Genomic DNA, 115343 nt, shown 5'->3' with positions numbered 1-115343 from the left:
ATCCAGCTGCGCCTGATATAAGTCTTTCTCGTTTGGCGTATTGGCCGCGACTTCAATTTTATCGGCGTCGTATAGCAACACGCCTAAGTAGCGAATACGGCCAACACAGGTTTCTGAGCAGACTGTCGGCTGGCCGGCTTCAATGCGCGGGAAGCAGAAGGTACATTTTTCAGATTTACCGGTTTTCCAGTTGTAATAGATTTTTTTGTACGGACAGGCCGACACACACATACGCCAGCCACGACATTTGTCCTGATCAATCAGTACTATGCCGTCCTCTTCGCGCTTATAAATGGCGCCGCTGGGGCAGGCTGCCACACAGGCCGGGTTTAAGCAGTGCTCACATAAACGTGGCAGATACATCATAAAGGTCTTTTCAAATTGACCGTAGATGTCCTTTTGCACCACTTCATTGAAATTCTGGTCGATTTTACGTTTGGCAAACTCGGTACCAAGAATTTCTTCCCAGTTTGGGCCCCATTCAATTTTTTCCATGCGCTGGCCGCTAATTAGCGAGCGTGGCCGTGCTACCGGCTGGTGCTTAGTGTCGCCAACATTGTGTAAATGCTGGTAGTCAAAATCGAACGGCTCGTAGTAGTCGTCAATTTCCGGTAAGTCCGGGTTGGCGAAAATATTCGCCAGAATGCGACGTTTACCGCCGATTTTCAGCTCCAGCTTGCCGCTTTTATTGCGAACCCAGCCGCCGTTCCATTTTTGCTGGTTTTCCCACTCTTTCGGAAAACCAATACCGGGCTTGGTTTCAACGTTGTTAAACCAGGCGTACTCGACACCTTCACGCGAGGTCCAGACATTTTTACACGTGATGGAGCAAGTGTGGCAGCCGATGCACTTGTCTAAATTCAGTACCATGCCTATTTGAGCTCTGACTTTCATGTTACTTACTCCAACCTTATTTAGTATCTAACCAGTCAACGTTCTGCATTTTGCGCACAACGACGAATTCATCGCGGTTACAGCCAACCGTACCGTAGTAGTTAAAGCCGTAAGACTGCTGGGCATAACCACCGATCATATGGGTCGGCTTCATTACGGCGCGGGTGACCGAGTTATGAATACCACCGCGGGTGCCGGTAAGTTCGCTGCCCGGTACGTTTACAATGCGCTCCTGAGCGTGGTACATCATGCTCATGCCTTCCGGTACCCGTTGTGATACCACCGCACGGGCGGCAATGGCGCCGTTAACGTTAAAGATTTCAATCCAGTCGTTATCTTCAATGCCGGCTGCAGCTGCGTCGGTTTCACTTAACCAAACGATAGGGCCGCCACGCGACAGCGTCAGCATTAACAGGTTGTCAGAATAGGTACTGTGGATACCCCATTTCTGGTGCGGCGTGATCCAGTTCAGTACCACTTCTTTATTGCCGTTTGGCTTTTTATTCAGCACCGGCTGCACAGTTTTTAAGTTAATCGGTGGCTTGTAGCTGCACAGCTGCTCGCCAAAATCGCGCATCCACTCGTGATCCTGATAAAACTGCTGGCGGCCGGTAATGGTGCGCCAGGGGATCAGCTCGTGTACGTTGGTGTAGCCAGCGTTGTACGACACATGCTCATCTTCCAGCCCAGACCAGGTGGGCGAGCTGATGATCTTACGCGGCTGTGCAACAATGTCATTGAAGCGGATTTTCTCATCAGCCTTTGGTAGCGCTAAATGGGTATGATCGCGACCGGTAATTTTGCCCAGTGCTTCCCAGGCTTTCACTGCCACATGGCCGTTGGTTTCTGGTGCTAAGGACAAAATCATCTCGCAGGCATCGATGGCGCTGTCAATCTTCGCCATGCCTTTGTTAATGCCTTCGTCGGTATGCACCCGGTTCAGTTTTTTCAGGAAGCTGACTTCCTCTTTGGTGTCCCAACCAATGCCTTTGCCGCCGTTGCCGATTTTTTCCAGCAGTGGGCCAATTGAGGTAAAGCGGGCATAGGTGTTAGGGTAATCGCGCTCCACTATATTAATGTGCGGCATGGTCATACCCGGTATCGCATCACATTCGCCTTTCCACCAGGCTTTAACACCATAAGGCTGGGCTAATTCTGCTGGGGTGTCGTGGTGCATAGGCGTGGTAACCACGTCGGTTTCAACGCCTAAGTGGCCAACGGAGGCTTTAGAAAACGCCTTGGCAATGCCTTTGAAGATTTCCCAGTCGCTGCGCGCTTCCCATACCGGGTCGATAGCGGCGGTTAACGGGTGAATAAACGGATGCATGTCCGAGGTATTCATATCGTCTTTTTCGTACCAGGTGGCGGTAGGCAGCACGATATCGGAATACAGACAGGTGGTGGACATCCTAAAATCCAGTGTCACCCATAAGTCGACCTTGCCTTCGGCACCCTTGTCCGTCCATTCGATATCCTGTGGCTTTTTACCGCCGAATTCGCCTAAGTCTTTACCGAGCAAGCCATGTTTGGTGCCCAAAAAGTGCTTCAGCATGTATTCGTGGCCTTTACCGCTGGAGCCCAGCAGGTTAGAGCGCCAGATAAACATATTACGCGGGAAGTTTTGCGGGCTGTCGGGCTGCTCGCAGGCAAACTTAATGTTGCGATCTTTTAGCTGCTGCAGCACATAGTCTTTTAATTCTACCCCGGCGGCTTTGGCTTTAGCAGCCAACCCCAGCGGGTTAACGCCCAGCTGTGGCGCTGACGGTAACCAGCCCATACGTTCGGCGCGGGCGTTGAAGTCGACGATACTACCACTCCACTTTTCTTTATTCGCCAGCGGAGATACCACTTCGGTCATATCCAGCTTTTCATAGCGCCACTGGCTGGAGTGGTTGTAGAAGAATGAGGTACCGTTCATATGGCGTGGCGGTCTCTGCCAGTCCAGCGCAAATGCCAGTGGTGTCCAGCCGGTTTGTGGCCGCAGTTTTTCCTGGCCGACATAATGCGCCCAGCCGCCGCCACTTTGGCCGATACAGCCACACATCATCAGCATGTTGATCAGGCCACGGTAGTTCATATCCATGTGATACCAGTGGTTTAGTGCTGCACCCACTATAACCATAGAGCGACCGCGGGTTTTGTCAGCATTGCGGGCAAACTCGCGGGCTACACGGATCACATCTTCCGGGTTTACGCCGGTAATGGGTTGTTGCCAACCCGGGGTATAAGGCACGTTATCCAGGAAGGACTTGGCGCGGCTGTCATCACCTAAGCCGTTATCTACGCCATAGTGCGCCAGCATTAAATCAAACACGGTGGCTACTAAAGCACTGCTACCATCGGCCAGTTGCACGCGTTTGGCCGGAATTTTACGAATTTGCACGTCGTCATGTGCGGTATGTTGGAAGTATTGATACTCGTGCGGTGCACCACCAAAATACGGAAAGGCCACCTCAACCAGCTCGTCGCGGTTGTCTTTTAGCGATAGCTGTAGGTCAATCTCGCCGTCTTTATCTTTTTGTTCCAGGTTCCATTTGCCGGCCTGGCCCCAGCGATAACCAATGGCACCATTGGGACTGGTTAAGCGGCCATCACTGTTCAGCGCAATGGTTTTCCAATCCGGGTTATTGTCTTCACCCAGGTTATCGACTAAATCGGCAGCGCGTAAAAACCGGCCTTGGGTTAGATGTTTGTCACCTTGCTCCAGCATTACCAGCATCGGCATATCGGTGGTGCGTTTTACATAGTCGGTAAAATACGCACTTGGGTTATCAACATGAAATTCTTTTAAAATGACATGGCCAAACGCCATTGCCAGTGCCGCATCGGTACCCTGGCGCGGTGCTAACCAGGTGTCACCAAATTTAGACGCTTCCGAGTAATCCGAGGTAATAACGCAGGTTTTAGTACCTTTGTAGCGTACTTCGGTTAAAAAGTGCGCATCGGGCGTGCGGGTTTGCGGCACATTGGAGCCCCAAACAATAATGTAATTCGAGTTATACCAGTCGGCTGATTCGGGCACGTCGGTTTGCTCACCCCATACCTGCGGTGAAGCCGGTGGTAAGTCGCAGTACCAGTCGTAGAAGCTTAAACAGTTACCGCCAATCAGTGATAAATAACGCGCGCCGGCAGCGTAAGACACCATCGACATCGCCGGAATAGGCGAGAAGCCGGTAACCCGATCCGGGCCATAAGTTTTAGTTGTGTACACATTTGAAGCGGCAATCAGCTCGTTAACTTCATCCCAGCTGGCGCGGATAAAACCGCCTAAACCGCGGCGCTCTTTATAGCTTTTGGCTTTTTCCGGGTTGCTGACAATAGATTCCCAGGCTTTAACCGGATCTTTATGTACGGCTTTGGCTTCGCGCCACAGCTTCATTAATTGCTGGCGTACCTTAGGATATTTTAAGCGGTTGGCGCTATAGATATACCAGGAGTAGCTGGCGCCACGCGGGCAGCCGCGCGGTTCGTGGTTGGGTAAATCCGGCCGGGTGCGCGGGTAGTCAGTTTGCTGGGTTTCCCAGGTCACCAGACCATCTTTAACATAAATCTTCCAGCTGCACGAGCCGGTACAGTTAACACCGTGAGTAGAGCGCACAATTTTATCGTGCTGCCACCGCTGGCGGTAACCCTGTTCCCAGGTTCTGTCTTCATTGGTGGTAACACCGTGGCCATCGGCGAACGGGGCTTTGCGGGTTTTAAAAAACCGCAGTTTGTCGAGTAGGTGACTCATGGTTTACTCCTGGTCTTGTCCTGCATGAACAGACATATTGCTTTTCTGGTATGCACACTATAGAAACAACAGCGTGATGATGCTTGATTTAGATCATGCTAACCAGAGCGCTAAATAGCTGATAAAAAACGAAAATACCCACAAGGTGGTAGTGTGGGTAGCGCTGTAATCGCCGACAATAAGCGGGTGTTTACCTCTTGTGGTATGAAGTGGCAAGTGCCAGCTACTCCGGCGGGAAAAAGGGGGTAGCTCAATTGTGCCGGCGGTTTTTGTAACAAAGCGGCGGGATATCAGATAAGCAGGTATGCTTAAGCAGTAAATAAGCGGAGTGGTTATGCGACAGTTTTCTATTGTTACAAGGATTAATATCGCCCTGGCGTGTATTGTTACGTTGGCCATTGGCACTATGCTGGCGTCTTACTGGTTATCAGATAAAACCGATAACGATGCCCATGCGGTGAATGTGGCAGGTTCGCTACGGATGCAAACTTATCGCATGGCGTGGTTAATGCAGCAGCAAGACGAGCAAAAGTTACAGCTGGCCAAAGCGCAGTTCAACCAGAGCTGGCAGCATCCGGTATTTACCCGTTTTATGCATAACGACACTATAGCGGCGCAGTTTGATGCCGCCAGACAGTATTGGCAGCAAATTGAGCCGAAACTAACACAGTCGCCGCAGCAGCCAGCTCAGATTGAGCTGGCGTTGGCAGGGCAAATCCAGTTGCTGGAGCAACTGGTATCGCATATTCAGCAGGATGCAGAACAAAAGGTACGCAGTTTTCGCACCTTGCAACTGGTGGCGCTGCTGGCGACCGTATTACTGTCGGCAATAGTGATTTATTGGTTAAAGGTGATGGTACAGCAACCGCTTGAAGCGCTAACTCAGGGCGCAAAACGCGTAGCTATGGGCGATTTTACCCATCGTCTCAGCGTCGAGAACAATGACGAGCTGGGCACATTGGCGCACAGCTTTAATAAAATGAATGATTCTATCGGTTATATGTATGGCAATTTAGAGCAACGGGTAGAACAGCAAACCGAGACGCTGAAACATACCAATACCACCTTACGCTTTTTATACAACACGGCGCAGCGCATCAGTGAGCATGTACCTGAATATTCTGATTTTAATCAGATTATTGCCGAACTTAAACCGGTGGTTAAACTGGACGATCTGGAGCTTTGCCTGTTCACTCAGGAAGGCGACAGACCCTATATGCAACTGGTGCCCGGCGATACTGGCGCTGAGCCTTGTGTCGAGCAAAACTGTGGTGATTGTTTGACGCAGAGCGATAATGCAGGTTGCAATACGCATCAGTTTAATTATCTGTTACAGCGTGACCGCAAAAAATATGGCGTACTGGTCGCCCGGGTTCCTGAAGGCCAGCAATTGACACGCTGGCAACAACAATTGCTGGCATCAGTGGCCGATCAGCTGGCACTGGCGCTAAGCTTAAAATCTGAAGAGCAGCAGGTGCGCCGGTTGGCGCTAATGCAAGAGCGCACGGTAATTGCCCGCGAATTGCATGATTCATTGGCACAGGCACTGTCGTATTTGAAAATTCAGGTTACCCGGTTAAATAAAGCCACGCAAAAAGAGGATAAAGCCACTATTGCTGATGTGTCGGCCGAGTTAAAGCAGGGCTTGGACGCGGCATATCGGCAGCTGCGTGAGCTGTTAACTACCTTCCGGTTAAAAGTAGATGGTGAGGGCTTGCTGAGCGCTCTGCAAACCACGGTTAAGCAGCTTACTGAACAGTCTGAGTTACAGATCCGACTGGATTATCAGCTCACCAACGTTCCACTGGCACCGCATGAGGAAATCCACCTGCTGCAGATCATCCGTGAAGCCAGCCAAAATGCAGTGCACCACAGCCAGGGCAGCGAGCTGAAAATTAGCCTGCAACACAGTACAAACGGCATCAGTCTGGCGGTGGAAGATAATGGTATTGGTATACCGCAAGCGGCAGAAAAGCTTAATCATTATGGCCTGGCCATTATGCAGGAGCGCAGCAAACATTTAGGCGGGCAAATACAGATTGAGGCACGCAAAGAAGGCGGCACCGGAGTGTATTTTAGTTTTACGCCGGAGTATTTGTTACAGCAGCAGATGGCGTGAGCAATATCTAAGCCGCAATGATGGGGCGCCTGCTCGTATTAAAACGGGCGCCCCTACGGTTGTTTGGGTTTTATAACGGGGTTAGGTGTCTGCATCGATATTGTAGGGGCGTATATTTACGCCCCTTATGTTTGCGGGAATGGGGGTTTCTATTACGGATTATAAAACTCACCGTTTTTACGCAGGTAAAAGAACCAATTCACCAGCAAACACAGGCCATAAAAGATAGCAAAACCGACCATCGCATATTCTGGCGTGGCGGCTTTTATTTGCTCACCCAGCACCTGTGGAATATAAAAAGCGCCATAGGCTGCCACCGCTGATGTCCACCCCAGTACCGGGCCTGCCTGCTCTTTGGGGAAGACCACGGCGATGGTGCGGAAGGTTGAGCCATTACCAATGCCGCTGGCGGCAAATAGGCCTAAGAATATCAGGAAAAATGGCACAAAGTATTGCTCTGGCGTGGCACTTTGATACGCCAGCTGCATATAGTAAGCCGCACCCAGCGCACAGAGGATCATCACCACAGAGCACAGTTGGGTAACAAAGGCGCCACCGAGTTTATCGGCAATCCAGCCGCCAACAGGACGGATAAGTGCGCCGACAAAAGGCGCTATCCAGGCGTAGGTTAGGGCGCTTGGGCCGTTAGGGTTGGGCGTGCTGTGGGTCATTACGCCGTCTACCATAATGTGGCTGTAGCCAAATATTACTTTAATAGACAACGGAAACGCCGCGGCAAAACCGATAAATGAGCCAAAGGTCATCACGTACAGCACGCTCATCACCCAGGTATGTTTGTTATTAAAAATCTTATATTGCCGGTCCAGGCTGGTACGAATAGCACCGGGCAGCAGCTTTAATAAAAACACCGTGGCAAACAAAATGGCAATCAGCACGATTTCTTTCGGAATACCAAAGCCTGAACCATTGGCCGACTCTGGCAATATCAGCCATAGACCGGCAATAGAGGTAATAAAACCAATCCCCAACATCGCCAGAATAATACTGAAGGCCTTAACGGCCGAGGGCAGCTTAGGCGTCACTTCTTCGGTGTGAATATTATTGGTGCCAAACCAGAGTAAAAAGGCCAGTGGTACTAAGGTAATTAACCAGGCAAAACCGGCGTTTTGGATCCAGGTTTCAGTGCCGGCCGGGATAGTGCCGGTTACCGTGCCGCTGGCTTTGGCCAGCAGCATTGGCTCACCGCCGCCCAGCAGGCTAAACACACCGTACGACATAAAAATCGGCACCAGTATTTGCACCGTAGTCACGCCAAAATTACCCAGGCCAGCATTTAAGCCAAGTGCCAACCCCTGCTGCTTTTTCGGGAAGAAGAAACTGATATTGGACATTGATGAGGCAAAGTTACCGCCACCAATACCTGACAGCAGCGCCATCAGCTGAAATACCCACAGCGGCGTGTCGATGCTCTGCAGTGCTAACCCAGTGCCCACCGCCGGTAGCAGCAGCAAGCTGGTGGTTAAAAACAGTGTATAACGGCCGCCGCAAAGTCGGACAAAGAAGCTAGACGGTATCCGCAGCGTGGCGCCGGTTAAGCCGGCAATAGCGGTAAGGGTAAATAGCTCAGCGGTGCTAAACGGGTAACCAACGTTAAGCATTTGCACGGTGACAATGCTCCACAACATCCAGACACCAAAACCGCACAGCAAGCTGGGGATAGAGATCCACAGGTTACGATTGGCAATGGCTTTGCCCGTGCTGTGCCAGAAGTTGTCGTCTTCCGGTTGCCATTGTTTAAGATCTGACATAGTTCACTCCTGTTAGGAACTGCAATTTAAACTGTGCAAACTATGCAGGGCGTATCGCAATGTCACAATGTATCTTCGGTGTTAGCCGTTGGCGGCCCAGGGGATAGTTGGAGGTACCTATAAATTGGTAGTTTGTCAGTGTCGAATTTTTAATGGTGTTTAAAATCAGTTGCTTATTCATTTTAATTTGGCGCTAACTAACAACGGCTGGCTGAAAGCCAAATTGACTGATCTGTCATTTAACTGATTTATATCAAAGTTAGCCCCGCCTTGTTATAAGCTAATAGTTATAAAGAAACAGTTCAAGTTTGGAGCCAGTCATGTCAGAGCAAAAATCCAGCATTATGTTGGTAGACGACCACCCGTTACTACGCAAAGGTTTAAAGCAGTTATTGGCGCTGGAAGATGAGCTGGAGGTGATTGCCGAAGCCAGCAGCGGTTTAGAAGCGATACCGCTGGCAGTAGAGCTGGACCCGGATTTGATTATTCTGGATTTAAATATGCAGGGTATGGATGGCATTGCCACGTTAAAACGTTTACGTGATGAAGGCGTTACCTCGCGCATTGTAATGCTAACGGTATCGGATGCCGATGAAGATGTCGTCAATGCCATTAGCAATGGCGCTGATGGCTATTTGCTAAAAGACAGCGACCCCGAGCTGCTGCTCGAGCATATTAAGCGCTCGCTAACCGGCAAAATGGTGCTAAGCGAAGCCATTACCCAGGTGCTGGCCAGTGCGCTGCGCCGCCCGGCGGTGAAGCCCCCGGCTGAGCTTAACAGCCTGACCAACCGTGAACATGAAATCTTAAGTTTTATCGCCAAGGGCCTAAGCAATAAACTGATTGCCCGTGAACTGAATATCTCTGACGGTACGGTAAAGGTGCATGTAAAACATCTGCTGAAAAAACTTGGCCTGCGTTCACGCGTTGAAGCGGCGGTGTGGATGGTTAATCAACAAGGTAACAAGCTTTAAAGGAGTAACGCCTGATGCAAGACGCCCGCGCCCCGAAACCTATGCTCAGCGCTGAGCAGGCAATATTACAGATGCTGAGTGAAGTGGCGCCGCTGACACAATGTGTTAGTATGCCGTTAACCGACGCGCTGGATAAGGTGCTGGCGCAGCCTGTGCTATCAAACATCAATGTGCCCGGCTATGACAACGCGGCGATGGATGGCTATGCGCTGCGTGCCAGCGATGTTAAACCCGGCCAGCCGCTGACGGTAGCTGGCCTGGCGCTGGCTGGCCATGCTTATACTGAGCCGGTACCGGCTGGCAGCTGTGTGCGTATTACCACCGGTGCTGTAATGCCACTAGGTTTAGATACCGTGGTGATGCAAGAGCAGGTTAAGCTCACACAAACCGATTTACAGCAGCAGATCTTATGTCAGCTGGTGCCCGTCAGTGGCGAGCATGTGCGCCGTGCCGGTGAAGACATCGCTAGCGGGGCTGAAGTGTTTGCTGCTGGGCACAAACTGCGCCCGGCCGATATCGGTTTGCTGGCATCGATTGGTATTGCTAACGTAAAAGTATTACGCCAGTTAGAAGTGGCGATTTTCTCCAGTGGTGACGAACTGGTACCGCCAGGTCAAAGTCTGCCTGAGGGACACATATACGACAGCAACCGTTATGTTATCGCCGCTATGCTTAAGCGTCTTGGCGTGCAGGTTATTGATCTTGGCTTATTGCCGGACGATCCGCAGGCGATAGAGCAGGCGTTTTTGCAAGGGATGGCAAAGGCGGATGTGCTTATTACCAGTGCAGGTGTCTCAGTCGGCGAGGCAGATTATACCCGGCAAATTTTATATAAACTGGGCCAGATTAACTTCTGGCAGGTGGCGATAAAGCCCGGCAAACCCTTTGCCTTTGGTAAGCTGAATAACTGCTGGTTTTTTGGTTTACCCGGCAACCCCGTAGCGGCAGTCGTAACGCTGGATCAATTAGTCCAGCCGGTGCTGCGTAAACTTAGCGGTGAAAATGTGGTTGGCGAAGTTAAGCTGTTAAGCGCCGAGTGCGAAGTGCCGCTGAAAAAACAACCCGGCCGGATGGATTATCAGCGCGGCTGGTACTGGCAGGGTGAAAGCGGCTTAAAAGTAAAAACCTTAGGCGCACAAAGCTCCGGCATGCTGAGCTCTATCGCTAACGCTAATTGTTATATCGTGTTACCGCGTGACAGCGGTAGTCTGCCGGCTGGCGAAATAGTATCGATACTGCCGTTTTCTAATTTGCTGCGTTAAAACAAGGGCGCAAATATGCGCCCCTACCACCTTTGCGCCAGCGTAAGCCGGCGCAGCCTTGATCTGCATCAACACCGCTAATCGCAATAATCACCACACTGCGCCTGACAAAACGCAGAATTGGAGTGGTTATGCTATTGGTCGATGCCTTGTTGCACGAACTGGACGTGTTTGGTGTTAAGCAGTTATTTGGTATTCCGGGTGATTTTGTGCTGCCGCTGTTTGAACAGTTGCAGCAGCGCAATAGCCTGCCTTTGTATTATTTAAGCCATGAGCCCTCAGCGGTGTTTGCCGCTGATGCCGCGGCGCGCATCAGCAATAACCCGGCGGTAGTGATCTTAACTTACGGTGCGGGTGCACTTAATGCCGTTAACGCGGTGGCGCAGGCCTATGTTGAGCATGTGCCCTTGGTGGTTATTGCCGGTTTCCCCAGCGAAAGTGAGATTGACCGCGGTTTACTTATCCATCATCAGGCCAAAACGGTCGATTCACAACGTGATATCTATCGCGAGATCACCGCAGCGCAATTACGCTTAGACAACCCCCAGCGCGCTGGCGCAGATATCCGCGCGGCACTTAGCATCGCTAAACAGCAAAGCCGGCCGGTACTGCTGGAAATACCACGCGATGCAGTGCAGTTTGTCACCCGGCTGGCAGGAGAATATCAGCCAGAGCCAGAGTTGCAGGACGAATTGGCGCTGGCCACAGCGCATTTAGCCGAGCGCTTAGCTTATGCCCAGCGTCCGGTTATTCTGGCCGGGGTCGATGTACGTCGCTTTGATGCAGTAGCGGAGTTGGAAGCCTTAGCTATTCAGTTGAATATCCCCTTTGTCAGTACCTTAATGGGCCGCGCCAGTTTTAATCAACAGCATCCGCTGTATGGCGGTATTTTCCTGGATAAAACCGATATCCGGCCGACGCAGTTACTGCGTGATGCTGATGTCATTCTGCAAATTGGCGTGATTAAAACCGACAGTAACTTTGCTGCCCATAGCGAGCTGTTTCCGGCGGCAAAAGTGGTGTGCATAGAGCAAAACCAGCTGACGCTCGGGCTGGCAACCTACCATCAACTGGCATTAAAGCCGCTGTTGGCGGCATTAGCGCAGCAGCGCATAGTGCCGTTTGAACATGTGGCTGTGCCAGATATTACACTTGCACAGCCTGAATCTGCACAACAGCTGAGTGCCAGCAGCCTGGTAAGGCAGTTGGATGCGGTATTGACCGAGCGCAATGACACCATGCCGCTGATTTCCGATATTGGTGATTGCCTGTTTGCCTCCTTGCATGCCAAACCCAGCTTAATGCTGGCGCCGGCGTTTTATGCCTCTATGGGCTACGCCGTGCCAGCCGCTTTTGGCGTGCAGGCGGTTACCGGCTTACGGCCGCTGGTATTGGTGGGTGATGGCGCCTTTTTAATGACCGGGCTTGAGCTTGGTCACTGCGCCCGTTATGGCTTTGCCCCGATTATTGTGGTGTTTAATAACCAGCGCTGGGACATGATAGACGCCTTTGCACCCGGCCTTAACTGCACCAATTTAACCAACTGGCACTATGCCGAACTGGCGCGCGCTATGGGCGGGCAGGGTATGCAGGTTAATAACCTGGATGACTTTGAGCAGGCATTGCAGCTGGCACTTTGCAATGACAAACGCTTTAGCCTGATCGAAGTGATGCTGCCATCTGGTAGCCGTACCGCACGGTTGAATAACTTTGCCAGCGGCTTTAAAGCGGCTCAGCCGGCGCAGGCCAACTGTTAACCAGCGGCAGTTTGCGGCAGATCAAAGCCGGTTTTCCTACCGGCGTTAGACTAGCCGCCTTTTTATAGTTGTCATGTTGTGCCAGAGGCCCTGTTATGTTTAAACCTGAATTACTCTCCCCAGCCGGCAGTTTAAAAGCACTGCGCCTGGCGTTTGCCTATGGTGCCGATGCCGTGTACGCCGGCCAACCGCGTTACAGCCTGCGCGTGCGCAATAACGAGTTTGATTTAGCCGCGCTGGAAATTGGCATTAACGAAGCCCATGCGCTGGGTAAAAAGCTGTATGTGGTGGTTAATATTGCGCCGCATAACAGCAAGCTTAAAAGCTTTATTGCCGATATGGCGCCGGTGGTGGCGCTTAAACCTGATGCGCTGATTGTATCCGACCCTGGCGTGGTGTATTTGCTAAAACAGCATTTCCCACAGATGCCACTGCACCTGTCGGTGCAGGCCAATACGGTAAACTGGGCGGCGGTAAAGTTCTGGCAGGCACAGGGGGTAGAGCGGGTTATTTTATCGCGCGAGCTGGCGGTAGATGAAATAGCCGAAATCCGCGCGCAGGTGCCGGATATGCAGCTGGAAGTCTTTGTGCACGGTGCGCTGTGTATGGCGTACTCCGGCCGCTGTTTGTTGTCGGGCTATATTAACAAGCGCGACCCAAACCAGGGCGCCTGTACCAACAGCTGTCGCTGGCCCTATCAGGTGCATGCGGCAACCGAAGATGAAGTCGGCCAGTTTAAACCGATAAGCACGCCGGCGCTGCTGGAAGAGCAGGGCCGCCCCGGTGAGCTGATGGCGATAGATGAAGACCTGCATGGCACTTATATCCTTAATTCAAAAGACTTACGCGCTATTGAGCATGTGCCGGCATTAACCGCGATGGGCGTGCATTCGCTAAAAATCGAAGGCCGTACTAAATCGCCGTATTATGTCGCACGCACCGCTCAGGTGTATCGCCAGGCTATCGACGATGCCGTGGCCGGCAAAGCCTTTAACCCCAATTTACTGAATGAGCTGGACGGTATGGCCAACCGCGGTTTTACCGAGGGCTTTTTACGCCGGCATAAACCGCAGGATACGCAAAACTACCACACCAGCCACAGTGTCGGTGAGCAGCTGTTAGTTGGCGAGTTTATTGGCGGACAGGACAGCGAAGGTTTTGCGTTACTGGAAGTAAAAAACCAGTTTAGCGTTGGTGATAGCCTGATATTAATGTCGCCAGACGGTAATCAGTGTTTTACGCTGCAGGCACTGCGCGATAAGCAGGATCATGCCATTTTGCTGGCGCCAGGCGCTTGTTATCAGCTGAAGGTAAAACTGCCGCAGCAGTGTGACCTTAGCCACGCTATGCTGTTAAAGCAGCTTCCGGCACAGCCGCCATTAGCAGCTGAATTAGCGATTGACGCGGCGGCAAATTAAGCATGCCCGCTGTAATAGAAATTTCGTGCATAAATTGTGATATGTGCGTACCGGAGTGCCCGAATGCGGCTATTAGCATGGGGCCGAAACACTACGAAGTCGACCCGGCTTTATGCACTGAATGCATTGGCTACTATGATAAACCTACTTGTATAGCAGTATGCCCGATAGATTGCATTCATTTAAACAGCTAAACCGCTGCCGCGATAATTACAGTGGCAGGTATAGTTGTTATCTGCCCGCAATCAGGGTGCCATCTTCAAATCCGCAGACACCAAGCTGATTTAAACGCTTCGGTGTAATACCCTCCACCTGCTGTGTATCGAATATAAACGCATGGCGGCGGTTATTACGCGCGTCTACTAAGCCGTTGATATGTTTTATGGCAGCTTGTGAGGCTTCAAGATTCCAGGCGCCGTTTGCACTCAGGACAAAAATGTCGTTGTCATGTCAGCCTTATATCTGTTCAGTAACCGCCATTAGGCTAGTGACGCGATTTTTCGCGCAGTGCGGCTTCGAGCTTTTTGGTGGCACTGATATCCACCAACGTGATAACTACGCCGTCTATCACATTATCCAGCCGCCGGTATGGCATAATCCGCACCGAAAACCAGCGCTCGTCGGTGGTTGGAATTTGTTTTTCGCTAAATTTTAGTGTGCGCAAGGTATCCAGCGCATCCTCGTGTAAGGCCGGATACTGCAGGCTGCTGGTTAAATCACTTAGTGGCCGGCCCAAATCGCTTTCCCGCAGGTTAATAATATTCGCCGCGCGGTCGGTATAACGGCGCACGTTGAGCTGCTGATCTAAAAACAAAATCGCAATTTCGACGCTGTTCAGCGTATTTTGCAGATCGCTTTGTGCCAGCGCCAGGTCATCCAGCTTAGCCTGCAATTCGGTATTAATGGTTTGCAGCTCTTCATTCATCGACTGCATTTCTTCTTTCGAGGTGGTCAACTCTTCATTAGTTGACTGCAGCTCTTCATTGGTCGATTGCAACTCTTCGTTGCTCGACTGCAGTTTTTCTTTTGAGTTGCGTGTTTCCTCACGCAAGGACTGAATTTCATCCAGATATTGCTGCTGCACTGCTGCCAGGGAAAAGTCGACATCCTCTGCTTCCTGACTAAGATTGGCTGCAGCAACATCTCGAAACACAATCATGGTCATACCTTGTAAGGCACCGGGCTCTTGCAGGGCCTGCACAGTAACATCCACCTGCATGCTTGTGTCGTCGTTTGTTAGTGGTAAGCGGTGCAATTGTAACGGTGCAGCTTTGGTCTGCGCTTGTTGCAGTGCCATCGCCAGGGGCAAACGCAGCGTTTCACGCACCATGGCATGAAAATTCCAGTTGGCTTTACCTGCGGCCGGTTCCAGATATTTACCGGTGCGGCCGCTGATGTAAACAATATCACCGGTGCTGTTCAGTACCACCGCCGCCGGTGCATACACTTGCAACAATACCTGATCGGCTGCCGTTTGCAGATTATCGCTCTGTGGCTGAGGTGTTTTATCAGTAGACACCAGGGGCTCCTTGGCTAAGGTTGATAAAGGCGGAAACGAATGCACCGGCAAACTACGAGTTGTCTTTGCTAGCGCTTCCTGGCGTTGAAAAAGCCGCAATTTTGCTTGCAGTGGCACAAATAAATCCTGACTGCGGCCTACCGTTTCTGAGCTGCCCAGTAATAACATGCCGCCGGGGCGCAGACTGTAATGCAGCAGTGGCAGTAACTTGCGTTGCAACAGGCTATCAAAATAGATCAGCAGGTTGCGACAGACAATCAGATCCTGGCGCGTAAATGGCGGGTCCAGTATCACATCATGCTGGGCAAACAACACCATATCGCGAATTGACTGGTTAATTTGATAATAACTGTCGTGGCGGGTAAAAAACTGCTGCAGCCGCTCAGGGCTAACCTGTTCGCTAATTGTCAGCGGATATTGGCCACGCCGGGCTTTGGCGATGGCGTCCGGGCTAAGATCAGAGGCGAAAATTTTTAAGCTGATATGGCGCAACTGCGGTTGGTGTTCAAGTAACTGCCGGAATACTATCGCCAGCGAGTAAGCTTCCTCACCGGTTGAGCAGCCAATGCACCAGGCGCGCAGCGCACTGTCGCCTTGTTGTAACAGCGCCGGCAGGGCGTGTTCAGCCAGATAATCCCACACGGCTGTGTCGCGGAAAAACTGTGTCACGCCAATCAATAGTTCTTTAAACAGTAAGTCATTTTCCTGCGGGTTGCTGGCAAGAAAAGCCACATATTGCGGCATGTCACTAAGGTTGTGAATAGCCATGCGTCGCTCAATCCGTCGCTGCAAGGTACTGGTTTTATACAGTGAAAAATCATGCCGGCTATGGCTTTGCAGCTGGGTAATGATTTGTTGCAACGGGCTGCCCGCTGCTTTTGGCTGTTGTTCCGCGTCCGCGTCCGCGTCCGCTTGCGTCTGCGGCATTTTTACCGGCGTCGCCGTCATTTGCACTATTGCCGACTGTATTCGTGCGGGCAGTTCAGCCGCCCCGGCAATAATATCAACACAGCCGCTGGCAATAGCAGCTTGTGGCATCGAATCAAATTGCGCTGACGCTGGTTGTTGCACGGCAATCAGGCCGCCGGCGGCTTTAATGGCCTGAGCACCGAGCGTGCCGTCACTGCCCATGCCAGACAAAATAACGCCAATGGCGTTCTCCGCCAGGCTGTCGGCAAGTGACTGCAACAAAATATCCACTGGCAGGCGCAGGCCGCGCGCTTGTTTTGGCTTAGTCAGCTGCAGTGCAGCGTTGTGCACTCTGAGTTCAGTATCCGGCGGGATCACATAAACCTGATTGGCGCATACCGGCATGCCTTGTGTGGCTTGCTGCACCTTCATGCTGGTGACACGTTGTAATAGCTCGGTCAGCAGGGCTTTTTGTGTTGGGTCCATATGTTGCACCACTATCCAGGCCAGGCCACTGTCTGGCGGCGTGTGCGATAAAAACTGCTCTAATGGCTGCAGCCCGCCAGCGGAGGCACCAATGCCGACAATACCAGCCAGAGTGTTTTTGCTAGCGACAGTATTCACGTTAGCATTATCAGTATGGTGTTGTGATCAGGGCTCAGAGTTATGCTCAGCTGCATGCTGTCTGCTGTTGAGCGCGGCTCTGCTGCACGGCTGACAGGGGTAGCGATTAGCGTCGCGCTTTGCTGGTTACGCTGCACTTTGGCTAGCGCAGCGCTTAGCATCGGCTGGCAGCTTGGACAAAACAGCGAGAACACCGGGCGGCCACACAATGACTCGGATGCGTGCTCAGCTACATTCGTTGCTGCGTGCGAAAATAAACGCCCTGCGGCGTCATTAGCCGCGATAATAGTGCCGTTAAGGCTCAGCATCAGACAGGCCAGTGGGCAGATGGCAAAGAACTGCCGGTAGCACGACAGTTCCTGACTGTGCTCACGCTCATCGTGTTGTAGTTGTTCCAACTGCACATCTAACTCGACCTGATAGGTTTGTAATTCATGCAGCAATTTCAGGCCGTCACTGGCGGTATTGGCGGTACTGCTTAGCCGGTATAGTGCGCCCAGCGCATCGCTGCTGGCAGTAGAGGCATTGTTAAGCTGGGCGGTACCGGTACGCAGTTGCTGTTCAGCTCGCTGGCGCAGTTCATTGCTTATCGGTGGTGGAGTGAGCTTATCGGTCATACAAACCTGCGGTAACGCTAAGACGTGCTGCAGTATAGGCTTAATACCGGGTACTGCACATCGAAATTGCCCATTGTGGCGCGGGATTATTGCCATGTATTGCGCAGCCGCAAGCTTTAGCACTGTGACTATACTTAAGCCGTTTTTAACTTTACCCTAACGACAACAAGATTTTCGGCAGCGGAGCAAAGATGAAACAGCAATTTTGGGCACTGATATCATTGTTGGCAATAATGGTTATGGCGCTGGCGGCCTGTGTCAGCAGCGACATGTCTCCACAGCAGACAAACAGCGCAGCGCAGTTGTTGCGGCTGGATTATGTCAGCAGTATCGATAGCAGCAAACGGCAGTATTTTGTCTATTTACCGGCCGGTTATCAGCAAAACAGTGACAAAAAATGGCCGCTGATGCTGTTTTTACACGGCAATGGCGAGCGCGGTAATGGCCAGGATGAGCTGGACTACACCTTAATCCATGGCCCCTTGTACGAAGCCTGGGTGCAAAAGCGTGACCTGCCGTTTATTATCGTGGTGCCGCAGCTGCAGATGTTTGATATGGCGCAGGTGCCTTATATTGCCAACCGCTCGCGCGCTGATATTCCCGGGCGCCTGACAGATGGCGTGCCGCCGCGGCCGGAGCTGTTTTCGTCCACCAGGCCGATTGCACCGGCTGAACCGGTGGGTGATATGAGCACAATACCGCCGCTGTTACCCGACGGTTGGGAGCGGGCAGAGCAAGATCTGCTGGCCATGCTGCAAAACGTGCAGGCCAATTACCAGACCGACGCCGGCCGGCTGTATTTAACCGGCATCAGTTACGGCGGCTTTGGCAGCTGGTTTATGGCCAGTAAGCATCCGCAGTTATTCGCTGCTGTGGCGCCCGTTGTTGGCTGGGGCCATCCGGATCTGATGCCACCTATTGCACAGGCGCAAACGCCACTGTGGGTATTTGCCGCTGGGCGTGATTCGGCCGTCAATAAAAATTACTTTTACCCCGGCATTGAAACTCTGCGCCAACTGGGCCATAGCAAGGTACGGTTTAGCATGCTGGAGCAGGCCGAACACGATGCCTGGCGGCAGGTATATGCCGGCGAGGATTTATATAGCTGGTTATTAGCGCAGCAAAAGCCTGTGGCCGACGTGGCGATGACAGTGTTTGATCAGGTGCATGTATTAGCAATGGACTCAGATCAGCTGCTGCGTAATCAGCGCGTACTGGTGCAGGGCGATCGCATTATTGCCGTCGCGCCGGCTTCTGAACTGGCCGTTCCAGAGGGGGCCACTGTGATTGACGGCGCGAGCCGCTACCTGATGCCGGGTCTGGCCGAAATGCATGGCCATGTGCCGCCATTGGCAGATTTTAGCGGCATGCCGGCGCGTTATCTCGACGATGTCTTAACGCTGTATCTGGCCGGTGGTGTTACCACAGTGCGCGGTATGCTGGGGCACGATCAGCAATTGCGCTTAAAAGACGATATCGCCAGTGGTAAACGGCTCGGGCCAACGTTGTATCTGGCCGGGCCGAGCTTTAATCAGCATACGGTCACATCGGCAGAGCAAGCACGCGAGCGGGTACGCCAGCATAAGCGGGAGGGCTGGGATTTACTGAAAATTCACCCGGGTTTAAGCTTGGAGCATTATCAGGCAATAGCTGATGAAGCGCATAAACAGCAAATCGATTTTGCCGGCCATGTGCCGGAAGCGGTAGGCATTGAGCAGGCCATTTTACTTGGCAGCCGCACCATCGATCATCTGGATGGGTATATGGCAGCGCTGGGCGGTTTTGACAAAGCGCTAACCGCAGCCGATATGGCGCCGTTGGTAGCGCTGACTAAAGCCAACAATGTCGCCGTAGTGCCTACCCAGGCGCTGTGGCAAACCATTATCGGCGCCTCTGATCCGGCGCAGTTACAAAGCTATGATGAGCTGAAATATATGCCGGCGCGGGTAATTGCCGGCTGGCAGCGTTACCTGCAGCAACCTTCTGGCGCCTACTACAGCGGCGACACTGCGGCGCTGCATGCGCAAAACCGCCAGCGTTTGCTGCGAGCGTTAAATGAGGCTGATGTCACGATATTAATGGGTACCGACGCGCCGCAACTGTACAGCGTGCCCGGCCTGTCGCTGCGCCGTGAAATACCCCAAATGGCGGCAGCGGGCCTTAGTAACTACGACATTTTGCGCAGTGGCACCGCGCTGGTAGGCGAGTATTTTGCCGATAAAGACCGCTTTGGCCAGGTTAAAGCCGGCCAGCGCGCCGATTTGCTGTTGCTGGAGGGCAACCCACTGCAGGATTTATCCGTGCTGTATCAGCCGGCCGGGGTCATGGTGCGCGGCCAGTGGTTATGCCGGGCAACGCTGGATAGCAAACTGGCCGATATCGCCGCCGCGCGGTTGGCAGAAAATCAACCCTAAGGAAGCTGATGTAAGATGATCCAGAACGACAGCTATTCTGAATTTACCGCAACTATATTAAGTCCGGCGCGAGCGGCGAAAGCGCAGTTTCGGGCTTTTGTCGTGCTGCCAAAACATGTCAGTGAAAAGCTACCCAGGCGCGGCAGAACCTCGGTAACCGGTCATATAAACGGCGTGGCGTTTCAAGCCACATTGGAACCGGATGGCCAGCTAAGCCATTGGTTCGCCTTGAGCGAACCGTTGCTTAACGCCGCAGGCAGCAGTATTGGCAGCGTGGCCAACTTTGATATTGCGGCGGTAGAGCAGGAGCCTGAACCTGAGCTGCCAGCAGATTTACAGCAGGCGCTGGCCGCGTCCGCTGAAGCCAGTGCTGTCTGGCATGACACTACCACTATTGCCAGGCTGGATTGGATCCACTGGGTCACCTCAGCAAAACAGGCCAAAACCCGGGCCAAACGGGTGAGTGATGCCTGTAATATGCTGGCAGAGGGCAAGCGGCGGGTATGTTGTTTTGACCCGTCCGGCTTTTACAGCAAGGCCTTCAGTGCACCCAAAGCGGCGACGGATTAACCTGATCCTGAAAGAGCTGGTTAGCGATAGGACTTGTTATAAACGGCTGAAAGTGTGATGTTTTGCTCTTAGCCAAACGTTAACTTACAACGGTAATACTATGACAGATTTATTTATGCAGGCTGCCATTGCGCAGGCGAAAAAGAGCTTAGCCGAAGGGGGTATTCCTATCGGCTCGGTGTTGGTAATAGATGGCAAAATTGTCGGTGCCGGTCACAATCAGCGGGTGCAGAAGGGCAGTTGCGTGCTACACGCCGAAATGGACTGTCTGGAAAATGCTGGTCGCCTGACAGCCGCAGATTACCGCCGCGCCACGCTGTACTCTACGTTGTCACCCTGTGATATGTGCAGCGGCACCGTGTTGTTGTATGGCATTCCTAAAGTAGTAATAGGCGAAAATACGACCTTTCAGGGGCCGGAAGCCTATGTACAAAGCCGCGGTGTCACGCTGGATATTCAGCACAATGCAGAATGCATTCAGCTGATGCAGGACTTTATTGCCGCAAGGCCACAGCTGTGGTTTGAAGATATTGGTGAGTAAAACGATAACAGGAACCGTTGGCAAGACCCGGGCGATCTTATCATTGGGCATACAGCGGTTGCCTTGCAGCGGCGGTAATTTTCGGGTGCAGTTAAAGATAGGGATGCTGACTAAACCAATTTTGCAGAAATTCAATCAACAGCTTTAGTCTGGGCGGGGTAAATTGTCGTACCGGGTAAAGCGCGTACAGCGTCATTTTCGGTTTGTGTTCGTCTGCCAGCACTTCAACGACGTCACCAGCCTGTAGCGCCTGATGGCTGATAAAACGCGGAATAAAACCGACGCCCATGCCTTGTTTAATCATCTGCAGTAAAAACACTGAGCTATTGGCTTTTAACTTCCCGCGGATTGCTACGCCATCTTTGCCGACCGGCCAGATATGTTTGTGGCGAAAATAACTGTACTCAAAACACTGATGATTCGTTAAATCCTCCGGGCAGTTGATGGCACCATGCTGGCGCAAATACTCTGGCGAGGCACAGATGCTGTAGCTAAACTGGGTTATGGTTTGGCCGACATAGGCTGAGTCAAACGTCTGGCTGGCCACGCGTAAGCCCAAATCAAAATTATGCTGCAGCAAGTCCTGCGCTTCATCGCTTAACTGTATATCCAGCTCAATTTGCGGGTATAGCCGCATAAATTCAGCAAAGGCTGGTGCCAGCGCCGTCAGGCCCAGCGCCATAGCCGCATTAATTCTGAGTTTGCCCTGTGGTATTTGCTGCTGCTGTTGCATACGGGCTTCGGTATCTTCTATCTGGCGCAAAATTTCACGACAGCGCTGCAAATAGTCTTCACCGGCTTGGGTTAGCTGTAATCTGCGGGTGGAACGTTGCAGCAGTCGGGTGCCCAATGTTTGTTCCAGCGCGCTTATCTGTTTGCTCAGCATCGATTTGCTGCAGCCATGTTGCCCGGCAACCTGGCTAAAGCTACCCAATTCCGCCACCCGCACAAACAGCTGCATGGCTCTTAATTTATCCATATTGTTTCCCCATGGGAAATAAAGTTGTTCAATTATAGCTATATATCAGTTTAATTGGCAGCGCTATAGTGGCCTTGCTTCGATGCTTTTGGTTACTTAAAGATAGGAATTGATTATGTATAAATTGTATTTTTCGCCCGGTGCCTGCTCATTAGCGGTGCAGGTTGTGTTACGCGAATTGGGCCAGCCATTTGAACTGGTCCACAAAGCCAGCGTGGCTGATTATCAGCAGATCAATGCCGTTGGTGCGGTGCCAGCTTTAGAGGTTGATGGCACTGTACTGACAGAAGGCGCGGCCATTATGTTGTATTTGTTGGACAAACATGCCAACGATTTACTGCCGGCTGAAGCATCGGCGCGCCAGCAGGCGATCCAGCAGCTGATGTTTGCTAATGCTACTGTGCATCCGGCTTACAGCAAGCTGTTTTTCCTTAACAACCAGTTGGCAGACGGTGCCGTTAAACAGCAGCTATTGCAAGTGGCAGCAGCTCAGGTCAGCAAGCTGTGGCAGTTAGTGGAAACCCGGCTGCAAAGCCAGCCTTATCTGGGTGGCCAGCATTACTCTGTCGCTGATATTTTGCTGGCGGTGTATGCCGGTTGGGGCCGGTTCTTTGCTGTTGCTATTGAGATAGGCCCACGTGGCCAGGCGATGATTGACAAGGTGCGCGCCTTGCCAGCCTATCAGGCGGCGGTTGCGGCAGAGCAGCAGGCAGCATAATGAGTACAGCTTTGCAAGATACCGACTTGCCGGCTATTGCCGTGCTGCTCGGGCACTATTTCGATGCTTTGCACCGCGCCGACACTGAACTGCTGAGCCGGATCTTCGACGATGACGCGCGCTTATACGCCCCCGGGGTGCGGCGCAGCAAACAGCAGTGGCTGGAGCTGGTAGCAAACCGGTCGGTACCTGCCACACTGGGGCACGCTGTTGCTTATCAGATCCTGTCAGTTGAACTGAGCGGCGAGCAGGCGCTGGCAAAAGTATCCTGTCCGTTATTAGGCCGGCACTACATTGATTATCTGAGCTTGCTAAAAGAGCAGGGCCAGTGGCGCATTGTCGCTAAGCTGTACGCCGACAACCCTTTTATTAACACCCATTAGGAGCATATTATGCCGTATGTAAATATCAAAATAACTGACGAAGGCGTAACTGCCGAACAAAAGCACCAGCTGGTGCAGGGCACCACGCAACTGCTGGTGGATGTGTTGGGTAAAAGCCCGGCCACCACCTTTGTGCTGATAGAAGAAGTCAGCACCGATAACTGGGGTATTGGCTATCAGCTGGTGACAGAGCTACGTCAGGCTGCGCAATAGTGCCAATGCTGCTGTCGTAGTGCCGCGATCAGACGGGTAATGATTGCTGCCAGTTGCTCTGGCCGCCCGGTTGTTTAACTAACGCAGTACAGTTGTTGCCTGGCGGTGGCGGTAATTTGCTGGCGCAACTGTGCCATTAGCGGGCTTTCGCTTTGCCAGTAGTGCCCGTACAGCGGGGTATCCAAATGATAATCCGGCGTTAAATCAACCAGCTGCTTAGTTTCCAGATAGGGCTGCATCTGTAATTCTGGTAACAGGCCAAAACCGAGCCCGGCCAGAGCCGCGCGTAAAAAACCTTCGGACGAAGGGCATAAATGGGTTTTTTCTGGCGGCTTGCCACATATATGCTGCAGGTACTGATGCTGCAGTTGATCATCCTGATTAAACACCAAACAGGGCGCTTGCGGTAGCTGCGCCAGCAGATGCTGATCTAAGCGGTAGCGGCGGATAAAATCCGGGCTGGCTACAGCGCGGTAACGCAGTGCGCCCAGAGCTTGCACCTTAGCGCCGTTTACCGGCTGGCTGCTGGCACAGAGGCAGGCCATCACATCGCCTTGCTTCATCCGTTTTAGCCCGACTGACTGATCTTCCACTACAAAATCAAAACACAGTTGTGAGTAGTCCGGCATTACCAGTGCTTGTGGCAGCCAGGTAGCCAGTGAGTCAGCATTTACCGCTAGTCGCAGCGTGGTCACGCTGGTTGCCTCCAGCCCCAGAGCGGCTTCCATTTGCAGTACCTGCTGCAGATGGTTCAGCAGCCGCTGCCCCACGGGAGTAGCGACCGGCGGAGCGGTGCGCAGCAACACCGGCTGGCCGGCAATGGCTTCAAGCTGCTTAATGCGGTGGCTGACCGCCGACTGTGTCAAACACAGCAGTTTTGCCGCCCGCTCAAAACCACCTTGCTCTACCACGGCGGAAAGTGCTTGCAATAAACGGTAGTCAATCATTAATTATATTCATCTATACATAAAATAATTCGTTGGATTAATGGTAGTGGCAAAGGGTATGTTCTGCAGCAGATTTTTCTTCACAGGGTCAGCAGCATGACTTTTTTACTGGGGTTTGGTGTCGGTTTAAGTTTAATAGTCGCCATCGGCGCGCAAAATATCTGGGTGTTAAGCCAAAGTATGGCCGGAGCAAACCGGCTGGTTATTGCTACGGTGTGTATTGTCTGTGACTGTCTGCTGATTGTGCTGGGCGTATTTGCCGTGCAGCAAATGCAGCTATGGGTGCCGCCACTGGTGCCGCTGCTCACCTGGCTGGGGGTGGCGTTATTGTTGTGGCTGGCATGGCAGGCGGCCAGCCGCGCCTGGGCTGGCAGCAAAGGCTTGCAAACCGATACCACTACTCAGGTAATGAGTAACAGCAAAACGGCGCTAACGGCACTGGCCATTACCTTATTAAACCCGCATGTGTATTTAGACACAGTATTTTTAATTGGCGGCGTAGCAAATCAGCAAGCCGCACCGCTACGGTTTATGGCCGGCGCTTGTATCGCCTCGTTAGTGTGGTTTTCCTCGCTTACTGCTTTGGCGCCCAGGCTGAAAATCTGGCTTAACTCGGCCAAACGCTGGCAGCTGTTTGATGGCGTCATCGCCGTTTTGCTAGGCGGTATCGCGCTAAATCTGGCGCTGCAGTGATTGAATGTTGATTGCGTACAGTATTCGGTTAAATTACGCTATGCTTTGACTTAATTGAAACGTTATCCGGTAGGGCTGTTATGAATCCAACACTGCGTGATTTACCGTTGCAGCAACGTGTGCAATTGGTTGAAGATTTGTGGGACAGCATTGCGCAGGATCAGCAAGCGCTGCCGGTTACCGATGCGCAACGGGCAGAACTGGATCGCCGGCTTGATGCTTATGAACAGGACGGCAATCAGGGCCGTGATGCAACAACAGTATTAAATGAAATCCGTCAGAAGCTGTGAGTTATATCGTTCAAATCCGGCCAGAGGCTGAAGCCGATATTGAAGAAGCAGCTTTATGGTACGAAGAACAGCAACAGGGATTAGGCGGCCGATATTTAAATGAAGTTGTAGCAGCTGTGCAACGAATAGCTGCCATTCCTACTCTTTATCCTGTCGTATATCGCAATCTCAGGCGCTCGCTGCTGCATAAGTTTCCATTTGCTGTTTATTTTGCTGAAAAAGAAGATGTTATTGTGATCCATGCGGTATTGCATGGCAGCCGACATCCAAAAAACTGGAAATTCCGTTCGTTATAACTGGCTAAACTCAAGGTGATTGCGCCCAAATGAAGCCCTGCTACAAATGCTTCAGCAATGCGCTGACCATCGGTATTACGTTAAAGTTAGCAGCAACGAGGCAAAGGTTTTGCCGGCAAGCAAGCTGCAGAGCAAGATAATGACTTCTTCCGTGCAGAGGGCTGAATTATTCAGTACTTCAATATATTGGCTTGTATGTTAACGTCATGAAAAATATTGAAATAAATGGAACAATAATGACAAAAAGGAATATTGCCAAAAGCATCGCTGCGTTTATCGTTTTTTCAGTGATGACGTCATCTGCTGTCGCGCAGCAGGTACCTGCAACCAGCGGTGACTACACACTGCTGACAGAGACACTGCACTCTGCCGTGCTCAATGAAAACCGAACTATTACAGTACAACTTCCCAAAAGCTATGCATCCACGCCCAACAAAAAGTATCCAGTTATCTATCGGCTGGATGGTAAAGGCAATATCCCGCTAATTACGGCGGTTTTAGAAAAACTGCAAGAAGCAAGCGCTGCGCCGGAAGTGATCATTGTTGCAATTGAAAATACCGACAGGCAGAGAGATTTATTTCCAACCGTCAATCAAGAGCCACAGGGCCCAATCGGCATCGGCGGTGGCGCGCCAAAGTTCTTAACCTTTATAGAAAACGAACTTATCCCTTTTGTGAATAATAAATACCGTACGCATAACTATAAAGTTATTGCCGGGGCGTCTGCCGGCGGCGTATTTGTACTTTATGCTTTGCAAACCAAACCAGAGCTGTTTCAGGCGCATTTAGCCTACAGTGCAGCCGTATGGTGGAATCACGGCGCAACGGCAGAAAGCACAAAAGCCTTTATGGCTAACACAAAAACCTTAGACAACTATTTATATATGAACATTGGTGAAGAAAGCGGCTTTATGCGACAGCGCTATGACGATTTGCACAGCTTCATTGCGTCCAATACGCCCAACGGCTTAACCTTTATCAGTGATGAGTTCGACACTGTGCCGCACGGCTTAACATCAGTTGCGGGCATTTTTAATGCCTATCATAATCTGTTCTTACCGTTACGCATGCCGCTGCGCGCCTTTACCGGCGACACCCAATCTATTGTCGATTATTACAACCGGCTATCACAGCAATATGGCGAACAAACTTCGCCGCCGGAATGGCTGGTACGCGAGCTGGGTTACCACTTCGTCAATAGCGGCAATCTTGAACAAGCGATTACGCTGTTTAAATACGGCATAACGCTTTATCCCGACAAACCAGACGCCTACAACGGTCTGGCTTACGGCTACGAGCAGGGCGAGCGGTACGAAGAGTCACTCGCACAGGTCAACAAAGCGCTCGCGTTATCGGCGCAGGGCTATGATGGTTATGACGTTTACCTTGCCCGAAAAGAGCGGTTACTTAAACTATTGGCGCAGTAAACACCAGTTCAGAGTTAGCTTTAGACGCCCTGTACACAATGTCGCCAATTCACTTATCGTGACTAAAGCGATTGCAGGGGCAGGTTTAATCTTGTCCTACCCCTCAAATTCTTTATCTTGAAGCTGCGCCTGCGATGCCAAATGGATGACGCGGCGTTTCTTACGCCACTGTACTGATGAGCCGCTATACTAAATGTTTCGTTAACTCTAAATTAACCAAAATAACGAGACAATGACGTCTGAAGTACAGCCTGCTCCGCCAGGTCATACAGCTTCTCAGTCATAAGTCTTACTGGTCAAAATAGTCAAACTATAGTACTCTTTACCACATGTCGGAGGCCAGATGCGGGTTTTTATCACGGATGATTTTGCAAAATTCATGTCAAAAACGCTGCTATCAAACGCAGATATTATGCAAGTCGCTGCCGAAGTGAATAGCGGTTTATTTGATGCGGATCTTGGTGGTGTATTGAAAAAACGCATTGGCGCAAAGGGGATCAGTAAACGGGATGCTAACCGCAGTATTATTGCGTTGAAACGGGATGACAGAATTTATTTTATAGATGGGTGGCGCAAAGCTGATGTCAGTAAAACGGGAAAAGAAATTCCCGACAAGCTTTTGGATGTTTACCGCTTAGTTGGTCGCAGCTTATTGGCAGCAAATGAGCAACAGATACAAAAAGATATACAGGCAGGTTTATTAATAGAGGTCGTCAGTGAAAGATAATAGACTTGAAAGAATTCAGCAGATGGCAGAACGTTTTCATCAAACGGGCACCATCGATAAAGTCACAATGCGGCAAATCAATGCGCTGACAGAGCAGGCAAAACCGCCGCAAATGAGTGCGGAAGATATCCGGACTTTACGGATACGGGAAGGCATTAGCCAGGGCGTGTTGGCTACCATTTTGAATATGAGCAGTGAAAGTGTGCAGAAGTGGGAGCAAGGTAAATCCAAGCCACAAGGCGCTGCGCTGCGTTTATTGTCTATTATCCAGCGCAATGGTGTAAAAGCCGTTATTTAGCCCCGTGTGCGGTAAAGGAGCCTTAGCTAATTAAGCTAACAGCGAATAGTTGCTGTTAGCTCCGCCCCAAATGCCCTAAGTAACAACTGCGGGCTTTTATGTTAAAGCCAAAAATTTAGCCGCTAAAAAATACCTCGCAAAGTGTCTCAACCACTGAATGATGTGATGTGGCGGCGCTGGTTTCTATAGAAGCGGGCGCCTTTGCTGCATCAGCATCATTTCCGTAACTGGCTCGCAATAGCGGAATTTTCTTCCGCTATTGTACTGACGTTTGATTTAGAGCCACTTTTATCCATTCTGATCTTCTCAGTAGATTTTATATATATGTTTAGTAGTAGGTTACGTGGTGAACCGCAAATTTCAGCCTTATATAACTACTGCACCTTGCTATTTGCATTGAACTCCAATTGGCCTTAGTAAAACTCTTTTTCTATCGCTTTCACTACAGCCGACAACTTAAGCAAGTATTCTATACTATCCGGTTTATCTTGACTAATGCTCGCATTGCATATGTCCCAAGTAGAGTCGGGGTCCGGTCTTTAATCTTGCATTTTATTGACTGGCTCTTAAATGTGCTTGGAAGCAATCAATCAAACAAACATCGCCGCTGGTATACCAAACCGCTTGGATAAAGCGCGGATATGGCCGAGCGTTAGCGAGCGCTTGCCACTTAGTATTTGCGATACCAGCGATTTACCGCCTATTTCCTGCTGAAAATCACTTTGCGTAAGACCGTGCTGATCGATCAGCAGCCGCAGCATGGCAATGCCCGGGTCTAAGGTTTCCATCCGCTGATTAAACACCTTAAACCGCTCTGCGGTTTCTTCGTAGTCTTGCAGCACCGGAAACAGCAAGTCTATCAGCAGCTGATTCGCATCGTAGTCTTCAACCAGTTCATCCATTAACGCCAGCAGTTCGTCATATTGCTGCTCAGAATTAATGCCCTGAACCCAAGGCATAACCTGAGTGATCTGCTGCGATAAGGACTTCATTGCCTGAACATCTAACATGGTCTGCTCCTTAATTCCTGCTTTGGTTGCGATACTGTGCCGTAATCCGGTTATACTCTTTGTGGGTGACAATATGCTTGATAAAGCACTTACCACCGACAAATTCCAGAAAGGCTATCAAGCGCAACTTATTACCGCCAATGTCGATAACGTACCATCTATCGACGTACTTAAAATTGTCCAACGATGGAAACACCTGACGTAACTCTTCCGGTGTTTTCGCGTCGCTGCGTTTAAGTGCTTTAAAAGTAGCATCAAGCGCATCGGCGCAATTCGGGTACAACAGTTTTGCCGTTTCAAACGGCTCACGTTTAACTACGTGCATGTATCACATCCGTTGTGGTTTACTTATTGTAAACTAGGCATAGTATAGTGCAGGGTTTACAAATAGTAAACCTGGCTTAATCCAGAGCCACTGCTTTGATCTGTGCATAAACCTGCTGGCCAATCTGTAACTCCAGCCGTTCAACCGATTGTTTGGTTAGCAGTGCCTGCAGTGGCTGGCCTTCCAGTGTCAGCTGCACCAGGGTTTCGGCCGGGTGGGGTGCAGGGTTTATGCCGCTAATGCTGACTTGTAACTGATTACTGACCGAGCTGTCGTTAAGCGGTGTTAGGCTAAGCGCCACATCGCGCGCCTGAATACGTAAGCGGTATGAGGTGGGGGAATAGCTTGCTGTGTCGGCATGTAGTGGAGCTGGCAGCTGCAACTGCTGCTGGCCGATACTTAGTTGCAGCAGGTGGTGTTTACTGCCGCTGCTTTTGGCATGCAGCAGCGACATTGCGCCGATAGCGGCCAGTTCGGGCTGTAATAATTGCTGTTGCAGCGGGCCCTGGCTGTGAATGCCGCCGTGCTGCATTAGTACCAGGTTATCGGCTAATTTCACCACGTCATCCAGCTGATGGCTGACCAGCAGCATCGGAATGCCGGTTTGGCTGGCAATACGTTGTAAAAACGGCAAAATCTCGCTGCGGCTTTGCTGATCCAACGATGCCAACGGCTCATCCAGCAACAGTAACTGCGGCTGGCTTAGCAGGGCGCGGCCCAGCGCCACGCGCTGGCGCTGGCCGCCGGATAATTGCTCTGGTGCTTGCTGCAATAACGGCGTCAGCTCCAGTAACTGCATCACCTGCTCTGGTTGCAGCTGTATTGGCGTGTGCTTTGCCAGCCGGTTAAAGCCATACAGCAGGTTTTGTGCAACTGTTAAGTGCGGCAATAAACTGCTTTCCTGAAACACCATGCCAATACGGCGCTGATGCACCGGCACAAAGTGGCTGCCTTGCTGCCATATGGCGGCGCCACATTGCACTGTGGCACCGGCATGGCGATCCAGCCCGGCAATAGCGCGCAGCAAGGTGGTTTTGCCACAGCCGGAGCGGCCAAATAACGCCGTTACGCCCTGCAGCGGCAAGGTGTTGTTAATCTGCAGGCTAAAATCACCGCGCTGAATAGTTAACGCCAGGGTTAAACCGGCGCTTTCCGGGGCTGCCGGGACTGATGGAGCAGCCGGAGCTGGTGGAACCGCCCGCTGCCCGGCTGCCAGTGTCGGTTTGCCCTGGCGCGCTGTGCGATGAAACAGGCTGATTACATTGTTCATCACAGGGCGGCCTCGCGCTCAAAGCGGCGATTTAAGCCATAGACAATAAACAACACGGCAAAGGCGCTGATAACCAAGCCCAGTGATAACTGCTGTGCCTGGGCGTAGTTCATCGCTTCAGTGTGGTCGTAAATCAGCACCGATAACACCTGAGTTTCACCGGGGATGCTGCCGCCGAGCATTAAGATCACGCCAAATTCGCCCAGCGTATGGGCAAAGGTTAAGGTGGCGGCGATGATAAAACCGCCGCGGCATAATGGCAGTACCACGCTAAACAGCTGATCCAGTTTGCCGGCGCCTAAGGTAGCGGCCACTTCCAGCGGCCTTGGTCCCATGCGGCGAAAGCTTTCCAGCAGTGGTTGCACGGTAAACGGCAATGAGTAAATCACCGAACCGATTAAAATACCGCTAAAGCTAAACGCCAGATGATTAAGCCCCAGTTGCTCTAAAGCGCCACCGACAACGCCATGCGGCCCCAGCAGTAACAATAAATAAAACCCCAGCACGGTTGGCGGTAGTACCAACGGCAGTGCCACTATTGCCTGAACAGCGGTGCGTAGCTTGCTGTGGCTCAGTGATAACCACCAGGCCAGCGGTGTACCCAGCAGCAATAAAATAAGTGTGGTGTATAAACACAACTTTAAAGTTAACAGAATGGCTTGCCAGTCTTGTGGGCTTAGTGCGGCTAAAAGCTCGGGCATAGTGTTACTCCTGCCTGCTTTGCGGTTGACTGGCCGGAAGTTCGAAGCCATAGCGCTGCATTATATTTAGCACGTCAGCACTGGCCATAAAGGCGCTAAACAGCCTGGCATTGTGGTTATCAGCACCATGACGGGTTATGACATACGCCTGCAGCAGCGGTTGATGCAGCTCTGCTGGTATTAGCTGATAGCCCTGGCTGGCAAGCATAGGAGACTTGGCCAGCGACAGCGCAATAATGGCGATGTCAGCGCCGCCACTTTGCGCTAGTTGCGCGGTTTGAGCAATGTTTTCACCGTAAACCACTTTTGCTTCTAGCGCCTGCCAGACGCCAGCAGCCTGCAGCGCTTGTTTGGCGCGCTGGCCATACGGCGCATGGGCCGGTTGGGCGATGGCCAGGCGGCTAAAGCTCAGTTCGGCGAGCTGGCTTAGCCTGATACCGGCCATATTCCGCCGTGGGCTCCACAATACCAGATGCCCCAGTGCATAAAGCTGTGGCGCAGTGGCTGTCAGGCTATCCTGATACAGCTGTGCCGGGAAGCTACTATCGGCCGAGAAAAACATATCAAAAGGTGCGCCATGGCGGATTTGCGTACTGAGTTTGCCGCTGGCGCCATAGACAATATTTAGCGCCAGTGTCGGCTGTCGCTGGCGAAACAGTGTGCTGATTTCATCCAGCGCATAACGTAAGTCTGATGCCGCTGCGATAGTCAGTTTTTCGCTAGCATAAACAGGTAGGGCGCAGGCAAAGCAAAGCAGCAATACACTCCGGATCATAGGTTACTCCCAGCGTGCCAGCGCTTGCTGGTCGCTGGCTTTGGCCCCGACCCAGTAATCACCGCTGGCGGTGTGTTCTTTTTTCCAGAACGGCGCGCGGTTTTTCAGGTAATCCATAATAAATTCGCAGGCGGCAAAGGCCGCCGCGCGATGCGCGCTGGCAATGCCAACAAACACAATCTGCTCATTCGGTTTAAGCGTGCCAACGCGGTGAATAATATGCACCGCGCCAAGCTGCCAGCGGCTCTGTGCTTGCTGAGCAATAGCGATAAGGGCTTGCTCGGTCATGCCGGGGTAGTGTTCCAGCGTCATGCTGTGCAGGGTGTTATCGCTTAGCTCACGTACCAGGCCGCTAAAGGTGACGACAGCGCCACAGGCTGAGTGACGGCGCAGCTCGTCGTACTCACTGGCGACACAAAAATCATCGCTTTGTACAGCAACAAAGATACTCATATCCTTCATCCCTGCTAGCCACCGGTTACCGGCGGGAAAAACGCCAGCTCATCGCCATCCTGCACGCTGGCCGTTAACGGCACCAGGTGCTGGTTTACGGCGCAGAGCAAATCGGTGCGGCTAAGTTCCTGCTGCCAGTTTTGGCAACGGCTTTGCAGTTGCTGCAGTACGTCGGCCACCTGCAACATTTTGCCATCGCAACTAAGCAGGTATTGTTCGCAATCAAGCCGCTCACGCAGCGCGGCGAAAAACAGAATTTTAATCATACTGCCTCCGGTTGAAGCTGTGTTTATTGTTACTTGGATTACTACTGCGCTGGTTCGGCGAAGATTGGTGTGTGCTTTGGGGCGCCACAGACCCTTTTTGCGAATAGCGAAGGCGGGCAAAAAATTCGTCGGGAACGAATTTGGTCAGCGCAAGCTGGCCCGCACGCGTGGAGGGCAGGATGTGCCCGTAACGACGCTGTGGCGAGCCCAAAGGGCATACCAATCGCAGAGTCACAGGCGAATTCATTGTTCAGCCTCCACAAGGTAATGCCCGGACTTGCCGCCGGTTTTCTCCAGCAGGCGGATATCGCTGATAATCATCGCTTTATCCACCGCTTTGCACATATCGTAAATGGTTAAGGCGGCCACCGAGGCGGCAGTGAGTGCCTCCATCTCCACGCCGGTGCAGCCGCTAAGCACACAGCAGCTTTCTATCTGAATTTGGCCTTGCTCTGGCAACAGCTGAAAATCGACCGATACCTTGCTCAGCATCAGTGGATGACACAGCGGAATAAGCTCGCTGGTTTTTTTCGCTGCCATAATGCCGGCAATGCGGGCGGTGGCCAGTACATCGCCTTTTTTCAGCAATGCCCGGGCAATTAACTCAATCACTTCAGGCGTGGTTTGCACTAAGGCGCCGGCGCGGGCCAGCCGGGTGGTGTTTGGCTTGGCGCTAACATCGACCATCGCCGCAGCGCCGCTCTGATCTAGATGCGTTAGTTCCAAATGGCTAAGGGTTGCTGTCATCTTAAGCTCCACAGCTTTGGCTTGGGCTGTTTTTTACATGGGCTACAAAGTTGCAGGGCCCGGTTTTGCTATCTAATTGCGGTAAAATCAGCTGCTGCATCGCAAGGGTGCAGGCGCCGCCGGAGCCTGGCATGGCAAAGATCAGCGTGCCATTAGCAAGGCCAGCTACTGCGCCGGATTGCAGCGCAGCTGAGCCTAACTGGTTAAACGATAACTGGCGAAACAGCTCACCAAAGCCCGGTACCTGGGTGTCGAGTAAAGGCATTAGCGCTTCCACGGTACAGTTAGTGTGATGAAAACCGGTGCCGCCATTAATCAGCACTACCTGAATGGTATCGCTTGCGATCCATTGGCTTAGCGTAGCGCGTAGCTGGTATTTGTTATTTGGCAGTAATGCCCGGTCAACCAGCTGATGATCGGCGCTTTGCAACAGCCCACAGAGCAAGTCGCCACTGCTGTCATTCTTGCTGTCGTTAGCGCTGCTGCGGCTGTCCGATACCGTGAGGATTGCGATATTGAGCGGATAAAACTGGCTTAAATCAGGCTTAGGCATACAGGCTCCCGTGATTAACTACTGCCAGACATTGCTGCCAGTCGGCTGGTGTATTGGTATTGAGTAATTCTGTTGTTGGCGCTGGCAGGGCTACCGCATTGAGCATGGTTAGCAGGGCTTTTACCGAGCGCTGGCCGCTTTGCAGTTGTGCACTAATTTGGGCGCTAAGTGCGGTATTTACCGGCAATACGCAAGGCAGCGGGCTATTGCTAAAGTAACTGGCACTGGCATTGGCCTGTTGCAATAACTGCCGCAGGCTGGCTGGGTTTAGCAGTGGTGTATCAATAGGCAGTACCAGTAACTGTGAACTTCTGCAATGTTGTAATGCCGCTAAAATACCTGCTAAAGGTCCTTGTGCCTGAGTTGACTCATTGTCCGCAATAAAGCCCGGTTGGTTGCGGCTAATCAGAACTTCAGCTGCACCGCTATCCAGCGCCAGTTGCTGCATATGTGCCAGTAAGCTTTGGCCATTAAGTTGCAGCAGCGCTTTATCCTGGCCCATACGGCTGGATTGACCACCGGCTAAAATCACTGCGCTAAAGGGTTTGTTGCTACTCATGTTAGCCACCTGTTATCCACCGATCTGGGCTAAATGCCGGGTGCTGCCGCTGTAATCCTGCGCCAGCTGATGGCTGAAGGCTTTACCTTGCACCGCTTGCTGTAAAAAGCGCATTAACGGCGCGCTGTCATCGCTTTGCAGCAGGCTACGTAAGTCCTGATGGCTGTCGGTAAACAGGCATAAATACAACGCGCCGCTGCTTGACACCCTAAGCCGGTTGCAATCGGCACAAAAGTCTTTGCTGTAGGGCATAATCAGGCCAATCCGGCCCTGATAACCGGCATGCGAATATTCCAGCGCCGGACCGTCGGTTTTGGCTTTGGCGTTTAGCTGCCAGCCTTGTGCCAGCAGCTGCTGCTGAATATGCTCGCCACTTAAATGCTGGCGCTGATAGAAGCCGGCATTATCGCCGGTGCGCATCAATTCAATAAAACGCAGCGCGATATCCTGCTGTTGAATAAACTGCAGAAAATCGGGCAGCGCCAAGGCATTGTGCTGCTTTAACAGCACGGTATTAATTTTCACTTGCTTAATGCCAATGGCTTTAGCGTGCGCTATGCCATCTAAAATATCGGCAAGCTTGTCCTGGCCGGTGACCAGATGAAAGGTATCAGCATCTAAGCTATCGACACTGACATTCACCGCATCCAGCCCGGCTTGCTGCCACGCCAACGCATCGCGTTTTAAACGATAGCCGTTAGTGGTTAGTGCCACCTTTTCAATGCCGGGCACGGCTTTGCAGGTAGCGATAATTTCGGTTAAGTCTTTACGCAGCGATGGTTCGCCGCCGGTAATTCGTACCTTACGGGTGCCGAGTTTGGCAAAGGCGGTGACTAAGCGGCGAATTTCAGTCAGGTTAAGCTCGCCGCTACGGGAGTTGCAGTCATTACCGTCAGGCAGGCAATAGCTGCAACGAAAATTGCAGCTTTCAGTGACAGACAGCCGCAAATAACTATAGCGGCGCGCATAGGCGTCAGTTAACATAATTCACCTTTCCAAGTGGGGAGGTAAGGCCGTTTCCAGACTTACCCGGTGGCGAGAGTGCCACGGCAAAGGCCTCATGGCAGTATGGCTGTGCAATACTGCTTTAGAGCGCCTTGCTCGGTGTTGTGTCGTTAAGCTTAAAAGCTTTGCGTCCTTATTGTTATTGCCATTAAGGGGCGTCTGACTACTCCGTTGGGGGTAGCAGCCATACCTGGGCATGCTGTAGCTGCACTTCAAAAACCTGCAATTTCAGCGTGCTGTCGCTTAAACACTGGCCATCGCTGAGCCGGTACTGCTGCTTGTGTAGCGGCGCGGCGATGTAAAACTCGCCTTTGCTTTCGCCCAGCAGGCCATGGGCGATAACCGGTGCGCCTGTTGCCGGGTCGATATGGCTAACGCCATACAACTCGACCTCCTGGCCGGGCAGATAAAACAGCGCTATCGCATGTTCTGCAAACCGTGCCGCTACACCACAGAACGGTACTAAGTCTTGCTGCTGACACAATAAAACCGGCTGCTGTTGTACGCCGGGCTGACTGTCTAAGGCATAAGCTAGCTGGTTCATACGTCGGTCTCCTTATTATTAAGTTGGCGGATGGGGATAAGCTGGCCGCGCTCGGGCACAAAACCAAACTCGCTGCGCGCCGGGGCGGCGGCATTTACATAGCTTTTAAAGCGGGCGCGCTGTAACGGATCGGCCAGTACGGTTTGCCATTCGCACTGGTAGTTGCTGATTAATAGCTGCATTTGCGCTTCAAGCTCTGCGCCAAGGCCTAAGCTATCGTGAATAATGACATCACGCAGATAGTCCAGGCCGCCTTCGAGGTTATTCATCCAGGTGGCGGTGCGCTGCAGGCGGTCGGCGGTTTTGATATAAAACATCAGCAGCCGGTCGACATAGCTCAGCAATTGCTCGTCATTTAAGTCGGTAGCAAATAAGTCAGCGTGGCGCGGTTTCATGCCGCCATTGCCGCAGACATACAGGTTCCAGCCATTTTCAGTGGCAATTACGCCGACGTCTTTGCTTTGGGCTTCGGCGCATTCGCGGGTGCAGCCGGAGACGGCCATTTTAATTTTGTGCGGCGCGCGCACGCCCTTGTAGCGGTTCTCCAGCAAAATGGCCATGCTGACACTGTCCTGCACGCCGTAACGACACCAGGTACTGCCAACACAGGATTTTACCGTGCGTAGCGACTTGCCATAGGCATGGCCGGTTTCAAAGCCGGCGTCGATCAGCTGCTGCCAGATCAGCGGCAGCTGATCCAGGGTAGCGCCAAATAAATCGATGCGCTGGCCGCCGGTGATCTTGGTATACAGCTGATATTGCTCGGCCACTTTGCCAATGCTTATCAGCATCGCTGGGGTTATTTCACCACCGGCAATACGTGGCACTACCGAGTAGGTGCCGTTTTTTTGCATATTGGCTAAAAAAGTGTCATTGGTGTCTTGCAGCGCAACATGCGGTTTGGCCAGCACTGGCTCGTTCCAGCAACTGGCCAGAATAGAGGCCACCGCGGGTTTACAGATCTCGCAGCCGTGACCACGGCCATGGCGTTGTATCAGCTGATTAAAGGTTTTAATGCCATCGACCCGCACCAGATGATACAGCTGCTGGCGGCTGTAGCTAAAGTGCTCGCACAGATCGGTGCTTACCGCTACGCCGCGCTCGCTGAGTTCGTGCTCGACCACGCTTTTTAACAGCGCCGCGCAGCCACCACAGCCGGTGGCGGCTTTAGTGCAACTTTTGATGCCGGCTAAGTCCCGCACGCCGCTATCGAGCGCAGCACAAATGGCGCCCTTGCTGACATTATGACAAGAGCACAGCGTGGCTGTAGCGGGCAGGGCAGCTGGGCCCAAAAGCACCTTGCCGCTGCTTTGCGGCAGGATCAGGCTTTGTGGATCGGCAGGCAAAGCAATGCCGTTCAGCGCATATTGCAATAAGCTGTCGTAATAGCTGTTATCACCCACCAGTACTGCGCCCAGCAGTTGTTTGCCGTCTGCGCTTAGCACTAATTTACGGTACTCGCCCAGCAAGTCATTGCGATAACGCAGGCTGATACTGCCTGGCGTGCGGCCATGCGCATCGCCAATGGAACCAACATCAACACCGAGCAGCTTCAGCTTGGTCGACATATCGGCGCCAGTAAAGCTGTGGCTGTTATCGCCGCTCAGCACCGCGGCGGCAGTGCGCGCCATCTGATAACCTGGCGCTACCAGGCCAAATAACTGGCCCTGCCATAGTGCGCATTCGCCAATGGCATAGATATCGCTGTCGCTGCTTTGGCACTGATTGTTGATAACGATGCCGCCGCGCGCGCCCAGCTCTAAACCGGCGTCTTTGCCAAGCTGGTCCTGCGGCCGAATGCCTGCGGAGAACACAATAAGATCGCTTTGCAGCACGCTGCCATCAGCAAAGTTAAGCTGTAAGCGCTGCTCTGTGCCTGCTGTAATGCTGCTGGTAGCTTTGTCGGTATGCACACTAACGCCTAACTGCTCAATTTTACGGCGTAGCAGCTCGCCGCCATCTTTATCAAGCTGCACCGGCATTAATTGCGGCGCAAATTCCACGACATGGGCTTCTAAGCCTTGCAGCTTCAGCGCATTGGCCGCTTCGAGGCCCAGCAGGCCGCCACCGATTACCACGCCAATCCGCGCGCCCAGGCTACTGGCACTGATCGCTTCCAGATCGGCAATGGTACGGTACACCAGGCAGTGGGCGTTATCGTTACCGGCAATTTGCGGTACAAAGGGGTAAGAGCCAGTGGCCAGTACCAACTTGTCGTAAAAGTAGCGCGCCTTAGCGGTAGTGACTGTTTTGGCTGCGCGGTCAATCGCCAGCACCGGCTCGTTCAGCTTTAAGGTTACGTCGTTATCGCTATAAAAGCTGTCAGCGGCCAGTTGCAGTTTGCCGGCATTGCCATCGCTGAAGTAATCGGATAAATGCACTCTGTCGTAAGCGGGCCTGTCCTCAAAGGCAAATACCGTGAGTTGCCAGTCGCTGTTCTCTTGCTGTAAAGCCAGCCACTGCTCAATAAAATGCTGACCAACCATGCCATTGCCGATCACCAGCAGTTGTTTTGTGATGCTTGTTGTCATAATGGTGCTCCTAGGCAGCGTCTTGTTGTTGTGGTTGGCTGACAGCGGCGGGCTCTGTCTCGGCGCTGTCGACCATGCCCGGTTCGGCTATGCCTTGTTCGACCCGGCCAAGCACTAAGCTGCTGCGACAGCCGTGATAGGGCTGCTGCTGAGTAATCAGCTGGCTGAGTTGTTGGCTCAGGCTGGTATCGCCATACAGCACGGCGCCGACTAAATAAGGCCCGCGCCACCAGAGCCGGCGATATTCATTAAGCTCGCTATTGAGATAATCGGTGCAGCCATCAAAGCTGTCGGGTTTGGCACAGAGCGAGGCAATATCGCCACAGGAGCTCAGCGCAATACCGCTGATTTTCAGCTGTGTTGTCGCCTGTTCGCTGCAATAGGCTGCAGGTTTGCTGCACAATGTTTGCGCCATCTGTTTGGCCTGAGTGTTAATTGGCGCGACTAAACCAAAGGTTTCGCCGTTAAGCTCAATACATTCGCCCAATGCATAAATGGCGCTGTCTGAGCTTTGTAAGTTGCGGTTAACGAGGATGCCGTGTTTAACGCTAAGGCCAGATTGCTGTGCCAGGCTGATATTCGGGCGAATGCCCAGTGCCAGCACGACGATATCGGCTTTTAACTGCTGGCCACTGGTTAGCCTGACCGACTGCAATTGGCCATGTTTATAATTCAGGCGCTCAATTTCACTGTTGGTCAAAATGCTTAAACCGCGCGCGCTAAGTTGTTGCTGCAATAAAGTGGCGGCAGTGGCGTCAAGCTGGCGGTTTAGCAAATAAGCACCGCGCTGCAGCAGGCTGACCTGCATGCCAAGCTTGCGCAGGCCTTCGGCCGCTTCCAGGCCAAGAAAACCACCGCCGACCACCACCGCATGCTGCAATTGCTGGCCGGCCAGACGCAGCGTGGCTAAATCCTGCCAGTTGCGAAAATGGCAAAGGCCAGGCTTTAACTGGCCGCTGCTATCATTGGCCTTCTCTTTGGCACTCTCCCTGGCATAAGCCGGTGTCAGCGGCAGGGCACCACAGGCCAGCACTAACTGCTGGTAACGGCGGTAGCGGCCATGGCGGCTTATCACTAACTTGCGCTCACGATCAATTAATACCACTGCATCGTCACAAATCAGCTCGATATTGTGTTTAGTGTACCAAGCCGGGCTAGCCAGCTCAGCCGCGCTGTCGGGCAGCTCATTGCTTAACAGGCCGGACAGCAACACACGGTTATAGGCCGGTTTAGCTTCAGCGCCAAATACCACTATTTTTGTTGGCCGGTTCGGCTGTTGCACTAACTCTGCCAGCAAGCGCTGACAGGCCATGCCATTGCCGATAATAATCAGCTCTGCCTCTGTCATGCCCGTTTCTCCTGTGCTGCCAACAGCTCTGGTGTAGCTACCGCCGCTTTTACCGGCTCGGCTTTAGGCAATACTTCCACTTTTCGCTGCTTTTCATACAAAAAGCTCAGCACTTGGTGGCGGTAATGGTTATAGGTAGCGCAATCGGCCAGCGCAATGCGGTTGCGTGGCCGCGGCAGCTCAATTTGCAGTATTTCGCCGATGGTGGCGGAGGGGCCGTTGGTCATCATTACAATGCGATCCGATAACAGCACCGCTTCATCGACATCGTGGGTGATCATAATCACAGTGTTATTCAGCCTGGCTTGTATTTCCATCAGCGAGTCTTGCAGATGGGCGCGGGTGAGTGCATCCAGTGCGCCAAAGGGTTCGTCCATTAACAGCACCTGCGGCTGCATAGCTAAGGCGCGGGCAATGCCGACGCGCTGCTTCATGCCGCCGGAAATCTCTGCCGGGCACTTATCGCGGGCATGGCTCATTTGCACTAGTGCCAGGTTGTGCTCTATCCAATCGCGCATTTCGGTTTTGTTTTTCTGGCCGCGAAACACTTGCTTTACTGCCAGCTCGACATTCTGGTACACGCTAAGCCAGGGCAGCAGCGAGTGGTTTTGAAATACTACCGCGCGCTCTGGCCCGGGCGCGTTGACTTCTTTCTGGTTTAAAATAACGCCCCCTGAGCTTGCCTGCAGCAAACCGGCCACCAGATTTAATACCGTTGATTTACCGCAGCCGGAGTGGCCAATCAGGCTGATAAATTCGCCTTTGCCGATATCCAGATTAACATTTTGCAGCGCGACAAAGGGGCCCTTTGGCGTTGGGAAGCTGATACCCAGCTGGCTAAGTTCTAAATGGGCTTTTTGCATAGCTTATCTCCTTTAACTGTTGTCCGTTATCTAAGCTGGGCGCTTTTATCCCAGTTCACCCGCTGCTGCAGTTGCAGCATCAGCCTATCCAGCGCATAGCCGATTAAGCCAATGACCAGCACGGCGACGCAGATGCGGCTGAGCGAGTCGGACGAGCCGTTTTGAAATTCATCCCAGACAAATTTGCCCAGGCCGGGGTTTTGCGCCAGCATCTCGGCGGCGATCAGCACCATCCAGGCAATGCCCAGTGATAAGCGCAGGCCGGTAAAGATCATCGGCACCGCCGAGGGCAGCACAATGCGCCGCACATGAGTCAGCCAGTTCAGCTGCAATACGCGGCTGACGTTTTGTAAGTCGGGCGAGATATTACTGACGCCAACAATGGTGTTAAGCAAAGTAGGCCACAAGGAGCACAGCGTAACGGTAAATACCGACACCAAAAACGAGCGCGCGAACAGCGGCTGCTCGCTTTGATACAGTGCGCTAACCAATATAGTCACCAGCGGCAGCCAGGCCAGTGGCGATACTGGTTTAAATAGCTGGATCAGCGGGTTAAAGGCGCTGTACAGCCTGGGGCTTAGGCCGATAACAATACCGGCCGGTATTGCCAGTATTGAAGCCAGCACAAAGCCGGTTAGCACCGTGTACAGGCTGGTAAAAATCTGGCTGAAAAAGGTCGGTCGGCCGCTATAGGGCCGTACTGTTATTACCGCATCGGGGTTAGCGGCTAAACTGGCGGCATTACGCTCCAGCTGGCGCTGATAAAACGCTGCTTCGCGCGTTTTTTCTGCTTTATGTTCGGCTACCAAACCGGACCATTGCTGCGCTACCTGTACTGGGCCGGGAAAACTGCCCAGCGAGGTAGTGATCTGGCTGGCCAGCAGTTGCCACAGCAGGACAAACACGGCAATACCGGCTGCCGACAACAGGCTTTGTTTCAGCCAGTTTTGCAGTTGCTGTTGGGCGGGGAGATAGCGTTGCACCCGTGACCATTGTGTTGGAATAGCGCTCATTGTTCTGGCTCCTCTCATCTTTTTGCCGCTGGCAAAGGTTTAATCTTTTTTGCCAATGGCAAATTGCTGCAAATAAGCATTTGGTGCTGTGGCATCAAATTGCTTGCCATCGATAAAGCGGGTGGCATCGATTGGCCGGTAGCCGCTTTCCACGCTAAAATCAGGAAAATCAGCTGCGGAAAGCTTACCTTCGGCAATCAGCGCTTTGGCAGCACGTTGGTATAGCGCCGGCAGAAATACCTGTTTGGCAATATCCTGATACCAGCTGTCCGGTTTGGCGTCGCTGATTTGGCCCCAGCGCCGCATCTGGCTTAAATACCAGACCGCATCTGAGTAGTAGGGGTAGGTGGCGTGGTAGCGAAAAAACACATTAAAGTCCGGCGTTTCGCGGATATCGTCGCGCTCATAGGCAAAGACGCCGGTCATGCTGTTGGCGATAACGTTTTCGTCAGCACCAACATAAAACGGCTGCGAGATGAGTTTGGCGGCCGCGGCGCGGTTGGCGTTGTTATCGGCATCCAGCCAATGGCCGGCGCGGATCAGCGCTTTTACCAGATGAAAGTGCGTTTCTGGGTAACGCTCTGCCCAGCTTTGGCTGACGCCGAAAATTTTCTCTGCTAGGTTAGTGTGAATGTCGTAATTCGTGACTAAGGGCACGCCCAAATCACGCAGTACCGCTTGTTGGTTCCATGGCTCGCCAACGCAGTAACCATCGATGGTGCCTGCTTCCATCGTCGCCGGCATTTGCGGTGGCGGCGTAACCGAGAGCAATACATCGGCTTTTAGCTGGCCGCTGTTATCGCCATGTTCCGGCGCATAAAAGCCCGGGTGTACGCCACCGGCGGCCAGCCAGTAACGTAGCTCATAGTTATGGCTTGATACCGGAAATACCATACCAAACTGCAGCTTTTTACCCTGCTTGGCGCTATTAGCAAGCACCGGTTTTAGCGCCTCTGCAGTAACCGGATACTGCGGTTTGCCATCGCTGTTGCGCGCCACCTGCGGTGCAATTTGCTGCCATACTGCGTTGCTGACGGTGCAGGCATTACCGTTTAAATCCATCACAAAAGCAGTTTGCATTGCTGCTTGTGTGCCTATGCCGATGCTGGCGGCTAAGGCCTGACCGGCCAGCATATGAGCGCCGTCGAGCTGGCCGTCTATCACGCGGTCCAGCAACACCTTCCAGTTGGCCTGGGCTTCTAACTGCACATACAGGCCTTCATCTTCAAAGTAACCCCGCTCCAGTGCCACCGCCAGCGGTGCCATATCGGTCAGCTTGATAAAACCGAGTTTTAAATCCGGTTTTTCTGGGGCAGCCCATGCTGGCAGGCACAGGCTTAAGCCGAGGGCCAACAGCAGGCGGGTGCGTTTGTTACGATTCGGCTGTGTCATCTATGCTGTCCTTTTCTATTAAAAAAGCAGGGCGAAAAAAAAACGCCATCTGGCTGCACCCTGTTGCGGATACAGCCAGATGGCGCCTTTGCCATTAGCTTGTTAGCTGGTTTTTTCTTCTGGTTGCCTCATTGCAACCCGTTGCTAAAACAAAGCAGCTAGCGTGCCAGTTTTAAAATATGTTTATTTTCAGTTGCTTAATCTTTTTCAGTAACTTGTTCTTGCAGTGTTCAGGCACAATAACGGTGCAATTTGCACCAGCATGGCTCTTGCTGCTGCGGTATAAAAAACTACTGCTGCAAACCAAACAACATACCATCAATAAAGCGGCTGCCGTGACCATCCGGTCCGGCATCGCCTTCCAGCCGCCAGTCGGTTGCCGGGGCGCTAAAGCCTAAGTTGGCAGCGACTTGACGGTATAGATCCGGCCGGTATACCTGTTGCAACAGCGGCTGATTAAGCGGCCCTTGCCATTGCTGCAGGTTGCGCATTTGCTGCAAGATAAAAGCAGCCTGCGAGCGCCACGGCATATTAAGCGCTGCGCCAAAAAACGCTTGCGGCACCGCCGGGTTAAACAAGCTAGCGTGGTTTAAACCACTGTCTGCCAGAGCTAAATACTGCGGCTGTGCCAGCCAGTGCCACAGCTGCGCGGTTTTATCGCTATTGCTTTGGATGTCCTGCAGCCAGTAGCAGGCTTGTAGCAGCGCAGTAAGTAAGGCCAGATAGCACTGCGGTTTGCTGTTAGCAAATTGCTGGCTTACGGCAAACACTTTTTCCTGCCAGTTATGCCACAGTTGATCACAACTGGTAACAATGCTGCCGTGGCCGCTTAACTGTGCCAGGCTGCTCCACGGCTCACCGACACAAAAGCCGTCGATAGCGCCGCTGGCCAGTTGTGCCGCCATGGCTGCAGGGGCTACGCCTATCACCTCTACCTGACGGGCGCAGATGCCGGCGGTGCTTAACCAGTAATGCAGCTGATAATGATGGCAGGAGTAAGGCGATACGGTAGCCAGGCGTAGTGGTTGCTGCGCTGATTGTAGCTGAAGTTGTTGTACCAGATACTGCTGCAGCGCCTTACCGCTGTCCAGCGGACAGGGTAGTAGCGTCGGGTCCAGATCCAATTGCTGCAATAAGCGCTTTGATAAGGTTATCGCATTGCCACCACTGCTCAGTACCAGCGCTGTAGTCATTGGCACGGCTGTCGCACCTAAGCCTAAGCTGGAGGCCAGCGGCAACGGTGCTATCATCTGGGCGCCGTCCAATACGCCAAAGGCGACTTTATCGCGGATACTGGCCCAGGACGCTTCGCGCTGCAGCGACACATTAAGCCCTTGTGCGGCGAACAATCCCAGCTCTTTGGCGACGATAAGCGGCGCCGCGTCCAGCAAGGGTACAAAGCCCAGGGTCAGGCTGTGTTGCTCAGGTTTATAACAGCTGGTCATAGTGCCTCCAGAATAGCGATAACATCTTTGGCGACATCGGCCATTTTTTGTTGCCGATCCATTGCCAGCTTGCGCAGGGTGCTAAAGGCTTTGGCTTCGTCCATTTGCTGCTTTTTCATCAGTAAACGCTTGGCTTTATCGATTAATTGCTGCTCTGCTAATTTGTTCTGGCTGCTGTGCAGCTGCTGGCGTAACTGCTGAAACTCATTAAAACGTGCTACCGCTACGTCGATAATCGGCTTGACCCGTTTTGCCGTTAAGCCATCGACAATATAGGCGCTGACACCTGCCTGAATGGCCAGCTTAATGCTGTCGGGTTTGTCATCGTGCCCGGCAAAAAATACGATAGGCCGTGGGTTATGCTGGCTTATTACCGTCATATGTTCCAGCGTATCGCGATCGGGCGAGTCCATATCAATAATAATAATGTCTGGCTGCAGCCGCTCGACGTGGTAGCGCAGCGCAGCAGTGCTGGTTAGCCGGCACACCACCTGATAGCCATGCTGCGCCAACGCCTGCTCTACCAGCAAAGCGCGGTCGGCTTCATCATCTACCAACATTACTGATAACGGCGTTTTGTCCACGATACTGCTGTCTGCCTTTAGCTCGGAATAAGGTGGGGGTAGCAAAAGCTGTTCCAGCCTAATGCATTTAGCACTATAGCTGGGCTGAGCGCGCTATGTGTTGCTTTAATCAGCAGCTCAGTGTTGGCGAAATGCGCTTATTTGGTGCAGTTTGCACTGTGCTAAAGCGCAGTGGCTAACTTGTACTGTAGTGGGTTTTCTCTAAGGTATTGATAATAAATAAAGTTATGGGTTGGCATTGTGCTTGCTAACTATTGAACGCACTAAGATGTAATAACAAAGCAATAGTTATACGAGCAATGGCGCTCGCTGTGTCTCCGGTTTTCTGGTCGGCGCAGCGGGCGCTTTTTTTTGCCTTTTTACCGGAGATGGCCCAAACGCATGAGTGACATTTTAACGACTTGCCCGTATTGCGGCGTCGGCTGCGGCATTCGCGCCAGCGCGGCAACTGAGGGCCCGGAGCAGACATTGCAGGGTGATAGCAGCCATCCGGCGAATTTTGGCCGGCTCTGTGTTAAAGGCAGTGCGCTGGCACAAACCTTAGCTGTCGACGGCCGTTTGCTGCAGCCGCAGGTTAACGGCGAGGAGTGCGACTGGCCAGCCGCTATTACTGCCGTTGCTGGGGGCTTACAGCAAACTATTGCTGAGCATGGCCCGGGCGCGGTGGCAATGTATCTGTCCGGCCAGTTGCTGACCGAAGATTACTATGTGGCGAATAAACTGATGAAAGGCTTTATCGGCAGTGCCCATGTCGATACTAACTCGCGTTTGTGTATGGCCTCTACCGTGGCCGGACATAAACGGGCTTTTGGCGCTGATGTGGTGCCAGGCTGCTATGACGATATTGAACAGGCGCGGTTGTTTGTGCTGGTCGGCGCCAATATGGCGTGGAACCATCCGATATTATTTCAGCGTATACAAGCGGTACTGCAAGCCAACCCCGACGCTAAGTTAGTAGTAATTGACCCACGGCGCAGTGCCAGCTGCGAAGCGGCACAGCTGCATTTAAAATTGCGGCCGGGCACGGATGTGTTGTTGTTTAATGGCTTGCTGAGTTTTCTGGCGCAGCAGGGCAAGCTGGATCAGCGCTTTATTAATTTACATACCGATGGTTTTGCAGAGGCGTTAGCCAGTGCGCAGTTGCAAGCGGCGACTGTTGAGCAGGTGGCCATTGGTTGTGATTTGCCCTCAGATCAGGTTTTGCAGTTTTACTGCTGGTTTGCTGCAGAAGCGCTTAGCCTGACGCTGTTTTCGCAAGGCGTAAATCAGGCCATTGACGGCACCGACAAAGTCAATGCCATTATTAACTGCCATCTGGCGACCGGCCGCATCGGCAAAGCTGGCTGTGGCCCGTTTTCGTTGACCGGTCAGCCCAATGCGATGGGCGGGCGCGAAGTAGGCGGCTTGGCCAATCAGTTGGCGGCGCATATCGATTACAGCAATAAAGCGCAGCAAGCCTTAGTTGGCGAATTCTGGCAGGCACCGAATTTGGTGCAGCAGCCGGGCTATAAGGCGGTAGAGCTGTTTGATGCCATTGAGCGCGGTGAAATTAAAGCCGTGTGGATCATGGCGACCAATCCGCTGGTCAGTATGCCGCAGGCCGATAAGGTAAAGGCGGCGCTGGCTAAATGCTCCTTGGTTATTGTCAGCGATATTTATCAGCATACCGATACACTGGCGCTGGCCAGTATTAAATTGCCGGCGTTGGGCTGGAGCGAGAAAGACGGTACGGTAACCAATTCTGAGCGGCGCATTTCGCGCCAGCGCGCATTGTGCCAACCGCCGGGGCAGGCTAAAGCCGACTGGCAAATTATCTGTGACGTTGCCCGCGCTATGGGCTTTAACTACGGCTTTGATTTTGCCAATGCCGGGCAGATTTTTGCTGAACATGCCGCGCTGTCTGGTTATCAGAATAACGGCGCGCGCGCCTTTAATATCTCAGCGCTGGCCGAGCTTAGCACTGAGCAGTACCAACAACTTAGGCCGATGCAGTGGCCGGTTACGGATAGCAAACCACGGGGTACGACGCGCTTATTTGCCGATGGCAAATTCTTTACCGCTAATGGCCGCGCGCAGTTTATTGCTGTGTGCCAACGTGCGTTTAACCAGGCAGCGCCGGCCACACCCTTATGGCTAAACAGCGGCCGCTTGCGCGACCAATGGCATAGCATGACCCGTACCGGTGAGGTCGCCAGCTTAATGCAGCATACGCCGGAGCCTTTTGTAACCTTGCACCCCGCGGATGCCGCTTTGTATGGCATTAATAACGGTGAGCTGGTGCAACTAAGTAATGCCAGCGGTCGTTTGTTGCTGCGCGCCGATGTCAGCGCCAGCCAGCGCCCCGGCGAGTTATTTATACCGATGCACTGGAGCGCGCAGTTTGCCAGCCAGGCGCGGGCGGATGTGCTGTTTGCCGCCGATACAGACCCCATCTCCGGCCAGCCGGCGTTAAAGCTCAGTCAGGTGGCACTGCGCCGTTTTACGCCGAAGTGGCAGGCCTTGCTCCTGACTAAACAACCGTTAACAGCGTCGCAACTGGCGCTTTTAAATCAACATTATCTGGCGCGGGTGCCGCTGGGTAACTGTCAGAGTTACCGGTTAGGTTGCACCGACGCGCTTGGCCCGCAGCAGCTGTTACAGCAACTGCAATTCATCTCCAGCCTGTTTTGTAGCGATAGCCAGCACAACAACGTAACAGCCTATCGCGCGGCGGCTATCGACAATAACCAGCTGCAGTGGCTGTTATTGGCTGGTCCGGCGCAACCTGCTGCCGATCAAAGCTGGCTGAACCAGCAGTTTAACGGCCCGTTAAGCGCGGACAGCCGCCGGCAATTGCTTAGCGGCCACGCCGGGCAGGGCAAGGCCGTGGATAACAGCGAGCTGATCTGCAGCTGCTTTAATGTGCGCAGCAAGGCGATATGCCAGGCCATTAACAATGGCGCTGACAGCACGGCTAAGCTGGGCAAGCAACTGCAGTGCGGTACCAATTGCGGCTCTTGTTTACCGGAGCTTAGCGCGCTGTTAAAGCGTCAACTTAGTCAAACTAACCTATTGCAAGGAGCTTAACCATGACGGCAATTAACTCTGTTGGCGCATCAGGGGCAGTGGCGCTGGTGGGCGCCGGGCCCGGTGCCGCTGATTTACTGACCCTGCGAGCGCTGAAGCTGATACAGCAAGCCGGCGTGGTAGTGTATGACCGGCTGGTAAGCGAAGAGGTGCTGGCACTTATTCCGCCCGATTGTCCGCGTTTTGATGTCGGCAAAAGCCGTGGCCACCACAGTATGTCGCAGGCAGAGATCGGTGCCTTATTAGTGCAACTGGCACAGCAGTGCGTAAAAGTCGTGCGGTTAAAAGGCGGCGATCCAGCGATTTTCGGTCGCTTAGCTGAAGAGCTGGATGCACTGGATAATGCCGGCATCAGTTGGCAAATCGTGCCGGGCATCAGTGCGGCCTCCGGCTGTGCCGCGGCCACCGGCATACCGCTGACAGAGCGTGGTATTGCGCAGCAACTGCGTTTTATCAGCGCGGTGGATAAAGACTGCAACACAACGCAGGACTGGGCCAGCCTGGCCAAGCCCGGCCAAACGCTGGTGTTCTATATGGGGCTAAATGCACTGAGTGAAATAAGCCAACAGCTGATAGCGCATGGCCTGGCGGCCGACTGGCCGCTGCTACTGGTGGAAAACGGCAGCCGACCAGCGCAGCGTCAGTTATTAACCACGCTGGCAGCAGCTGCCACGGCGGCCCAACATATGGCCCTGCAGTCACCATGCTTAATACTGGTAGGCGAGGTGGTTTTGCGCCAGCGTCAACTCGTTCCGCTGATGGCCCAGCTAAAGCAGCAATTGGGGTATTTAGCGGCGTGAAGTAACAACAAAAACGCCACCCGTAAGGTGGCGTTTTTGTTTGAATTTGTTGGTGCGTCCTAGTGGACTCGAACCACCGACCCCTACCATGTCAAGGTAGTGCTCTAACCAGCTGAGCTAAGGACGCACACTTTGGGTTGTTACCAGCTTAGCAGCACGGCGAACAACGGCGGCTATGTTATTGTGCCACTGCTATATTGGCAAGTGTTTTTATAGCTCTGGCGTGAGTTTGCTGCAATTTTCGCCGCTTTACTGCAGTACATCTAGCTTAGCCTTGCGGGGTAAGTTGTAGCGGGCAGTGGCGGTTCAGGCTTTGCCACCATGTTACATGTTGGCTAAGCTCGCGGCGCATTTGCTGATAATTGCCAGCAAAGCGTTGCTGTAGTGCAGGTTGTAGCGGCGTATCACGGTAAAGGGTTTCCAGCAGTGGCCAAAGTTGCTGCTGGTAACGTTCAAGATTAACCGTGTATTGCTGTACCTGGGCAATAAAGTATTTATTAAAAATATTACCGAGGATTTCCAGCTGCTGTTTATCCGGCCGTGGCTGACACAGTTGTTCGGGTTTAACGCTGGCAAGCATTAAATTAAGCTGCATTAGCTGATGGCTACTTAGCCGCAGGCTGTGTTGCAAGCGGCCGATAAAGTTGTATTGATACAACAGTTGCAGCTGTTGCTCTATGTCAACGGCGGCGGCTGCCTGCCAGTTTTGTTCGCCGATAAATTGTTGTAGCAAGCTAAGTTCAGTCAGTGCCTGCCAGGTTTCGCTTTGCCCGGCTACATCGCTTAGCGGCAGGCTGTCGCGTACGCCAAATAGCTGCTTGCGCAGTGTGTCATCGGTAAGCAACATATTATTAAACGCAATGTGCACGCTAGCTTGTTTGTGCTGATACACCTGTTGTAATTCACTGAGCAGGGCGCTGTTATCCCAACTTAAACTAAGGCAGCGTTGTAATTGGCTAAGAAAGCGTAGCTCGTAGCTCAGTTGTTTGCTGGCGCTGTACACCCGGCCCAGGCTGGAGTTACGCTCGCCAATTAGCGTATCCAGGCCGCAGCGGCGGGTGGTGAAGGTGTCTGTTAAGTCGAGGCGTAAATCTGGCAGGGCTTGCTTTATATCGCGCGGCTCAGCCAGTGCGGCCGCTGGCGGTACGGTAATGGCTGCCAGATCAGTATCCAGCACCCGGGCCAGGCGTTGTTGATAGTTTTTAAATACCTTATCGCCATTATTGCCGGAGCAGGCGAGCAGGCTAAGGGCCAGTAACGGCAGTAGCCATAGCTTCATGTTCTAAGCTGCCTCTTGTTCAAACCTGTGCAGTGTGCGTTTTAAGATAATAGCCAGTAGCACGGCGGCCACACTCAGGCCAGCGATAATGCCAATCCAGAAACCGTGTGCCCCCATCGGCGCTGCCAGCCAGTCAGTTAACCCTAATACGACACCCAAACCAAAACCGATTGGCCAATAGGCAATAAAGGTAATAAAGAATACCGGTTTGGTCACTTTCATACCGCGCAGCGCACAGGCCGACACCACCTGAATAGCGTCTGACACCTGATAAAAACAAGCTAGAATAAGCAAAGAGCCAGCCAGCGCCACCACAGAGGCATCGGGTGAATACAACGATGCGATACTGCCACGCAGCAGATAAGTAAAACTGGCAATGGCAAAAGACATTAATACCGCCAGCACTATGGCAGTAGATACGGCTTTTTTCAGCTCCAGTATGCTTTGCTGTCCGACTAAATGCCCCACCCGGATAGTGGTGGCCATGCCCAAACTTAGCGGCAGCATAAACACAATACCGCTGTAGTTTTGCGCAATTTGATGGCCGGCCACCATAATGGGGCCAAGATGCACGATGGCCAGCGGAATGCAGGCAAATAACGTCACTTCAAAAAAGATGGAAAACGCAATCGGCGTACCGATACAGATAATTTGCCAGATGTCTTTAAAGTGAACCCGGTAGCTGTCGGGGTGGGTGCGATAGCGCGCGGTACTGCGGCTAAACCAGCCGTAGATCAGCATGGCAATAAACATCGCCAGAAACACCAGCGCGGTAGCAATGCCACAACCGGCACCGCCCAGCGCGGGCATACCCAGCTTGCCGTAAATAAACACATAGTTAGCCGGAATATTCACTAAAATACCGACGAAGCTTATCCACATGCTGGCTTTAGTATTGCCGATACCTTCAAACATGCTACGCAGCACCATATAGCCAGCGGCAGGGAATAAACCAAAGCTAACGTAGTACAAATAATCCAGTGATTTTTGCCGCAGGGTTTCATCCATTTTTAACAAGTCTATCGGTACATGCACATACAGCATTAGTACAAATAGCATGGCCGCCAGCGCCATGGCCAGATACATAGTTTGCAAGGTAAAGTGCGTAACCGGTTTTACCTGCTTACTGCCGTAGTACTGCGCCACTATCGGCGTTAATGCCAGCAATAAGCCTTGCATAGTCATTACCACCGGAAACCATAAGCCGGAAGCAACAGCAATGGCTGCCATATCTACTGCGCTGTAACGGCCGGCCATAACTGTATCGACAAAGTACATTAGGGTTTGGGTTAGCTGCGCCAGCACTATGGGGCCGGAAAGTTTCAGGATGGTTCTGGCTTCGAAGCGGGAAAAAGGTAACATAGGCAAGTCTGTGAAATCAGCAGCGTGTATTGGCGCGCAATGTAGCACAATTGGGGGCTTATGTTTACCGGAATAGTTCAAACCAAAGCGCAGTTAACTGCAATTCGCGACGAAGCGGGTTTTCGGCAGTTAACGCTGCAACCCGGCGCGCAATATCTGCAAAATTTGTCCCGTGGTGCCAGCATAGCCATTAATGGCGTGTGTTTAACGGTAACCGATTTTGACAGCAGCGCCGGTTGGGTATGTTTTGATGTTATCGCAGAAACGCTTAGTAAAACCAACCTGGGCAATTTAAGCCCCGGCGATGCGGTTAACTTTGAACGCTCGCTTAGTTTTGGCAGTGAACTGGGCGGCCATATTGTATCGGGCCATATTCAAACTACGGCGACATTGACCGCGCTGGACAAAACAGCCAACAACTGTGCAATGCGTCTGACTTTAGCGCCAGAGCATATGCGTTATATTTTGAGCAAAGGCTTTATTGCCGTAGAAGGTTGCAGTCTAACGATAGGCGAAACCTATGCTGATGGCTTTAGCTTGTATTTAATTCCAGAAACGCTGGCCATTACTACGCTTGGCCAAAAACAGGTTGGCGACATGATTAATATCGAGCTGGACCAGCAAACGCAAACCATAGTGCAAACGGTAGAGCGCATTATGGCTGAACGCTTTACGCGGGATAAAACTTAGTAATACTGCTCATCGTCGGCATCAACAAACAACTGAATGCTATGATGCTGCTCGTCTTTGTGCACCCGCACATGGATAGGATTACAGCAGTTGCTGCAATCCTCTGTGTATTCCTGGTCGTCGTCTGTTACCTCAACCGTTAAATGCATTGGATGGCCACAAAACGGACATTGGATGGTTTGATGTAGTAAGCTCATAACCCCTCCGGGTACTGTTTTAGTCAGGCTTTGGCCGTGCCAGCGATACTGCGGCCACCATCGACAGTAATAATTTGGCCGCTAACATAGGGCGATTGCAACAAAAACAGCAAGGTGTTGGCAATATCGTCTGGCGTGCCCAACCGCTGCAGTGGTATTTGCGCAAGTATAGCGGCCTTATCTTGTTCCTGCAGGCTAACAGATTGCTCAGGTGGCCATAAAATAGCACCGGGCGCGATGCCGTTTACCCGTATTGTCGGTGCCAACTCTTGCGCCAGTGCCTTAGTCATCATCAACAATGCTGCCTTAGCCATGCAATACAAGCTGTGGCCAGACAGCGGTTTTTCGGCATGAATATCAACCATATTAATAATAACGCCACTGCGTTTACGCAGCTCAGGGGCTAAGGCCTGGCATAGAAAATACGGCGCTTTAACGTTAGAGCCAAATAAGTCCAGCCATTGGGCGTTGCTGGCAGAGTCAAGCGGGGTAGGATAAAAGCTGGAAGCATTGTTTACCAGTGCGTCAATGCGGTTAAAGCAGGCGATGGCGCTTGTTGCCAATTGCGCTATGTCTGTTTCGTCCAGTAAATTGGCGTGCAGCACGGCTGCGCTGTGTTGGCGTTGTTGATTCAGTGTTGTTGCTAGCGCATCGGCTTCAGGGCGGGAGCGATTACAATGAATTATAACGCGATAGCCCTGGCTGTGCAGCGTCTGAATCATCGCACGGCCCAGCCGTTTGGCACTGCCGGTAATGAAGACCACCGGTTGTTGTTGCATATCGTGCATAGTTATTCCGCAAAAATCAGTTTCGTGTGGCGGTTTGCCAGCCAGGGTCAATGAAACAGCTGTTTGATTAACTCCTGTGCTTGCACCAGATAAGCACCACGAAACAAGTAAGCATGGTTAAGGACGTGGTACAGATTATAAAGATCTTTGCGGTCACTGTATGCCTTATCCAGTGGATAAAGCTCTTGATAAACCTGATAGAAAGGCTCAGGAAAACGACCAAACAAGGTGGTATACGCTAAGTCTGTTTCACGGTCGCCATAATAGCAGGCCGGGTCGAATACTGCCGGGTTGTCGCCAACAAAACCAACATTACCACGCCATAAATCACCATGCAGTAAACTGGGGGCGGGTTGATAATGCTGCAGCCGTTGCCGGCATTGCTCTACTAGCTGATCAATATTGCCAAAGCCAAAGCCTTGTTCCAGCAACAGTTGCAGCAACCAGCCAATACGTTGCTCGGAAAAAAAACTGCTCCAATTGCTCTGCCATTTGTTTGGCTGCACAGTGGCACCAAGCATATTGTCCCAGTCAAAGCCGTACATCGCCTGATCGTGTTTTTTGTGTAACAACGCCAGTTGCTGGGCCAAATTGCGCCAACCTGCCTCCGTTTCACCTTGAAACGGTAGATATTGCAGCACTAAAAAGGCTTTATCCAGTGAATGGCCATTACAAATAACTTTAGGCACGGTAATACTTTGGGCTTGCTGCAATGCCTGTAAACTCAGCACTTCCGTATCAAACTGTTCAGCTTGCTCTCGCTGGTTAATTTTAACGAAAAAATGCTGACCGGCGCCGCTAATGTGCCAGGCAAGGTTAATACTACCGCCGCTTAGCTGTTGTTTCTGCTCCAGATAAAAATCAATATCGAGTTCACTGTTGATATGTTCTGCAATTGCCTGCCACATGTGTTGCCTCCTTTAACACTAAGATTGAAGTATGGCTGATAACGCAAAAAATTCACTGATCGGGAGCACGCTTCCAATACGTATAATGAGCAAAGCCGATGTTAAGGCTTATCCATATTCCCTTCAAGGTAGTTTCTATGACAGCACCCACAGCTCCATTTAGGCGTTCCGCCTACCAGATTATGCTGGCGATTAATATATTGCTTTTCATTGTATCGCTTGGTTTAGCCTGGATACATAATAGCTGGTTGGCTGCTTTTGCTGTCGGCTTGCCAACCGTTCTGATCCCGCCACTATTTTATAATATGCTCGGTGATCATGGTCTTAGTCGCATCAGCTATGGTGTGAGCTTTATGTTTTTCTCAGCACTACTCATTCATGCAACTGGCGGCATGCTGGAAATGCACTTTGCTATCTTTGTTTTACTGGCAGTACTTGTTGCCTTTCGTGACTATCTGGTGATTATTACTGCGGCGCTTACCATCGCCATTCATCATTTATTGTTCATGTATTTGCAAATGCAAGATGTCGGTGTGTATTTGGTACCAGTTGAAAGCCTGTCGTTAGGTATTATTCTGTTACATGCTTTGTTTGTGGTGGTTGAGTCTGTGGTGTTGGTGATTATTTCCAGGCAGAGTTTGCGTGAAGCGCAAGTGGGGCAGGCATTGTTTGATGCCACCGAAGCGTTGTTGAGTAAAGATAACAAAATTGTGTTAACCCATCGCTGTGATGATATTAAATCTCGGGTGATTAATAGCTTTAATTCTGTGCTGCATACTCTGCAAAACACTATACGAACTATCGATAGTGCCAGCGAGAAACTAAAACAAGATGCTGAGCAGTTGCTGCAAGATGGCAATCACTTGTCAGAAAGTATGGTTAAAAAACTGGCCGAGGTAGATAGAATTGCCGCTGCGACAGAGCAGATGTCACTAAGTATACGCGAAGTAACGCATTTGTCTGTGCAGGTGCTGGAAGCGGCTAAATTGGCCGAACAAGCGGCTACTGAAGGGCAGTATTCGGTAGCGTTAACAATTAAATCGGTTTCAGCATTGTCGAGTCAGCTTGGTAAAACCGGTGATAAAGTTAATGATGTGGCTAGGGCTACGGCGGATATCCGCAAAGTATTAGATGTTATTGAATCTATTGCTGAACAAACCAATTTACTGGCACTCAATGCCGCTATTGAAGCAGCTCGTGCCGGAGAGCAAGGTAGAGGCTTTGCAGTGGTAGCAGATGAGGTGCGAACTCTGGCATCAAGAACCCGAGGCTCAACCGACGAAATTAAAGCCATGATTGAACAGCTGGTCACCAATAGCAATGAGTCTGTTAGCGTTGTGCAGCGCAGCGTCGAGCAGTTAGATGACACCCGGCTGCATTCAGAACAAAGCGGGCAGAGGCTGGAACAAATTCTGCATCATGCCAAGCAGGTAGCTAAGTCCGCGGATATCATGTCTGACGCATTAAGGCAGCAAAGCACAGCCAGTGCCGAGGTCGCGCAGGGTGCTCAGCAAATAAGCAGTATGACCTCAGCACAAAATGAGCAAGGTCAAAGGGTGAGGCAAAGTGCTGAGCGGGTAGAGCAGATCACCCAGGTGTTGGCGATTGAGTCAGACAGGTTTGTTGTTTGAGTAACAAAGCTGTCAGGCTGCCACTGGCTGTGGTTATTTTTTTTTGCTGGATAGTACTATCATCAATATTGCTGTTTTATTTAGGTAATCGTCAAGTCGGTACCTTTGCTCCCAATCTTGATTGGGGTAGTTCAACGCTAGAGATCGAAGCGTTAGGTGTGCAGCCACAGAGTGGCTTTCAACTAGTGCATGTGTTTGAGAAGCACTGCGTGTGCAACAGGTGGGCCAAAGCACATATAACACAGTTGACTGAGGATTTAGTCCTGCCGACAAACAGCCAGTATTTTATTAATATAGAAAAGTTAAATGATGCAGGCTTTGTACTACCAGCAACTCCTGCGGTATTAATATTTTCTGCTGGCAGACTGATTTACGCCGGGCCTTATGCCAGTGGCGCTCATTGTGCAGTGGAAGATAGTTTGATTGCGCCTATACTTAAGAAGAAATTGATATTGCCTGGGCTGTGGCTTAACGGTAATGTTAACACTTGTCGTTGTATATTATCCTGATGCTGGAGAAGTACATGGTGCAACCGGACTCAAGTACCACCGGGACATTACAGGATGTGCAAAGCCTTTTCGCTGCTCAGCCTATTTTTGATCAAAATGATAATCGCGTGGCAGTAGAGCTACTGTACCGCAGTGATTGCGGTGTTACCGCACTTGAGCTGGGGGATAACCTGGCAACAACGGAAATTGTCTACAATTTGTGCAGTGGTGTGTCGGCACAAATTGCTCAGTACAATGCGCCGGTATTTATTAATGTCTGTGCTGATTTTCTGCTTTCAGGCAGTTTTCTACCACTAGAGCCGGACAAGGTGGTGATTGAGTTAGTTGAGCGGATTACGCCAACAGAGGAATTGGTTGCTAGTGTTGCTGAGTTAAAACGTCGTGGCTTTCGTTTTGCACTAGATGATTTTGAATTTACGCCAGCCTGGGAGCCGTTAATAGCACTGGCAGATATTATCAAAGTAGACATTTTAAACAGCTCTGTCGCCGCGGTGTTTAAGCAAAGAAAGCGGCTGGCGAAATTTGACCTGACCTGGCTGGCGGAGCGGGTTGAAACCACCGAGCAGTACCAACAGTATAAAATGATGGGCTTTGACCTGTTTCAAGGCTATTTTTTGGCGCGGCCCGAGTTAGTGATCGGCAAAAAAGTCCCGGTGGCGACGCTGAAGCTGGCACATCTGATAGACAGCTTGTTTCAGGCAGAGCCGGATATTGCAAAGCTTTCTGCACAGTTAAATGACGAACCGACATTGGTTATTGGTATGTTGCGTATTGCCAATAGCCCGCTGTACCGCAAAACCCGTGAGGTTAGCTCGGTAAAAGAACTTATCGTCCGACTGGGATTAGATGTCGTTAAGAAGTGGCTGCTAATGTTCGCGGTGCTGAATAACTGTTCGCCGGCTGCGGCCAGCTTAATTTTAACCCGTGCCTACACTACGCAGCAGTTGGCCGAGAGTTGGCAATTAGATGAAACACAGCAAAACCAATATTTCTTAACGGCACTGATTTCTGGCGTCGATGTCATGTTTGGTGTTTTACCGGCAGAGTTTGTGACTGGCCTAAATCTGGCTGAGCCAATCCGTGCGGCCATCATCCGTGGCGAGGGCGATGCAGCCAGAGCTGTGGAACTGGTGCGACGTATAGAACAGGCCTACTCGATGAAAATGTTGCCGGATGATGTCGACGAAAACTACTTTAGCTTTTACAATCAGCAGCAGTTTCAGGTCCAGGAAAAATTCCGCCTGTTTGGTGGTAGTTAGTCGTTTTCAGCCTGCAATTATGGCTTTTAGCGACGGATAACACCTGTTACTATAGCCGCCGAATTATTCAGCTTACTGCTGGCACCCTCTTATGACTTTTCGTGTAAGTCATTAACTGACGGTGTCAGAGTAAGATTCCAACCCCTTTGAATATAAACATGTGACCCTTGGTATGGGCCACCACTGTATAAGGATTTATCATGCCAGTTATTACTCTGCCAGATGGCAGCCAGCGCGCTTTTGATCATGCTGTTTCAGTTATGGATGTTGCCAAAGACATCGGCCCGGGCTTAGCCAAAGCCACCATCGCCGGTAAGGTGAATGGCCAGTTAGTTGATGCCTGTGACCCTATCACGACAGACTCAACCTTAAGCATTATTACCAGCAAAGATCAGGACGGCCTGGACATTATCCGCCACTCCTGCGCGCACTTATTAGGCCATGCCATTAAACAGCTGTGGCCCAATGTGAAAATGGCCATAGGTCCGGTAATTGATAACGGCTTTTACTATGACGTTGATTTAGATCAGCCGATTAGCAGCGACGATTTAGCTAAGCTTGAGCAGCGCATGCTGGAGCTGGCGAAAACCGAATACGACGTAATTAAGAAAAAGGTGAGCTGGCAAGAAGCTGTTGATACCTTTAAAGCTCGTGGCGAGAGCTACAAGCTGGAAATTCTTGAGCAAAACGTTAGCAAAGATGACCAGCCGGGTTTGTACCATCACGAAGAATACGTTGATATGTGCCGTGGCCCGCATGTGCCGAATATGCGTTTTTGCCAGCACTTTAAAATTATGAAAGTGGCCGGCGCCTATTGGCGCGGCGACTCAAAAAACAAAATGTTGCAGCGTGTATACGGCACTGCCTGGGCTGATAAAAAGCAGTTAGCGGCTTATTTGCTGCAGTTAGAAGAAGCGGAAAAGCGCGATCACCGTAAAATTGGTAAGGCGCTGGGCTTATTTCACTGGCAGGAAGAAGCCCCAGGTATGGTGTTCTGGCACAATGATGGCTGGACCATCTTCCGAGAGCTGGAAAGCTTTGTGCGTGAAAAGCTGGGCGAGTACGACTACGATGAAGTAAAAGGTCCGTTAATGATGGACCGCGTACTGTGGGAAAAATCCGGCCACTGGGAAAAGTACGCCGACAACATGTTTACTACCCAGTCTGAGCACCGCGAATATGCCATTAAGCCAATGAACTGCCCGGGCCATGTGCAGATATTTAACCAGGGTTTAAAATCATACCGCGATTTACCGCTACGTATGGCTGAGTTTGGTTGCTGCCACCGTAACGAGCCATCAGGCGGTTTGCACGGTTTAATGCGCGTACGCGGCTTTACTCAGGACGATGCACATATTTTCTGTACCGAAGATCAGGTGCAGGCTGAAGTGACCAAATGTATCCAGATGGTATTTGATACCTACAGCACCTTTGGTTTTAAAAACGTCGCGGTTAAACTGTCAACGCGACCAGCGCAGCGTATCGGTACCGATGAGATGTGGGACCGCGCAGAGCAGGGCTTAACCGAAGCATTAAAAGCCAACGATATCGCCTATGATTTACAGCCAGGTGAAGGCGCCTTTTACGGCCCGAAAATTGAATTCACCCTGCATGATTGTTTAGGTCGTGCCTGGCAGTGCGGTACCGTGCAGTTAGACTTTGCCTTACCGGGGCGGTTAGGTGCTACTTTTGTCGCTGAAAGCGGTGAAAAGCAAACGCCGGTTATGATCCACCGGGCTATTTTAGGTTCAATTGAGCGTTTTATCGGTATTTTAATTGAAGAATATGCCGGATTATTTCCAGCCTGGTTGGCACCAACTCAGGTGGTTGTAATGAATATTACCGATAATCAGGCCGAATATGTGCAGAATTTAGTAAAAACTTTCAAATCTCACGGTATTAGAGTCATAAGTGACTTGAGAAATGAGAAGATAGGCTTTAAAATCCGCGAGCACACGCTTAAGCGCATTCCTTACCTTGTTGTCGTTGGTGATAAAGAAATGGAAGCCGGTGATATTGCACTGAGAACGCGCAAGGGTGAAGACTTGGGTAAGATGTCTGTAGCAGCTTTTGTAGAAAAGCTAACCACAGAAATTAAAACCCGGGTGTAATCCAAGTTAAGCGATAAGAATAATTTTCGGAGGAACATACTATTAAAGTAGGAAAGAAGACATTACCTGCAAACCGTCCTAACAGGATCAATGAAGAAATTAACCTGCCAGAGGTACGGTTAATTGGTGTTGAAGGTGAGCAACTGGGTGTAGTAAGTATTGCTGAAGCCATTCGTTTGGCAGAAGAAGGCGGCGCCGATTTAGTAGAAATTAGCCCGACAGCCGAACCGCCAGTATGTAAGTTGATGGACTACGGTAAGTTCCTGTTCGAAAAGAGTAAAGCTCTTAAAGAGCAGAAGAAGAAGCAAAAGCAGATCCAGATTAAGGAAATAAAATTCCGGCCTGGAACTGATGAAGGCGATTACCAGGTAAAACTACGCAACCTGCGTCGCTTCATTGAAGAGGGTGACAAAGCTAAAGTAACGCTGCGCTATCGCGGTCGTGAAATGGCGCACACAGAGATCGGCATTGAGATGTTAAATCGGATTAAAGACGATTTATCTGACATTGCAATCTGCGAATCTTTCCCTTCACGGGTGGAAGGTCGTCAGATGATCATGATGCTGGCCCCAAATAAGAAGTAATAAGTGCTTTCAAGTGTAACCCCACACTGAAAAGGGTGGGGTTGACGCCTTATTATTCGTTGTAACTTAACAATGCGAGTTTTTAACTATGCCAAAGATGAAAACCAATAAAGGTGCTGCGAAGCGTTTCAAAAAAACCGCTTCTGGTAGCTTTAAACGTAAGCAATCACACCTTCGCCACATTTTGACGAAGAAGACCTCTAAGCGTAAGCGTCAGTTAGGTCCAAAAACCTTAGTCGCTAAAGTAGACATCGCCGGCTTAGTCCGCTGCATGCCGTACGCATAATTAATTAGGAGTCTGACATGCCAAGAGTTAAACGTGGTGTAACGGCGCGCGCGCGCCATAAGAAGGTATTAAACCAGGCCAAAGGTTACTACGGTGCCCGCAGTCGTGTTTATCGTGTTGCTTTCCAAGCCGTTATTAAAGCCGGCCAATATGCTTACCGTGACCGTCGTCAACGTAAGCGTCAGTTCCGTCAACTGTGGATCGCGCGTATTAACGCTGCGTCACGTATGAATGGTTTATCTTATAGCCGTTTCATTGATGGCCTGAAAAAAGCCTCAGTAGAAATCGACCGTAAGATTTTAGCTGACATCGCCGTGTACGACAAAGCAGCTTTCACTGCTTTAGTTGGCAAAGCGAAACAAGCCTTAGCAGCGTAATTTACTTTGCTATGAAAAAGCCACCTTGCGGTGGCTTTTTTTTACCTTAATTGACTGTTGAAAAAAACGTAACCGCCGCGCTTAGTTCACGGCAGGTTTAAATTGCAAAATTAGCTGGTTATTTTTAAATAATTGTAAAGTATCGCCATTAACTTCTATACGATCTGCCGCTTGCAATGACTGGGTAAATTGTTGCTCTAACTCGCTGCTGTCGGCACAAAACTTACGTGTGCTTACCAGTGGTTGCACAGTTAACTGATTAGAGCGTTGTTTGTAGCCGCCATTAAAGTTATTACAACCGGCAAAACCATACAACCGATCATTGGCTTCAAAAATAACCCGCACATTTAACTGTTGTGGCACGTACTGGGTCGCTAGTTTTTCTGCCCGCCATACAATGCCTTGCATTTTGCCTGGTTGTAATTGGTCCGGACAGCTCGCACCTGGCCAAAACTGTTCAAATTTATCAATAAATAACAGGTTATTTTTATCATCCGGGCCTCTACGTCCAACCAGTGTAGCAATTACCGGGCTACTATTTAAGCGGTCGTCTTGCTGATATTGCCGCATAACGGGCAAATGATGTTGGGTATTAGCGACATCAAGTACCTCACCGCTTTGACAGGCTTTAAAACTGGCCTGATTGTCGCGCAAGGTATATAACCCCAACATGGCCTGGCGCGTATCCAGCTTTCTTACTTCAGCTTCACGACTCAGCTGATAATTTTTGTTGCTGGCAATAGGTTTGCCGGCTAAATCCAGCATTGCCAAGGTAGAGTTATTCAGAAAATGAAAGGCGGGCAAGGTATGTTGTTGGTTCACAAGGTGCAGGCTACGGTTTTCCAGTAACCAAATGCCTTTAATCAGGTTCACTTGATTGCGTTGTAAATACTCTTGTCTGGTTTCAAAGCGGCCGTCACGGAACAGGTTTATATGATAGCTAACACCCGGGCAATCAGCACAAGGCAGTGTGCCACTGAATGTCATATCAGTATCGACAAAAATGTGTTCAAAATCAGTCGCTACAGATGCAGCAGTATCATTATTTTCAATAATATCGCCATCTTCTTGCGGCACTGCGGCAGGCTGAGCCGGAATGATTAATGTCTCGGTCACTGCAGCCTGGCGATCTGCGGGCAGCTGGCTGCAGGACGATAACAATAGTGCAGTAACAAGTAGGCGCTTTTTCATTTGGGCTTCCGGGTTGGAATTTTCGCTATTATAGCGGATTTAGCCTTTGGTATTAACAGCTATTTTAGCGACAAATTTAGTGCATTAACCGCATGTAACAAGCGCTGGGCAGCAAGTTGCGGCTGCTCCTGCATAAAACAATGGCCACCGCTGACACGTTCGGTACTAATGGCCGGGTTACGTTTTTGCCAATTTAGTAACGCTTTGCCGATAAAGTCATAGCTGTTAGTGCCAAAAATGACATGCACTGGCGGACACGGCCTTGCCAGTTGCCGCCAGAGCTTGTCGGGGTAGGAGGCAAAAATGTCGGCTTCACGCTCTGGTAAGCACTTTAAACTCAGGCCATGTTCGCTCGGCTTAAGCGCATGCTCAATGTATGACGCCAGGGCATCGGGGTGCCAGTTAGCAAACATACCGCGATTCGTCAGATAGGCTTTAGCAGTGTCATGGTCTGGCCAATGTTGGCGGCGGCGTAAAGCCGCTTTTGCCAGTGGGTTTCTATGATATAGCCGTACACCATTTAAGGTAGTCATTACCGTTAGCATAGTGGGAGTAAATAACACGGGATCTAGTAAAATAGCAGCGTTAAACGGGCTTGGAGCTGTGGTGTGTATTAACGCCGTTAACACACCGCCAAAACTGTGGCCGACACCATAAACCGCTACAGCAGGGTAAAGATGCTTATGTGCTTGCCACGCTGCAACTGCCAGTTCGGCGCTTTTGTTCCAACCGACAAAGGGGCCGCCATTGTCGCTGTCGCCGTGACCCTGGGCGTCAGATAAAAACATATCAAAATCGTCTGCCAGTAGTTGCAGCATTGGCTGATACATACGGCTACAAAAGCCATTACCGTGCAGCATATGCAGCACTGGCTTGCCGCTTGGCTCTGTGCGGTAACCGCGTAAACTAAAACCGAGCGGCGTGTGATAAGACCACGGAATTAACTGCAACTTATTCTCCTACAACGGCAAACGCAACAATATAAAACGCCGACAAAGTGCCATGCTTTGTGTTCTCAGACAAGCGCTGCTGTCTATTTTGTACCAAACAGTTTATCGCCGGCATCGCCAAGTCCCGGCAATATATAACCGTGTTCATTCAAACAGCGATCAACCGCTGCGGTATAAAGCTCGACATCGGGGTGTGCTTGTTGCAGCGCTGCAATGCCTTCGGGCGCCGCCACTAGTACCAGCGCTTTAATGTGCCTGGCGCCGTGCTGCTTAAGTAAATCGACCGTGGCAATCAGCGAGCCGCCGGTAGCGAGCATCGGATCGACGACAATAGCCAGCCGCTGTTCCAGATCTGACGCCAGTTTTTGAAAGTAGGGCACCGGCTGCAGTGTTTGCTCGTCGCGGTATATGCCTACCACACTGATACGGGCGCTGGGCAGTAGCTCAAGTACACCGTCCAGCATGCCTAAACCGGCACGCAATATTGGTACTATGGTGACCTTTTTACCCTGAATTTGTTCTATGCTAACCGGGCCACTCCAGCTGTCTATGGTGACATTTTCTGTCGGCAAATCTTTGGTAGCTTCGTAGGTGAGCAGGCTACCTAATTCCGCGGCCAGTTGGCGAAATTGCTTGGTACTGATATCTGCTGCGCGCAGTAAGCCAATTTTGTGCTTGACCAACGGATGGGTCACTTCGGTTAATTTCATCGGTTCAATCCTCTGTTTATCGCAGCTAAGCATAACGCAAGCGGCTTTTTCTTGCAGTTTAGCCCGAAGCATTATACAAACGGCAAACTTAATTAAATCAAAGTCGCAGGGACAATAATGCAAGTTAAATTACCACGTTTTGTACTGGCACTGTGTTTACTATTCGGAGGCAGCAATATGGTTGATGCAAAACAACTGCAGTTAGAGCGTCTGTTTGCCGATCCGGCATTAAGCGGTGCCACACCGCGATCATTGAGTATGGCGCCGGATGGCAGCAGGGTAACGTATCTTAAAGGCAAAGCAGAGGACGCTAACCGGCTGGATTTATGGCAATACCATATTAAAGATGGCAAACACAGCCTGCTGGTAGATGCTGACAGTTTAATCAGCGGTGCAGAAACTTTATCGGATGAAGAAAAGGCCCGGCGCGAGCGCATGCGATTATTTGCCTCTGGCATTATCAGCTACAGCTGGTCAAAAAACAGTGATGCGCTGCTATTCCCATTAAACGGCGATTTGTATTACTACCAATTAAACAGCAAGAGTGCAAAAAAGCTGACTAACACCAGTGAATTTGAAACCGATGCGACTATTTCGCCCACCGGGCGTTATGTTGCCTTTATTCGCCAGCAAAATTTGTTTGTACTGGAAATAGCTAACGGCACAGAAACCCAACTTACCTTTGACGGTGGCGGCGAGATTAAAAACGGCATGGCTGAGTTTGTTGCTCAGGAAGAAATGGGCCGTATGACAGGTTACTGGTGGGCACCAGATGACAGCAAAATAGCCTTTACCCGCACTGATGAAAGCGCTGTGGCCGAGGTAGTACGTAACGAAATTTATGCTGAGGAGATAAAGCTGTTTAATCAGCGCTACCCTTATACTGGCACCGCCAATGCCAAAATTCAGCTGGGCGTAGTTGCGCTTAAAGATGGCAGCATAAGCTGGTTACCACACGGTGACAACGACGACATTTATTTACCACGTGTTGAATGGACTAAAAGTGCACGTTATTTAAGTTACCAATGGCAAAGCCGCAATCAACAACAGTTAGAATTACGCCTTGTCGATTTAAACAGCAACAAGCAAACCGTGTTGTTAAGCGAAAGTAGCAACACCTGGTTAAACCTGCATGACGATTTACATTTCCTCGCCAACGAACAAGGCTTTATCTGGGCCTCAGAGCGCGACGGCTATAAACATCTGTACCACTTTGATTTTAATGGCAAGCTGTTGCGCCAACTCACATCTGGCCAATGGGTTGTAGATGAACTGGATGCGGTGAACGAAAAACAAGGCATGGTGTATTTTACCGGTCGCAAAGATACGCCGCTGGAACGACATCTGTATCAGGTAAGTTTAAAAGACGGCAGTATCACCCGTTTAACGGAAGCCGGTTTCGACCATGCGTTAGTGATGGCTAAAGAGGGTAGTAGCTTTATCGACAGTTTTTCTAATGTCACTACGCCGGTTAAAGTGGCGCTACGTGGTCTGGATGGCAAGGTGCTGACCTGGTTAGAGCAGAACGAGTTGAACAACAGCCATGCGCTAACGCCATATCATAGCGAGCTTAATGCACCACGTTTTGGCACCATAAAAGCCGAAGATGGCCAAATGATGCATTATCGCTTGTTTGAACCGAAAAATCTGCTGCAGGGTAAAAAGTATCCGGTAATCGTTAGTGTATACGGCGGCCCACATGCGCAGCGTGTTACCAACAGCTGGAGCCCGCGTGACTTGTACCTGCACTACTTGGTTCAACAGGGGTATTTGGTGTTTCAACTGGACAACCGCGGCTCTTACAATCGTGGTAAGGCTTTTGAAGATCCAATTTATTTAAAGCTGGGTGAAGTAGAGCTGCATGATCAAATACGAGGCGTAGAATATCTGCGTAGCTTGCCCTATGTAGATGCGAGCAAAGTGGCTATTTACGGTCACAGCTACGGCGGTTACATGGCGATAATGGCGATGTTTAACGCTGGTGATTATTTTGCCGCCGGGGTGTCTGGTGCGCCTGTAACCGATTGGGCACTGTACGACACCCATTACACCGAGCGTTATTTAGGCCACCCAGCACAAAATGCCAAAGGTTATACCGACAGTGCAGTGTTTCCCTATGCAGATGGTTTAAAAGGTGACTTGCTTATTTACCATGGCATGGCTGATGACAATGTGTTGTTTACCCATAGCACTAAGCTGTATAAACAACTGCAAGATAAAGGGCTGCTGTTTGATATGATCAACTATCCGGGCAGTAAGCACTCAATGTTTGGCCAGCCGGTGCAAACGCATCTGCATAAAAGTATTACGCAGTTTTTTGACCGGCATCTTAAGTAATTAACAATGCCGGTGTTTACGCCGGCATTTTTCACGCAACATCAGGGCTTGCCCTGAATATGGTAGCTAACCTGGGCTCTGGGGTTCAGGTACTCTGCAATGTGTTGCGGTAATGCTTGTATTTTTATCACTTTGCTAATGCTAAGTTTGTCCGGTTCTAAAGTCAGAATTGGCGCTTCGAGTCTGGGTACATCCGCGTCGTACACCATTACATTCGGGCACAGCAGACTGTCGCTGTTTACCGACATCACGATACCTAACCGTTGATCCGATAAAATGACCACCGTACCCGGTGGATATACTCCCATCATTTTTATCATGACCTTCATTTCGCGCTCGGGGAGTTTACCTTTCATGCTGCGGTACATATAAGACAGGGCATGATGCGGAGAGCGTGATTTACTGACATCTGTCGGGTGACACAAATTATCAAACTCGTTTACCACGGCAATAATTTTTGCCAAGGGGTTAATACTGCTCTCTTTTAAGCCTTTGGGGTAGCCGCTACCATCGATATATTCATGGTGTTGCTCAATTATTGGCCAAGCTTCCAGCGGGAAACTGTCGGTTAGGCCAACCAAGTCTACGCCGTATTTGGTGTGCAGCTTCAACAGATTTTGCTCCGGCTGGGTCAGTGCTGTGGTTTTGCGTAAAATTTGGCTGGGGATTTTTATTTTACCAATATCATGAAACAGTGCCCCCATGCCCACCAGCTTGATTTGCTCGGCGCTTAGCTTGAGATTCTTAGCCAGCATCATTGATAACGTCGATACGTTTAACGAATGATAATACAGGCCTTCTTGTTCTTTGTTGGCGCTGGCAATTAAATGCAGAACTAAGGAGTCTGCGCCGAGTAAAATATCTACCATAGCACTCATCAGGCTACTGGCATCTTCGATGGCATTCAACGGACGGCTTTGTATTTTGCTCATCAAGCTTTTAACTTGCAGTAAAGACTGGGAAAAGGCTTTTTCGGTTTTTTGCAAATCACGACGGTGTGCTTTAGCCTGCTCAATACGTTGCATTTTATCGTGTTGCATTTTCATTTGCGCTTCACTGGCCGCCATATTAAAACTGGCGCTGTCGTCCTCATTGAGTTCGGGCGGCATATCGATTTTTTTGCTTTTATCCGGATACATAAACACGTATTCCAGATCCAATGAGCGAATGATCTGCAATTGCTGCATATTTTCGATAATCATATTACCGGATAGGAAAGGGTGTTTCATCCAGCCGCCAGGTAACTTAATGGCGTAGCCCAGTTTTAATTCCGAAGGTTTAATTTTAAGTGCCGACAACCAGCCACTCCCAACAACATGTTGAATACTTCTCAACAGTGTAAGCGCAGCTGGCATTAATACCAGTGATATAAAACAAAAAAAGGCCAGAAAATTCTGGCCTTAGCATTATGACAAGCTGATTAGAAACGCACTGTGTAACGCAGTGTCCACAACCGGCCGATCCAGTCATGAACTGAGCTGGCGTAACCATTGGTCGGTGATGATGCATAAGGTGGTTCTTTATCTGTGAGATTACGCACAGAAAACAGTAACGACTGATGGTCTGTAATGTCGTAGCCAACACTACCGCTGAATACCAACCAGGCATCAACAGTTTCGTTGCCGCCAAATTTAAAGTCGCCATCACCCAGTTCACTAATGTAGTGCGCTGATAAACTGGCTCGCCAATTGTTTAGCTCCCAGTCAGTGCCAAAGTCTGCAACGAAGTCTGGCCGGGCAACTTCATTGGCACCGCTTAGCTTACCTAGCAGGTCTTCTTTGGCGCTATCTGGTGTTACCTGACGCTCATAATTAAAGGTCTTGGTCCCGGCAGCAAATAACTTGAACGTACCCAGGTTGTCGGTATCAATGCGGTAATCAATTTTAACGTCAATACCGTCGGTTTCCTGGCTACCAACGTTGAAGAAGCCCGTTCTCAAAAACACCAGGTCGTTACCGGCATCCAGTACACAACCAAACTCACCGTTTAGCGCATCAATGCTGCTGGTTACGGGTGCGGTGCCGGCTATACAGGCTTTTAGCGTAGTGTTTGCATCAACATCTACGATATCGGTGTGCTCATAACGCCAGTAATCTGTGGTAACTTGCAAGTTGTCGGTCAGGTTCCACGACAAGCCCAGGTTCACGGCTTCTGAATTTTCAGCACCCAGACCGCGGTTACCTAAGGTCTCCTGATCCAGTTCAAGTTCACCGAAAGAGGCACCAAAATCGCCGCACAGCGCATCAAACGGCTGATCTGAACCGCAGTTGATATACGCAGTGCCCAGAGACTCGCCGGCACCCAGTTGTGATAGTGATGGTGCCCTGAAGCCGGTGCTCCAGGATGCACGCAAAATTAAGTCATCGGTTGCCCGGTAACGTAGTGATAATTTCGGATTTACATCGCCACCAAAATCGCTGTAATGGTCATAGCGCAGGGCGGCTATTACATCTAAGCTTTCTGATATTGGTACGTTAAACTCGGCATATGCCGCATATTGCGTGCGGTCTGCGGCCGCATCGCTCGCACCTAGCGCATATACGCCGCCGCTCTTTGCAATAGCTGATGGCCGATCGAAAATATCTTCGCTTCTAAATTCACCACCAAATACCGCGCTAATACTGCCGGCAGTTAGCTCTATAGGTAAGTCGCCAGCGAAGTTGAAATCGAGAGAAAACACTTCCGACTCACCAATGCGTGGTGCCAGTTCGCGCACTGCCGCACGGCTAGCCTCACTGTTATCAAGCCCCAGATTAAACGGATTGAATGATCCAGCAGCTATACCATCAAGTACTTTGTCAACACCCATGTAGCCTTGTACGTGGGTGATTTCGTTATCTGTTTTACCGTAAATTGCCGCCGTTTCCCATGACCAGTCAGCCAGCTCGCCACGTAAACCAGCTAAAAGACGATAGCTGCTGGTGTCGTAGTCTTGTATGCGCGTTTCCGGGAAGCGTGAGCGAACGCGAATTTGGTTTACCGCACCATCTTCAGCATCGATATCCCGGGCCCATTGTGGCACCAGTGCTGAGTCGCCCGCCACTCTTACGTCAAAGCCTGCCGGCGCATCGTAAGCGGAACCGGTGTTATTTTGAAACATCGCTTCGGCGAAAAACTCGCTGCCGCTGGCCATACGATAGTTGTGATGTAAGGTGGCGCCAATCGCCGTGGTGTCAGGTTGAATAGCGCGCTGGATGACATAGTCGTAACGGCAGCGACTGCTACCATTACTGACATCATCGCCACACCATGGCTCTGGATAGTCAACACCGTCTATCGTGGTGCGGGTGCTGGATTTTAGCGTTACTTCTATCGGCCGGTCGCTATTAAACAGCGCTTCACGGTCGAAGTAATCAATCACCAAAGTGGTGTTACTGTTAGTGGTATTAAAGCCACCGACATAGGTTAGGTTAGTGCGGCCAAAATCACTACTGGCGGTGTCGTCACCATAAGACGCTGATATCTCATGGCCTTCAACTTCTTTACGTAATATGAAGTTGATAACGCCGGCAATCGCATCAGAGCCGTACACCGATGAGGCGCCATCGGTAAGTATTTCAATCCGCTCTATTGCTGACATCGGAATAGAGTTGACGTTGACGAAAGAATCGAAGCCGTTGGTAAACGAATCAACCGCAACGCGGCGACCATTAACCAGTACCAGAGTAGAGCTACTGCCCAGGCCACGTAAACTTACACCTGATGAACCCGCTGGTGCACCATCTGCACCACCAACACCACCATTTTCTGTAAAAGTACCCGCGCTTGATGCCTGAGGTAAATCGCGTAAAAAGGCGCTAACGGTGTCGTAGCCTCGGTTGGCTAGGTCATCCCGGCTAAAAATCTGTACCGGGTTGGCGCCTTCCATGTCCACACCTTTTAAGCGTGAACCGGTTACCTGAATTTTCTCAATTTTTTCCAGTTCTGTTGCCTGATCTTCTGCTGCGTGAGCGGAATAGCCGGTGCTCGCCAGTATCATGGCGATACTTAAGGTTGATAGCTTCATATTTGCTTTAACGTACATACACATTCCTCTGAACAATAAACGCTGCCTTAAAAGGCAATCTGATTGAAAAGCAGTAAAAATGCGTCTTAGCAGTGAGATCCCAAATACAAACCTAATCGCAACAGGCGACGTTCAGTTAGATTAGAGAAGTAAGGTAAGCGAAGCCCTCTGCCAGACGCAGAGGGAGAACTAATTGTTAAACCACTCGGACAAGTAGTGAGGAGAGACGTAATAGCTGTAATGATTGATGGCGCATTTCTGCATCGCTACGTCTCCTTATAAAAAAATGGGGGTAAAAACTATGACGTTAACGTCGCGGATCTGCGTGCGGCTGTCAAGCGCTTTTTAACATTTAACAAAAATGTCCCTGAAATAGCGTTGCCGCCATGGTGCGAGGTAAGACCAGTAAGCGAATTGCTACTTGACAGTTATTTAATTCAAACGTACATTTCAAACACGTGTTTAAATATTGATTTGGTTATGTCAAACAAACTCAGTACCCAACATAAAATACTGGATGCAGCGCAAAGCTTGTTTGCTGAAACAGGTTATAACGGCACTTCTTTACGCCAAATAACCAGCCAGGCTGAAGTGAATCTGGCATCGGTGAACTATCATTTTGGCTCTAAAAAAGAGCTTATTCAGGCGGTGTTGCAGCGTTATCTGCTGGTATTAATGCCACGTTTAGACCAGGAGTTTAACCGCTTGCTGGCAGCGCAGCAGCCTAATAGTCTGAATCAGGTACTGTCAGTTTTTGTGCGGCCATTGTTAGAGCTGAACAAGGTACACCCACACGGTACCCGTATTTTTTTACAGCTACTTGGTCGTGGTTACACCGATGTACAAGGCCATTTGCGTTGGTTTTTTAACCATCACTATGGTCGGGTACTAGACAAGCTGGTGTTGCTAGTTCAGCAGGCTTGTCCGGAGTTACCTGCCGGCGAATTGTTTTGGCGCTTACATTTTTCACTAGGCACTGTGGTATTTACCATGGCCTCCAGTGAGGCGTTGGCTGAAATAGCAGAGGCCGATTTTAACGAAAATGTCGATATCGAAGGCGTGATATTACGCCTGTTGCCGTATCTGTCTGCAGCAATAGCTGCCCCCATCCCTTTAGTTAGTCAATTAAGTCAAACCGCGCCGTTACTGGCGAGTGAAGGAAGGTAATATGTTAATCCTGATAATTTTACTGGTTGCTGCGTTGGTGATTTTCGGTGTTGCCGATATTCGCCGTAACTTGATCACCAAACCGGTGTTTACGGTGTTTAAAAAAATACTGCCACCACTCTCGGATACCGAACGCGAAGCCATGGAAGCAGGAGACGTCTGGTGGGATGGTGAACTGTTTAAAGGCAAGCCGGATTGGCAGAAGCTACATAGTTTCCCCAAAGCTGAACTTAATGCCGAAGAACAGGCATTTATGGATAACCAGGTAGAAACCCTGCTGAAAATGCTGGACGACTACAAAATAGTGCAAGAGCAACGCGACTTACCCGAAGCGGTTTGGGATTTTGTCAAACGTGAAGGTTTCTTCGCCATGATCATTCCCAAGGCTTATGGCGGCCGTGAATTTTCTGCAATTGCTAACTCGACCATCGTATCGCGCATTGCTACCCGCAGTTTAACGGCTGCGGTAACTATTATGGTGCCAAACTCCTTAGGCCCGGGTGAGCTGCTAATGCATTATGGCACCCAGCAACAAAAGGATTTTTGGCTGCCAAGCCTGGCTAACGGTACCGACGTACCCTGTTTTGCGTTGACCGGCCCGGAAGCTGGTTCTGATGCTGGTGGTATTCCGGATAGCGGCGTCATTTGCAAAGGCGAATTTGAAGGTAAAGAAGTTGTCGGTATCCGGCTGAACTGGGACAAGCGTTATATTACCCTGGCACCAGTAGCAACCGTATTGGGCCTGGCGTTCAAGCTGTATGATCCCGAGCAACTGCTGGGCGATAAAGAAGAGTTGGGTATTACTTGTGCGCTTATTCCAACCAGCCACAAAGGTGTTGAAATTGGTGACCGGCATTTTCCAATGAATATGGCGTTTATGAACGGCACCACTTACGGTAAAGACGTGTTTATCCCACTGGACTGGATTATAGGCGGGCCAGATTATGCCGGTCGTGGCTGGCGTATGCTGGTTGAATGTTTATCTGCTGGCCGCGGAATAAGCCTACCGGCATTGGCAACTGCTACCGGGCACCTTGCCGCACGGATGACAGGCGCCTACGGTTATGTGCGCCAGCAATTTGGCATGTCTATTGGTAAATTTGAAGGTGTACAGGAATCATTAGCGCGCATAGGCGGCTTAAACTATAGCCTTGAAGCCATGCGGGTAATGACTGCCGGTGCTATCGACATGAAGCTAAGCCCAAGCGTTGTAACTGCTATCGCCAAATACCACATGACAGAGATGTCGCGTACGCTAATGAATGACGCGTTTGATATTCATGCTGGCCGCGCTATTCAGGTAGGCCCTAAAAACTATCTGGCGCATGGCTACATGGGTATTCCTATCTCGATTACGGTGGAAGGTGCAAACATTTTAACGCGTAATCTGATGATCTTTGGCCAGGGTGCAACGCGTTGCCACCCCTATGTGTTGGCAGAGCTTGAAGCCGCAGCCAACCCCGATGCAGAACAAGGTTTAAAACAGTTTGATAATCTGCTGATAAAGCATATTGGTTTTGCCACCGGCAATACCTTTGGTGCCTTATGGCAGGGTATAACCGCAGGTGTGTTTAACAGCGCTCCGGTGTCTGGCGAAACGGCAAGGTATTACAAGCAGTTAAGCCGTATGAGCCGTGCACTGGCACTTAGTGCCGATTTCGCCATGCTAATTCTAGGCGGAGAGTTAAAACGCCGTGAAATGCTGTCAGCCCGCTTGGGTGACGTATTAAGCCAGTTATATATTGCCTCGGCAGTGCTGAAGTTTTATGAAGATAGCGGGCGTCAGCAGGGCGACCTACCGTTTGTACATTACAGTTTGCAGCGAGCGCTGTTTGAAATTGGTCGGGCTTTTGACGGCTTTTTTGCTAACTTCCCTAACCGTATAGTGGCTCGCGTCCTGAGAACGCTAGTGTTCCCATTTGGTATCGGCTACAAAATGCCAGACGATGACATTGCGATTCAAATTTGCGAAGCACTGTCAAAGCCGGGTGTGGTGCGGGACCGCTTAACCCATCTGTGTTATGTCGGCAGCGACGAAAACGACGCAACCGGATTGATGGAAAGTGCCTTTGTCGCCATGCATGCGGCGCAGCCTTTGATGAAGAAAATTTATCAAGCCCAGCGCGATGGCACACTAGCGCGTAAGCAGCCGTTGGCACAAACCATAGAGCAAGCCCTGGCCGCTCAGGTTATAAGCGCAGCAGAAGCTGAGCAGCTAACAAAAATGAACACACTGCGCTTTAGTGCAATCAGTGTCGACAGCTTTAAAGCGGGTGAGTTAGAAGCGATGGCGCTAGCTGCAGCAAACGCCGCCTAAAGCACTTGCAACATTAAAACGCCGATAGTACTTTGTTGTATTATCGGCGTTTTTTATTGAATAAAGGAAATACAATGGCCTCTGATATAAGTCTTCGTCTAGCTACCGAACAAGATATTCCCACAATATTGGCATTTATTCAGGGACTAGCAGAATATGAGAAATTATCTGACCAGGTTGTGGCGACTGAAGAGAAATTAAAACAAACATTGTTTGGCAGCCGAGCCTATGCCGAAGTCGTCATTGCCGAATATCAACATCAGCCCGCTGGTTTTGCGCTGTTTTTTCATAATTTTTCTACTTTTTTAGCAAAGCCGGGGATCTATCTGGAAGATTTATTTGTATTGCCACAGTATCGTGGTCACGGCTTAGGTAAGCTACTACTAACTTATCTGGCCAAGCTTGCTGTAGAGCGTGATTGTGGCCGGCTGGAGTGGTCAGTACTGGACTGGAATCAACCGGCCATCGACTTCTATCAGTCACAAGGCGCGACTATGTTGCACGATTGGCGCATTAACCGTGTTACCGGCTCGGCGCTTACTAAGTTAGCTCAGCATTTTGGTCAAAACGAATAATAAAGTAAATATAAAGTAACAATAAGGTGCTTTATGTATCAATTTAGTTTTGTCGTATGATTTTGCTATGTAAACCAAACAAACCCTGACTAATATAATAATAAGCCTTTGTAGATAAGCGGATATCACTATGGATTGTGGCAGTTTAGCGGAAAACTTTAATCTCTATTTTGAAATTAAGTTTGCCGGATCAACAATTTTACGCGAAGAATCATTTCGGATAAGACATGCGGTTTATTGTGACGAATTGGGATGGGAACCCCGGCGTGAAAATGGCATGGAAACTGACGAGTGTGATGACTACGCTTTTGCACTGTTGCTATTACACAAGCGCACGGGGCAGTACGCCGGTACTGCCAGGCTGGTTATTCCACCGCCGGATAAACCCGACAGTAAGCTGCCGTTTGAGTCTCATTGCATGGAGTCGGTTAACAGCGAACTGATCGATTTATCTGAATTTCGGCGTGGTTCGTTCAGCGAGATTTCTCGTTTAGCCGTGCCTGAAGCTTTTCGCCGGCGTCTAGGTGAAAAAAACATCCCTTATGTAGTTAACGAGATAAATCTCGACAATGATGTCTTTTCTGAAGAAGAACGGCGCAACTTTCCTAATATTGCCATTGGCTTGTACCTTAGCATTATCGCGTTAACGCAAATGTGTCATCATCGCGCTATGTTCGTGGTAGTAGAGCCAAGATTAAAAAAACGCTTGGAACGCTTAGGACTGGCATTTGAACAAATTGGTGAAGAAATGGACTACCATGGCACCCGAGCCTTATTTTATCTGCCTGAACATAAATTTACGTCTGCGCTGAATCCTGAAGTGCTTGAGTTGTTTCATTTACTTAAACAACAATTAGCACCGCAATTACTGTTGTATCCCTATTTGTCTAAAGATAAAGGTTGAGTATTTATGTCCGCTCCTGCGTTTGATTACTTTCGCGCGTTCTCTCGCAATATTGGCTGGGTCACGCTGGCAGAGCAACAATTGTTGGCCAGCAAATGTGTGGCAATTGCCGGTTTAGGCGGGGTAGGCGGAGCACACGCACTCACTCTGGCGCGGCTTGGTGTCGGCCATTTGCACCTGGCTGATTTTGACAGCTTTGATGTCGAAAATATGAACCGCCAGGCAGGCGCCAGAATGTCATCTGTTGGTCAGAAGAAGGTCGATACCATAGTGGCGATGGTACAAGATATTAATCCTGACATCATTGTTACCACCTTTGCCGATGGAGTAAATGAGCAAAATATGGCGGCGTTTTTGCAAGGTGCCGACGTTTATATCGACGGTTTAGATTTTTTTGTATTAAAAATCCGCAGCTTAATGTTTAAACAAGCCTACGCTGCAGGCATCCCGGCAGTAACTGCTGCACCGCTTGGCATGGGCGTGGCCAACCTGAATTTTTTGCCGGGCAAAATGAGTTTCGAGCAGTACTTTCAACTCGATGGCTGCGACGAAAATGAACAGTATCTGCGCTTCTTTGTTGGCTTGTCGCCAGCGCGCTTACACAGTAATTACTTGGTGGTGCCAGAGAGCATTAATTTACCTGCCCGTAAAGGGCCTTCAACCATAATGGCCTGTGAATTATGTGCCGGTGTAGCCGCGACTCAGGCGCTAAAGCTATTGCTTAATCGTGGCAAGGTGATTGCTGCGCCACGCTGTTTGCAATTCGATGCCTTTGAAAATCGCTACTCCATCAGCTGGCGGCCATTTGGCAATGCTAACCCGATTAACCGATTAGCATTACACTTGGGCCGCAAACACTTTCTTAACCAAGCCGCTGTTACACCGCCAAAGCTGGCACCAGAGCAAGATCCGCTGCGCTATGTACTAGATAAAGCGCGTTGGGCACCCAGTGGTGACAATACGCAATGCTGGCGTTTTCGACCGACTTCGGCACTACAGTGCGATATTTTAGCCAATGACACCCGACATGACGTGGTGTATGACTTAAATGGTTTTGCCAGCAATATGGCACATGGTGCTTTACTGGAAACGGCAATAATTGCCGCATCAGAACGGGGCTATAGCCTGCAGCTAAACAACACAAATCGCAGCAACCCTGAACAACCGGTATATAGCGTTGAATTGGTAGCTGATGACACTATTACCGCCGACCCATTGGCACCTTATATCGAAACCCGTACCGTGCAGCGCCGGCCTATGGGCACTGCCGCGTTAACCGCGCAAGAGAAAAAACAGTTAGAGCAAGCGCTACCAGAGGGATTTGCAGTGCACTGGTTTGAATCGCGCAGCGAGCGCTGGCAAGTGGCTAAGTTGTTGTATGGCAATGCCTATACCCGGTTAATAATGAAAGAGGGTTATGACGTACACAGTAAAATTATCGACTGGGGCAAAAAGTTCAGCATCGATAAAATACCCGAGCAAGCGCTGGGGGTCGACCCGGCCACGGCTAAGTTAATGAAGTGGGCATTAGCCAGCTGGCAGCGTTTTGAGTTTATGGCGAAGTATATGGGCGGTACTATTGCCCCCAGATTGCAGCTAGATCTGCTGCCAGCGTTAAAATGTAGCGCTCACTTTGTGCTATACAGCACCGCTGAAGCACCTGTTACGTTAGGCCAACAGGTTGAAGCGGGCAGGGCACTGCAGCGCTTTTGGTTAACAGCAGCCAAACTTAAGCTGGGGTTTCAACCCGAACAAACCCCGGTAATATTTTCGACTTACCTGCGCGATGACATCAGTTTTACTACTAATCAGCAGGCAATAAATAACGCTATTGAGATGGATCAGAAGTTAAAAGCGCTGTTACCGCCACAGGTGTTTAGTCATAAAGTGTTTTTTGGCCGGCTTGGCCGTGGTGAGCAACCCGCGTCACGTTCTTTACGCTTTAGTTTGGACCAACTTATTAGCGACTAAAGCCGCTTAGCCGGTTGTAAATATGCAGCTTGTTACAGAAAAAATAGCCCTGTTATTTAACTGTAAAGAAAGCGGACAATAAAATACCGGCAATAAAAAAGGGCATCAACTGATGCCCTTTTTGCTATTTGGAATGAATCATTTTTTGTTGCGACGGTTTAAACGTAAACCCAGTAAACCTAAACCTAATACTGCCAGGCTAGCAGGTTCAGGTACAGTGAAGGTTTGGTTGCCATCGTGCTCGATGATAAATTCCTGTGTAGAACCTGGTACACCGTTATAGTTCGGGCTTAAACCACGAATATCCTGTACCGTTACAATTAATTCTGAGTAGACGAACTCATTACCAGAAATATCATTGCCATTGTAGAAGAAATAACCTGGATTGGCATCAAACTTCATTATGATATTACAAGAACCCGTTCTGGTATCCAGGTTATTAAAGCAACTGCCAACGCGGAATGATAAAGTACCCAAAGCCATGGCTGAACCGTCAATAACACCATTGTTCACATTAGTATCAGCATAAATAGTGGCTGAGCCAGATGTAAAGCCAACTGTTTGTGAAGTTGGGAAGCCAGGAAACGGTGGTAAGAAAGCTTCTACAACACCTTCAAAGTCGTAATCCAAGATCAGCTCGTAGCCAGCTGGTGCCATGCTATCCAGGCCCAAATTGAAGTTAACCAGACGAGTAGTACCAAACTCAACAAAGTCGTCTTGGCCAAAAAAGATTGATGCGTTGCCGTTAGTATCTGTCTGGGTCACTATAGCTTCGTCTGGACGCCAGTCCAGTTGATCAAAAAAGACGCTACCAGTGCCGCCAAATAATGAATCATCAAACTCAATAACTGATGCGTTAGCGTTAAATGCCGCAGCACCTGCCAACACTAAACCTGCTATTACCTTTTTCATTTTCATTTCCTTTGTGAAATTACACATTAGTTATTGGGGCTGGCCCGCAAACATATCCTCAATCAGACTATTACTAAGCACAATGCGGGCCAACATTTAATATTATTTAATATCAGCAACTTAATGCATTGTTGGTTCTTATGAAACTGTGGGTTGTAAAAAAATATGACAGGTATTTTCAGCGGGTGTTGATGTTAAAAAAGGCCGCTATTAAGCGGCCTTGTTTGGTTTAGTTTAGTAACGCATTGATCTCCGCCAGCTTTTGGTTTTGTTCACTATTGAGATTTTTCACTCTGGCAATAATACTGCGGGCTTTATCTTTGCTACCTGAGCGCGCCAGTGCTTCAGCGTAATTAAGCTGCACCAGGTTATTCTCTGGCCTTATCGCTAATGACTGCTCAAACACCTTAACGGCTTCTGCTAACTTGTTCTGCTTCATCAACACTTTGCCATAGGTATCCAGTACATCTGGGTGTTTTGGTGCTTGTTGTAGCGCTTTTTCGATGTATTGCTGCGCCTGCTCTAATTGATCAGCGGCAGCCAGCTCCCAAGCGTAGTTGTTTAACACGATGTAGTTGTCTGGCGACTCGGTTAAAATTTCATCGTATAAGCGAAATGACTTCGCTTTATCTGACTGCAGTAACAGGTTGGCATAGAAGAGTTTCAGGTTGCCACTGGCTGGGCTTTTGGCAAAGTGTTGCTCTAAAAACTGTACCGCGCGTTGATGTGAATAATCTTTGGAGTACACTTCAGCAATAAACATCGCCGTTTGGTCGCTAGGCGCAAGGTCGTAACTGGCGGTAAACGCTTCCATTGCCGGAGGGATCTGGCCATTTAAAAACAATACCCGGCCTTTAATAAACTGCATCTCTGCAGTTGCGGCATCGTCAGGTTTAACCTGGCGCAGGGTTTCCAACGCTTTGGCATAGTCTTTGGTTTCAGCAAGCTGCAAAATTTTACTGCGTAGCAGCATCAGGTTAGTAGGGTTTAGCTGCAGCTGTTTATCCAGTATTGGCAAGGCTTCATTAAAACGTTGCGCCAGCCCCAGGCTATTGGCATAGAAATAAGCGGCGTTAAAATTGTCTGGCGCCCATTTGTACCACTGCTCACTTAGGCTTAACACTTCTTTGTGGTTTCTTAGCTTGGCATGAGCATCCAGCAGGGTAACCCAAAAAGCAGCTGGTGCGGTTTCCGTGCGCAGCGACGGCTCTGACAATACGTCAATGGCTTGCTGGTATGCCTGAGTATGATAATACATACGGCCCAGTGTTAACCGTAACGACTTATCGTCAGGCGCTTTTTCGAGCATGCTATTGGCACGCTTTATCGCGTCAGCACCATTGTCGTTGGCGACATTCATACCAAAATATTGCTGCAGTGCTGGTATGTAGCCAGGGTACAGTTCCATTGATTTAATCAGCAACTGTTGCGCTGTTGCCATATCATCACGTGCCGCAGCTAAGTTGGCTTGCAACAACAGGGTAAAAGGATGGTCGGTGGCAGCCTGCTGGGCTTGCTGTAGCAGCGCGTCGGCTTCGGGCAGCTGTTGCTGCAGTATCGCTGCATAGGCTTTTATGTTGTAACCCAACACTGCCAGCTCTTCGTTGTCCAGCCACTCGTCTACCGTTTTAGATGCTTCTGCAAACATATTCTGGCGTAAGTAGCTAATGGCCAGCAAGACTCTGGTCTGGTTTTGTCCGGGGTCAAGCTGTAAGGCCTGCTCTAAGTCGCGCAGGGCCAACGCCTGTTGCCCGGCAATATTCATTCTTAGCATGCCAAGCTGGGTTAATGACTTGGAATCTTTTTCAGTACGCTGTTCATACTTGGCTATTAACTCTTGTGCCGCCTTGTTGTCGCCCGTTTTAAGTAACTGAAAGGTTGTCGCTGCCAGTAGTTGAGTATCTAGTGTCTGAGCATCCTGGTTTAGCAGAATATCCTTTGCCTGTACTGTTTGGCCAGACTGCAACTGCAGTTGGGCGTACAAGTTTTGCAAAGGGGCATACTTATGTAATTCAGTTTTTATCGCATCCAGATGATGCAGCGCCTGGCTGTTTAGTTGCTGATTAAGTGAAGACAATGCCGCAATAATACGCACGCTGCTATTACGCATACCATTATTAATCGCCGCCTCAGCATGCTCTTTAGCTTTAACGTAGCCTTTGCGCTCATATTCCAGCATGGCTTTTAGATAATTAACTAAAGGCTGATTTGGGAAAGCTTTTAACAACAAGGCTAACTGTTTATCCGCTTCTTCGAGTTGTGTTGTCTGCACCAGGCTTTGTGTCAGCATTAAACGTGCCTGCAGGTTGTTCGGCACCAGTTGCAGATAACTGCGCAATGCATCAATTGACGCTTGATAATTCTCTTCTGCTAACAGGCTGCGGCCTTGTAAATACAGAGCCTCAGCATATAGCGGGCTGTCCTCGGCAACTTGTTTTGCCGTCTCAACGGCACCGGCGTTGTTTCGGTTTGCCACTAGCAAATGTGCTTGGGCGTAGCTGGCGACATCAGTAAATTGTTGTTGCGTGGCAAGCTTATCGAACAGGGCGATGGCGGCATCGGCATCACCTAGCTCCAATTGCGCCAGTGCGCGGTAAGTGTCGGCATAAACAGCCACATTGTCCGGTAGGGTGGCGTCAGCTAATAACTGTAATACCGCTGGATAACTACCTGCTTGATAACTGGCACGAAATAGCGGCAGAACAACTTTTTGTTGGTCTGCACCCAATTCCATGGCACGCGTCAGCTCTTTTTCCGCCGAGACGTTGTCGCCAATTTGCAAATGCAACAAACCCAGAGCCAGGCGGTAATCGGCATTGTCCGGTGCTTGCTGCACGGCCGACTTTAATTCGATAACCGCGGCGTTGTATTTTTTATCGGCTATAAAACTCAAACCATCGGTGTAATGCTCTGTCGCATCTTTACCAGAGCAACCAGCGAGCAATGCTAACATCACGGCGCCGGCCAGCAGGGTAGTTTTCTTTATCATGACAACACTCCTTGTAGAATCTGTTAAATGTCTGTTGATAGTTATTATGCTGCACTGAATAACGTTTAATTAGATTTGAGTTGTGCAGCGTTATCGCCCGTTCAGGCAGCTTGTTTTAACGTGACAAAATTGTTCAGCTGGCCAAAATTCTCAAAGATTTCAGCTGAAATCTCATCGTCATTGATCTGAATACCCAGTTGCTCTTCCAACTCAGTTAGTACGGCAATAACCGCCATAGAATCAAACTCAGGAATGGCGCCAAGCAGCGGCGTGTCATCGGTAAATTGCTTATCTATCTGTAGAACGCTGCGTAATATATCGGCGAGGAGTTGCTGGTGTGGCATAACACTTTCCTTAAAAAGACGAATATGATTCCCTGATTTGCTTAATTAATACCGCTGCGGTTACACTATGTCCGGCAGTTAAACAACGCTGCCAAGCAGATTAATTACAGTCGGTTTTTTTGCAAAACTGATTTATTATTGCACACAAAGGGATAAAAAGTGAAAGGTCTGAAGGATGCTATGACCAAAAATCTCCACGATATAGTTACGCACGCTGCAGCAACGTTTCCAGAACGCATTGCCCTGCACTATAAAGCTGCTGCATTAAGTTATGCTGAGCTGGCACAACACACGCTATCAACCGCCATCAGATTACAGTCGGTTGATATTCAGCGCTTTGACCGGGTAGCTGTGTACTTACCCAAGCAATTTGAAACCGTAGTTTCGTTGTTTGCCTGCTCAATGGCCGGTGCGGTGTTTGTGCCAATAAACCCCGCATTAAAAGCCGCGCAGGTAGCGCACATTCTACAAGACTGCAATGTGCGGCTACTTATTACCAGCAAAGATAGACTTGCCAGTTTGGAAGCAGAGTTACATCTGTGTAGTGATTTACATTCGGTGTTACTCACCGACAGCGATGAAACCCACTCGCTGGCACATATTCAGGTTAGGCCTTATCAGCAAATTTGCAGCAATCCGTTACAACATTATGCGCACGCCACCGATCAAGACATGGCCGCTATTTTGTATACCTCTGGCAGTACCGGTAAACCCAAAGGCGTGGTGTTGTCGCACCGTAATATGCTGGTTGGCGCACAAAGTGTGTCCAGCTATTTAGCCAATAGCTCACAAGACGTTATTTTGGCGTTGTTGCCACTGAGTTTCGATTATGGCTTAAGCCAGTTAACCACCGCCTTTTTAACCGGTGCCAGCGTAGTGCTACTGGATTTTTTCCTGGTACAAGACGTGGTGCGGGCGGTGCAGCGACATGGCGTTACTGGCATAGCGGCAGTGCCTCCGTTGTGGGCGCAGCTGGCCAAAGCCAATTGGGCGCCAGGCAGCACCGACACAGTGCGCTATTTAACTAATTCTGGCGGCGCTATGCCGCAGCCATTACTGGCGCAGCTACAGCAAATATTCAGCAAAGCTGAACCCTATCTAATGTATGGTCTGACGGAGGCGTTTCGCTCTACCTATCTGCCGCCGCCTGAGCTGGCTAAACGGCCTGGCTCTATGGGCAAAGCCATCCCGAATGCCGAGGTGGTAGTGGTGCGCGAAGACGGCAGCTTGTGTGGCCCGAATGAGCCGGGTGAATTAGTGCATCGCGGACCTTTGGTTAGCCTGGGCTATTGGAATGCGCCGGAAAAAACCGCCGAGCGTTTTAAATTCGACCCGGTCGCGCCCAAAGGCATACAGCTGCCGCAACTGGCGGTCTGGTCTGGTGATACCGTGCGTTACGACGAAGACGGTTTCTTATATTTTATTGGCCGGCGCGATGAAATGATTAAAACCTCGGGCTATCGCGTCAGCCCGACAGAGGTAGAAGAGGCGGTGTATCAGCTTAGCCCGCAGTTACAGGATGTTGCTGCCATTGGTGTACCCCATGCGGAGCTTGGCCAGGCAATATTAGTGCTGCTAGCCTGTAAAGACGGCGTTGAGCCTGACACCAACACTTGGCTAAATCAGTTAAAACGCAGCCTGCCTAATTTTATGCATCCTAAGGTATTGTTGGTGCAACCGGCGCTGCCGAAAAACGCCAATGGCAAAATAGACCGTAAATTGCTGTCCGAGCAATATCAGAGCTATTTTAGTGAGACCACCGTATGAGCAGTATCAGCTCACCACGACATGAGCAAATGAGCCAGTTCAAGGTCGAACAGGGGCAGCTGCTGGCTGCGGGTTACAGCATGTCCGAAATAAGCCAGTTGCTAAACCGGCCAGCATTTTATGTGTACGATCGCAGCGTTATTAACCAGCAGGTTGCCAGCTTCCGCCAGCATATCCCTGCAAGGGTAAAACTGCATTATGCAGTTAAAGCCAACCCATACTGGCCGGTAGTTGAACATTTAAAACCATTGGTCGATGGCTTTGACGTGGCTTCACAAAAAGAAATGCTGCTGGCTCTGCAAAGTGGTATGCCGGTAGCCAATATTAGTTTTGCAGGTCCGGGCAAGGGTGACTCAGATATACTGTCCGCTATTATTGCCGGCGTTACGCTTAATGTCGAATCGTTGGGTGAATTACAGCGTATTTGCACGCTGGGCGCGCAAACCCGTAACACGCCGCAGGTGGCGTTGCGGGTAAATCCGGCGTTTGAACTAAAAGCCTCCGGCATGAAAATGACTGGCGGTGCCAAACCGTTTGGTATTGATGAAGAGCAGGTATTGCAGTTGTTGGCTGACATTGCCGGCATGCCGGTTAAATTTCGTGGTTTTCATATTTATTGTGGTTCACAAAATTTAAAGCCTGAGTCGTTAATTGAAGCGCACCAGCATACTTTTGCGCTGGCGGCTAAATTAGTAGCGGCTTGTCCATACCGGCCAGAGATGATTAACCTCGGTGGTGGTTTTGGTATACCTTATTTTGCCGGCGAGCGCCGGCTAGATTTAGCCCCGGTTGGTGCATCATTGCAGCAGCTGTTACAACAATACGACACTGAGCTTGCCAATATTGAACTGGTGATTGAGCTGGGCCGTTATCTGGTAGCCGAAGCTGGCTTATATGCCTGTCAGGTAGTCGATAAAAAGCACTCGCGTGGCACCACTTACTTGGTGTGTAACGGCGGTTTGAACCATCATCTTGCTAACTCGGGCAACTTTGGCCAGGTGATCCGCAAAAACTATCCGGTGGCTATCGCCAACCGCATGGTACAGACCGACCTGGAACTGGTTACCATAGTGGGGCCACTGTGCACCCCGCTAGATATTCTGGCCGACCGTATGAACTTGCCCCAAGCCGACGTGGGTGACTGGGTGGTGGTGTATCAATCAGGCGCTTATGGCCCAACGGCCAGCCCACAGGATTTTTTGGGGCACCGCCCAGTTTCAGAGATTTTGATTTGAATGTCTTTAGTAAATAACAGCATTTACGATTTTGTCAGAAAGGCAGAATTAACATACATAATGTTAGTCGTTAACTCGTCTGCTAAATATTCTGAGGCAAACTCATGACGCATCAGCGCGGTAAAGTGTTAGTGCTGGGGGAAGACACTCGCAGTTTTTTGAGTGTAATTCGTTCTCTCGGACAATCTGGTTATACAGTTGACGTTATTTGCTATGACCGACTCTCGCCGTCTTTAAAATCAAAATATATTCGTCATGCACATAATTTTAACTACCAGGCATATACAAGTGAGCAGTGGTTAAAACAGTTAATTAAGCTCTCTCAAGAGGAGAATTATCAGGCTATTGTCCCCTGTGATGAACGTGCGATTTTCCCCATATATGAAAATAAGCAACGTTTTCCAGCCGATACGGTCCTTGCAATACCAAATAATGAGGTCATTACTTTTTTATTTAGTAAGCAGACCACCAAAGAATTGGCGAAAAAAGAGCTGGTTAATCACGCATCTGGCCGCTTATTGATGTTACAGGACTTAACCTATGATGAGTTATGTACAGAATTTGGCCATCAATTTGTCATTAAGCCAACGTTGTCGTTTAAAGCCGATACATTGTCTAAACGTCAAAAAGTAGAAATTATTGAATCTGAAGTAAATTACATTGCATGGAAACAACGATCTGATTTAAATGAAGAATACTTAGTTGAAAATTATTTTAGTGGCATTGGCGAAGGTGTTTCTGTGCTGGCGATTGAAGGAAAAGTTTTAGCCTTTTTTGCTCATAAGCGCGTTCGTGAGCCAAGAACAGGTGGCGGAAGCTCATACCGAAAGTCTATCAAGCTCGATAGAGGTATGGCTGAGGCCTGTATTAAGTTATGTCGGGCAACCAATTACACTGGTGTCGGTATGTTTGAATTCAAGAAAAATCAAGAAACAAGCGAATGGATACTTGTTGAGGTCAATGCTCGTTTTTGGGGATCATTGCCTTTGGCGGTATATGCGGGTGTTGATTTTCCAACTCTTTATATCGATGCGCTTGTGAAAAAGCATGAGGTAAGCGAGTCTGATACCGCCTTAGTTGCTATTGAACCGGATCATCAACGCTACAAACAGAGTGTTTATGCTCGAAGTCTAACCAATGACATTTTTGACATAAAAAAAGAGCTTGAAGCTAATCTTAACCATCTTTCGAAATTCAGAAGTTATTTTAAAACATTGTCACGCTTGTTTAGCTATGGTCGTTTACTTTTGGGAAAAGAGCGTATTGATAGTTATTTCCCTGCTGACAAAGAACCTTTTAAAAATGAATTGAAGCAGTTTTATTGTAATATCCTCGAGCCAAAACTGCCGTGGTACAAACGTCCGACTCAGGCTCAGCAAATGGCCGCACTCATAGAATGTTTGCGTAGCGTTCACAAAGCCGAGATTAAAATGGTCTGTTACGGCAACATCATGCGAAGTCCTTTTGCCCAGCGATACTTGCAAAAGCTTGTCAGTAAAACATCACTCGAATGGCGTGTTGAATCCTATGGTTTCCACCTTAATGAGAATCGCAATAGTCCAGCTGAGTGTATAGCTGTGGCACAAAATTTTGGCTTAGATTTAGCATCACATCGGTCTAAATGGCTTCGTCAGGAGCATATCCAGCAAAACGATATACTGTTCATTTTTGATGAACTTAACAAAGACAAATTAGATCGCTTTTATCAAGCTAAGAATATTTATAATCTGGCTAATTTTATTCCAGAGCAGCTGGGTAGTTATCTAAATATAGATGACCCATATGGTAAAGGGGAGCAAGGTGTGCATAAATGCTACCTATTAATTAGTGAGGCATTAAATAATATAATTGCGCAATTCCAGTTAGCGGAGAAATCACGCGAATCTACCGATAAAAATTAACGTAATTGAGAGCGGATTAATACATTGACTAGTCAAAACATGAAAATATCAGTGCTAATCGCTACCAGAAATCGGCCACAGCAATTTTCAGAGGCTCTAAACTCTGTTCTCAATCAGTCATACAAAAATATTGAGATCATTATAATAAATGATGGAAGTGATGAAGAACATTTAAATCAATACCAGATTATCGAAAGTAATGCACAGAGTCATATTCAGTTTATTTATTTACCCAAGCGCCCTAACGGCCACGGCCCCAGTTTTGCACGAAATGCGGCTGCAGAAAAAGCTACGGGAGAATTTCTTGCATTTTTAGATGATGATGACTTATGGAACGATAGCTCACATCTTGAGAGATTTGTTCAAGCTTGCCACGCAGCAAATAAATTAGAATTATATTTTACAAACCAAAAAGCAATTAAAGCCGATGGTACTTTAGTAACAACCCCGCTTTGGCTTGAATCGCTAAGAGATTCGGCTAAAAACCAGTTAACAATTACGGCAAGCACCGTCAAAGCCAGTGCTGAGTGGTTGCTCTCTGCGCATGGCTTTTCTCACTTAAACTGTACAATTGTAAAATCGGCACTATTTAAACAAGTCGGTGGGTTTGACGAATCGCTTCGCTATGAAGAAGACAAAGACTTGTATTGGCGGCTTGTTGATACTGCTGATTTAATCGCTTTTGATACAAGTTATATCGCTATTCACAACGTTCCTGATTCAAGGCCGAGTGCGTCAAATCTATTAAACGAATTAAAAAAGAAAGAAACTCAATTGCATATTGCAGAAAAAAATTTGTTACGAGCAAAAAAACTGTGTCTTCAAAAAGAGTGCAGACAATCAGAAGTATATTGTTGCAAAGGAATTTCAATGCTTTTTAGTAATGCCGGTTCGTATAAGCTGGCTCAATATTATGCCGTCAGGGCATTAGCAGCAAAATTTGGAGTGAAGTGGGCATTATTTACGTTGTTCCTACTATTTAAAAGAATTTTGAGAGGAAATGATGGAAAGCTTTACTCATCTTAGAACTTTATTAAAACAACCCCGTTTGCTTAGAAGGTATCAGCCCATTTTCTTGCTGAGTCACATGAGAGCAAACACTAGTTTAATAGGTCATATTTTAGGTAGCCACCCTCAAATAAATGGCTACTATGAGCAACATATAGGTTATTACAGTTGGAGAAGTTTAATTAGGCAAAAGTTAATATATTGCAATCAGCATAGTTTGAAAGTTAAAAGCATGTTTATGTTCGATAAAGTTTTGCATAATGAACATTTTGTATCGCCGGTGTTGCTTAACTCTGCAAATTCTAAAGTATTAATAAGTATTAGAAGACCCGAGACTACCATCCCAAGCGTAATAAACCTTTATAAAAAGGTAGACCCTACCCACATATTTTGTACAGTTGAGGGGGCAACTGATTACTATGTTAAACGCTTGCATTACTTAGCTGATATTTGTAAAAAGCTGGATAGTTATTATTATTATGATGCTGAACAATTACGAGATGATACTGCGATGTGCTTATCAAAAATCGCTGATTATCTAGGGTTAACTACGGCTTTAAGTTCAGAATTTAAAACTCAAATACTAACAGGTGTCGGCAATGCTGGCGATCACTCGGGGAATTTAAATGCAGCGAAAGTTAAGAAAGAGACAACTGATTATTCTGATTTTGATTTAACATCTATTGACATTAATTCCCTTACAAAGATATACGACGACACAGTTAGAGGTATAAAAATTTAAAGTATTCACAAACCTTTTAGTGAATGCAACCAAGAACTTATTAATACCTTTATTTGGGAGTTCAATGTAGGTTTAATTAGATGCTTTGTGGGGATCCGTTAGGTAAATCGCGTCCTAAGCCATAACCCGGGTATTTTTGGTCTCGGAAACTTTGTTTAATTTGTATTCGCATTTTGCTAGTCAATATGCTGAAGAGTAGACGGTTACTTAGGCACATCGCTTGCCATGCAGAGTTTAGTAGGTAAGATACTTGTACTGAGGCTGGTAAAAAAACAGCGCAGTATAGCGCATTGACGTAACTCTATATGGTTATAGTACGTAGAAGGGTTGCAGATTACCGGAGAATTATTTGTATAGTTGGTTAAAGACAAAATTAGAAATCTCGCATGGAGAAAATAGTCCTTTGCACTCGATGGAGGGGTTACGAGGAATTGCAGTTTTTCTGGTATTTTGGGTTCACTATAGCTCTCTAATATCGCCTTGGTTGACTGGTAGTTCAATCACCCTTGCGAATTTTATCCATAGTTTTGGGAATATCGGGGTCGATTTGTTTTTTGTTCTTAGCGGCTACCTGATTTACGGTTCGATAATCAACAGCAAAAATTTTTCAACGGCGCGCTACAGTAAAAGGCGACTTCAACGAATTTATCCGACTTTTTTAGTCGTTTTTGCGATTTATCTTGTCCTTTCATATGCTTTTCCAAACCAAAGTAAGCTTCCAGCGGATGGAATAGAAAAGGCGCTCTACATTGGACAAAATTTACTTTTGTTGCCTGGTGTTTTTGATATAACACCAATCATCACGGTCGCCTGGTCTTTAAGCTATGAAGTTTTTTACTACATAGCTATACCTATTGTTGTATTTTCATTAAGGATTAAATCTTGGAGCTTTGAACGCCGGATATGGTTTTGGATTTGCTCGTCAGCCGCTTTGCTGATTGGTTTTACGTTTTTTGGTGGCCCAATCCGGATGATAATGTTTATTGCAGGCATTTTACTATTTGAAATATATTCGAAAAATCAATTCACCCTGGCTCAAGGGGGCACAAGGTTTTTAGTGATTGCCCTTATGCTATTCGGTTTTAGAACTGTTTTTGAAATTAGTTATACACTATCAATGTTGTCAATTTATGTACTGTTTCTGTTATTGTGTTTGTGTGCTTTCAACCGGCAGTCATTTGCATATAACTGGTTAACCTTCACGCCACTTCGCTGGCTGGGTAATATGAGCTATTCTTACTACTTAATTCACGGGTTAGCCCTCAATTTTTGCTTTTTAATTTTCAAGTCCTTTACACCATCAAGCTATATCAGCAACAGCCTCTATTACTGGCTGTGGATCCCACTCTTCTTGTTCACGCTGGTTGTTTCATTCTTTTTATTTGTGTTTGTAGAGCGGCCAATGTCTTTGCAAGTTAAAAGGTAATACACCCATTTTTAATTGACGCTAAAAGTAGAAGATTGCGTTATTAAAGCCTGTTTGTATTTCGGTGGTATGCCACCAATTGCCTTGTTTGGTCGTTCATTATTGTAAAACCAAAGCCATTCTGTCGCATGATCTTGCACTTCGGCAATACTGCTGAATAAATATTGGTTTAGCCATTCGTAGCGAACGGTGCGGTTATACCGCTCCACATAAGCATTTTGCTGTGGGTTGCCTGGTTGGATAAACTTCAGTTCAACATCATGTTTTTCGGCCCACTCAGCCAGTAAAGCACTGATATATTCCGGGCCATTGTCGCTACGTATTTGCTTGGGTTTGCCACGCCATTCAATAACTTGATTGAGCGTGCGGACAACGCGTTCAGCCGGTAGCGAGAAGTCGACCTCAATCGCCAGACCTTCACGGTTAAAATCATCAATGATATTGAGCAGCCTGAAGCTGCGGCCATCTTCAAGCTGGTCATGCATAAAATCCATAGACCAACACTGGTTCATCGATTCCGGTACGGCCAGTGCATCGGGTTTATCACGTTTTAAGCGCTTCTTCGGCTTTATGCGCAGATTAAGTTCCAGCTCCCGATAAATCCTCAACACCCGTTTATGATTCCAACTAAAGCGTTTCACGTTGCGTAAAAAGTAAAAACACATACCAAAACCCCAACTACGGTGCGTTGTCGTTAGCCGAAGCAGCCAGTCAGCAATTAGCGCGTTCTCGTCACTCAGTTTGGCCTGATAGCGATAACAGGTTTCGCTAAGCCCAAACAAGGCACACGCTAACTTGATAGCAATGGAATGGTTTTGCACCGCCTTTTGCGCCAACTCCCGTCGGCGCGACGGCTTTACCACTTTTTTTCGATGGCCTCTTGGAGGATTTCGGCTTTGAGCCGCTCTTCGGCATACATCTTTTTAAGCCGGGCATTTTCGGTTTCCAGCTCTTTCAATCTAGCCATCATGGACGCATCCATGCCGCCAAACTTGGCGCGCCATTTATAGAAGGTAGCCGAACTCATACCATGCTCACGGCACAGCTCTGGCACAGGTGCGCCGGCTTCGGCTTGTTTTAAGATTGCCAGGATTTGGCTGTCACTAAATTTTGATGTTTTCATGCAGAATCTCCTGCGTTTATGTTACGAGAAAATTCTACTTTTGACGTCAGTTATTTTTAGGGTGTATTACCGTGATATCACCGACCCATTTCTGGTTCGGACCTGTTGCGCTAAAGTCCTGCTCAAGCAAGTTTGGGGCTACTGGCAGCGAATGCTTGCTGTCGGTCGTCACTTTAAACTTGCGGGCAGCTTTAGCCACTAAACCCTGGCGCTCCATGCTGTTCAGTATGGTTTTGATATCCGGTTTCTTGCCATGCTCAGCAAGGTCTACCTGAATACGTCTGGAGCCATTACGAGCTTTGGAATCGTCAAACGCTTCCTTTATCAGCACATCACGCTCGGCACGCTTCACAGCCCTGCGGCTTGGTGTCAGGCCGCTTTTACGCCAGGCATAATACCCACTACGCGACACCTGAAGCACCGCCACCATTCTGATTAACGAGAACAGGTGCTGATGCTCCAGAATAAACTCAAACCGGGCTACTTTTGGTTCTTCGCGAAGTAGGTGGCCGCCTTTTTTAGGATAGCCAAGTCCTCTGCCTGCTCAGCCAACTGGCGCTTCAGACGGGCAACTTCAGCAGCAAGCTCCGACTCTCGTTCACTGGTGGTAGACTTTTTTTCCGCCGCAGTTCGCCAGCTATATAACTGAGATTCGTGCAGTTTTAATTCTCTGGCAGTGGCTGCAACACCAATCTTATCAGCCAGTTTCAGGGCTTCAGCTTTAAATTCAACGGTATGGGTTTTGCGGATTTTCTTTGTTGACATTATTCACCTCGTTAAGCGATTGTACTCGCTTAGTAAAGTGTCCAAAAGTGTTGGTACGGATCAAACAAACAACATCGCGCTTTTTAGCACCATCGGTTGTCGAAACAAAATGCGATTTAGCGTCAGTTATTTTACCCTAACATTAAAGAAAAGATAACTCCCATCATCAATAATAATAGTGAACGAATCATCCGACCCAAATTCGATTTGTAAACTTAAATTTCTCTAAAGAACTTAACTTAGCTATAAAAATCCTGAACTGGCAATCCAGTCATATGTTAATTGCCGTAACTGTTGCTGACTATGCAAAGAAGAAAAGTTTTGATCTGTATTTTGCACATTCACAATAGTAGTCTTTGGTCGCTTGAACAATTTTCTCCAGGGTTTAGAGCTTTTAAGAAGCGCTCTAAACTCATTACTTTGAATACTCCGATCACTTAGCAGAAACAAGCAGTGACCTGAATACTTAGTCATGCCATCAAACATTTCATCAATTATCTTCACCGGCTTATTTACAGTAGGATTTGATGGACTAATATTTTCACTTTGTTTGGTTTTAGTACCAGATTGTCCTTTAAATGAACGAATGATGCCTTTTAAATAGGAACCCAAATCATATTTTCCAGATAATAACTTACGCCAAAAGCTTTTCTGTTTGATTCTTGAATAAAAATGCAGCAACTTTGCTTGCTGCCCTAAGTTATGTTCACCCAAAAAAGGATTGGTAACGACTATTCCATTAACCTCAGGGAGCCCCTGTGCAAGTATCATGATGGCAGAGGCTGCATTGCAACCACCCCATAAAATGACATTTTTTAGCTCCGGTAGCTGTAACTTAAGTTCGTCAATAGCAGCTCGTAAATCAGGTTCAACTGAGCGAAATCCTTGAAATACACCTTCACTATCACCGATACCGCGATAGTCAAATCGTAACACCGCAATATTACGTTCACATAGGTAAGAAGCCTGTTGCAGTAACTGTCGAGCTAAGCCGACCCGGTATTGCGGCCCACCCGCAGGTAACGCGATCAGGGCAGTGGTAATAGAGTCCGAAGGGTCTCTTGGCCTGGTGAGAATTCCAACAAGCTTTTCACCTTGACAGTCAAATACTAAGGCCTGCTTCTGCTGTCCGCTTACCATTGCAATGCTACCCTTTTTATAAATTCCAAGTTCTTATTGGCACTAGCACGTTCGTGCAATTGCCAAATTGGCGGATCAAATACGCATTCAGTCTCAACACTATTTCCCAAGTCTTTCAGCCCATCGACTGCTCTTTGTGATCCTATAGATAAACCTTTACCGATATTCTGTTCGAACTCCAACCAAAATATTTCCTGATTTATAAGGTTAACATTACCTGTTAGCGATAACTTATCCAAATCAACCAATAGTTTACTGTTAAATTCGTATCCGCCGATTTCTAAATTATTACCAGCTAGAATAGATTCTCTCATTTGATCAGTAGATTCAACAGTAGCTCCCGTCCCCATTTGTCCAGCCATGCGCTGCCGTAACAACTGTGTGACATACTGTTTCCCCTGAACAACTGGCTGGATAAATAATGCTCCCTTAATTGCTTCAACATTATCATTTATGTAAGATGCAGCAAGTAGCGCTCCCAAACGAAAGCCGACCAAATAAACTGGAACCGAAGAGATCGCTTTTAGTTCTCTAACCTGAGTTGCAAGGTCTTGTTGCCAAATATCCAAAGTCCCTTCGGAAAAATCCCCATCACTATCTCCAGAACCAAAATAATCAACAACCCGACAACCTATTCCGTTTAAGGCGAATACACGGGCTTGTGCAGCTATTAATGATCTGCACCGGTTGAGTTCTTCACCATGTGGAGGCAAATATACAACTTGGGCGCGCATGTCTTTAATAGGCATTACGTCAAGTTTATATAAGTCACCGTGTGCGCCAGAAATAAAGCCAGGTTGGATATGATAGTCAGCCATAGTTCTATAATTTTGTCTCAATAAATTGAGCTAAAGTGCCAACGGTTTCGAATATATCGGCACTGAGTTCTTCATCGGCAATCTCACAATCCAATTCTTCCTCTAACGCCGTTATCATCGTCATAATTGTTAGTGAATTTAATTCAGGAAACGCTCCTATTAGTTGAGTGTCCCTTGTAAATTCATTTACATTATCGCCTTGCTGCAGGCATGATTTAATAATGTCTTTGGCAAGACTTAAGGAATCCATCTTTCACCTTTTTAATAAATTAAATGCGGATTTTAGTCGCTAGTGCGACTCCGCGACACTGCTCAATTATGCTACTAAACACATAGCATCGTAAACCTAATTCCGTGTTTTATAACCAAGTCTCTAGTTGGTGCAGAACATGGATAATCGACATTATCATGCCTCAACCATTATGATCAGCCAGTTACCCACCGATGAGTAGTATCAGGCAATTGGCGACAACATGCTGGCCGATGGCGTTATAGACAGGCTAATGCTCAACGCTCACAGACTAAAATTAAAAAAGGGGGGGCGCGATGTAAGGAATTAGATCAGAGTTGACTGAAAAGTAAAACATAGGTTAAAAAGGTACTGAGCGCAACGTGGTAGAATCTAGGGCATCCTAATATGGCAGAAATCCTGTTATGATGTTTAAAGTATAAATTAAGGTTCAAATTATGGCTAAGGATGGTCAGGTCTTTAAAACTCTGCTGTTGGTTTTACTACTGTTTGTTGTTGTTGAGGTAATGCTGCAGTTTCGAGCTCAGTTGAAGTTCGGGAACAGTATTTTTACCTCGGCATTGGCGTCTGATGAGGCTGCAACCAGTTTATTCGTGCACCAAGATGGTTATAAAGTGCTTGCTTCAAATATAAACTTTTCTGGCAGCAGTATCAGTGTGCAAAGTAATGAATTGGGATTACGTTCTGCTCCCATTGCCGCTAAGTCTGACAATGCTACCAGGGTTATAGTTTTAGGCGCATCAAGCACTTTTGGTGCTTATGCAAGAACGAATAGTGAAACCTTTCCTTCGATACTGCAGCGCTACAATTCTGAATTAATTCTTGATGTTATTAATGCCGGGATTCCAGGCAACGACATTAATAATCAATATAAGCTTTATGAACAGTTGCTGACCGGTTTATCGGAAGATGTTTTGATTTTGTATTCTGGTTTAAGTAATGACATTAGCCGTTTATGCAGGACCAAAACGGCTAAGAAAAACTACAGTTTACCGCAGTTACAAGCTCCTAAATGGCTCTTAACAGTGGATTTGCTGCTAAAAAATAGCACCAGCCTACGATATATACCTTATAAATATGCACCTTTGCCAGATTTAACCCCTTACTTGCAGCAATATGAGGCCCAGGTACAGCAAATTCTTATACTTGCACAGCACAGGGGCGTTAAGCAGATACTGTTAGCTGAAAATTTGCGTTCTTTTCGCCCGGAGCAGCCGCTTGATTTGCAACAAGAACTGGCTAACTCAGCATTGTATTACACACCTTGTTTATCGGTAGCGCAGTTCTCTCAAGTTTTCAACAGTTATAACAAAGTGTTGTCAGGCATCTCGACTAATTATACTAACGTGCATTATGTCAGTTTATCTAAAGATGTTCCGGGTGGACGGCGCTACTTTGTAGACAGCGTTCATTTTTCTGCTGAGGGTGAACATGCTATGGCAAAAACACTGGCACACAAGTTATCGCAATTAGAGCAGCTGCAACCATGAGTTTTACCTCGCTACATTTTTATGTGTTTTTAATTGCGCTATTAGTATTACTGCGGCTTATGCGAAATAACAACCGGAAAAAGGCCATTTTAATCGTAGCAAGTTATTGGTTTTACATGAGCTGGGATTGGCGTTTTGGTGCTTTGTTGTTTGTCATGACAGTGGTTAATTTCTATTGCGGCCGACAAATCAGTATTTCAGGGCGGCCCAAATTCTGGCTGTCCATATCATTATTATTCAGTCTTGGTGTGCTGGGGTTATTTAAATACTTTAATTTCTTCTTAGCAAATATTGATGTAGTGTCAGCTATGCTTGGCATGTCATCACATATTAATATCTTGCATATACTTTTGCCTGTGGGCATTTCGTTTTATACCTTTCAGGCGCTTTCTTACACCATAGATATTTATCGCGGCGAGTTAGAACCTATTTCATCCGTGTCTGACTTTGCACTTTTTGTCTCGTTTTTTCCGCAGTTAGTTGCAGGTCCAATAGTGCGTGCCAGTTACTTTCTGCCGCAACTAGCACATAACACTGAAGTTAATAGCAGTGCGCAGCAGGAAGGCGTGATGTTGATTGTGCAGGGACTGATAAAAAAAGTTCTGTTAGCTGATGTTCTAGCGTTGCACCTGGTTGATCCAGCTTTTACAAATTACAGCAACAATTCGTCGGTTTTTTTAGTACTTGCCCTTATTGGCTATAGCTTTCAGGTTTATCTCGATTTTTCGGCTTATACCGATATTGCTCGTGGTTGTGCCCGGTTACTTGGTTATCAACTGCCTGTTAACTTTAACCGGCCTTATTTAGCCGACAGCATTTCAAATTTTTGGCAACGTTGGCATATTTCAATGTCGTCATTTTTTCGCGACTATCTGTACTACGGGTTAGGCGGAAGCAAACGGGGTAATGTTTACATTAATCTGGTGCTGACGTTCGTGGCGATAGGATTATGGCATGGTGCAGGCTGGAATTTTTTGTTGTACGGCCTGTGTCATGGTGCCTTAGTTGCTTTAGAGCGCTTTATGCGTAATAAAGGCTGGTTGTTGCCACAATCAGGTTGGCGCTGGGTATTGGCGGTGACCAGAACATTTATCCTGGTTTGCCTGCTAAGGGTAATGTTTCGCGCGGAAGATTTGCAACACGCGGCAGGTTATATGTTGGCAATCTGGCACAATACGCATTTGCCATTTCAGCTTACTACTGTTGGTGGCATATCACTGTTGGCGGCTGTCATGTTACACGGTATTCCGCCACAAACGCTAACCCGTTGGCAACAGCGTTATTTGGCGTTGCCACAACTTATAAAAGCGCCGGCATTGCTGGTGCTACTGTATGGCTTAATCACATTGGGGTCAGCCGAAGCGCCTTTTATTTATTTCCAGTTTTGACCGCGCTAAACGCTCGGTATGAATTCAGCCAGAATCGAGTTTAAAATGACAAGTTGATGACTCTTCACCAGGTAATATTGTTATTTGGTATGCCACGTCTTGGCACAACCTGGCTAGGTAAATTGTTTGATGCTCGGCGCCAAACCTACTATTTGCATGAACCAGACAGTATTGAGGCTAATACTACTATCCCTTTGTTACTAAATACAGTTCTACCCAAGGCAATGAGGACAGACTGCTTAAATCAGCGTGCATATGCCGAAAGCAGCTGTCAGACGAAGTGCAACGAGGCGTAAAACAGATAGGCAGCAGTTTAATGCTGGTAAGTACTACTGGATGATTTTTAGTTGGTCTTAGGTTACTTTAATCTAATTTTTATCGATAAGAATATTGCAGAGTTGTCTGCAGTCACTAGTTTGTATCGTTGATAGTATGAAATCACCAAACGCCGGCCGATAGTGTGCCGGTTCCCAAAAATAAGGGCTGTCTAGTGCGTTTTTGCTCTTCAGATCAACAATCTCAGTAACCATCGGAGATGCAATAGCAAAGTCAAATAGTGGCAGCTGGTGCCTTGCTGACAACTGGGCCATCTGGTGTTTCCAGTTGGCAAGGTGTTGGTCAAGCTTGTGCTGGCTAAGCAAGTCCAGATAAGGCTGTTGATAGGGATTTATCATCAGGTACACGGCAATATTTTGTTTTTTTAGCCGGGTTATAAAGTGGTCCAGCTCGTTGAGGTGGTAACTTTGCTGATTAAAAACCCATTGTCGTGCACTTAAACGCTGCTGCATTTCATGGGCTTTTTGTTGGTACAAAGCGGCAAAACCCTCATTTCCGACATGGAAGTGGTACACCCTGCCATCGTTAAAACCAAAACGATTTAACGCGTTAACGTTACTTTGTTGCGCCAGCACCGTTTTTACACTGTCGGTTAATGCTGATAGCGAGAACAGCAAGCTTATCCGCTCGGCGATATAGCGGCGTTTATCTGCAAAGCTGTCCGAATTCAGCCCCTGCAGCCGCCATTGCCAGCCACTGTTATCTGGGGTGCTGGCAATATTATCAGCCGCTGAAGTAAAATCTAAAAAGTCTACGGCTATTACCACTTGCTTCACTGAGTTATTGTGCTCTACGGCATGCATGGCATAAGCATATTGCATACTGACGCTGGCCCCTGGCAGGCCCATATTGTAGGCCGGTTTACCTTGATAAAACGCGTGTTCAGCCGGCATGCCAATTTCAACTCTTGAATTACCGACTAACAGCGTATAAGGCGCGCTATTTAATGCCTGATAGGGCTTAACCGTACGGCCTTTGTCTGCCGCGGCAACTTTACGTGCAAAGGCACCGTCTTTATTAGCGTAAATACCGTAAGGATCAAGTAAGTAGCTCGTTGCACACAGTACCAGCAAGCCAATAACAACAAATAGCCCGACAAGCTTTAAATAGTGTTTCATTGCTAATACCCATTAAAAATTAAAGTATAAAAATTCGCTAACGCGACCCAATGTCGACACCGCGACAATAAACAATAGGCTAATGGCCAATGCCCAGGTTGCTGATGGTTGCCACTGCAGCTCGGCATCTGTCACACTGACGCCTTTGCGCGTTTGTTCGGGTAATTGCTGGTAGAAAAGCTGTAGCACATTGGGAAAAAATAACGAAATGCTAAGTAAAGCGATGATCCAAAGCCAGGTTTCAATAAATACCATGCCACCGCCCAGGTAGGAGCCAACATTTAACCATTGCAACAGGGGGGATAAAAAGCCAAGTTGTACCATTATACCTGCCGGTAAGCTAATGCCTTCAGCGCCACTCATTGCACTGAGCATCAGTAAAGCGCCATCCAGGCTTGGAGCACGGAAAAACACCCAGCCGACAACAACAGCAATAAAGGTAAGGCTCCAGGCCAAAGGTGCGAACCAGCCATCTTTAATAAACACCAAATAACGCTGGCGGATATGGCTAAAGCTATGATTTACCACCAAATAGCTGCCATGTAGCGCACCCCAGATTAGAAAATTCCAGCCCGCACCATGCCACAAGCCGCCAAGTACCATGGTAATAAACAAATTGCTGTAACGACGGATAAAACCAAAACGGTTACCGCCTAAACTGATGTACAGATAATCACGTAAAAACCGCGACAAGGTAATATGCCAACGCCGCCAAAAATCGACGATATTCAATGCTTTATACGGGGAGTTGAAGTTAAGTGGCAGCGCGATACCAAAGAGTAATGCCAAGCCAATGGCCATATCTGAATAGCCGGAAAAATCAAAATACAGCTGAAAGGTGTAGGCCAGGGCACCGCCCCAGGCGGTGAAGAAGTCAGGCGTTATGCCTTGCTCGGCTTGTTGAAATACCGGGTTAGCATATACGGCTATGCCATCGGCCAGCACGGTTTTTTTGAATAAACCGATACTAAATATACTTAAACCAACGGCAAAGTGGCGGCTGGAAATGGCGACTTGCTGACGAAACTGCGGCATCATTTCACTATGATGCACTATCGGGCCGGCAATCAATTGCGGAAAAAAGCAGACGAATAGCACGTATTTGCTGAAGCTGGGTTCAATCACCTGATGACGTTGTACGTCAATCAGATAAGCAATCTGCTGAAAGGTAAAAAATGAAATCGCCAGCGGCAGTAAGATTTGTTCAACTTGCCAGTCAGCACCGCTTAGCATAGCCAGATTATTAACAAAAAATACGCTGTATTTATAATAGCCAATCACTGCCAGGTTTAAGCACACACCAAGCGCAGTTAGCCAGTTTTTACGATAGCGATAAATTGCTTTGGCAATAAAATAATTGCTTAATACGGAGGCCGTAAGCAAGATTAAATAGGCGGGTTGCCACCAGGCATAAAAAAACAGCGAGGCAATAATCAGCAAAAATAGTGCACTTTGTACTGACACGTGATGACGCAGCAAGTGATATAGCAATAACGTAAGTGGCAGGAAAAAGAACAAAAACTCTACAGAGTTAAACAGCATTTTTATAATCCTTTATATCAATCTGATTAGCGCTTGCGTGATGTTGTCTAAGCGCCGACTTACATAGCGTCTGCGCTTGTTGCCAGTGTGCTGCGATACAATGGCAGCGCCGCAATTCGCGCCATAATATCCCGCTCCAGTTGCTTAAAACCCACACCGTCGTGGCCGCCGTATTGTAGCTCTAGTTGCTGCTCGGTTAAGCCTTCGGGTAAATCATGCAGATGCGGTATTATGGCCTGCTCAAAGCTAATGCTGTTGTATAGCGGCAGATTAGCATGCTGCAAGCTATCAAGCTGTGTAGCAAACGCGATGCCGGCGCGGTCGGCGGCTAAATCAACAAAACTAAAGCCAGAGCCACCTGCAGCGGCATCCATAAGTTCTTTTAAATTGCCAATCTGTGTAGATAATTGTGCCGAACTAATGAGCTTAATCGCCGCCGAGTATAAAAAATGTTGCGCCAAATCATGCCGGCCACTCAATAGTGCCGGGCCAAATTTTGGTACCTTATTAATGGTAATTGCGGCATTGGCGTAATGGATAAACTTACGGTTACCAAAGGCTACAATCAGCGCCCAAGCGGCGTTATGGTAGGTGCTTATGGTATTGTCATTGCTATTTCTGTCGCGGCGTTGATGTGCGGTATTTAGCACATTCAATGCAAAAAACGCCAGCCGGCGTTCACGCGGATACTGGCGCTGCAATTGGTCGAGTTGCTTAAGATAAAACATCACATCGGGTGCTAAAGCGACATCGGTTTGCAACAGTGCGACTGGGTTGTATAAGGCGGGTTGCAGGTTAAGCACAATCGGGCTGGCCTGTTTGTCAATAAAGCTCAGTTGCTCATCATCCAGCCGGCCTTTGGCAAACAGGGATAATAGCTGCTCATCGGCCGGGCTTGCCACTACATTTCGCAGCGTCCAGCGCAATAACCAATTGGCCAGCATGCCTGGTACCGGCAGTTTACCCAACTGGCAGCGGTTAATACTAAAACGGTTGTTATCTAGCAAGAGTAGGCAAGCTACCCGCACGGTGCGACCGGTCGACAGCAAGGGCGCGTGGCCGCTTAAGGCGACGCCGTAACGATTAATGACACCGTCAAAGCGGGCTCCTGGCAGGGCATAGCTGGCGACATTCATTAATGCATCTAGTTCAGGTTGCTTAAACACCAGCTCAATATGACCGCTGTTGTTACGTAGCTGGGCTAGGGTGTCGCTTAGCACTTGTTGAGATAGCAATACATCGTTACTTACTAAGCTACGGGGCTGAATTTTTTCCGCTGAAGAAATAACGAAAAACAGCAGTATGGCCAGAATAAACACTGAAAAAAACGTGATAAGAAGTCGTTTTAACAAAGTATACAGCACAGCTTCCTGCCAGTTATTGCTCCAATGGCAAAAGTATAAAACAAAGTCGTCAGCAAGGCTTTGATTTTTTTAAACCTGCTACTGCTACAAGTCGTTTGATATGTTTTGCTCAATACTCTTGCAGCGCTTGCTCATGTCGTATGTTGAACACTGACGTCGACGTGGTATTCTGATGTGTCTAAACCTAAATACCTGGTGCAAAGCATTACAAGGAACGTAGCATGCTTCAACATTCAACCCGCGTTGCGTTGTTGCCGCTGTTAATATTAGCGGCGGCTGTTCTGACTGCCTTAGTTGTGACGAGTCCGCTATACCTCAGCGTGATCAGCTTCTCTTTTTTCTTTGTTGGCATATTCAGTGTATTGGGTTATTTCAGGCCTTATAGCGGGCTGATGATCTGGCTTTGCTGCGTGCCATGGTTAAGCCTGACGAAATGGACCGGCGCCATGGTGATAGAGGAGTTTGACCTGGCCTTATGGGGCTATGTGTTAGGCTTAGTTTTACATTTGTTTCGTCACGGTTTGCCCGGCCCTCTAATGAATTTGCAGTGGCACCGCGGTATCGCAGTGATCATGCTGCTGGCATTTGGCTGGCAACTTATGGCACTTATAAAAGGTTATCATTTGTTGCCTGCTAACGAAGCAGTTTACTTTACCAACTATGAAGATCAGGGCGGGCCGTTGCGAATTGGCAAGGCGCTGTTTTCCGCGCTGTGTTTTTATTTTTGCTGTCGTTATCTCTCTGCCGACTGGCCGCGTTTTCAGCGTGCGCTGATAGTCGGTTTTGCCTTGGGTGCTTTGGCGGTAATGCTGGGCTGCTTATTTGAGCGCTGGCATTTCACCGGTTTATTAAACCTGACCACAGATTACCGCACAACAGCCTGGTTCTGGGAAATGCATACCGGGGGGGCAACCTTAGATGCCTATCTGGCATTGAGTTTACCATTTATTATGCTCGGGTTAATGAATGCCAAAACCCAGGTTGACAAAGTTCTGTTCGTGCTACTGCTGTGTTTGTTTGGTTATGTCGCCCTGACCACCTTTTCTCGTGGCGTTTATCTGGCGGCATTTATCGTTGCCGGGCTCTTTGTTTCGCTGCAGTACACCAGGTTAAAAGCTGCTGGCCGCCAGTTACTGCCGGAAAATAAGCAGCGCTTATTCGCCATGCTAGCGGTTGCTATTTTGGCTATCACTGGCGGCTTATGGTTATTTCCTTATGGCGGCTACCGTGTGTTATTGGCTATTTCAGGCTTAGTGCTTTTAGTGTTCACATTTGTCGCTGTCAGCGACACCTTTGAACGCTCTTTTGCCGCAACCGGCTTTGCAGCCGCGGTTATTGTAGCCGCAGCGCTTTTTTGGCTCGCCGGTGTGGGAAAACCGGTATATGGCTTTTACGCACTGTGTTGGTTGGCTTCAGCGGGCTTGTTGTACCTTAGATGTCTGCGTGGAGGCAGCAAGCTTGTTGATGCGCTGCTAGCGTTTTGTTTTATGGCACTGGCGCTGTTAACCACGGCGATATGCTGGTATTGGTCAGATTACCGTTTAACCTCTGCACAGCTACCCGGGTTGTTGTTGCTGCCATTAGTGCTGGCGGTGACTTTTCTGCCGTTTGGTCACACAGAAAAAATGCCCACAGCGTTAAGTTTTGCGCTGTGGGCAGCGGTTTCGGGCGTGGTGATAGTGCTGGCGATGTTTTTTAACAGTAGCTATGTCGATAGTCGTTTTTCCACCACAGATAAAGATCTGCAAGGGCGCTTTGAGCATTGGGATAAAGCGATACAGGCGATGCCGGCAAAAAACGATATTTGGCTCGGTAGCGGGGTGGGCCGTTTCGTGCCACTAAACCGCGAGCGCGGTGACATTGATGACCAGGTCGCTGTTTTATCCTTGCTTCCATTACAACAGGGCAACGCACTGTATTTAAAAAGCGGCAGCCATATACATGGCTATGGCGAAGTGTTTCGCATTACGCAGCAAATAGCCCGCCCGGTTGGCAATATAGCGCTGCAGTTAAACTTGCGGCATAACAGCGATATTAAGTTACTGGCAGAGATATGTGATAAACAGCTGTTATATCATGGCAAATGCAGCCGTGGTTCGTTAACGGTTAAAGGCGCTTCTGACGGCGTAGGCCAATACAGTATTCAGTTTGCAGACAACCCGTTTTCTTCCGCAATTACTGATAGTTTAACCAGCAAGACTTTCTCACTAGCTATCAGCAACCGTGATACTGAAATGGTGCTGGAGTCGTTGCAATTAGCTGACAGTTTGCAGGCTAATCTGCTTAGCAACAGTAATTTTAGCGAACAAATGCGCCACTGGTTTTTTAGCAGTGACAGGCATCACATGCCCTACCATGTAAAAGGCTTGTGGCCGATGCAATTGTTCGAAATGGGCCTTATTGGCTTGTTACTCTGGAGCGGCTTAACTGCTGTGGTACTTATGCAGCAATGGTTTAGTAAAACGCATTACAGCCAAACCGGCAGCACTGTTGCACTGGCCTTGTTAGGCGTTTTGCTGGTCGGCTTGTTTGATAGTGTTATAGATGGCGGCCGCATGGCGATGTTGTATTTTGCTTTATTGCTGCTCAGCGCCAGCATCCGGCCGCATCGGTTAACGTAATTAGCCAATGCAGCGGGCTGGTGTTGTTATTTAGCTTTATGCAACACAAAATCTGCACTGTATTGCTCAACCTGCGTGCGCCATTCTTTGCTGGCAAAAGTGTGGTTAGCGGGTGCAATATGCTGTTGCTGTGCACTTTGCAGGCAGTTTCCCCAGGCACTGTCGCTGGTACACAGCTGCAAAAATTCTTGCGCGGTTAAATCGTTACCGCTGGTGATGACCAGCACATGGCCGTTAAATTGCTGCCAGCCGTGCAACATTAAAGGCACATAGTTTCGCTCATTGGTCATTAGCAATTGAGTGTCGGGTGCTTGTTTAGCATTCCGCTGTTTAAACGCCAGCCATAGTTCACTAATACTGAGTCGCAGTAACAGATCGCCGCCGAGCATTTTGCGCCAAAACTGGCGGTTAAACAGCCGTTTTAAGTAATAGTGTTTCAGCATAACAGTGGCGTGGTTATGCTGTTGGCGTACCAGGGGGTTTAATAGTATTGCGCCACTGATGCGTGGGTCGTGCTGGTTAAGTTGCAGTAAAATGGCGCTGGCGGCATCACACAGTCCCCATAGCACCACGTTACTCAGCTGCGGGCAATGTTGTAAAAAAGAAGTTATTGCCGCTTCAATATCCGTATCTTGTTGGTAAAATGCGACTCTTTTGCCACTACTATCACCCATACCGCTGCTGTCTAAGCGCATGGATGGAATATGATGCATCGCCAAAAAACGGCTTAATTTTACAAACTGGCGATGGCTACCTACCCGGTATTGGGGCCCGCCAACAATAATCAATACACCGGTATCATGCGTGTCGGTGGCATTATCCTTAGCTGGTGTATGCAAAATGGCACTAAGAGTAACGTTGCCGCTCGCTATGCTGATATAGCGCTCTTTCATACACTGTCTCCGCTTAACTGCCTTACCGTTGCTGCAATAAGCTCATCAGCACTGGCCAGTTCTGTTGTTTGCCAATAGGGTTCAGTTTTTAGCGGTACAAAGTTTATTTTTGTTTGTTGTTGTAACTGCTGCAGCATTTTTTGCACCGGCAGGGCAATGGTGTCCAGCTGTGAGGTTTCAAACCAGCTTAAAGTAATGTCTGACAGCAACGCAGGCAGAGCAGTATTCATAAGTTGCAGGCTGTGATAAAACGCCGGGCTAATCGGATAGCCGGCTATTTCTATGCATTGCCCTGCTAATAGTTGTTGTTCAAGCTCTTTCTGGCTGCTTTTACTTCCACTTGCCATTATTTCAGCTACTTTTATTCGGCTGAACTGCTGCCAGAATTTAGCTATATCAAATATGGGCTGCCAAAATACAATTTGCTCTACCGGCAAAGGCAATGTGGCTTGGTTCAGTAAATCAAACAATTGCAGCGCACCAAAGCGAATCGCTACAAAGCTTACTTTGCCGTAACCTTCGGAAGCCAATGTCGCCAGCAGCTTCTGTAAATCAGCACGCCAGATAGCCGTTGTAGCATCGTCTAGATCGCCCTCGCTATCACCGGTGCCATAGTTGTCAAGCATGTAACAGCTCAAGCCGTTGGCCGCCAGTCTGCGCATTACGGTGCTAAGGAGATGGCGGCTTTTGTTCATTTCTTCGGCGAAAGGAGGGAGTATGACCACAGCTGATACTGTGACTGGCGCTTTATCAATTCTAACAAACAGCTTACCTGATGGCATAGAATAAAAGCCTGTTTGTTGCAGTATCAGGTTACTCATCATCGACTCTGCTGTGATGCTCAACGACTTTGTTTCGTGAAAAAATAATACCCGTGGTTTTCTTAATGAAATCACGTAGCTTATACATCGAAATCAGTAATTTTCCGGTAACGGTAATTTGATTAATAATTTCCACACCAATGATGTTTTTTTTGTTATCCATCCACAACGCTTTAAAAGCATCATCACCAAGCAGAAAATCGATAAACCGAATGGCATCGCTTTCAGACAGCTGCTCTATCATATATTTGGTCAATATAGTACCCGGAGAAAAGGTATCAAACTGTTTGTCCTGTGCCAACTTAAAGATGTAAGCTGTTGCACCATCCAATAACCATAGCTGGAATGCAGCTGGTATGCCGTTAATGCGGAGTAAGCCTAACCTAAATTGCTGCTTACCATCGGCCCACTGCATAAGCCAGTTAATAAAGTCAGTGGATGGTTCCTGAATTTTCCAGCTTTGTTGGTATATCTGCCAGTATTCCTGCTTAATCTCATCGGTAACCTTTGCGTATACATCAATCGAAAAGTTCTGCTTTGAAAGCGTGTTAAGTCTTCTCTTGTATGTGTTTTTTAAACGTGATGAACGACTCTTCCAGTAAGTCGCGAAATCTGGGTAATCAGTACAGTAGTTAACTGACAACGGATATTTAAATAGTGAAACCGCAGTTGCACCAGACACATCTGAAATCGCCTTGAACTGCTCTGAAATTAAGGGCGCTATTTCCAGGCTTCGCCAGTTTTTACAGGCGACATTTAACTGTGTTAATAAAAGTGTCCAAGCCTGTTCGGCTGTTAACACCGTATTATCGAAAAATAATTCGGTAAAAGGAGTATAAAAGTTTGAAATTATCCTAAGTTTTTTGTCGCATTTTTCCAGAGGCGCGGCCAAACACAGAACATCTGATTCAAAAATAAACAGCCAAAAAAATTCAGTATCTTTGTTGCAGCCATATAGCTTTTTAAATTTAGACAATTCAACAAACCACTCGAAAGAGGCAAAGATAGTATGCGCTGTATTTTTATTAAGCCATTTTTGTAGCTCTTCTGGCAAAGTATATTCTACCGGATAAATTTTTACAGTGTGCTGTCGATTCTTGCTCATCTTTTGAAAGAAAACCGTCTAAACAACGAAAGGCACGTAAAGAAAAAATGGCGCAATTCGGCAAGAGAAAACAAGGCAAGTACCCGGTCAAGTATGTGCGGCAGTGTTTCTGTAGCCCCATGTTCTTCATAGGTACGTTTAAACTTCGCCAGCATCAGTATCACCATTTAATCATGTGCCTGGCGCATATTATTGATAAGGCGGGCATGAAACTTCAGAGCGGTAGTGTCCCAGGGAGTAAAGCGTTTTAGCTTATACGGTGATGTGCCGGCGCTTGATACACCGCTGTTCGTTACCACTGCAGTCTGAAAATCAGTTTGCTTTACCAGGGCTGTTGTTGTGTCATCAAAATCCCTGCCAGCAACACCATTCGGGTAAGCAAAGTGTTTGATTTCGCAGCCTAACCAGGTTTCCAGCTGCTGTCTCGACTGAGATATTTCTTCCAACTGCTGTGTTTCGGATAGTACTTTTAAAATAGGGTGGTTAACCGTGTGGGCGCCAATGGTTACGCCACTATCCGACAATTGCTTAATTTGATCTGGTGTCATCATCAGGGGAGCTTGCTCTTTCGCGTTATTTTGCTGATAAAAACCGTCAATTTTAGCCAAACGATCGGCAATTGGCAGGTACTTTAGCTTTTTCAGCCATTGCTGCGCTTTTTCCCGGCGGTCAATATCGTTAGCTATCTTAACCTGCTCATCACCCAGAGATAATTGCTGGCGTTTTTTATCGGCAAATAAATAAATAAGCCGGTCATTCCACATATTAGTGCCATGGCTAAAGCCTGTGGCAACATATACCGTAGCTGGAATTTGATATCGGGCTAAAACTGGCTGGGCGATAGTCAAATTATTCAGGTAGCCATCATCAAAAGTGACACAAACGGCATTGGCGGGCAGGGTATTTTGCTGTAAATGTTGCAGCGCGTCGTCAAGTGATAACGGCGTGAAATAGCGGCGTAGTAGGCGCATATGCCAGTCAAATATCTCTGCGGTCGGCTCGCTGGGGCGCATAGGATCATATTCAGTCAGTACCTGATGGTAAATAAGAATACTAAGCTTATTACGGCCGAATAGCTTCCCCGCTTGCTGCAACAGCTTATGCATCATGGTTTAACCCTTGTTCTTCAGCCTGTAACCAAAGCTCTAGAACCACTAAAATCCAGATAAGCTCACCATAGTAGCTGGCATGGCTATTGGTATGAGCATCAATAACAGCATCAATTAGACTGGTTTTAACGATATTGCGTTGCCGAAACGCATTTAGTGCTTCTAACGCCAGCGCTTTCAGCCGGGCGTTGTCTTTTAGCCAGACCCCAAAGGGTAAACCAAAACCGTGTTTTTCTTTCGTTAATGTTTCTTCAGCCAAAAAAACCTTGCAGCTTTTTTTGTAAAAATCCCGCAATTTCTGGCCAGGTAGCTTTATGTCGGCTGCCACCCCGCAGCTGAAGTCTACTAACGCTTTATCCAGCAATGGGTAACGCACTTCAATGCCTGCCAATTCACACATTTTGCTTACTTTCACCAAATCGTTATCGGCCAAAGTAAACTTCCAGTCAAGAAACAGCATTTTATCCACTGGGTGCAGGCTCTGGCATTGCTGGTAGCGCTGCTTTAGCAGCTTTTCAGGCCTGCTTGTATCTATATCGGCTAAAAACGCTTCGGTAAATATGGCGCTCGCACCAAACTGATTAATAAAATTATAGTTTTGTAGTCGCATTGGCAGTTGTTCATCTGCCTGACGAATATAGCTGGCGACTTTTTTAAAGCCCGGCAAGCTTGCCAGTGGTGTTTTTACAAAAATTGATCTTGCGAGTGATTGCAATGGTCTAGGCGCATTAGCAAAGGTCTCAAACACTTTTTGTTTGGCATAGCGGCTGTTTCCCGCAAACAGTTCATCGCCGCCATCGCCAGCCAATAGTAAAGTGCGGCCATCTTCTTTGGCAAAGCGGGCACAAAAATATGCCGCCATCGCAGATGAATTGCCAAAAGGTTCATCGAAATACTGGGCAACTTTTACAAAAGCATCGGCTGCTTGTTCCGGGGTTAAATAATGTACCTGATGTTGGGTATTAAAATGTTTAGCGGTAATCAGCGCATATTCAGTTTCATCATAGCCCTTTGCTTTAAAACCGATAGAGTAAGTTTTGGCGTTTTCGCCACTGCTCTGGCTATGTTTAGCCAGCATGCCGGCAACGGTTGAACTGTCTAAACCGCCACTTAAAAAGGCACCGCAATTCGGCTCAACATTATGTCGTACCGCCTGTTCTAGTTCGACTAAGCATTTTTGTTGCAATGCGCTGGCTGTTGCCGTGCTTACTTTAAAATCGGGGCTATAAAGCAGCGTAGCCTGGCCAATTTCATTTGCGGTTATTGCAATAAGGTTGGCAGGCTCTAATTTAAATACCTGCTGATAAATAGTATCCGGAGCCGGTATGCAATGAAAATACACGTAATGATAAATAGCCTGTTTATTTAAAACTCCTGTTGCGCCAAGCTGTTTTAATGCTTTTAAACCTGCCGCAATAAATAAGCTGCCGTTTTGCAGGCTGTAGTAGCAGCTCTGAATACCCATAATGTCATTTACGAGTAATACCGGCTTACCTGTTTGCACCACAAGCATAAAAAAATCACCAGCTAGCTGCTGGTACAGTGTAGGCAAGTCGTTGTCCGCTAGCAGTTGTTTTATTGTCTCGGCATTAACTGCTTGCTGCTGCCAGCGCGGCCTTCCAAGTATCGCAACCGCATTGTGGTTGTCTTTGGCTATATCCAACCTGGAGTGGGCGGCAATATGCACTTCGGGGCAGCCTGCTATGGCAATTCGCGCATTCGATTCCATTGTGTTTTCCTGCAATCCTTGTATTTAAATATTCATATACCGACACCAAACTCTTTGGTCGGGTTTACTGGTGACGATAGGGCAGTATACCGTATATAGCATCTAACATACCTGCCGGAATGTTATAGGAGTTGATGACTTTCTTTTTGCTTATGTCATATGCAACTACTAATGCCTCGTTACCATCCATATACTTAAAATTACCCTGACTAATAAATTTTAATTTTGACATCAGTTTGGTTTTTCTAAGCTTTGAATAACCAATGTAGAAAATATCGTTATCAACCATTAAACCGCGACACCAGCCAAGAGGCCGGTTACGTTCATTGGCGAATGGGTCGTGTTTATCAATCACTTTGCGGCTTGTCGGGTCAACAATCACCAGGTAGCCATCCACCCGGGTAAATACCAGTTTATTGTGCCACCAAATGCCGTCATGAACACTGATTTCGTCCTGATGGGCAACATCAATTCGATCAGTAACATCATTCAAGCAAACTGCATCGTCATGGGTGCAGCGTGTGACCCAGAGCTTGTTGTCTAGTTTAAATACGTAGTTAGGATGGCTATCATGCGGCCGGGTTGAATGCATCAGTCGATAGTCTGTTTTAGCATCGAACCGATGCCACGGATCTTTGCCCTCGGTGTTTATAATTCTCTTAATCGCTCCAGTTGTAGGACAAAGCACAACGATATTATCAATACCAGTAGACGTTACTACCAGTTCGTCATCAAACAGATGTACCGAGTGAATATTGTGGAAGCAAGGGTGAGAGTAGCAGGCTAATTGACGCATACCCGGTAGGTGATAGGCGAATATTTCAGTGTCTGTTGGCAACCACAACGTTTCACCATCAAGACACGGCGCGGTATATTGTAAATTTGGGTGCTCGAGTGGGTAGTGTTTTCCACCGTCGATTTTACTTAATTGTGTCTGAAACTTACCTGTGTGTAAATCAAGCAATAACAGGCTTGCTTTTCCAAAGTACTTGCCTTCGCCCAGCTCAAATCCGTTTTCACGCAGGCAGCCACCTGCCACTAAGAGTTTTTTCAGTGACACCTTACATTCCCTGTGTTGTTTATCACCCGTTGGGTATCCTAGCGCTAACGTTAATAAAACTAAAGCGTTTAACTGAGCTGATGCAGCAACAGCGACTGGTACAGTAACAAATGTCTGGTTATACTTTCCTCACAGCATAACTAACAGGGATGTAGAAATGAAGCGATTATTCTTGGTTGCTTTTGGTTTTTTGTCAGCTTTTCAAGCTTTAGCATTTAATTTTTCTTTGTCAGAAAGCGAGTTCAACACTTGGGATGAGCGCTGTAAAATAGCATTTTCCGTTAGCGGGGCTGGGAAAAAATCTGGTTTTTATCAAAATATGGCGCCCCGACAAAATGCGGACATGAAACGCTTTGGGGAAGAAGCCGGTGGCGCATGGCACTATTGTGCCGGGTTAATCCTGTTGCACAGAGCTAATAGCACATCTGGTAAGGAGCGGGAAGAAAACTTAATAAGAGCTGCTAAGGAAATCAATTTTACAGTTGCTCGTATTCCACAAAACCACGAATGGTATCCAGAAATTTATGTAGATTATGCCCGAGCCCAATATTTAAATAATAATAAAATAGAAGCCTTTACTACATTAAAGCGGCTGACTACTACTCATCCCACTCATTCACTGGCTTACACTGCACTTGCCTATTACCTGAAAAAAGAAAATCAGCTGGAGCAAGCTATTGCAGCTTTGCAACAAGCACCTGAGCTTTTGTTAAATGAATCGGCAGAGCTTAACTACTTTCTAGGCTGGTATTTAATGGAGGCTAACAGAGCCGAAGCTGCAGTAGTTTATGCTAAACGTGCATATGAATTAGACTATCCGGTACCTACGTTGCGCCAGCGGTTAGCAACAAAAGGCTTAAGTTGGTAACATTAAAAACTGGGAGTGTGTGTATCAATTACTTTTTATGTTTACACCAACCTTATGAAACTTAATTGTGACTTCACTAATCTATACACCTCTCTTTGTGTTTATCTAACTAAGAGGTGCCTTGGAAACTAATGGCGATTCATAGCGAGGTGCTACCAGACTTTGGCGGAAAGTTAGTGAGGCGCAAACGGCTGAAAATATTATGTTCAAACCCTTCTGGGTAGCCCTGCAGGTGCCAGATCACCAAGGTGACCAGGCCGTAACTTACTACACCGGTCAACGTTTCTAATAGTAGTTGTAAAATCGGCAATGGTAAGGTAATCGTAAGCTGCACTGTCCAAACTGCCAGTGCCATCAGCAGTCCTGCTGAAACCGGGCGTATAAAGGCACTTAGTAATGGCAGAATCGGAAGTGTTAAAAAGCGGATTACCGCAGCTTGTACAATAAGTACCATTAGCAAGGTTGACCCCAGCCTAGCCTGGCCTATACCAATTAAACCATTATATTCGAGTAGTGGAATAAACAGCGAAAAAAATACTGCTAAGCGGAAGAAATTGATAACGAAAGAGATTTGTGGTTTGCCGGTCGCCAGATAAATATAACTGTTGTTAGAGGTGATGCTAAAAAACATATTGGCCAGCGCCAGCAACTGCAGCAACGGTATCATGCTCAACCATTGGTCGCCCAATAACACACCAACCAATAATGGCGCCACCATGGCAATGCCAATTGAGGCGGGAATGGTCAAGCTGGCAGTTAATGCGACTGTATTTAGATAAGCTTTTTTAAGCTCAACAAGATTATCCTGAAACTTGGAGTAAACCGGAAAAGTAGCGACATTTATAGGAATTGCCATATGTGAAGTCGGTAATTGGCCAATTTCTTGACTTAAGGAAAGAAAGCCGAGAGAAGAGGGAGATAGTGCCTTACCGACTATTAATTGACTTACTCTGTCATTAATAAAATCAACCACGTTATTTAACAGCAGCCAACGGGAGAATTTAAACAACTTATTAAAAGATTTAAAGCAGATTTTTGGTCGGTAGGGATGCATTATATAGCTGTAAACTACAACAACAAGTTTGTTACTAAGTACACCGAGCACAAGTGCCCAGTAATTACGCAATACAAATGCCAGGCTTAGGGTGATGACAAAACTGATAATTTTAGGAACAAGCTGCAGTTGCAGCTCTTTACGGAAATTTAAATTTCTCTGAAAGTTAATAACACTAATATTATGAAAGCCCGACAGCAAGCTGACAAAGGCCATAACGTAAAGCACTTGCTGTAGCCGTTGATCTTGATAGAAATCAGCAACTAGTGGCGCAATTAAGGCCAGACTTATGGCGGCAATAACTCCAAATAATACGTTAAAGGTCCACGCACTGTTGTAGTCGTCGCTAGTGCTAGTTTTTTGCTGAATTAAAGCAGTACCAAATGCTAGGGCGCCAAACAGTTCAATAAAAGCGTAAATTGCTACAGTAATTGCAACTATTCCGAAATCTTCCGGAGTTAGCAGGCGGGCTAAAAATATGGTGCTGATAATGCCAATAAATTTAATACTTAAGCGGGTTATTAACATAAATACAGACCCAGAGTAAATTTTATTCTGGGCTTTATTATGTTGTTCCTGGCTTTCCAGGCCGGAGGACGAAGACATTACTGAAAATCCATTTTGTTGACTCACTTAAAAAGCATTGTATACCAATACAGTGGCAAAGTAGCCAGTGTTCTGTCGGAATACATTTTTATCTGGTTGGGCTGCCGGGCGCTTTAAACTGCTGAGCGCGGTCATTAGCAAACACCGCGGTTACACCGTTTGCTGTAGCTGGCTGTGGTAAATACAGCTTACGAATGGCAATTACCGCCACGATACCAGCGATGGTGTAGAGTAAGTCAAAGTAAGCCAGACTAACATTATTGCCGGTAACCCCATAGCCGACCATCGATAATAATATGGCATTACTTAACTGCACACACCATTGCTGGTCGTGTTTCATCGCCAGCTGGCGGTTACGGCGATTTACCCACAGTATGCCAAGCAGTAGCATGCCAAAAATAAACATCCCGACATAGCCGTGATCGCCTAATACCTGAAAATAGATATTATGCGCTGCTAACGGGAATTGTTCTGGTGGAATTGGCGGGGTTTCTATTGGACCAAAAAATGGCGTAAAGGGGGCGTAACTGTGCCAAACAACGGGTTGAGTGACCGCTTTGAAACCGCCGCCGACTAACGGGTGATCCCTTGCAATCATTACCGATATTTTCCAGGCCCATAGCCTGCCAATAAAAGAGGCATCCTCGGTGCTGGCGGTTTGAATTGTGCTTTGCCTTTCGCGCCAATGCTCCGGTGTGTACTGATAGGCAGTAGGTAGTACAATAATGGCCAGAAGAAACCACAGCAACTTACGTTTAGATTTCCACCAAAATGCCAGGGCCAATATCGCCAGACCGATAAAGCCACCGCGCGAGCCAGTGCCAACAATAGCAACGATGTTGCCGAGAAATAAGCCCCACAACCCCAGTTTTAGGTAATAATGTTTGGTGGCGTAAATAAGGTACAAGATTAGCGGTAAACACATGTTTACGGCTACTGCAAAATCGTTGCGATCCATTAAGGCACCAGAGCGACCACTGACCTGATGCCCGCCTGCTGACAGTACTACTTTTACCGATTCCATTGCCGCATAAGATGATATCGCCAATACAATGGCCCAAATAAGCGTGTCGATATGCAGTTTTTTGGTTAATACCAGAGTAATAAAAAAATACAGCAGCAACACCTTAATAAACTGGTTCCAATAATCTACTGCGATGGTACTAGCAACAGAGTTGAAAGATGATAATAAGGTCCACAATGCAAACATCAACACCCAAAAGCTCAGGCCATTAAACGCCAGTTTTTTGTCTTTATGTACAAACAGATACGATAAAAAAGTAACAACCACGATGGTAAGGTTTAAACGAAAGCTGGTTGAAAAACCAAAGGCCCAGTTGGCCGGCGCCAATAACGCAATAAACGCCCAGGCGGCGATACCGATAAAGGGCCGTTTAAAGCAGAAATAAATGGCCACAAATAAAAACAATACCAGTAATAGATCGCGCATCAGGATTTATCCTGCTTATCGGCCCAGTAAAACAAATAACACACCGACACCAGCACGGTGAGTAAGTAAAGGCTATCTATCATGGCGTTACCTTGCTGATCACATAACGGTACTTGCCGGATTTCTCGGGCGATATTTCCGGCAGTTGTTCAATATCAATCTGCACCTCTGCACCCAAACGGGCGTTAAAGCCGGCGCGAATTTGTGTTGCTATAGCCTCTGGCAGCTCGCCTTCTGGCCACACCAGCTGCACTGTGGTTTGGCTTAGACTGTGCTGGATAATTTTAAACGCCGCTATACCACTGATATCGCGCAAAATGTAAATCAGCGCCAGACCGTGCATCATGGTGCCGTCACTCGCAACGACAAAGTCGGTGCTGCGCCCCTCAATGGATTCCAGCAGCGGTAAGCCTCGGCCGCAGCTGCAGGGCTGCTCTGATACTGTGGCGATATCGCCGGTGCGGTAGCGAATAAACGGAAACTCAGAGGTTGCCAGGTGGGTGACCACGATTTCACCGGATTCTCCCGCCGGCAGCACGGCCCCGGTGGCAGGGTCGATAATTTCTATCACGATATCTTCAAACGACAAATGCATGCCACCAGCGGGGCATTGATGGGCGATAAAGCCGGCATCACGGCCGCCATAGCCATTGGCAACCGGGGCAGCAAACACGGTTTCTATCAGTTCACGCTGGTACGGGTAGAGTCGCTCTGAGGTAACAAACACCACCTTAATACCCAGGTCGTGCATAGCAATGCCATGCTTCTGCGCGGTTTGTGCCAGCAAGTGGTATACCGACGGGTAACCAAACAGCATTTTCGGCTTGTTATCGCGAATGCGTTGTAAAAACGCCAGCAGCTTTTGCTCGCTCATATCAAAGGCGGGGATTAATTGCGAGCGAAATAACAAATCACGAAA

At 48.7% G+C, this 115343-nt stretch carries 97 protein-coding genes, 1 tRNA gene, 3 pseudogenes and 1 riboswitch (2 of these 102 cut by a window edge); of the genes and pseudogenes, 44 read left to right on the top strand and 57 right to left on the bottom strand.

The genetic code is table 11. The annotated features are described in order from the left end of the window. On the bottom strand, positions 1-894 hold the 5' portion of the coding sequence (gene narH / locus I4W93_RS09465) for a nitrate reductase subunit beta (RefSeq protein WP_205311169.1). Its footprint begins 642 nt before the window's first position; the window shows 894 of its 1536 coding nt (coding positions 1-894); the start codon lies at positions 892-894; its stop codon lies off the left edge, out of view. Positions 895-910: 16 nt separating this feature from the next. After that, positions 911-4627: a nitrate reductase subunit alpha gene (locus I4W93_RS09460; RefSeq protein WP_205311170.1), complete on the bottom strand. Its 3717-nt coding sequence runs from the start codon at positions 4625-4627 to the stop codon at positions 911-913. Positions 4628-4961: 334 nt separating this feature from the next. On the opposite strand from I4W93_RS09460, the gene I4W93_RS09455 reads away from it, so the two are divergent. After that, positions 4962-6746 (top strand): ATP-binding protein, encoded by a 1785-nt coding sequence (locus I4W93_RS09455; RefSeq protein ID WP_205311171.1) that lies wholly within the window; start codon positions 4962-4964, stop codon positions 6744-6746. Positions 6747-6898: 152 nt separating this feature from the next. Here the strand turns inward: I4W93_RS09455 and I4W93_RS09450 are convergent, their stop codons facing one another. Further along, complete coding sequence (locus I4W93_RS09450; RefSeq protein WP_205311172.1) at positions 6899-8515, bottom strand: MFS transporter; 1617 nt, start codon at positions 8513-8515, stop codon at positions 6899-6901. A gap of 320 nt (positions 8516-8835) precedes the next feature. Here I4W93_RS09450 and narL point away from each other — a divergent pair, with 320 nt between their 5' ends. The 5 genes and pseudogenes from narL to I4W93_RS09425 all read left to right on the top strand — a co-directional run. Further along, positions 8836-9489 (top strand): two-component system response regulator NarL, encoded by a 654-nt coding sequence (narL, locus tag I4W93_RS09445; protein WP_205311173.1) that lies wholly within the window; start codon positions 8836-8838, stop codon positions 9487-9489. A gap of 14 nt (positions 9490-9503) precedes the next feature. After that, positions 9504-10751 carry a molybdopterin molybdotransferase MoeA gene (gene moeA / locus I4W93_RS09440; protein WP_205311174.1) on the top strand — a complete coding sequence of 416 codons (1248 nt, stop codon included), beginning with the start codon at positions 9504-9506 and terminating at the stop codon, positions 10749-10751. Between the two features lie 131 nt (positions 10752-10882). Next, entirely contained in the window at positions 10883-12508 is a 1626-nt protein-coding gene (locus tag I4W93_RS09435) for a thiamine pyrophosphate-binding protein (protein WP_205311175.1), read from the top strand. Between the two features lie 95 nt (positions 12509-12603). Continuing rightward, on the top strand, positions 12604-13926 hold the full coding sequence (trhP, locus tag I4W93_RS09430; RefSeq protein ID WP_205311176.1) for a prephenate-dependent tRNA uridine(34) hydroxylase TrhP: 1323 nt from the start codon (positions 12604-12606) through the stop codon (positions 13924-13926). 2 nt (positions 13927-13928) lie between these two features. Continuing rightward, positions 13929-14114, top strand: a pseudogene (locus tag I4W93_RS09425) (YfhL family 4Fe-4S dicluster ferredoxin); the annotation flags it as partial. A gap of 296 nt (positions 14115-14410) precedes the next feature. Here the strand turns inward: I4W93_RS09425 and I4W93_RS09420 are convergent. After that, entirely contained in the window at positions 14411-16978 is a 2568-nt protein-coding gene (locus tag I4W93_RS09420) for a chemotaxis protein CheB (RefSeq protein ID WP_224673361.1), read from the bottom strand. Continuing rightward, on the bottom strand, positions 16975-17595 hold the full coding sequence (locus tag I4W93_RS09415; protein ID WP_205311178.1) for a nitrogen regulation protein NR(II): 621 nt from the start codon (positions 17593-17595) through the stop codon (positions 16975-16977). The genes I4W93_RS09420 and I4W93_RS09415 overlap by 4 nt, the downstream gene beginning before the upstream one ends. Positions 17596-17786: 191 nt before the next feature. Between I4W93_RS09415 and I4W93_RS09410 the strand changes: the two genes are divergently transcribed. The 3 genes from I4W93_RS09410 (at position 17787) to I4W93_RS09400 (ending at position 21120) form a co-directional block, all read left to right on the top strand. Continuing rightward, positions 17787-20009, top strand: a complete 2223-nt coding sequence (locus I4W93_RS09410; protein WP_205311179.1) for an amidohydrolase family protein — start codon at positions 17787-17789, stop codon at positions 20007-20009. Positions 20010-20024: 15 nt separating this feature from the next. Then, a complete protein-coding gene (locus I4W93_RS09405; protein WP_205311180.1) occupies positions 20025-20579 on the top strand; it encodes a YdeI/OmpD-associated family protein in 555 nt (184 codons plus the stop codon). A 100-nt stretch (positions 20580-20679) separates the two neighbouring features. Further along, complete coding sequence (locus I4W93_RS09400) at positions 20680-21120, top strand: nucleoside deaminase (protein WP_205311181.1); 441 nt, start codon at positions 20680-20682, stop codon at positions 21118-21120. A gap of 91 nt (positions 21121-21211) precedes the next feature. On the opposite strand, the gene I4W93_RS09395 is transcribed toward I4W93_RS09400, so the two are convergent. After that, positions 21212-22099: a LysR family transcriptional regulator gene (locus I4W93_RS09395; RefSeq protein WP_205311182.1), complete on the bottom strand. Its 888-nt coding sequence runs from the start codon at positions 22097-22099 to the stop codon at positions 21212-21214. Between the two features lie 115 nt (positions 22100-22214). Between I4W93_RS09395 and I4W93_RS09390 the strand changes: the two genes are divergently transcribed. The 3 genes from I4W93_RS09390 to I4W93_RS09380 are packed head-to-tail and all read left to right on the top strand — an operon-like array spanning position 22215 to position 23413. Continuing rightward, positions 22215-22817, top strand: coding sequence for a glutathione S-transferase family protein (locus I4W93_RS09390; RefSeq protein WP_205311183.1), 603 nt, complete (start codon positions 22215-22217; stop codon positions 22815-22817). Then, a complete protein-coding gene (locus tag I4W93_RS09385; RefSeq protein ID WP_205311184.1) occupies positions 22817-23200 on the top strand; it encodes a nuclear transport factor 2 family protein in 384 nt (127 codons plus the stop codon). The genes I4W93_RS09390 and I4W93_RS09385 overlap by 1 nt, the downstream gene beginning before the upstream one ends. A 9-nt stretch (positions 23201-23209) precedes the next feature. Continuing rightward, the gene (locus I4W93_RS09380; RefSeq protein WP_205311185.1) at positions 23210-23413 is read left to right on the top strand and encodes a 2-hydroxymuconate tautomerase family protein; all 204 of its coding nucleotides are present in this window, start codon (positions 23210-23212) and stop codon (positions 23411-23413) included. A gap of 74 nt (positions 23414-23487) precedes the next feature. Here I4W93_RS09380 and I4W93_RS09375 read toward each other — a convergent pair whose 3' ends face one another. Beyond that, a complete protein-coding gene (locus tag I4W93_RS09375; protein WP_205311186.1) occupies positions 23488-24360 on the bottom strand; it encodes a LysR family transcriptional regulator ArgP in 873 nt (290 codons plus the stop codon). A 96-nt stretch (positions 24361-24456) separates the two neighbouring features. Between I4W93_RS09375 and I4W93_RS09370 the strand changes: the two genes are divergently transcribed. The 6 genes from I4W93_RS09370 to I4W93_RS09345 all read left to right on the top strand — a co-directional run bounded on the left by I4W93_RS09370 (position 24457) and on the right by I4W93_RS09345 (position 28091). Next, positions 24457-25053 (top strand): LysE/ArgO family amino acid transporter, encoded by a 597-nt coding sequence (locus I4W93_RS09370; protein WP_205311187.1) that lies wholly within the window; start codon positions 24457-24459, stop codon positions 25051-25053. A gap of 80 nt (positions 25054-25133) precedes the next feature. Then, the gene (locus I4W93_RS09365) at positions 25134-25343 is read left to right on the top strand and encodes an addiction module protein (protein WP_205311188.1); all 210 of its coding nucleotides are present in this window, start codon (positions 25134-25136) and stop codon (positions 25341-25343) included. Next, on the top strand, positions 25340-25639 hold the full coding sequence (locus I4W93_RS09360; RefSeq protein ID WP_205311189.1) for a type II toxin-antitoxin system RelE/ParE family toxin: 300 nt from the start codon (positions 25340-25342) through the stop codon (positions 25637-25639). The genes I4W93_RS09365 and I4W93_RS09360 overlap by 4 nt, the downstream gene beginning before the upstream one ends. A gap of 236 nt (positions 25640-25875) precedes the next feature. Further along, positions 25876-27066 (top strand): alpha/beta hydrolase-fold protein, encoded by a 1191-nt coding sequence (locus tag I4W93_RS09355; RefSeq protein ID WP_224673360.1) that lies wholly within the window; start codon positions 25876-25878, stop codon positions 27064-27066. 343 nt (positions 27067-27409) lie between these two features. Beyond that, positions 27410-27793, top strand: coding sequence for a type II toxin-antitoxin system RelE/ParE family toxin (locus tag I4W93_RS09350; RefSeq protein WP_205311191.1), 384 nt, complete (start codon positions 27410-27412; stop codon positions 27791-27793). Next, positions 27783-28091: a helix-turn-helix domain-containing protein gene (locus I4W93_RS09345; protein WP_224673359.1), complete on the top strand. Its 309-nt coding sequence runs from the start codon at positions 27783-27785 to the stop codon at positions 28089-28091. Before I4W93_RS09350 ends, I4W93_RS09345 begins: the two co-directional genes overlap by 11 nt. Before the next feature lie 590 nt (positions 28092-28681). Here I4W93_RS09345 and I4W93_RS09340 read toward each other — a convergent pair. The 19 genes from I4W93_RS09340 to I4W93_RS09250 form a co-directional block, all read right to left on the bottom strand. Further along, on the bottom strand, positions 28682-29101 hold the full coding sequence (locus I4W93_RS09340; RefSeq protein WP_224673358.1) for a helix-turn-helix domain-containing protein: 420 nt from the start codon (positions 29099-29101) through the stop codon (positions 28682-28684). A gap of 10 nt (positions 29102-29111) precedes the next feature. Next, complete coding sequence (locus I4W93_RS09335) at positions 29112-29426, bottom strand: type II toxin-antitoxin system HigB family toxin (protein WP_205311193.1); 315 nt, start codon at positions 29424-29426, stop codon at positions 29112-29114. A 76-nt stretch (positions 29427-29502) separates the two neighbouring features. Beyond that, the gene (modC, locus tag I4W93_RS09330; RefSeq protein ID WP_205311194.1) at positions 29503-30696 is read right to left on the bottom strand and encodes a molybdenum ABC transporter ATP-binding protein; all 1194 of its coding nucleotides are present in this window, start codon (positions 30694-30696) and stop codon (positions 29503-29505) included. Then, on the bottom strand, positions 30696-31397 hold the full coding sequence (gene modB, locus I4W93_RS09325) for a molybdate ABC transporter permease subunit (RefSeq protein ID WP_205311195.1): 702 nt from the start codon (positions 31395-31397) through the stop codon (positions 30696-30698). Before modB ends, modC begins: the two co-directional genes overlap by 1 nt. Before the next feature lie 4 nt (positions 31398-31401). Continuing rightward, positions 31402-32172: a molybdate ABC transporter substrate-binding protein gene (gene modA, locus I4W93_RS09320; RefSeq protein ID WP_205311196.1), complete on the bottom strand. Its 771-nt coding sequence runs from the start codon at positions 32170-32172 to the stop codon at positions 31402-31404. 3 nt (positions 32173-32175) lie between these two features. Continuing rightward, on the bottom strand, positions 32176-32625 hold the full coding sequence (gene moaE / locus I4W93_RS09315) for a molybdopterin synthase catalytic subunit MoaE (protein WP_205311197.1): 450 nt from the start codon (positions 32623-32625) through the stop codon (positions 32176-32178). A gap of 14 nt (positions 32626-32639) precedes the next feature. Next, a complete protein-coding gene (locus tag I4W93_RS09310) occupies positions 32640-32891 on the bottom strand; it encodes a MoaD/ThiS family protein (RefSeq protein ID WP_205311198.1) in 252 nt (83 codons plus the stop codon). 243 nt (positions 32892-33134) lie between these two features. Beyond that, the gene (gene moaC, locus I4W93_RS09305) at positions 33135-33638 is read right to left on the bottom strand and encodes a cyclic pyranopterin monophosphate synthase MoaC (protein ID WP_205311199.1); all 504 of its coding nucleotides are present in this window, start codon (positions 33636-33638) and stop codon (positions 33135-33137) included. Between the two features lies 1 nt (position 33639). Further along, a complete protein-coding gene (locus I4W93_RS09300; RefSeq protein ID WP_205311200.1) occupies positions 33640-34191 on the bottom strand; it encodes a molybdenum cofactor synthesis domain-containing protein in 552 nt (183 codons plus the stop codon). Next, positions 34184-34750: a molybdenum cofactor guanylyltransferase gene (gene mobA, locus I4W93_RS09295; protein ID WP_205311201.1), complete on the bottom strand. Its 567-nt coding sequence runs from the start codon at positions 34748-34750 to the stop codon at positions 34184-34186. The genes I4W93_RS09300 and mobA overlap by 8 nt, the downstream gene beginning before the upstream one ends. A gap of 12 nt (positions 34751-34762) precedes the next feature. Further along, positions 34763-35734, bottom strand: a complete 972-nt coding sequence (moaA, locus tag I4W93_RS09290) for a GTP 3',8-cyclase MoaA (RefSeq protein WP_205311202.1) — start codon at positions 35732-35734, stop codon at positions 34763-34765. Further along, positions 35723-35869: riboswitch (molybdenum cofactor riboswitch) on the bottom strand. Its footprint overlaps the gene before it by 12 nt. A 49-nt stretch (positions 35870-35918) precedes the next feature. Further along, a complete protein-coding gene (gene nirD / locus I4W93_RS09285; protein ID WP_205311203.1) occupies positions 35919-36299 on the bottom strand; it encodes a nitrite reductase small subunit NirD in 381 nt (126 codons plus the stop codon). Continuing rightward, entirely contained in the window at positions 36296-38830 is a 2535-nt protein-coding gene (gene nirB / locus I4W93_RS09280) for a nitrite reductase large subunit NirB (RefSeq protein WP_205311204.1), read from the bottom strand. The genes nirD and nirB overlap by 4 nt, the downstream gene beginning before the upstream one ends. Before the next feature lie 10 nt (positions 38831-38840). Beyond that, a complete protein-coding gene (locus I4W93_RS09275) occupies positions 38841-40178 on the bottom strand; it encodes an NAD(P)/FAD-dependent oxidoreductase (RefSeq protein WP_205311205.1) in 1338 nt (445 codons plus the stop codon). Further along, positions 40175-41041: an ABC transporter ATP-binding protein gene (locus tag I4W93_RS09270; RefSeq protein WP_205311206.1), complete on the bottom strand. Its 867-nt coding sequence runs from the start codon at positions 41039-41041 to the stop codon at positions 40175-40177. The genes I4W93_RS09275 and I4W93_RS09270 overlap by 4 nt, the downstream gene beginning before the upstream one ends. Before the next feature lie 26 nt (positions 41042-41067). Beyond that, positions 41068-42054, bottom strand: coding sequence for an ABC transporter permease (locus I4W93_RS09265; RefSeq protein WP_205311207.1), 987 nt, complete (start codon positions 42052-42054; stop codon positions 41068-41070). A gap of 39 nt (positions 42055-42093) precedes the next feature. Next, positions 42094-43446 carry a CmpA/NrtA family ABC transporter substrate-binding protein gene (locus I4W93_RS09260; protein ID WP_205311208.1) on the bottom strand — a complete coding sequence of 451 codons (1353 nt, stop codon included), beginning with the start codon at positions 43444-43446 and terminating at the stop codon, positions 42094-42096. Between the two features lie 290 nt (positions 43447-43736). Further along, positions 43737-44891 carry a CmpA/NrtA family ABC transporter substrate-binding protein gene (locus I4W93_RS09255; protein WP_205311209.1) on the bottom strand — a complete coding sequence of 385 codons (1155 nt, stop codon included), beginning with the start codon at positions 44889-44891 and terminating at the stop codon, positions 43737-43739. Then, positions 44888-45520 (bottom strand): ANTAR domain-containing response regulator, encoded by a 633-nt coding sequence (locus I4W93_RS09250; RefSeq protein WP_205311210.1) that lies wholly within the window; start codon positions 45518-45520, stop codon positions 44888-44890. Before I4W93_RS09250 ends, I4W93_RS09255 begins: the two co-directional genes overlap by 4 nt. A 336-nt stretch (positions 45521-45856) precedes the next feature. On the opposite strand from I4W93_RS09250, the gene I4W93_RS09245 reads away from it, so the two are divergent. Together I4W93_RS09245 and cobA are read left to right on the top strand one after the other, a co-directional pair. After that, positions 45857-48541, top strand: coding sequence for a nitrate reductase (locus I4W93_RS09245; protein WP_205311211.1), 2685 nt, complete (start codon positions 45857-45859; stop codon positions 48539-48541). Positions 48542-48543: 2 nt separating this feature from the next. After that, positions 48544-49341, top strand: coding sequence for a uroporphyrinogen-III C-methyltransferase (cobA, locus tag I4W93_RS09240; protein WP_205311212.1), 798 nt, complete (start codon positions 48544-48546; stop codon positions 49339-49341). Positions 49342-49391: 50 nt separating this feature from the next. Here the strand turns inward: cobA and I4W93_RS09235 are convergent. The 3 genes from I4W93_RS09235 to I4W93_RS09225 form a co-directional block, all read right to left on the bottom strand. Further along, positions 49392-49468 (bottom strand) — tRNA-Val (locus I4W93_RS09235). Positions 49469-49609: 141 nt separating this feature from the next. After that, complete coding sequence (locus tag I4W93_RS09230; protein WP_205311213.1) at positions 49610-50620, bottom strand: DUF3080 family protein; 1011 nt, start codon at positions 50618-50620, stop codon at positions 49610-49612. 3 nt (positions 50621-50623) lie between these two features. Further along, positions 50624-51982 (bottom strand): MATE family efflux transporter, encoded by a 1359-nt coding sequence (locus I4W93_RS09225; RefSeq protein WP_205311214.1) that lies wholly within the window; start codon positions 51980-51982, stop codon positions 50624-50626. Between the two features lie 60 nt (positions 51983-52042). Here I4W93_RS09225 and I4W93_RS09220 point away from each other — a divergent pair, with 60 nt between their 5' ends. Then, positions 52043-52672 (top strand): riboflavin synthase subunit alpha, encoded by a 630-nt coding sequence (locus tag I4W93_RS09220; protein WP_205311215.1) that lies wholly within the window; start codon positions 52043-52045, stop codon positions 52670-52672. On the opposite strand, the gene I4W93_RS09215 is transcribed toward I4W93_RS09220, so the two are convergent. The 3 genes from I4W93_RS09215 to I4W93_RS09205 are packed head-to-tail and all read right to left on the bottom strand — an operon-like array spanning position 52669 to position 54565. Then, positions 52669-52869, bottom strand: a complete 201-nt coding sequence (locus I4W93_RS09215) for a CPXCG motif-containing cysteine-rich protein (protein ID WP_205311216.1) — start codon at positions 52867-52869, stop codon at positions 52669-52671. The genes I4W93_RS09220 and I4W93_RS09215 overlap by 4 nt on opposite strands. A 23-nt stretch (positions 52870-52892) precedes the next feature. Next, the gene (locus I4W93_RS09210; protein ID WP_438646776.1) at positions 52893-53657 is read right to left on the bottom strand and encodes a pteridine reductase; all 765 of its coding nucleotides are present in this window, start codon (positions 53655-53657) and stop codon (positions 52893-52895) included. Positions 53658-53704: 47 nt separating this feature from the next. After that, the gene (locus tag I4W93_RS09205; protein WP_205311217.1) at positions 53705-54565 is read right to left on the bottom strand and encodes a fructosamine kinase family protein; all 861 of its coding nucleotides are present in this window, start codon (positions 54563-54565) and stop codon (positions 53705-53707) included. 137 nt (positions 54566-54702) lie between these two features. Between I4W93_RS09205 and I4W93_RS09200 the strand changes: the two genes are divergently transcribed. From I4W93_RS09200 to rplT, 7 genes are all read left to right on the top strand, one after another. Continuing rightward, complete coding sequence (locus tag I4W93_RS09200) at positions 54703-56196, top strand: methyl-accepting chemotaxis protein (RefSeq protein ID WP_224673357.1); 1494 nt, start codon at positions 54703-54705, stop codon at positions 56194-56196. Positions 56197-56225: 29 nt separating this feature from the next. Continuing rightward, positions 56226-56705 carry a DUF6436 domain-containing protein gene (locus I4W93_RS20515; RefSeq protein ID WP_205311218.1) on the top strand — a complete coding sequence of 160 codons (480 nt, stop codon included), beginning with the start codon at positions 56226-56228 and terminating at the stop codon, positions 56703-56705. Between the two features lie 14 nt (positions 56706-56719). Continuing rightward, positions 56720-57964: an EAL and HDOD domain-containing protein gene (locus tag I4W93_RS09190; protein WP_205311219.1), complete on the top strand. Its 1245-nt coding sequence runs from the start codon at positions 56720-56722 to the stop codon at positions 57962-57964. Positions 57965-58164: 200 nt separating this feature from the next. Continuing rightward, positions 58165-60075: a threonine--tRNA ligase gene (gene thrS / locus I4W93_RS09185; protein WP_205311220.1), complete on the top strand. Its 1911-nt coding sequence runs from the start codon at positions 58165-58167 to the stop codon at positions 60073-60075. Positions 60076-60116: 41 nt separating this feature from the next. Then, the gene (infC, locus tag I4W93_RS09180) at positions 60117-60659 is read left to right on the top strand and encodes a translation initiation factor IF-3 (protein WP_205311292.1); all 543 of its coding nucleotides are present in this window, start codon (positions 60117-60119) and stop codon (positions 60657-60659) included. An 88-nt stretch (positions 60660-60747) separates the two neighbouring features. Next, positions 60748-60945 carry a 50S ribosomal protein L35 gene (gene rpmI / locus I4W93_RS09175; RefSeq protein WP_027672243.1) on the top strand — a complete coding sequence of 66 codons (198 nt, stop codon included), beginning with the start codon at positions 60748-60750 and terminating at the stop codon, positions 60943-60945. 17 nt (positions 60946-60962) lie between these two features. After that, on the top strand, positions 60963-61322 hold the full coding sequence (rplT, locus tag I4W93_RS09170; protein ID WP_205311221.1) for a 50S ribosomal protein L20: 360 nt from the start codon (positions 60963-60965) through the stop codon (positions 61320-61322). Between the two features lie 81 nt (positions 61323-61403). Here the strand turns inward: rplT and I4W93_RS09165 are convergent, their stop codons facing one another. The 3 genes from I4W93_RS09165 to upp all read right to left on the bottom strand — a co-directional run bounded on the left by I4W93_RS09165 (position 61404) and on the right by upp (position 64173). Next, a complete protein-coding gene (locus tag I4W93_RS09165) occupies positions 61404-62513 on the bottom strand; it encodes an META domain-containing protein (protein WP_205311222.1) in 1110 nt (369 codons plus the stop codon). Between the two features lie 59 nt (positions 62514-62572). Further along, positions 62573-63463: an alpha/beta fold hydrolase gene (locus I4W93_RS09160; RefSeq protein ID WP_224673355.1), complete on the bottom strand. Its 891-nt coding sequence runs from the start codon at positions 63461-63463 to the stop codon at positions 62573-62575. An 83-nt stretch (positions 63464-63546) separates the two neighbouring features. Continuing rightward, positions 63547-64173 carry a uracil phosphoribosyltransferase gene (gene upp, locus I4W93_RS09155; RefSeq protein WP_205311223.1) on the bottom strand — a complete coding sequence of 209 codons (627 nt, stop codon included), beginning with the start codon at positions 64171-64173 and terminating at the stop codon, positions 63547-63549. Positions 64174-64290: 117 nt separating this feature from the next. Between upp and I4W93_RS09150 the strand changes: the two genes are divergently transcribed. Further along, positions 64291-66510: a S9 family peptidase gene (locus tag I4W93_RS09150; protein WP_205311224.1), complete on the top strand. Its 2220-nt coding sequence runs from the start codon at positions 64291-64293 to the stop codon at positions 66508-66510. Positions 66511-66551: 41 nt separating this feature from the next. Here I4W93_RS09150 and I4W93_RS09145 read toward each other — a convergent pair whose 3' ends face one another. Next, on the bottom strand, positions 66552-67808 hold the full coding sequence (locus I4W93_RS09145) for a cyclic di-GMP phosphodiesterase (RefSeq protein ID WP_205311225.1): 1257 nt from the start codon (positions 67806-67808) through the stop codon (positions 66552-66554). Positions 67809-67930: 122 nt separating this feature from the next. Next, on the bottom strand, positions 67931-70534 hold the full coding sequence (locus I4W93_RS09140) for a TonB-dependent receptor (protein WP_205311226.1): 2604 nt from the start codon (positions 70532-70534) through the stop codon (positions 67931-67933). Positions 70535-70996: 462 nt separating this feature from the next. Here I4W93_RS09140 and psrA point away from each other — a divergent pair, with 462 nt between their 5' ends. From psrA to I4W93_RS20595, 5 genes and pseudogenes are all read left to right on the top strand, one after another. Continuing rightward, a complete protein-coding gene (gene psrA / locus I4W93_RS09135; protein ID WP_205311227.1) occupies positions 70997-71683 on the top strand; it encodes a TetR family transcriptional repressor PsrA in 687 nt (228 codons plus the stop codon). A gap of 1 nt (position 71684) precedes the next feature. Continuing rightward, entirely contained in the window at positions 71685-74000 is a 2316-nt protein-coding gene (locus I4W93_RS09130; RefSeq protein WP_205311228.1) for an acyl-CoA dehydrogenase, read from the top strand. Between the two features lie 74 nt (positions 74001-74074). Further along, positions 74075-74575 (top strand): GNAT family N-acetyltransferase, encoded by a 501-nt coding sequence (locus I4W93_RS09125; RefSeq protein ID WP_205311229.1) that lies wholly within the window; start codon positions 74075-74077, stop codon positions 74573-74575. Positions 74576-74705: 130 nt separating this feature from the next. Continuing rightward, positions 74706-75479: a PEP-CTERM/exosortase system-associated acyltransferase gene (locus I4W93_RS09120; protein WP_205311230.1), complete on the top strand. Its 774-nt coding sequence runs from the start codon at positions 74706-74708 to the stop codon at positions 75477-75479. A 6-nt stretch (positions 75480-75485) separates the two neighbouring features. Further along, positions 75486-76361, top strand: a pseudogene (locus tag I4W93_RS20595) (ThiF family adenylyltransferase); the annotation flags it as partial. A 1227-nt stretch (positions 76362-77588) separates the two neighbouring features. On the opposite strand, the gene pepA reads toward I4W93_RS20595, so the two are convergent. The 3 genes from pepA to I4W93_RS09100 all read right to left on the bottom strand — a co-directional run bounded on the left by pepA (position 77589) and on the right by I4W93_RS09100 (position 81695). Continuing rightward, positions 77589-78362: a flocculation-associated PEP-CTERM protein PepA gene (pepA, locus tag I4W93_RS09110; protein ID WP_205311232.1), complete on the bottom strand. Its 774-nt coding sequence runs from the start codon at positions 78360-78362 to the stop codon at positions 77589-77591. Between the two features lie 229 nt (positions 78363-78591). Beyond that, complete coding sequence (prsT, locus tag I4W93_RS09105; RefSeq protein ID WP_205311233.1) at positions 78592-81351, bottom strand: XrtA/PEP-CTERM system TPR-repeat protein PrsT; 2760 nt, start codon at positions 81349-81351, stop codon at positions 78592-78594. Between the two features lie 101 nt (positions 81352-81452). Beyond that, positions 81453-81695, bottom strand: coding sequence for an acyl carrier protein (locus I4W93_RS09100; RefSeq protein WP_205311234.1), 243 nt, complete (start codon positions 81693-81695; stop codon positions 81453-81455). Between the two features lie 180 nt (positions 81696-81875). Here I4W93_RS09100 and I4W93_RS09095 point away from each other — a divergent pair, with 180 nt between their 5' ends. The 6 genes from I4W93_RS09095 to I4W93_RS09070 all read left to right on the top strand — a co-directional run bounded on the left by I4W93_RS09095 (position 81876) and on the right by I4W93_RS09070 (position 89774). Next, positions 81876-83462, top strand: coding sequence for an acyl-CoA ligase (AMP-forming), exosortase A system-associated (locus I4W93_RS09095; RefSeq protein WP_205311235.1), 1587 nt, complete (start codon positions 81876-81878; stop codon positions 83460-83462). Further along, positions 83459-84697 (top strand): pyridoxal-dependent decarboxylase, exosortase A system-associated, encoded by a 1239-nt coding sequence (locus tag I4W93_RS09090; protein ID WP_205311236.1) that lies wholly within the window; start codon positions 83459-83461, stop codon positions 84695-84697. Before I4W93_RS09095 ends, I4W93_RS09090 begins: the two co-directional genes overlap by 4 nt. A gap of 104 nt (positions 84698-84801) precedes the next feature. Next, positions 84802-86598, top strand: a complete 1797-nt coding sequence (locus I4W93_RS09085) for an arsenate reductase/protein-tyrosine-phosphatase family protein (RefSeq protein WP_205311237.1) — start codon at positions 84802-84804, stop codon at positions 86596-86598. A 24-nt stretch (positions 86599-86622) separates the two neighbouring features. Continuing rightward, the gene (locus tag I4W93_RS09080; protein ID WP_205311238.1) at positions 86623-87624 is read left to right on the top strand and encodes a glycosyltransferase family 2 protein; all 1002 of its coding nucleotides are present in this window, start codon (positions 86623-86625) and stop codon (positions 87622-87624) included. Between the two features lie 61 nt (positions 87625-87685). Beyond that, entirely contained in the window at positions 87686-88348 is a 663-nt protein-coding gene (locus I4W93_RS09075) for a sulfotransferase family protein (RefSeq protein ID WP_224673352.1), read from the top strand. Between the two features lie 349 nt (positions 88349-88697). Further along, the gene (locus I4W93_RS09070; RefSeq protein ID WP_205311240.1) at positions 88698-89774 is read left to right on the top strand and encodes an acyltransferase family protein; all 1077 of its coding nucleotides are present in this window, start codon (positions 88698-88700) and stop codon (positions 89772-89774) included. 11 nt (positions 89775-89785) lie between these two features. Here the strand turns inward: I4W93_RS09070 and I4W93_RS09065 are convergent. The 5 genes and pseudogenes from I4W93_RS09065 to I4W93_RS09045 all read right to left on the bottom strand — a co-directional run bounded on the left by I4W93_RS09065 (position 89786) and on the right by I4W93_RS09045 (position 93870). Beyond that, positions 89786-90897, bottom strand: a protein-coding gene (locus I4W93_RS09065; protein ID WP_224673350.1) for an IS3 family transposase whose coding sequence is annotated in 2 segments (ribosomal slippage) — positions 89786-90636 and positions 90636-90897 — 1113 coding nt in all. Because the reading frame shifts where the segments join, the coding sequence is not laid out codon by codon here. A 64-nt stretch (positions 90898-90961) separates the two neighbouring features. Next, positions 90962-91662: pseudogene (locus I4W93_RS09060) on the bottom strand (IS3 family transposase); the annotation flags it as partial. Between the two features lie 243 nt (positions 91663-91905). Beyond that, a complete protein-coding gene (locus I4W93_RS09055) occupies positions 91906-92802 on the bottom strand; it encodes a hydrolase 1, exosortase A system-associated (protein ID WP_205311242.1) in 897 nt (298 codons plus the stop codon). Continuing rightward, the gene (locus I4W93_RS09050) at positions 92796-93620 is read right to left on the bottom strand and encodes a hydrolase 2, exosortase A system-associated (protein ID WP_205311243.1); all 825 of its coding nucleotides are present in this window, start codon (positions 93618-93620) and stop codon (positions 92796-92798) included. Before I4W93_RS09050 ends, I4W93_RS09055 begins: the two co-directional genes overlap by 7 nt. 4 nt (positions 93621-93624) lie before the next feature. Beyond that, positions 93625-93870 (bottom strand): acyl carrier protein, encoded by a 246-nt coding sequence (locus I4W93_RS09045; protein WP_205311244.1) that lies wholly within the window; start codon positions 93868-93870, stop codon positions 93625-93627. A 656-nt stretch (positions 93871-94526) separates the two neighbouring features. Between I4W93_RS09045 and I4W93_RS09040 the strand changes: the two genes are divergently transcribed. Together I4W93_RS09040 and I4W93_RS09035 are read left to right on the top strand one after the other, a co-directional pair. Beyond that, positions 94527-95360, top strand: coding sequence for an SGNH/GDSL hydrolase family protein (locus I4W93_RS09040; RefSeq protein WP_205311245.1), 834 nt, complete (start codon positions 94527-94529; stop codon positions 95358-95360). Further along, the gene (locus tag I4W93_RS09035) at positions 95357-96748 is read left to right on the top strand and encodes an MBOAT family O-acyltransferase (RefSeq protein WP_205311246.1); all 1392 of its coding nucleotides are present in this window, start codon (positions 95357-95359) and stop codon (positions 96746-96748) included. Before I4W93_RS09040 ends, I4W93_RS09035 begins: the two co-directional genes overlap by 4 nt. A gap of 368 nt (positions 96749-97116) precedes the next feature. On the opposite strand, the gene I4W93_RS09030 is transcribed toward I4W93_RS09035, so the two are convergent. The 3 genes from I4W93_RS09030 to I4W93_RS09020 are packed head-to-tail and all read right to left on the bottom strand — an operon-like array spanning position 97117 to position 101096. Next, complete coding sequence (locus I4W93_RS09030; protein ID WP_205311247.1) at positions 97117-98202, bottom strand: hypothetical protein; 1086 nt, start codon at positions 98200-98202, stop codon at positions 97117-97119. 12 nt (positions 98203-98214) lie between these two features. Beyond that, positions 98215-99744, bottom strand: coding sequence for an MBOAT family O-acyltransferase (locus tag I4W93_RS09025; protein WP_205311248.1), 1530 nt, complete (start codon positions 99742-99744; stop codon positions 98215-98217). A gap of 59 nt (positions 99745-99803) precedes the next feature. Beyond that, on the bottom strand, positions 99804-101096 hold the full coding sequence (locus I4W93_RS09020) for a YfiM family lipoprotein (RefSeq protein ID WP_205311249.1): 1293 nt from the start codon (positions 101094-101096) through the stop codon (positions 99804-99806). Between the two features lie 233 nt (positions 101097-101329). Here I4W93_RS09020 and I4W93_RS09015 point away from each other — a divergent pair, with 233 nt between their 5' ends. Continuing rightward, on the top strand, positions 101330-103729 hold the full coding sequence (locus I4W93_RS09015) for a hypothetical protein (protein WP_205311250.1): 2400 nt from the start codon (positions 101330-101332) through the stop codon (positions 103727-103729). A gap of 26 nt (positions 103730-103755) precedes the next feature. Here I4W93_RS09015 and I4W93_RS09010 read toward each other — a convergent pair whose 3' ends face one another. The 6 genes from I4W93_RS09010 to I4W93_RS08985 form a co-directional block, all read right to left on the bottom strand. Further along, positions 103756-104622, bottom strand: a complete 867-nt coding sequence (locus I4W93_RS09010; protein WP_205311251.1) for a hydrolase 1, exosortase A system-associated — start codon at positions 104620-104622, stop codon at positions 103756-103758. Beyond that, on the bottom strand, positions 104619-105446 hold the full coding sequence (locus I4W93_RS09005) for an alpha/beta hydrolase family protein (RefSeq protein WP_205311252.1): 828 nt from the start codon (positions 105444-105446) through the stop codon (positions 104619-104621). The genes I4W93_RS09010 and I4W93_RS09005 overlap by 4 nt, the downstream gene beginning before the upstream one ends. Further along, entirely contained in the window at positions 105436-106548 is a 1113-nt protein-coding gene (locus I4W93_RS09000) for a GNAT family N-acetyltransferase (RefSeq protein ID WP_205311253.1), read from the bottom strand. Before I4W93_RS09000 ends, I4W93_RS09005 begins: the two co-directional genes overlap by 11 nt. 167 nt (positions 106549-106715) lie before the next feature. Continuing rightward, positions 106716-107657: a polysaccharide deacetylase family protein gene (locus I4W93_RS08995; protein WP_205311254.1), complete on the bottom strand. Its 942-nt coding sequence runs from the start codon at positions 107655-107657 to the stop codon at positions 106716-106718. Continuing rightward, positions 107647-109386, bottom strand: coding sequence for an asparagine synthetase B family protein (locus tag I4W93_RS08990; protein WP_205311255.1), 1740 nt, complete (start codon positions 109384-109386; stop codon positions 107647-107649). Before I4W93_RS08990 ends, I4W93_RS08995 begins: the two co-directional genes overlap by 11 nt. A gap of 64 nt (positions 109387-109450) precedes the next feature. Beyond that, positions 109451-110446, bottom strand: a complete 996-nt coding sequence (locus tag I4W93_RS08985; protein WP_205311256.1) for a hypothetical protein — start codon at positions 110444-110446, stop codon at positions 109451-109453. A gap of 157 nt (positions 110447-110603) precedes the next feature. On the opposite strand from I4W93_RS08985, the gene I4W93_RS08980 reads away from it, so the two are divergent. Next, positions 110604-111314: a hypothetical protein gene (locus I4W93_RS08980; RefSeq protein ID WP_205311257.1), complete on the top strand. Its 711-nt coding sequence runs from the start codon at positions 110604-110606 to the stop codon at positions 111312-111314. Between the two features lie 139 nt (positions 111315-111453). Here I4W93_RS08980 and I4W93_RS08975 read toward each other — a convergent pair whose 3' ends face one another. From I4W93_RS08975 to I4W93_RS08965, 3 genes are all read right to left on the bottom strand, one after another. Continuing rightward, entirely contained in the window at positions 111454-112974 is a 1521-nt protein-coding gene (locus I4W93_RS08975) for a lipopolysaccharide biosynthesis protein (protein WP_205311258.1), read from the bottom strand. Positions 112975-113062: 88 nt separating this feature from the next. Next, positions 113063-114424, bottom strand: coding sequence for a putative O-glycosylation ligase, exosortase A system-associated (locus I4W93_RS08970; protein ID WP_205311259.1), 1362 nt, complete (start codon positions 114422-114424; stop codon positions 113063-113065). A gap of 79 nt (positions 114425-114503) precedes the next feature. Next, positions 114504-115343, bottom strand: the 3' portion of a protein-coding gene (locus I4W93_RS08965) for a phenylacetate--CoA ligase family protein (protein WP_205311260.1). Its footprint extends 519 nt past the window's final position; only the last 840 of its 1359 coding nucleotides appear in the window; its start codon lies beyond the right edge, outside the window; its stop codon occupies positions 114504-114506.

Source organism: Rheinheimera maricola (assembly GCF_016918075.2).
Lineage (GTDB): Bacteria > Pseudomonadota > Gammaproteobacteria > Enterobacterales > Alteromonadaceae > Alishewanella > Alishewanella maricola_A.
This window is presented reverse-complemented; position numbering and strand designations above follow the sequence as displayed.

What these genes read in the sequence shown, in the direction of transcription:
- I4W93_RS09000 (WP_205311253.1), bottom strand. Translation starts at nt 106,548, where the DNA reads ATGAGCAAGAATCGACAGCACACTGTAAAAATTTATCCGGTAGAATAT.
- I4W93_RS09340 (WP_224673358.1), bottom strand. Translation starts at nt 29,101, where the DNA reads ATGTTAGATGTTCAGGCAATGAAGTCCTTATCGCAGCAGATCACTCAG.
- upp (WP_205311223.1), bottom strand. Translation starts at nt 64,173, where the DNA reads ATGAAATTAACCGAAGTGACCCATCCGTTGGTCAAGCACAAAATTGGC.
- modC (WP_205311194.1), bottom strand. Translation starts at nt 30,696, where the DNA reads ATGAACAATGTAATCAGCCTGTTTCATCGCACAGCGCGCCAGGGCAAA.
- psrA (WP_205311227.1), top strand. Translation starts at nt 70,997, where the DNA reads ATGTCAAACAAACTCAGTACCCAACATAAAATACTGGATGCAGCGCAA.
- I4W93_RS09230 (WP_205311213.1), bottom strand. Translation starts at nt 50,620, where the DNA reads ATGAAGCTATGGCTACTGCCGTTACTGGCCCTTAGCCTGCTCGCCTGC.
- moeA (WP_205311174.1), top strand. Translation starts at nt 9,504, where the DNA reads ATGCAAGACGCCCGCGCCCCGAAACCTATGCTCAGCGCTGAGCAGGCA.
- I4W93_RS09390 (WP_205311183.1), top strand. Translation starts at nt 22,215, where the DNA reads ATGTATAAATTGTATTTTTCGCCCGGTGCCTGCTCATTAGCGGTGCAG.
- I4W93_RS08995 (WP_205311254.1), bottom strand. Translation starts at nt 107,657, where the DNA reads ATGATGCATAAGCTGTTGCAGCAAGCGGGGAAGCTATTCGGCCGTAAT.
- I4W93_RS09100 (WP_205311234.1), bottom strand. Translation starts at nt 81,695, where the DNA reads ATGCCACACCAGCAACTCCTCGCCGATATATTACGCAGCGTTCTACAG.
- moaA (WP_205311202.1), bottom strand. Translation starts at nt 35,734, where the DNA reads ATGTTAACTGACGCCTATGCGCGCCGCTATAGTTATTTGCGGCTGTCT.
- modB (WP_205311195.1), bottom strand. Translation starts at nt 31,397, where the DNA reads ATGCCCGAGCTTTTAGCCGCACTAAGCCCACAAGACTGGCAAGCCATT.
- I4W93_RS09365 (WP_205311188.1), top strand. Translation starts at nt 25,134, where the DNA reads ATGAATCCAACACTGCGTGATTTACCGTTGCAGCAACGTGTGCAATTG.
- I4W93_RS09150 (WP_205311224.1), top strand. Translation starts at nt 64,291, where the DNA reads ATGCAAGTTAAATTACCACGTTTTGTACTGGCACTGTGTTTACTATTC.
- I4W93_RS09030 (WP_205311247.1), bottom strand. Translation starts at nt 98,202, where the DNA reads ATGAAACACTATTTAAAGCTTGTCGGGCTATTTGTTGTTATTGGCTTG.
- I4W93_RS09335 (WP_205311193.1), bottom strand. Translation starts at nt 29,426, where the DNA reads ATGCACGTAGTTAAACGTGAGCCGTTTGAAACGGCAAAACTGTTGTAC.
- rplT (WP_205311221.1), top strand. Translation starts at nt 60,963, where the DNA reads ATGCCAAGAGTTAAACGTGGTGTAACGGCGCGCGCGCGCCATAAGAAG.
- I4W93_RS09090 (WP_205311236.1), top strand. Translation starts at nt 83,459, where the DNA reads ATGAGCAGTATCAGCTCACCACGACATGAGCAAATGAGCCAGTTCAAG.
- mobA (WP_205311201.1), bottom strand. Translation starts at nt 34,750, where the DNA reads ATGAGTAGCAACAAACCCTTTAGCGCAGTGATTTTAGCCGGTGGTCAA.
- I4W93_RS09210 (WP_438646776.1), bottom strand. Translation starts at nt 53,657, where the DNA reads ATGCACGATATGCAACAACAACCGGTGGTCTTCATTACCGGCAGTGCC.
- narL (WP_205311173.1), top strand. Translation starts at nt 8,836, where the DNA reads ATGTCAGAGCAAAAATCCAGCATTATGTTGGTAGACGACCACCCGTTA.
- I4W93_RS08970 (WP_205311259.1), bottom strand. Translation starts at nt 114,424, where the DNA reads ATGCGCGATCTATTACTGGTATTGTTTTTATTTGTGGCCATTTATTTC.
- I4W93_RS09380 (WP_205311185.1), top strand. Translation starts at nt 23,210, where the DNA reads ATGCCGTATGTAAATATCAAAATAACTGACGAAGGCGTAACTGCCGAA.
- nirD (WP_205311203.1), bottom strand. Translation starts at nt 36,299, where the DNA reads ATGAACCAGCTAGCTTATGCCTTAGACAGTCAGCCCGGCGTACAACAG.
- I4W93_RS09355 (WP_224673360.1), top strand. Translation starts at nt 25,876, where the DNA reads ATGACAAAAAGGAATATTGCCAAAAGCATCGCTGCGTTTATCGTTTTT.
- I4W93_RS09140 (WP_205311226.1), bottom strand. Translation starts at nt 70,534, where the DNA reads ATGTACGTTAAAGCAAATATGAAGCTATCAACCTTAAGTATCGCCATG.
- I4W93_RS09050 (WP_205311243.1), bottom strand. Translation starts at nt 93,620, where the DNA reads ATGGCTGACTATCATATCCAACCTGGCTTTATTTCTGGCGCACACGGT.
- I4W93_RS09370 (WP_205311187.1), top strand. Translation starts at nt 24,457, where the DNA reads ATGACTTTTTTACTGGGGTTTGGTGTCGGTTTAAGTTTAATAGTCGCC.
- nirB (WP_205311204.1), bottom strand. Translation starts at nt 38,830, where the DNA reads ATGACAACAAGCATCACAAAACAACTGCTGGTGATCGGCAATGGCATG.
- I4W93_RS09055 (WP_205311242.1), bottom strand. Translation starts at nt 92,802, where the DNA reads ATGGTAAGCGGACAGCAGAAGCAGGCCTTAGTATTTGACTGTCAAGGT.
- I4W93_RS09125 (WP_205311229.1), top strand. Translation starts at nt 74,075, where the DNA reads ATGGCCTCTGATATAAGTCTTCGTCTAGCTACCGAACAAGATATTCCC.
- moaE (WP_205311197.1), bottom strand. Translation starts at nt 32,625, where the DNA reads ATGAGTATCTTTGTTGCTGTACAAAGCGATGATTTTTGTGTCGCCAGT.
- I4W93_RS08980 (WP_205311257.1), top strand. Translation starts at nt 110,604, where the DNA reads ATGAAGCGATTATTCTTGGTTGCTTTTGGTTTTTTGTCAGCTTTTCAA.
- thrS (WP_205311220.1), top strand. Translation starts at nt 58,165, where the DNA reads ATGCCAGTTATTACTCTGCCAGATGGCAGCCAGCGCGCTTTTGATCAT.
- I4W93_RS09095 (WP_205311235.1), top strand. Translation starts at nt 81,876, where the DNA reads ATGACCAAAAATCTCCACGATATAGTTACGCACGCTGCAGCAACGTTT.
- I4W93_RS09275 (WP_205311205.1), bottom strand. Translation starts at nt 40,178, where the DNA reads ATGACAGAGGCAGAGCTGATTATTATCGGCAATGGCATGGCCTGTCAG.
- I4W93_RS09165 (WP_205311222.1), bottom strand. Translation starts at nt 62,513, where the DNA reads ATGAAAAAGCGCCTACTTGTTACTGCACTATTGTTATCGTCCTGCAGC.
- rpmI (WP_027672243.1), top strand. Translation starts at nt 60,748, where the DNA reads ATGCCAAAGATGAAAACCAATAAAGGTGCTGCGAAGCGTTTCAAAAAA.
- I4W93_RS09025 (WP_205311248.1), bottom strand. Translation starts at nt 99,744, where the DNA reads ATGCTGTTTAACTCTGTAGAGTTTTTGTTCTTTTTCCTGCCACTTACG.
- I4W93_RS09200 (WP_224673357.1), top strand. Translation starts at nt 54,703, where the DNA reads ATGACAGCACCCACAGCTCCATTTAGGCGTTCCGCCTACCAGATTATG.
- I4W93_RS09215 (WP_205311216.1), bottom strand. Translation starts at nt 52,869, where the DNA reads ATGAGCTTACTACATCAAACCATCCAATGTCCGTTTTGTGGCCATCCA.
- I4W93_RS09455 (WP_205311171.1), top strand. Translation starts at nt 4,962, where the DNA reads ATGCGACAGTTTTCTATTGTTACAAGGATTAATATCGCCCTGGCGTGT.
- I4W93_RS09260 (WP_205311208.1), bottom strand. Translation starts at nt 43,446, where the DNA reads ATGACACAGCCGAATCGTAACAAACGCACCCGCCTGCTGTTGGCCCTC.
- I4W93_RS09085 (WP_205311237.1), top strand. Translation starts at nt 84,802, where the DNA reads ATGACGCATCAGCGCGGTAAAGTGTTAGTGCTGGGGGAAGACACTCGC.
- I4W93_RS09045 (WP_205311244.1), bottom strand. Translation starts at nt 93,870, where the DNA reads ATGGATTCCTTAAGTCTTGCCAAAGACATTATTAAATCATGCCTGCAG.
- prsT (WP_205311233.1), bottom strand. Translation starts at nt 81,351, where the DNA reads ATGATAAAGAAAACTACCCTGCTGGCCGGCGCCGTGATGTTAGCATTG.
- I4W93_RS09205 (WP_205311217.1), bottom strand. Translation starts at nt 54,565, where the DNA reads ATGTGGCAGGCAATTGCAGAACATATCAACAGTGAACTCGATATTGAT.
- I4W93_RS08990 (WP_205311255.1), bottom strand. Translation starts at nt 109,386, where the DNA reads ATGGAATCGAATGCGCGAATTGCCATAGCAGGCTGCCCCGAAGTGCAT.
- I4W93_RS09395 (WP_205311182.1), bottom strand. Translation starts at nt 22,099, where the DNA reads ATGGATAAATTAAGAGCCATGCAGCTGTTTGTGCGGGTGGCGGAATTG.
- trhP (WP_205311176.1), top strand. Translation starts at nt 12,604, where the DNA reads ATGTTTAAACCTGAATTACTCTCCCCAGCCGGCAGTTTAAAAGCACTG.
- I4W93_RS09120 (WP_205311230.1), top strand. Translation starts at nt 74,706, where the DNA reads ATGGATTGTGGCAGTTTAGCGGAAAACTTTAATCTCTATTTTGAAATT.
- I4W93_RS09385 (WP_205311184.1), top strand. Translation starts at nt 22,817, where the DNA reads ATGAGTACAGCTTTGCAAGATACCGACTTGCCGGCTATTGCCGTGCTG.
- I4W93_RS09270 (WP_205311206.1), bottom strand. Translation starts at nt 41,041, where the DNA reads ATGCAAAAAGCCCATTTAGAACTTAGCCAGCTGGGTATCAGCTTCCCA.
- I4W93_RS09220 (WP_205311215.1), top strand. Translation starts at nt 52,043, where the DNA reads ATGTTTACCGGAATAGTTCAAACCAAAGCGCAGTTAACTGCAATTCGC.
- I4W93_RS08975 (WP_205311258.1), bottom strand. Translation starts at nt 112,974, where the DNA reads ATGTCTTCGTCCTCCGGCCTGGAAAGCCAGGAACAACATAATAAAGCC.
- I4W93_RS09450 (WP_205311172.1), bottom strand. Translation starts at nt 8,515, where the DNA reads ATGTCAGATCTTAAACAATGGCAACCGGAAGACGACAACTTCTGGCAC.
- I4W93_RS09460 (WP_205311170.1), bottom strand. Translation starts at nt 4,627, where the DNA reads ATGAGTCACCTACTCGACAAACTGCGGTTTTTTAAAACCCGCAAAGCC.
- I4W93_RS09435 (WP_205311175.1), top strand. Translation starts at nt 10,883, where the DNA reads ATGCTATTGGTCGATGCCTTGTTGCACGAACTGGACGTGTTTGGTGTT.
- I4W93_RS09035 (WP_205311246.1), top strand. Translation starts at nt 95,357, where the DNA reads ATGAGTTTTACCTCGCTACATTTTTATGTGTTTTTAATTGCGCTATTA.
- I4W93_RS09300 (WP_205311200.1), bottom strand. Translation starts at nt 34,191, where the DNA reads ATGCCTAAGCCTGATTTAAGCCAGTTTTATCCGCTCAATATCGCAATC.
- I4W93_RS09255 (WP_205311209.1), bottom strand. Translation starts at nt 44,891, where the DNA reads ATGACCAGCTGTTATAAACCTGAGCAACACAGCCTGACCCTGGGCTTT.
- I4W93_RS09400 (WP_205311181.1), top strand. Translation starts at nt 20,680, where the DNA reads ATGACAGATTTATTTATGCAGGCTGCCATTGCGCAGGCGAAAAAGAGC.
- moaC (WP_205311199.1), bottom strand. Translation starts at nt 33,638, where the DNA reads ATGACAGCAACCCTTAGCCATTTGGAACTAACGCATCTAGATCAGAGC.
- modA (WP_205311196.1), bottom strand. Translation starts at nt 32,172, where the DNA reads ATGATCCGGAGTGTATTGCTGCTTTGCTTTGCCTGCGCCCTACCTGTT.
- pepA (WP_205311232.1), bottom strand. Translation starts at nt 78,362, where the DNA reads ATGAAAAAGGTAATAGCAGGTTTAGTGTTGGCAGGTGCTGCGGCATTT.
- I4W93_RS09075 (WP_224673352.1), top strand. Translation starts at nt 87,686, where the DNA reads ATGAGAGCAAACACTAGTTTAATAGGTCATATTTTAGGTAGCCACCCT.
- I4W93_RS09375 (WP_205311186.1), bottom strand. Translation starts at nt 24,360, where the DNA reads ATGATTGACTACCGTTTATTGCAAGCACTTTCCGCCGTGGTAGAGCAA.
- I4W93_RS09015 (WP_205311250.1), top strand. Translation starts at nt 101,330, where the DNA reads ATGCTTCAACATTCAACCCGCGTTGCGTTGTTGCCGCTGTTAATATTA.
- I4W93_RS09415 (WP_205311178.1), bottom strand. Translation starts at nt 17,595, where the DNA reads ATGACCGATAAGCTCACTCCACCACCGATAAGCAATGAACTGCGCCAG.
- I4W93_RS09405 (WP_205311180.1), top strand. Translation starts at nt 20,025, where the DNA reads ATGATCCAGAACGACAGCTATTCTGAATTTACCGCAACTATATTAAGT.
- I4W93_RS09130 (WP_205311228.1), top strand. Translation starts at nt 71,685, where the DNA reads ATGTTAATCCTGATAATTTTACTGGTTGCTGCGTTGGTGATTTTCGGT.
- I4W93_RS09005 (WP_205311252.1), bottom strand. Translation starts at nt 105,446, where the DNA reads ATGATGAGTAACCTGATACTGCAACAAACAGGCTTTTATTCTATGCCA.
- cobA (WP_205311212.1), top strand. Translation starts at nt 48,544, where the DNA reads ATGACGGCAATTAACTCTGTTGGCGCATCAGGGGCAGTGGCGCTGGTG.
- I4W93_RS09245 (WP_205311211.1), top strand. Translation starts at nt 45,857, where the DNA reads ATGAGTGACATTTTAACGACTTGCCCGTATTGCGGCGTCGGCTGCGGC.
- I4W93_RS09265 (WP_205311207.1), bottom strand. Translation starts at nt 42,054, where the DNA reads ATGAGCGCTATTCCAACACAATGGTCACGGGTGCAACGCTATCTCCCC.
- I4W93_RS09225 (WP_205311214.1), bottom strand. Translation starts at nt 51,982, where the DNA reads ATGTTACCTTTTTCCCGCTTCGAAGCCAGAACCATCCTGAAACTTTCC.
- I4W93_RS09350 (WP_205311191.1), top strand. Translation starts at nt 27,410, where the DNA reads ATGCGGGTTTTTATCACGGATGATTTTGCAAAATTCATGTCAAAAACG.
- I4W93_RS09310 (WP_205311198.1), bottom strand. Translation starts at nt 32,891, where the DNA reads ATGATTAAAATTCTGTTTTTCGCCGCGCTGCGTGAGCGGCTTGATTGC.
- I4W93_RS09410 (WP_205311179.1), top strand. Translation starts at nt 17,787, where the DNA reads ATGAAACAGCAATTTTGGGCACTGATATCATTGTTGGCAATAATGGTT.
- I4W93_RS09190 (WP_205311219.1), top strand. Translation starts at nt 56,720, where the DNA reads ATGGTGCAACCGGACTCAAGTACCACCGGGACATTACAGGATGTGCAA.
- I4W93_RS09010 (WP_205311251.1), bottom strand. Translation starts at nt 104,622, where the DNA reads ATGAAAGAGCGCTATATCAGCATAGCGAGCGGCAACGTTACTCTTAGT.